At 71.3% G+C, this 96597-nt stretch carries 70 protein-coding genes and 4 pseudogenes (1 of these 74 cut by a window edge); 23 read left to right on the forward strand and 51 right to left on the reverse strand.

Features of this window, described 5'->3' with window-relative positions; translation table 11 throughout:
- The 3 genes in view from ACIBK8_RS27655 to ACIBK8_RS27665 are tightly spaced (each overlapping or abutting the next) and all read left to right on the forward strand, a layout consistent with a single transcriptional unit that may run on beyond the window.
- Positions 1-917, forward strand: partial view of a hypothetical protein gene (locus tag ACIBK8_RS27655; protein WP_399044573.1) — the 3' portion only. The gene continues 862 nt to the left of window position 1, outside the view; 917 of the gene's 1779 nt are visible here — the last part of the coding sequence; its start codon lies beyond the left edge, outside the window; it ends in the stop codon at positions 915-917.
- The gene (locus ACIBK8_RS27660) at positions 914-3127 is read left to right on the forward strand and encodes a hypothetical protein (protein WP_399044574.1); all 2214 of its coding nucleotides are present in this window, start codon (positions 914-916) and stop codon (positions 3125-3127) included. The genes ACIBK8_RS27655 and ACIBK8_RS27660 overlap by 4 nt, the downstream gene beginning before the upstream one ends.
- Positions 3124-3711 (forward strand): hypothetical protein, encoded by a 588-nt coding sequence (locus ACIBK8_RS27665; protein ID WP_399044575.1) that lies wholly within the window; start codon positions 3124-3126, stop codon positions 3709-3711. Before ACIBK8_RS27660 ends, ACIBK8_RS27665 begins: the two co-directional genes overlap by 4 nt.
- A 40-nt stretch (positions 3712-3751) precedes the next feature.
- Here ACIBK8_RS27665 and ACIBK8_RS27670 read toward each other — a convergent pair whose 3' ends face one another.
- Both ACIBK8_RS27670 and ACIBK8_RS27675 read right to left on the reverse strand, forming a co-directional pair.
- Complete coding sequence (locus ACIBK8_RS27670; protein ID WP_399044576.1) at positions 3752-4843, reverse strand: DNA polymerase thumb domain-containing protein; 1092 nt, start codon at positions 4841-4843, stop codon at positions 3752-3754.
- Positions 4840-8304 carry a DNA polymerase III subunit alpha gene (locus tag ACIBK8_RS27675; RefSeq protein WP_399044630.1) on the reverse strand — a complete coding sequence of 1155 codons (3465 nt, stop codon included), beginning with the start codon at positions 8302-8304 and terminating at the stop codon, positions 4840-4842. Before ACIBK8_RS27675 ends, ACIBK8_RS27670 begins: the two co-directional genes overlap by 4 nt.
- A 124-nt stretch (positions 8305-8428) precedes the next feature.
- Between ACIBK8_RS27675 and ACIBK8_RS27680 the strand changes: the two are divergent.
- Positions 8429-8652 (forward strand): annotated as a pseudogene (locus ACIBK8_RS27680) (iron transporter); the annotation flags it as partial.
- A 179-nt stretch (positions 8653-8831) separates the two neighbouring features.
- Here ACIBK8_RS27680 and ACIBK8_RS27685 read toward each other — a convergent pair.
- Entirely contained in the window at positions 8832-15164 is a 6333-nt protein-coding gene (locus tag ACIBK8_RS27685; protein WP_399044577.1) for an AAA family ATPase, read from the reverse strand.
- A 157-nt stretch (positions 15165-15321) separates the two neighbouring features.
- Here ACIBK8_RS27685 and ACIBK8_RS27690 point away from each other — a divergent pair, with 157 nt between their 5' ends.
- Both ACIBK8_RS27690 and ACIBK8_RS27695 read left to right on the forward strand, forming a co-directional pair.
- Positions 15322-20658, forward strand: coding sequence for an NACHT domain-containing protein (locus tag ACIBK8_RS27690; protein WP_399044578.1), 5337 nt, complete (start codon positions 15322-15324; stop codon positions 20656-20658).
- 44 nt (positions 20659-20702) lie between these two features.
- Positions 20703-21002 (forward strand): annotated as a pseudogene (locus ACIBK8_RS27695) (transposase); the annotation flags it as partial.
- Positions 21003-21177: 175 nt separating this feature from the next.
- On the opposite strand, the gene ACIBK8_RS27700 reads toward ACIBK8_RS27695, so the two are convergent.
- The 3 genes and pseudogenes from ACIBK8_RS27700 to ACIBK8_RS27710 all read right to left on the reverse strand — a co-directional run.
- The gene (locus ACIBK8_RS27700) at positions 21178-23004 is read right to left on the reverse strand and encodes a DUF262 domain-containing protein (RefSeq protein WP_399044579.1); all 1827 of its coding nucleotides are present in this window, start codon (positions 23002-23004) and stop codon (positions 21178-21180) included.
- Between the two features lie 155 nt (positions 23005-23159).
- Positions 23160-23309: pseudogene (locus ACIBK8_RS27705) on the reverse strand (IS5/IS1182 family transposase); the annotation flags it as partial.
- A gap of 53 nt (positions 23310-23362) precedes the next feature.
- Positions 23363-25279 (reverse strand): annotated as a pseudogene (locus tag ACIBK8_RS27710) (PHP domain-containing protein); the annotation flags it as partial.
- Positions 25280-25615: 336 nt separating this feature from the next.
- Between ACIBK8_RS27710 and ACIBK8_RS27715 the strand changes: the two are divergent.
- Both ACIBK8_RS27715 and ACIBK8_RS27720 read left to right on the forward strand, forming a co-directional pair.
- Complete coding sequence (locus ACIBK8_RS27715) at positions 25616-26707, forward strand: DUF3533 domain-containing protein (RefSeq protein ID WP_399044580.1); 1092 nt, start codon at positions 25616-25618, stop codon at positions 26705-26707.
- Positions 26708-27026: 319 nt separating this feature from the next.
- On the forward strand, positions 27027-27479 hold the full coding sequence (locus ACIBK8_RS27720) for a subtilase-type protease inhibitor (RefSeq protein WP_399044581.1): 453 nt from the start codon (positions 27027-27029) through the stop codon (positions 27477-27479).
- A gap of 153 nt (positions 27480-27632) precedes the next feature.
- On the opposite strand, the gene ACIBK8_RS27725 is transcribed toward ACIBK8_RS27720, so the two are convergent.
- The 13 genes from ACIBK8_RS27725 to ACIBK8_RS27785 form a co-directional block, all read right to left on the reverse strand.
- A complete protein-coding gene (locus ACIBK8_RS27725) occupies positions 27633-28700 on the reverse strand; it encodes a S1 family peptidase (RefSeq protein ID WP_399044631.1) in 1068 nt (355 codons plus the stop codon).
- 371 nt (positions 28701-29071) lie between these two features.
- On the reverse strand, positions 29072-31429 hold the full coding sequence (locus ACIBK8_RS27730) for a tetratricopeptide repeat protein (RefSeq protein WP_399044582.1): 2358 nt from the start codon (positions 31427-31429) through the stop codon (positions 29072-29074).
- The gene (locus ACIBK8_RS27735) at positions 31426-31836 is read right to left on the reverse strand and encodes a hypothetical protein (RefSeq protein ID WP_399044583.1); all 411 of its coding nucleotides are present in this window, start codon (positions 31834-31836) and stop codon (positions 31426-31428) included. Before ACIBK8_RS27735 ends, ACIBK8_RS27730 begins: the two co-directional genes overlap by 4 nt.
- A gap of 136 nt (positions 31837-31972) precedes the next feature.
- Entirely contained in the window at positions 31973-33043 is a 1071-nt protein-coding gene (locus ACIBK8_RS27740) for a slipin family protein (protein WP_399044584.1), read from the reverse strand.
- Between the two features lie 207 nt (positions 33044-33250).
- On the reverse strand, positions 33251-34156 hold the full coding sequence (locus ACIBK8_RS27745) for a S1 family peptidase (protein WP_399044585.1): 906 nt from the start codon (positions 34154-34156) through the stop codon (positions 33251-33253).
- Between the two features lie 292 nt (positions 34157-34448).
- Positions 34449-35234: a DUF1684 domain-containing protein gene (locus ACIBK8_RS27750; RefSeq protein ID WP_399044586.1), complete on the reverse strand. Its 786-nt coding sequence runs from the start codon at positions 35232-35234 to the stop codon at positions 34449-34451.
- The gene (locus tag ACIBK8_RS27755) at positions 35231-36613 is read right to left on the reverse strand and encodes an NtaA/DmoA family FMN-dependent monooxygenase (RefSeq protein WP_399044587.1); all 1383 of its coding nucleotides are present in this window, start codon (positions 36611-36613) and stop codon (positions 35231-35233) included. Before ACIBK8_RS27755 ends, ACIBK8_RS27750 begins: the two co-directional genes overlap by 4 nt.
- Complete coding sequence (locus ACIBK8_RS27760) at positions 36613-37659, reverse strand: LLM class flavin-dependent oxidoreductase (protein ID WP_399044588.1); 1047 nt, start codon at positions 37657-37659, stop codon at positions 36613-36615. Before ACIBK8_RS27760 ends, ACIBK8_RS27755 begins: the two co-directional genes overlap by 1 nt.
- 24 nt (positions 37660-37683) lie before the next feature.
- Positions 37684-38709, reverse strand: coding sequence for a transporter substrate-binding domain-containing protein (locus tag ACIBK8_RS27765; RefSeq protein ID WP_399044589.1), 1026 nt, complete (start codon positions 38707-38709; stop codon positions 37684-37686).
- Between the two features lies 1 nt (position 38710).
- Positions 38711-39478 (reverse strand): amino acid ABC transporter ATP-binding protein, encoded by a 768-nt coding sequence (locus tag ACIBK8_RS27770; RefSeq protein WP_399044590.1) that lies wholly within the window; start codon positions 39476-39478, stop codon positions 38711-38713.
- Positions 39475-40374: an amino acid ABC transporter permease gene (locus ACIBK8_RS27775; protein WP_399044591.1), complete on the reverse strand. Its 900-nt coding sequence runs from the start codon at positions 40372-40374 to the stop codon at positions 39475-39477. Before ACIBK8_RS27775 ends, ACIBK8_RS27770 begins: the two co-directional genes overlap by 4 nt.
- Entirely contained in the window at positions 40358-42247 is a 1890-nt protein-coding gene (locus tag ACIBK8_RS27780; protein WP_399044592.1) for an FAD/NAD(P)-binding protein, read from the reverse strand. Before ACIBK8_RS27780 ends, ACIBK8_RS27775 begins: the two co-directional genes overlap by 17 nt.
- Complete coding sequence (locus ACIBK8_RS27785; RefSeq protein WP_399044593.1) at positions 42244-43116, reverse strand: amino acid ABC transporter permease; 873 nt, start codon at positions 43114-43116, stop codon at positions 42244-42246. The genes ACIBK8_RS27780 and ACIBK8_RS27785 overlap by 4 nt, the downstream gene beginning before the upstream one ends.
- A 461-nt stretch (positions 43117-43577) precedes the next feature.
- On the opposite strand from ACIBK8_RS27785, the gene ACIBK8_RS27790 reads away from it, so the two are divergent.
- The 4 genes from ACIBK8_RS27790 (at position 43578) to ACIBK8_RS27805 (ending at position 46962) form a co-directional block, all read left to right on the forward strand.
- Positions 43578-44657 carry an LLM class flavin-dependent oxidoreductase gene (locus ACIBK8_RS27790; protein WP_399044594.1) on the forward strand — a complete coding sequence of 360 codons (1080 nt, stop codon included), beginning with the start codon at positions 43578-43580 and terminating at the stop codon, positions 44655-44657.
- Positions 44654-45163 carry a GNAT family N-acetyltransferase gene (locus ACIBK8_RS27795; RefSeq protein ID WP_399044595.1) on the forward strand — a complete coding sequence of 170 codons (510 nt, stop codon included), beginning with the start codon at positions 44654-44656 and terminating at the stop codon, positions 45161-45163. Before ACIBK8_RS27790 ends, ACIBK8_RS27795 begins: the two co-directional genes overlap by 4 nt.
- Positions 45160-46119 carry an ABC transporter substrate-binding protein gene (locus tag ACIBK8_RS27800; RefSeq protein WP_399044596.1) on the forward strand — a complete coding sequence of 320 codons (960 nt, stop codon included), beginning with the start codon at positions 45160-45162 and terminating at the stop codon, positions 46117-46119. Before ACIBK8_RS27795 ends, ACIBK8_RS27800 begins: the two co-directional genes overlap by 4 nt.
- Before the next feature lie 390 nt (positions 46120-46509).
- Positions 46510-46962 (forward strand): cell division protein SepF, encoded by a 453-nt coding sequence (locus tag ACIBK8_RS27805; RefSeq protein WP_393686393.1) that lies wholly within the window; start codon positions 46510-46512, stop codon positions 46960-46962.
- Positions 46963-47008: 46 nt separating this feature from the next.
- Here the strand turns inward: ACIBK8_RS27805 and ACIBK8_RS27810 are convergent, their stop codons facing one another.
- A complete protein-coding gene (locus ACIBK8_RS27810) occupies positions 47009-48205 on the reverse strand; it encodes an acyl-CoA dehydrogenase family protein (protein WP_399044597.1) in 1197 nt (398 codons plus the stop codon).
- Positions 48206-48324: 119 nt separating this feature from the next.
- The gene (locus tag ACIBK8_RS27815; protein ID WP_399044598.1) at positions 48325-49947 is read right to left on the reverse strand and encodes an MFS transporter; all 1623 of its coding nucleotides are present in this window, start codon (positions 49945-49947) and stop codon (positions 48325-48327) included.
- 213 nt (positions 49948-50160) lie between these two features.
- Between ACIBK8_RS27815 and ACIBK8_RS27820 the strand changes: the two genes are divergently transcribed.
- Both ACIBK8_RS27820 and ACIBK8_RS27825 read left to right on the forward strand, forming a co-directional pair.
- Positions 50161-51351, forward strand: coding sequence for a hypothetical protein (locus ACIBK8_RS27820; RefSeq protein ID WP_399044599.1), 1191 nt, complete (start codon positions 50161-50163; stop codon positions 51349-51351).
- A gap of 265 nt (positions 51352-51616) precedes the next feature.
- Positions 51617-52648 (forward strand): phosphatase PAP2 family protein, encoded by a 1032-nt coding sequence (locus ACIBK8_RS27825; RefSeq protein ID WP_399044600.1) that lies wholly within the window; start codon positions 51617-51619, stop codon positions 52646-52648.
- 108 nt (positions 52649-52756) lie between these two features.
- On the opposite strand, the gene ACIBK8_RS27830 is transcribed toward ACIBK8_RS27825, so the two are convergent.
- The 3 genes from ACIBK8_RS27830 to ACIBK8_RS27840 all read right to left on the reverse strand — a co-directional run bounded on the left by ACIBK8_RS27830 (position 52757) and on the right by ACIBK8_RS27840 (position 55642).
- The gene (locus ACIBK8_RS27830) at positions 52757-52972 is read right to left on the reverse strand and encodes an I78 family peptidase inhibitor (protein WP_393686403.1); all 216 of its coding nucleotides are present in this window, start codon (positions 52970-52972) and stop codon (positions 52757-52759) included.
- Positions 52973-53447: 475 nt separating this feature from the next.
- Entirely contained in the window at positions 53448-54386 is a 939-nt protein-coding gene (locus tag ACIBK8_RS27835) for a hypothetical protein (protein WP_399044601.1), read from the reverse strand.
- The gene (locus ACIBK8_RS27840) at positions 54383-55642 is read right to left on the reverse strand and encodes a glycosyltransferase family 4 protein (protein WP_399044602.1); all 1260 of its coding nucleotides are present in this window, start codon (positions 55640-55642) and stop codon (positions 54383-54385) included. The genes ACIBK8_RS27835 and ACIBK8_RS27840 overlap by 4 nt, the downstream gene beginning before the upstream one ends.
- A gap of 427 nt (positions 55643-56069) precedes the next feature.
- Between ACIBK8_RS27840 and ACIBK8_RS27845 the strand changes: the two genes are divergently transcribed.
- Both ACIBK8_RS27845 and ACIBK8_RS27850 read left to right on the forward strand, forming a co-directional pair.
- Positions 56070-56867 carry a hypothetical protein gene (locus ACIBK8_RS27845; protein WP_393686408.1) on the forward strand — a complete coding sequence of 266 codons (798 nt, stop codon included), beginning with the start codon at positions 56070-56072 and terminating at the stop codon, positions 56865-56867.
- A 169-nt stretch (positions 56868-57036) separates the two neighbouring features.
- On the forward strand, positions 57037-57318 hold the full coding sequence (locus ACIBK8_RS27850) for a hypothetical protein (RefSeq protein ID WP_399044603.1): 282 nt from the start codon (positions 57037-57039) through the stop codon (positions 57316-57318).
- 72 nt (positions 57319-57390) lie between these two features.
- Here the strand turns inward: ACIBK8_RS27850 and der are convergent, their stop codons facing one another.
- From der to ACIBK8_RS27875, 5 genes are all read right to left on the reverse strand, one after another.
- The gene (gene der, locus ACIBK8_RS27855) at positions 57391-58854 is read right to left on the reverse strand and encodes a ribosome biogenesis GTPase Der (RefSeq protein ID WP_393686412.1); all 1464 of its coding nucleotides are present in this window, start codon (positions 58852-58854) and stop codon (positions 57391-57393) included.
- 93 nt (positions 58855-58947) lie between these two features.
- Positions 58948-59535, reverse strand: a complete 588-nt coding sequence (locus ACIBK8_RS27860) for a lysophospholipid acyltransferase family protein (RefSeq protein WP_399044632.1) — start codon at positions 59533-59535, stop codon at positions 58948-58950.
- 107 nt (positions 59536-59642) lie between these two features.
- Positions 59643-60365 carry a (d)CMP kinase gene (gene cmk / locus ACIBK8_RS27865; RefSeq protein WP_399044604.1) on the reverse strand — a complete coding sequence of 241 codons (723 nt, stop codon included), beginning with the start codon at positions 60363-60365 and terminating at the stop codon, positions 59643-59645.
- Positions 60366-60463: 98 nt separating this feature from the next.
- Positions 60464-61549 carry a prephenate dehydrogenase gene (locus ACIBK8_RS27870; protein WP_399044605.1) on the reverse strand — a complete coding sequence of 362 codons (1086 nt, stop codon included), beginning with the start codon at positions 61547-61549 and terminating at the stop codon, positions 60464-60466.
- On the reverse strand, positions 61546-61671 hold the full coding sequence (locus tag ACIBK8_RS27875) for a hypothetical protein (RefSeq protein ID WP_399044606.1): 126 nt from the start codon (positions 61669-61671) through the stop codon (positions 61546-61548). Before ACIBK8_RS27875 ends, ACIBK8_RS27870 begins: the two co-directional genes overlap by 4 nt.
- Positions 61672-61836: 165 nt before the next feature.
- Between ACIBK8_RS27875 and ACIBK8_RS27880 the strand changes: the two genes are divergently transcribed.
- Positions 61837-62541: a DNA polymerase beta superfamily protein gene (locus ACIBK8_RS27880; RefSeq protein WP_399044607.1), complete on the forward strand. Its 705-nt coding sequence runs from the start codon at positions 61837-61839 to the stop codon at positions 62539-62541.
- Positions 62542-62571: 30 nt separating this feature from the next.
- Here ACIBK8_RS27880 and ACIBK8_RS27885 read toward each other — a convergent pair whose 3' ends face one another.
- The 10 genes from ACIBK8_RS27885 to ACIBK8_RS27930 form a co-directional block, all read right to left on the reverse strand.
- Complete coding sequence (locus ACIBK8_RS27885) at positions 62572-63576, reverse strand: ADP-ribosylglycohydrolase family protein (protein ID WP_399044608.1); 1005 nt, start codon at positions 63574-63576, stop codon at positions 62572-62574.
- Positions 63577-63666: 90 nt separating this feature from the next.
- On the reverse strand, positions 63667-64848 hold the full coding sequence (locus ACIBK8_RS27890; RefSeq protein ID WP_399044609.1) for a pseudouridine synthase: 1182 nt from the start codon (positions 64846-64848) through the stop codon (positions 63667-63669).
- Positions 64848-65507: an SMC-Scp complex subunit ScpB gene (scpB, locus tag ACIBK8_RS27895; protein WP_393686494.1), complete on the reverse strand. Its 660-nt coding sequence runs from the start codon at positions 65505-65507 to the stop codon at positions 64848-64850. The genes ACIBK8_RS27890 and scpB overlap by 1 nt, the downstream gene beginning before the upstream one ends.
- A 23-nt stretch (positions 65508-65530) precedes the next feature.
- Positions 65531-66535: a segregation and condensation protein A gene (locus tag ACIBK8_RS27900; protein WP_399044610.1), complete on the reverse strand. Its 1005-nt coding sequence runs from the start codon at positions 66533-66535 to the stop codon at positions 65531-65533.
- 212 nt (positions 66536-66747) lie between these two features.
- Entirely contained in the window at positions 66748-67344 is a 597-nt protein-coding gene (locus ACIBK8_RS27905) for a hypothetical protein (RefSeq protein WP_399044611.1), read from the reverse strand.
- Positions 67329-68345: a ParA family protein gene (locus ACIBK8_RS27910; RefSeq protein ID WP_393686428.1), complete on the reverse strand. Its 1017-nt coding sequence runs from the start codon at positions 68343-68345 to the stop codon at positions 67329-67331. Before ACIBK8_RS27910 ends, ACIBK8_RS27905 begins: the two co-directional genes overlap by 16 nt.
- 487 nt (positions 68346-68832) lie before the next feature.
- Entirely contained in the window at positions 68833-69948 is a 1116-nt protein-coding gene (gene ald, locus ACIBK8_RS27915) for an alanine dehydrogenase (RefSeq protein WP_399044633.1), read from the reverse strand.
- A 166-nt stretch (positions 69949-70114) separates the two neighbouring features.
- The gene (locus tag ACIBK8_RS27920; RefSeq protein WP_399044612.1) at positions 70115-72295 is read right to left on the reverse strand and encodes a tetratricopeptide repeat protein; all 2181 of its coding nucleotides are present in this window, start codon (positions 72293-72295) and stop codon (positions 70115-70117) included.
- Between the two features lie 196 nt (positions 72296-72491).
- Positions 72492-73118: an NUDIX domain-containing protein gene (locus tag ACIBK8_RS27925; protein WP_399044613.1), complete on the reverse strand. Its 627-nt coding sequence runs from the start codon at positions 73116-73118 to the stop codon at positions 72492-72494.
- A 94-nt stretch (positions 73119-73212) separates the two neighbouring features.
- The gene (locus ACIBK8_RS27930; RefSeq protein ID WP_399044614.1) at positions 73213-74883 is read right to left on the reverse strand and encodes a CTP synthase; all 1671 of its coding nucleotides are present in this window, start codon (positions 74881-74883) and stop codon (positions 73213-73215) included.
- Between the two features lie 412 nt (positions 74884-75295).
- Here ACIBK8_RS27930 and ACIBK8_RS27935 point away from each other — a divergent pair, with 412 nt between their 5' ends.
- Complete coding sequence (locus tag ACIBK8_RS27935; RefSeq protein ID WP_399044634.1) at positions 75296-77107, forward strand: glycoside hydrolase family 15 protein; 1812 nt, start codon at positions 75296-75298, stop codon at positions 77105-77107.
- A gap of 33 nt (positions 77108-77140) precedes the next feature.
- Here ACIBK8_RS27935 and ACIBK8_RS27940 read toward each other — a convergent pair whose 3' ends face one another.
- Genes ACIBK8_RS27940 through ACIBK8_RS27950 form a run of 3 tightly spaced genes read right to left on the reverse strand, consistent with a single transcriptional unit; the run spans position 77141 to position 80734 of the window.
- Positions 77141-78496 (reverse strand): MFS transporter, encoded by a 1356-nt coding sequence (locus tag ACIBK8_RS27940; protein ID WP_399044615.1) that lies wholly within the window; start codon positions 78494-78496, stop codon positions 77141-77143.
- Between the two features lie 58 nt (positions 78497-78554).
- Positions 78555-79724 carry a beta-1,3-glucanase family protein gene (locus ACIBK8_RS27945; protein ID WP_399044616.1) on the reverse strand — a complete coding sequence of 390 codons (1170 nt, stop codon included), beginning with the start codon at positions 79722-79724 and terminating at the stop codon, positions 78555-78557.
- A complete protein-coding gene (locus ACIBK8_RS27950; protein WP_399044617.1) occupies positions 79721-80734 on the reverse strand; it encodes a glycoside hydrolase family 16 protein in 1014 nt (337 codons plus the stop codon). The genes ACIBK8_RS27945 and ACIBK8_RS27950 overlap by 4 nt, the downstream gene beginning before the upstream one ends.
- 140 nt (positions 80735-80874) lie before the next feature.
- Here ACIBK8_RS27950 and ACIBK8_RS27955 point away from each other — a divergent pair, with 140 nt between their 5' ends.
- Together ACIBK8_RS27955 and ACIBK8_RS27960 are read left to right on the forward strand one after the other, a co-directional pair.
- Positions 80875-81921, forward strand: a complete 1047-nt coding sequence (locus tag ACIBK8_RS27955; protein WP_399044618.1) for a LacI family DNA-binding transcriptional regulator — start codon at positions 80875-80877, stop codon at positions 81919-81921.
- A gap of 88 nt (positions 81922-82009) precedes the next feature.
- A complete protein-coding gene (locus ACIBK8_RS27960) occupies positions 82010-83644 on the forward strand; it encodes a PucR family transcriptional regulator (RefSeq protein ID WP_399044619.1) in 1635 nt (544 codons plus the stop codon).
- A gap of 18 nt (positions 83645-83662) precedes the next feature.
- Here ACIBK8_RS27960 and ACIBK8_RS27965 read toward each other — a convergent pair whose 3' ends face one another.
- From ACIBK8_RS27965 to recN, 3 genes are all read right to left on the reverse strand, one after another.
- Positions 83663-84823: a glycosyltransferase family 4 protein gene (locus tag ACIBK8_RS27965; protein WP_399044620.1), complete on the reverse strand. Its 1161-nt coding sequence runs from the start codon at positions 84821-84823 to the stop codon at positions 83663-83665.
- Positions 84824-85290: 467 nt separating this feature from the next.
- A complete protein-coding gene (locus ACIBK8_RS27970; protein ID WP_399044621.1) occupies positions 85291-86073 on the reverse strand; it encodes a hypothetical protein in 783 nt (260 codons plus the stop codon).
- Between the two features lie 55 nt (positions 86074-86128).
- Positions 86129-87856 carry a DNA repair protein RecN gene (recN, locus tag ACIBK8_RS27975; protein ID WP_399044635.1) on the reverse strand — a complete coding sequence of 576 codons (1728 nt, stop codon included), beginning with the start codon at positions 87854-87856 and terminating at the stop codon, positions 86129-86131.
- Between the two features lie 339 nt (positions 87857-88195).
- On the opposite strand from recN, the gene ACIBK8_RS27980 reads away from it, so the two are divergent.
- Positions 88196-89734, forward strand: a complete 1539-nt coding sequence (locus ACIBK8_RS27980) for a S41 family peptidase (RefSeq protein ID WP_399044622.1) — start codon at positions 88196-88198, stop codon at positions 89732-89734.
- 48 nt (positions 89735-89782) lie between these two features.
- On the opposite strand, the gene ACIBK8_RS27985 is transcribed toward ACIBK8_RS27980, so the two are convergent.
- The 3 genes from ACIBK8_RS27985 to ACIBK8_RS27995 are packed head-to-tail and all read right to left on the reverse strand — an operon-like array spanning position 89783 to position 91894.
- Positions 89783-90724 carry an NAD kinase gene (locus tag ACIBK8_RS27985; protein ID WP_399044623.1) on the reverse strand — a complete coding sequence of 314 codons (942 nt, stop codon included), beginning with the start codon at positions 90722-90724 and terminating at the stop codon, positions 89783-89785.
- Positions 90721-91536 carry a TlyA family RNA methyltransferase gene (locus tag ACIBK8_RS27990; RefSeq protein WP_399044624.1) on the reverse strand — a complete coding sequence of 272 codons (816 nt, stop codon included), beginning with the start codon at positions 91534-91536 and terminating at the stop codon, positions 90721-90723. The genes ACIBK8_RS27985 and ACIBK8_RS27990 overlap by 4 nt, the downstream gene beginning before the upstream one ends.
- 7 nt (positions 91537-91543) lie before the next feature.
- Positions 91544-91894, reverse strand: a complete 351-nt coding sequence (locus tag ACIBK8_RS27995) for a hypothetical protein (RefSeq protein ID WP_399044625.1) — start codon at positions 91892-91894, stop codon at positions 91544-91546.
- 107 nt (positions 91895-92001) lie between these two features.
- Between ACIBK8_RS27995 and ACIBK8_RS28000 the strand changes: the two genes are divergently transcribed.
- Positions 92002-92349, forward strand: coding sequence for a sterol-binding protein (locus ACIBK8_RS28000; protein WP_399044626.1), 348 nt, complete (start codon positions 92002-92004; stop codon positions 92347-92349).
- Here the strand turns inward: ACIBK8_RS28000 and ACIBK8_RS28005 are convergent.
- The 3 genes from ACIBK8_RS28005 to ACIBK8_RS28015 form a co-directional block, all read right to left on the reverse strand.
- The gene (locus ACIBK8_RS28005) at positions 92333-93163 is read right to left on the reverse strand and encodes an ABC transporter ATP-binding protein (protein ID WP_399044627.1); all 831 of its coding nucleotides are present in this window, start codon (positions 93161-93163) and stop codon (positions 92333-92335) included. The genes ACIBK8_RS28000 and ACIBK8_RS28005 overlap by 17 nt on opposite strands.
- Positions 93164-93245: 82 nt before the next feature.
- The gene (locus tag ACIBK8_RS28010; protein ID WP_399044628.1) at positions 93246-94322 is read right to left on the reverse strand and encodes a FecCD family ABC transporter permease; all 1077 of its coding nucleotides are present in this window, start codon (positions 94320-94322) and stop codon (positions 93246-93248) included.
- Positions 94319-95368 (reverse strand): FecCD family ABC transporter permease, encoded by a 1050-nt coding sequence (locus ACIBK8_RS28015; RefSeq protein ID WP_399044629.1) that lies wholly within the window; start codon positions 95366-95368, stop codon positions 94319-94321. Before ACIBK8_RS28015 ends, ACIBK8_RS28010 begins: the two co-directional genes overlap by 4 nt.
- 65 nt (positions 95369-95433) lie before the next feature.
- Here ACIBK8_RS28015 and ACIBK8_RS28020 point away from each other — a divergent pair, with 65 nt between their 5' ends.
- Positions 95434-96462 carry an ABC transporter substrate-binding protein gene (locus ACIBK8_RS28020; protein ID WP_393686460.1) on the forward strand — a complete coding sequence of 343 codons (1029 nt, stop codon included), beginning with the start codon at positions 95434-95436 and terminating at the stop codon, positions 96460-96462.
- Positions 96463-96597: the final 135 nt, after the last annotated feature.

Below are 96597 nucleotides of genomic sequence, written 5' to 3' on the forward strand. Positions count from 1 at the left end.
AGGCCGAGCCGGCGATCCATCGCATGGAGACCGACAAGGCCCGCCGCGGCCGGGCACGGCACTCCAGTAGCAACTTGGTCGACGTGGGCGACGGTTCACCGGGCCAGGCGATGCGGCAGATCATCGCCATGACTGCCCAGGCCCGGCGCACCTTGGAGCTGCTCGGACGGCCCAGTGATCTGCTGCTGTGGTCGCGTGGGGCGCGTCACCCGATGTGGAGCAACGCCTCGGTCGGATTGGCCGATGCTATCGACGCGTGGGGGGAGCAAGAGCTGGGCGATCTGGGCCGTCGGCTCAACCGACGGCTACTGCGCCATACCGCTCAGGTGCTCTACGAGCGGCCTCGGCACAACAGCCGACGTGTGCAGGAGGAACACTACCTGCGCCGCGACGAGCGGGTCATCGAGACCTCGCGATCCGTGGTGGCCGCAGGTCTGGAGGACGCCTTCCTCCATGCCCAGGCCACTGTCCAGATGCGGATGATCTCCGCCGATGGCCAGGATGCCAGCGCCCAGGACTTCTCCGATCAGGCGGGGCTGTCTCTGGACGTGGCTGAGCGGGCGGCCCGCGGGGAACTGGACACTGCGGTGGGGGCGTGCGAGGACATCGATCACAGTCCGCTCAGCGGCGGCAGCCTGTGCCAGGTGTCGTTCCTCTTGTGCTTCGCCTGCCCGAACGCGTTGGCCACTGCGAGGCACCTTCCGCGCATCGTCTACCTGTTCCGGGCCATGGAAGCTGTGCGGGCCGCGGTGCCGACGGCGGTCTGGAAGACAGACTGGGAAGCTCACCACCGCCGCGTGGAAACCCTGCTGGAGCAGCACACCGATCTCGGCCAGCACTCCGGCCTGCTGCAGGCACTGACGGAGCTGGACCGCGACCTCATCGATCGCTTGCTGGAAAGGAAACTCGACCCGTGAGCAGCGGCACATCCGCCCAAGATGCCGTGGACCTCGTTAACCCTGGTCCGACGACTCCGGTAGTGCCGGCGCATCGGTTGCGGCCGGGACTGCACGAGGAGGAGGTCTGCCTCTTCGGCCACCTGCGGTGGGAACTGGCCCATCTGGAGCACAAGGACACAACCGGCACCAAGGCGTTCCTGTGGTCGAACTTCCCAGAGGCGCTGCGGGACTCTTTCATGCGGATCGCCTGGGCCTTGATCAACATTCCCACCCCAGACGTGCTCCACGCGCGTTTGGGCTCTCGGTCGCGTGCGGTGATCTCAGCGAGTTCGGTCATGACTGCCCTAACCGGGTTCCGCAAGTTCGCGAAGTGGCTCGAGAAGCGGGGCATCACGCAGACCGCCGAGATCGACCAGGGCGCGCTGTCCGAGTACGCCGAGCACTTGGGCGAGAAGGGGTGGACCGACCCTCATGACGAACGGCAACTCCACGCCCTGACGCGGGTATGGGCGTATGCGCCGTACCTGCTGCCCGGGGACCGGCTGGTGATGCCGCCCTGGGAAGACCCCGGCGCCGCCATCATCGACTTCCTCGACGACTTCCGCAGCGAGGCGGGCGAGAACAACGTGGTGGTCATCCACCCTGCCACCATGTCGCCCCTGATCATCTGGGCGGTCCGCCTTGTGCTTGATCTCGGTCCGGACATCGTCGATGCCTACCGTGCGTGGTATGCGCTGCGGGCCAAGACGTGCTTGGACCGCACGCCCGGCGAATACGACATCGTCCGCTCCCACCTGCTGCACCTGAAGGACACCGGCGGCAGCCTGCCCGGATACGTCGGAAAGCGGGGCGCACCCCTGATGGAGCATAATCGCACTCATTGGGGATCTTCGAGCCAGGGAGTCAACCGCCTTCTCCTAGCTGCGCAATTGGGGGTCTCCACCGAGGTTGTCAATCAGGTCTTCTCGAAGGTGCCCGCGCGATGGCAGGCGCTTCCGGTGACAGACGGGTCTCCGCTGCCAGTCGCCGTGAACGGCCGGATCGACGGCGTGCCGTGGACCGGCGCCATCGACTTCAACGAAGCACAGCAGCTCGCCGGGCACTTGATGACAGCCGCCATGATCACGATTGCCTACCTGTCGGGTATGCGTCCCGAGGAAGTGCTGCACCTGGAGCGCGGATGCTCGAGCAAGGAGGAGATCGAAGGGGAGGACGGTGCCGTCCGCCACCGGATCAGCGGGCTGCACTTCAAGGGAGTGACCGACAAGGACGGCAACACCAAGCCCCGTGGTGAGGTTCGCCCAGAACCGTGGACGGTCATCGAAGTCGTCGCGCTCGCTGTGAAGGTCATGGAGCAACTCCACGACGAGCGGCTGCTGTTCCCCTGGTCCATGACCGTTCGCACCTGGGAGCCGGCCGAGCGCCAACTGTCCGCGGAGGGACTGATGCCCGCCAGGTTCATCGATCGCATCAAGACGTTCATCGCATGGGCCAACAAGACCGCCTCCCGGCTGGATCGCAACCACGAGGTCATCCCGGCCGACCCTCACGGGCGGATCAACATGCGCCGCTTACGGCGGACCGTAGCTTGGTTCATCTACCGTCGGCCCGGCGGGCGCATCGCTCTTGGCCTGCAGTACGGCCATGTCGCAACCTCCATGGCCGAGTCGTACGGTGGGCGCACCAAGACCGACATGCTCGACATCCTCGACTTCGAGAAGACCCTGGCCCTGGCGGACACCCTCGCAGAGGCCAGCGACCGCATCGCCTCCGGAGAGAAGATCAGCGGCCCAGCTGCCGACCGCTACTTGGCCACCGTGGAGGAATTCAACACCCGATACCGCGGCGGGTTCGCCACCAAGGGGCAGATGAAGAGCCTGCGTCAAAATCCCCGCCTCCAGATCTTTGAGGACCCACAGGCCCTGCTGACCTGCAACCTCGATCCGTACAAGGCAGTGTGCGACAGCGATCTCGCCGTCGGCAGGAAGCCATCGCTGCGCACTCCGAACTGGAATCGCTGCAATCCGTCCTGCGCGAATGTCTCCCGCACCGACACCCACATCGAACGTGCTCGCGAGCAGATCGCGGAGATCGACGCCGACTGCCAGGATCCTCTCACTCCGTACCCGTTGCGCCGACGGCTTGAGCTCTGCCGCACCAACAAGGAGCAGATCATCATGGAGCACGAGACCGCTCCGGCCGACCGTATCCACAAGGACAGCACGTGACGACAGACCTCGGATCAGCGCCAGTCTCTGAGCGAGAACTCACCGAGGACGACGCCGCACTGCCGGCCGCTGCGGGAATCGCGGAGACAGTCGGGCGGGTCTACACAATGGCCGCCGATGCGGCAGCCTCGGCGCACCCCGGCGATGCCGCAGAGATCCGGGCGATCACCGACGCCATGGTCCGCCTCTTGATCGGAACCCCCCTGCACTCCGACGGGCAGTTGACCATCAAGTCCCTCGCCGAGGAAGCCGGGCTGAAACGCAACAAGCTCACCCACAAGCACACGGGGCTTAAGGACCTCTTTTACGCCCTGGTGCGCATGCAGGACGCACGACCCAAGGCATTCGACGGCCTCAAGCGGCAGAACGACGAGCTCAAGATAAGGCTCTCGGACCTGCGCGACGAGTACAACCAACTGCGTGTGGACGTGAAACAGATGGCGCGTGTGGTCCACGTGCTGGAGGTCGAGAATCAGCAGCTGAGGCAGTCGGCCGGGAAGGATGGCGTGGTCCGGGCACTCCCAGTTCAGCAGCGGCCTCCCGCCGGGGCAGGGGAAGCGGGTCATAGGAGCGGAGCACCGTGAACTCCCGTGGGAGGCGGGGCCCAAGAGCTGGGCGATCTTGTCAGCGAATGGAACCCGTGCCCGCGCCGTCACATCCGCTCCGTTGTGGTCTGACAGGTGCCCGGGTCACGAGGTGGGACATGGGTGTGCCGTTGGGCTGGGCGAGGGTTCCCGGGCGGATCGCCTGATCACCGAAGCGGGCCCGCGCCCGGTCGGCGGCTTGCTCGATGCGGCGTCGTTTGCCGTCCGCCGGGTCCAGGAGCAACTGCTGGACGGCGTACTGGGCATCGGTGAGGTCCGCGCGAACAGTGATCGTGCGGACACGGGCGCGCTGCAGCCCGAAGCGGGAGTACAGGTCGTACGCGGCAGCGCTGAGTGCCGGTGTGTGAGCGGTGTACTCCTCCAGCGTGCGCGATCGCTGTGTCGTGGCGCCGTCGGCGTACGAGATGCTCAGCGCGAGCCGCGCGACGACCTGGCCGGTGGTGCGCAGCCGCAGCCCGAGACGTTCACAGAGGTCGAGCAGGGCACGGCGGTGTGCGGCGGGGTCGAGCTCGTCGTGGCTGAACTCGTAGGAGAAACCGGTGGACTTGGGTGCCGTCTCGGAGGTGACAGGGCGCGGGTCCAGGCCGCGGGCCCGTTGCGACAGCGTCACGGCAGTGGCCTTGCCGAGGATGCGCTGCAGCGTCAGCAACGGAACGTCGAGAAGGTCGCCGATGCGGTGGAGGCCGTACTCCCCGAGCGTACGGGCGGTGGCCGGGCCGACCCCGTAGAGGGCACCGACAGGCTTGGAACGGAGAAACGCGGCGACTGCCCCGGGGGCCGGGGCGACGACGGTGACCTGGCCGGGAGCGGTCGTGTCGGCCGCCATCGCGGCCAGCATCCGATTCGGGCCGGCGCCGATCGTCGCGCGTAGCCCGAGGTGTGCCGCCAGGCGGAGTGCGGCCATGGCCGCCAAGCCACCCGTGTCTCGGTCGAAGAACCGCAGGGCACCGGTGACATCGAGGTCGGCGGCGTCCGGGGGGAGTGCCTGCACCAGCGGGGTGAGATCACGCAGCAGCGCGAGGGCCCGCTCGTACGTCTCCTGGCCGGCCGGGCCGAGGTCGTGGAGCTGAATGCGCAGGATGCTTCGGGCTCGGGTGGTCATGGCGCTCACCCCGCCGATCCGGGAGATCGATGTCCCAGGCGTCGCAGGTCGGCGGAGCGGGAACCGGCGGGCCGCAGATCGCTCCAGGCGTTGAGCTTTGCCCCGGCCGTTCCGTCTTCGAGTGTCCGGCCCGCGCCCGGCGTGCTATCACGGGCAGGCGTGGGGGCGGGTGTGGTGCGGCCGAGCAGGCCAAGAGCGGCTTCGGGGCCCAGGTCGCGGCGGGTGGTGGCGACTTCCTCGAGGTCCCAGGCCGCCTGCCCGACCACGGTGCGCCGAGGGCCGCGTTCCTCGACGACTCCGCGGACCAGGAGCAGGCCGGAGTGGAAGACGGTGTGCGCGCAGGTGTCGTGGGAGTCCTCGAAGAACGCGAGGTCCACGAGGCCGGAGCCGTCCTCCAGGGTCACGAAGATGACCCTCTTGCCGGAGGGGATCGGCGGCGTCTGGGTCGATGCCCGCACGCCGGCGACCAGCACCTGTTGTCCGCGGTGCATCGCCTGCAAGTGGTGGGCATCGGTCGCGCCGAGCTCGGCGAGCAGGCGGTGGTGGTGTTCGAGCAGATGACGGCTGACGTCGATGGAGAGCACGTCGATTTCGGCACTCATCACGTCGCGACCGGTCATCTCGGGCAGCCCGGCCGGCTCGCCCGCGTGCGTCTCGTCGCCGAGCGGCAGTTGGCCGTCGATCGCGGTCCGGTTGCGTGCGGAGCGGTGCAGCTCGGTGGCCTGCAACAGTAGATCCCGCCGGGTCAGCCCGCCCTGCAGCGGAGCGAGAGCTCCGATCTTGATGAGGCGCTGGGCGAGAGGCAGGGACGGGCGGGCGCGCAGCCACAGATCCTGCAGTCCGGCGTACGGCTGCCCGGCTTCGATGCGGGCGCTCTCCGCCTCGGTGATCCCGCGCACCGTGGACAACGCGAGCCGTACGCCCCAGCCGTTCGGGGTCGGCTCGACGCTGTGTGCGCTGCGGGAGGTGTTGACGTCGACCGGCAGGATCGTCACTCCGAACTGCTTCGCGTCCTGGACCAGGACGCGGGGCGCCCACATGCCGGGGTCGTGCTGGAGCAGCCCGGCGAAGAACGCGGCGGGGTAGTGCGTTTTGAGCCACGCCGACTGGACGGCCGGGACCGCGAAGGCCACGGCGTGCGCGCGGCAGAATCCGTAGGCCCCGAACTCCTTGACGATGTCCCAGACTTCGCCGATCACGTCCGGGGTGTAGCCGCGCTCGTCGGCGCAGCGGCGAAACCACGCCTCCACCTTCGGCAGCCGCTCGGCGTCCGCGAGGGCGCGGCGTCCGACATCTGCGGCGGCACGGTCGCAACCGGTCATCATGGCCAGGATCATCATGATCTGCTCGTGCCAGATCACCACCCCGTACGTGTCGTCCATGATCGGCACAAGGTCGGGGTGGGGATATCGAGGTTCCTCGACCCCGTGCCGGGCGGCGATGAATTTCGCGGGCATGCCCCCGGCGACCGGGCCGGGCCTGAAGAGGCTGATGTCGGCGATCACATCCTGCATGTGCCGTGGCTGGAGCCTCGCAATGAGATCTTGCTGGCCTGAGCTCTCGAGCTGGAAGCAGCCCAGCACCTTGGTGCTGCGAATCAGTTCGAAGGTGGACTCATCGGCGAGGTCGACGTGGTCGGGACTGTCGAGGTCGATGTGCCGGCCTGTGGTGCGGCGGATCTCGGCGACCGAGTGCGCCATCGCCGACTGCATGCGCACGCCGAGGACATCGAGCTTCAGCAGGCCGAGGTCTTCGACATCGTGCTTGTCCGCCTGCACCGTCGGATATGCGCCTCCCGGAGCGGGCTGCACCGGGAGGCGACCGAGCAGGCTCGCGTCGGAAAGGATCACTCCGCACGGGTGCATGGCGAAGCCGCGCGGCAGGGCGTCCAGGCCCTCGGCCAGCTCCCACAGCGGACCGTACTGGTCGGCCTCGGCCGCGAGCTGCCGCAGTTCGGGCAGCTCGGACAGTGCGGAGCCGATGTCGCACGCGCGGATGTGCGGAAAGCTCTTTGCGATCCTGTCGACGGTCTGCGGGCGGATCCCGAGCGCAAGCCCCGTATCGCGCAGGGCGTGACGGGCCCGGTAGGTCTCCGGCATCCCGGTAACCGCCACGCGCTCGGAGCCGAACCGCTCGAAGATCCGGTCGTAGACCTCCAGGCGCCGGTCCGACTCGACATCGAGGTCGATGTCCGGCAAGGCGGTGCGGCGCTCGCTGAGAAAGCGTTCGAACAGGAGCCGGTGCGAGAGCGGGTTGGCCGTGGCGATGAAAAGGCTGTGGTTGACCATGGACCCGACACCGGAGCCGCGGGCGGCGACCCGGATCCCCATGGACCGCACGTCCGCGACGACCTGGGCCACCGCGAGGAAGTACGCCTCATATCCGAGGCGCTCGATCACCCCGAGCTCGTAGCCGAGCCGATCCATCGCCCGCACGTCCCGGTCGAGGCCGCGGGCGGTCATCCCGGCCTCGCTGCGCTGCCGCAGCAACCGCATCCCGTCCCCCGGCCGGGTGCCGGCTCCCACCACGTACGGCTCGGGGAAGTGTGCCCGCCCCAGGCCGAGGTCGCGCACCGGGTCCACCATGCACTGCTCGGCGGTAGCTGCCGTCTCCTCGATCAGACGCCGCCCTCGACCGGCCGGGGCGCTCGCGGCCGCGGCCACCCGCTCTGCCACCTCGGCCATCTCGGCTCCGGACTTCAGATACCGCTCGCCCGGGTCAAGGGCTTCACGCTGCGGGATTGGATGCAGCAACCGGGCGGCGTCCAGCACGTCGGCCAGACGGTGCTGCTCGCGCCGCTCGTAACGCACCGCGTTGGTGAGCACCGTCGGGATGCCGAGCCGGTCACCCAGAGCAAGGGTGTGCGCGGCCAGCCGCACCGATCCCGCGCCCAGCCCGGACAGTCCGTAGGCGACCGCCTCCAGCCGGAGAAGTCCCTGACCCGCGGTCTCCCGCCACGGGACGAGCAGCCTTTCCGCGACGTCCGGCCGCCCGGCGGCCAGCGCACGTACAGGCTCGGAGGTCGGCCCGAGGATCGCCACCACATCCTCGCCCAAGCCCTCCTGCAGCGCCTCCCACGAGGTGACCGGAAAGCCGTCGACCGGATGCGCGTAGGCCGCGGAGACGAGACGGCAGATACACGCCCACCCGCTCACGGAGCCTGCCAGCAGCGTGATCCTCAGGCGCGGCTCCGCCACGTGCCCACCACCGCGGACCGGTGTGCGCGAGCGGCGAGGAGCCCTTGTCGTGTCGAACGCCGGGACGGCGAGATCCACCCCGAAGATTGGGCGTACCCCGGCACTCAGGCACGCCTTCGCGTGCCGCACAGCGCCGGTGACACTGCCCCGATCAGTCAGCGCGAGCGCACCCATGCCGAGCTCCGCCGCCCGGCGCACCAGGTCCTGCGGATGAGAGGCCCCGTAGCGGGCGGAAAACCCGGAAGCGACGTGGAGATGCGTGAAAACGCCCATCGTGCACCTCCAAATCTGCTCTGGCACCCCCTGCTCGTCTGTCGTCCTGCGACCAGGACGCCACATCCGATCTACTCGCACAATAGTTCGATAAAAAGATTTCAGCCAACCGATCTTGCTGTGGCTGGTTGTCATCGTCGCCGGAGTGCTCGCCTAGGGCGTCAGGAGGCCAGCAACCTGCCCGGTCTGCAGAACCTCACCTGCGACACCTTCAGCACCATCCCCAAGACCAACTGGTACAGGACCCTGCTCAAGGGCATCTTCAACTTCCAGTCCGACCCCACCGTGCTCCAGCTCGCGGTCTGGGCCCTCTACAGTGGTCCCGGTCCTCTACTTTTTCTTCCGTGAGCCCCCCTGCGGCCCCACGCGCCCCAACCCGCCGAAGCAGAGCCCACTGCCTGATCCCGAGCACGCCCGGCGCCAGGGCCCGCACACGTCGTGTGCACGCACTGGCGCCGGGCAGGTCGTACTCGTGGCCTGGTACTGGGTGCCGTCCCTTCAGACCACGGTGCCCTGTCTACTTCTCTTCAGTCCGTTTCCAACCGGATGACGACATCTCGGGTGACGATCGGTGCGGATTCCTGCTCGGACAGGATGTCCAGCAGGTCGGGGCGGATCACGACGGCGCAGCCGGTCGTCCGTGGCCAGGGCAGGCGGTAGGCACTCCGCTCGTACTCGGTGCGCCAGCAGACGAGCCGCAGGGCCGGACCTCGGTCGTCCTCCAGTGTCAGCGGGGCTCCGGGCCTCAGGCAGAGTGCGGTGCGGAGCCACGGGGTGGGTGTCAGCGTGAAGCCGGGTAGTCCCAGGCCTTGGGCGGCGTCTGCGGCGGTGGTCATGGCGCGGTCGAGACCGAGGAGCGGGATCCCCGGCGGGAGGTCAGCGGCGGGGTGCTGCCCCGGCGGTCGGGTCCACTCCTCAATGTCGCCGTCTGAGAAGGGGATAGCGTCGCTGTCCTGATTCCCGTAATCCCTCGCTTCCGGGCCTGAGAAGCTCACGACGGTCAGGCCGGTCTTCCGAGTCTGCGGTGACAGGAACTTGCGTTCCTCCACGGAAGCGAGGATGCGCCAGCCCGGGAGGGTCTGTCCTGTGAGGACGGCGGCTTGCGTCAGTGGCCGTGTGGAGATGGTCTCGGCGGTTGTTCCGGTCAGCGGAGTGACCTGGCTGGCCGGGGCGTCCGGGCCTGGTGGCACAGGAAGGTCGGGGCGTGGCCAGCGTGCCTCTTCGAAGGCCAGCGGAAAGCGGGGGTCGTCTGTCAGTACGGTGGCCAGCTGATCCTCCCAAGCTGCCGGATCGCTCATGCCCAAGCCCTGCGAGACCCTGTACGCGCGGCTACCCGCCGCCACCGTTTGGATCGCCTCTTCGATGGTCTCCTCGATGGTGAGATAGGCGTCCGGCAGCTCGCCCTCGTCGACGCTGCGGTTGGCGCGGGACTGAACCTTGTTCCTCTCGATGGTGCGCTCCGTGTCAACCTCGCGGCGAACCCTGGCGAGGACCGCTCGGATCAGCCCGGGCTGCAGTTGCTCGGCTTCGTTCAGCCGCGCGCCAGCCACCTCTGCCACCATCCCCGTCACGACGCGGTCTCTCTGACTGTCTCCCTGTGCGGCGGAGGTCCACAAGCGGCTCGGCGGGTTCAGCCCGGCCGATTCCGATGCTCCCATGGGCACACTGGCCGCATCGGTGAGCAGCCGACGGGCGAGGGCGCGGACGGTGAGCAGCGGCCCTCGGGCCAGTGCCTCGAGCGCCCCCTGGCAGTGGTCCACGACAGGTTGGGCTTGCGGCCCCTGCTCCTGGAGTAGGCACAGCAGCCACATCAGGGTCGCCGGATCGGAGAGTTGCTCCAGCGCGAGGGCCATGGCGGGTGCCGTGACTTCGGGACGCAGTGTGACCAGAGATCGCGTCGCAACCATCGCTCGGCGTTTGCCTTCCCGGTCCGCGTGTGCGACTGCGGCCAGTGCCGCGGTCGCGAAGGCGTGGTCGAGATTGCCGGGAGCGGGGGTTCCCTTGTCGGGGGCGCGGTAGGGGTGCTGGGGGTCGTCGCTGTCGTGGACCCGTGGTGCTCTGCTCTCGATGACCGTTACGGCTTCGTCCCAGAGGGCGAAGGCCAGGTCGAGGGAGTCGTTCGGGGGCAGGCCGAAGGCTTGTTGGGCGAAGGCGAAGATTAGTGCCTGGGTGATGCCGTGGGTCCCGTACCGGCCGGCGCTCACCACTGCTTCGGCCTCTTTGGTGATGACGCGATGGGTGAGCGTGCGATCGAGTTGCGCGGCGATACGAAGGGCGTCGAGGGCTGTTTCGCCTCCGAAGTTCAGCCATCCGCCTTGTCCGCGGGTGCGTACCCAGGTCAGTGCGTAGGCTTCGGCGGCGAGAGTGTCGTGGCCGTTCTGACGGAGCTTGTCCGCGAGTTGGCGCAGCAGAAGTGGGCCGTCCCGGAAGTCGAAGGGGCCGGCGATGGCACGCAGGACTTGTGCGGCCTCGTCGGTCTGTCCTCGGGTGGCGAGGTTGAGCAGGCCGTCGCCGACGAGGTCTGTCATCTGTTCGAGGGTGTGTTGTGGTGCGTCGGCCTCGTACGGGCTCAGGTGCCATGCGCGCAGTACCTGGATCAGGCCGACCGGTTCGGAGGGCGCGGGCGACGGGGCGGCAGGTGAGGTCGGGGCCGTGGCGGACTGCGCGGGGACAGGTGTGCTGCGGCGGGGCTGAGACTCGTCGGTGACCGGTGGTTCGGGCAGGCGGGTGAGCTGCGGGGCGCCGACGCGTTCGGCGACGGCGTTGAGTTCCGCGACCAGCTGTGCGTCGGCCTGCCTGGTCTGGTCGCTGGAGGAGTCGCGGTTGGCTTGCCGTTCGTCGGCCCTGCTCAGTGCGATGCGCAGCAGTTGTCGAACGCAATCGGGCGTGGAGGGGCAGACTGTCCGGGCGAGCCGGTCCAGAAGCGCGGCGTCAGCTTGGAGGAGCGGGGTGTCCAAGGTGATGCGGAGCGCGGTTGCCACGACTGGATCGGCAGTGTCGTTCCACGCGCGCCAGAGGTCTTCTCGGGCGCCATGGAGGATGGTATTCGGGCCGTTGCAGTCGCTGAGCAGGCCGGTGGCTGCGAGATCGGCAAGGGCCGCAGGGTCTGCCCCGGCCAGGACGTTCCACCACCGCGGGCGGGCAGCGTTGGTCTCCTTGCCGTCGGTGTGAAGGACAAGGCGTTCGCACAGTGGCTGGATTCGCGCCACCCGCGCCCGCCCCCGGGCCGGGTCCGCAGTGACCAGGGCGGGCAGCGGATCCAGTACCTCATAGACGGTGATGTCCTTGCGCCAGCCGTAGGCCACTAGGAAGTGGCAGGCCGCCAGCCAGTGCTTCTCGGCCTCGGCGAGATCCTCGGCGGTGAGGGCGAGGCGCGCGTGGATGAGGAGGTAACGGGCGAGGTCGCTGTAGAAGCGTCCGCCGGCCTGCTGGAGGAACTCGTTGCGAACAGCTTCGGCGACGCCGGCCCGCCGTGCGGGCGTGGTGTGCTCGACAGCGGTCGTAAGGAGTGTGTCGGCTGGCAGCGGTCCGCCCATCTCGCCGCCCAGGCTGACACTGATTTTCCGGCTGACGTGGATGAGGGTCTTCCACGCCTGCGGCCAGTCCTGGTCGGACACGAGGGCGGCCGCCCGGCGTACCGACTCTTCAATGAGCGGATGGATCGAGTAGAGGTCGCACGCACGGGGTTCGCCGGCGAAGGGGCTGAGGTCTGCGGTCAGGAGCCCGAGGGCTTCGATGACCAGGCCGGACCGGGTGGATGCTTCGGCGGCTTCGGCACGTGCGAGGGCGATCGCGAACCGCAGCCAGCAGGGGTACCAGCCGGCCCCCTGGACGAGAGCCGGTACCGCGTCCAGGACGATGAGATCGGTCCGGGTCGTGATCGCCAGGGCATCGAGCCACCTGGCCACGGGCTCGGGGCTCCACCGGACCTGTTCGTTCTGTACGCCGCGGGTGAGCGCGAACAGGGTGTCGCGGGCGGTCGAAGTCTCGTCTACCGCAAGGTCGACGGCGAGATCGGCGGCGGCGACCCCCAGTGCGAGCAGCCGGTGCGCCGCTCCCGGCAGGTAGCCCAGGTCGGCGGCCTTCTGCGCCCAGTCCGTGGCGTTGCCCACCTCTCCAGGCACCGCGCCTGCGGCGATCTGCTCGGCGAGTGCGAGGCATATTGGGCCGCCCGTTTCAAGGCGCGGCACCAGGTCGGTGACGGCCTCGATCCCGACGGTGTCGAGGAGCATCTTCACGACGGCGTCGGCCGCTGCCTGGTCACCCCGTTCGTCGAACCACTCGGCGATGCGGTCCAGCGACACCGGCCGGTCAGTCCTGTCCTCGGGGAACCCCTCACCTACCCCCTGATCGGTAGCCGACAGGCGCAACCGGCCACGCAGGTAAGCCAGTTCGACGGCTCGGTCGGACTCCGCCCCGTAGGAGGTGTTGTCCGACTCGGCCTCGTGGTCGTGTGCCGTGATGTACGCGTGCCAGGGTGCCACGGCGCCTGCCGCGTCGAGGACGGCGCACATCTGCAGACCTGCCCGGACGGGCATGACGGTCCGGCCGTCGTGCAGGAGCCGGTCCGACAGCGCCTGAGCCCCCATCAAGGCGATCGGCACGTCGGCAAATTCCACCAGGTCCGAGTCGAAGCGCTCGAACTCGTACGTCTGCGCGGCCCTGGCGAGTTCGACGCACCGCGCGACGACCGGCCAGTTCGCCGTCCGCGCGGCACAGCGCACGCCGGTGGCCAGGTTGTCCCTGATCGCCGAGGCCGGGTGGGCGGTGGCGACGGCCCGGGTGACGAAGTCTCGCCCGATGTAGTCCACCACCTCCGTGTCGCGTCCAGCTTCGGCGAGGATCTGCAGGAGGCGGCGAAAGGCCCGCGAGTCGTCGAACAGTCCCTTCCCAGTCAGCCAGGTGGCGATCAGCGCCAGCGTCGATTCCAGGGCCCCAGGGTCGCTGCCGTAGCCCAGGCGCAGGTAGCGGGCGAACGACTCGTGGTAGACGCGGATTTCGCCGGGTCCGGCCGTCCCGGAGAGCACCGGGGCCAGCACCTTCAGCGCGCCGTCGATCCTGTGCGCCCGGTCCGGGATGATCTGCCCGAGCTCCTCGCGGGTGACGGACATTCCGAGCAGGGCGATGATGTCCGCAACAACATCGGCTTCCGCGCCGAGCGTGTCGCAGAGGTGGGCGTAGTAGCCCTCCAACGATCCCTGGTAGGCCGGAAGTGCCCGCACCACTGCCGCGGCTTTCGTGATCGTCTCCGGCCGGAGGGCGACCTCGCGACAGAGGTATGTCGCGTACAGGGCGTTGCCGCCGGAGCGTTCCTGAAGCGCGTCCAGGAAGTCGGTCACGTCGCGGTTGTCGGTCAGGAGGGCTTCAGTGCGCTCGTCGTCCGCCGCCGGGACGAGCCCGAGCCGCTCCGCGACGGCGCGGCACTCGTGCGCGGTCAGTGGCGGCACGGCGACGGAAGCCACCTCGGCGTCCTGGAGGGGGACGAGGTGGTTCCCGGGCTGGCTGAGGACGATGAGGACGCTACCGGGCGGAAGAGACAGCGAGCCGAGGACCGCGGCGAGGGCCAGGGACGGATCGGCTCTCCTGGTCCTTCCTCCTTGTACGCGGGTGACGTGGTCCAGTCCGTCCACGACGAGCGCCACGCGCCGGGCGGGGTCCTTGCGCAGAGCGGTGTCCACAGCCGTCGTCAGTGCTTGCGCATCGGCGGCAAAACGTGGGCGCTGCTCCTGGACAAGGTCGGGGTCCGACTCGGCCAACCGGCCCAGCAGGCTGCCGAAGACCGTTTCGGTGACCACCCGGGTCAGCTGGTCACCGTCGGCGTCGCCGAGGTAGCAGTAGTGCTCGGCGACCAGCCATCCGTCACTGGTGAGTTGGTCGACCAACTGCTGGCACGCCCAGGACTTACCCTGTCCCGGAGAGCCCGTGACCAGCAGGAATCCCCCGTCGGCTGCCGCTGTCCCGGCCGCTTCCGCCAGGACGCCGACCGTGGCAGGCCTGGCCACTTCCAGGGCTCGGTCGACAGGGTTCGCGCGCACCACGGCGCCGAGGTCGCTGCGCAGTTGGGTCTGGCGCAGTAGCTCGCGGGGTGTCACGTCGGTTCCGCGCTGCCGGGCGGAGCGGACTGCGCGGATCAGCGCCTCGGCTACGTCCACCGGTGAGCGTCCCTCGTTGGGATAGATCCCCGCACCGAGCTCGCCACGCACGCGTTGGAGGAGGAGTTGTTCGGCCGGCCCTGGCTGCAGGAGGTCCGTCGTCATGGCCGGTGCACCGACCTCCACCACCAGGTGCTCGCACAGCCATTCCAGGTCCTGCTTGGACACAGCCCTGTCACCGCTGGTCAGGAACCCGAAAATGTTGCCCTCCGGGCGCCGACCCCGCGCGGGCAAGTCGTACCCTCGCCAGAGTGCTTCCGCGTCGAACCGCAGGAGTGTGCTGTTCATCCCCGGCAGGAACGGCACGTCGGAGGAGCGGGCTGGCACCATCACCTCGTTCAGTGCCTCGTGATCCGGTGGCGCGTCGCGCATCACTATGCGTAGCCGGTGGGCGGTGGCGGCGGCGCCCGGTCCGTCCCGATCGGCGACAGCAGCCGCCACGAGACGGTCCAGCCCCAGTCCGCGGTGATCGTCAATCGTGAACGTGGCGTACCCGAGGGGGCCTTTCTCGTCCGAGTGCTTGAACTGGGTCCGTTCACGGGATCCGTCTGCGTTGATCACCGTGAGGTCGTCGAAGCGGTCGTCCGTCACCAGCTTCTTGTCGACGTGGACCCTGGCGATCCCGCCAAGTAGCAGGTCGACGACGCGGCCTGCCTCCATCAAGTCCTGGTACTCATAACCGCGGTGAGCGGCAGTTAGATCCCTCATGTCGGCAGCATTCTCCACCGCCAAACACCCTGCTGGCGCAGAAGTAACCAAACCGCGACGAAGGCACCCGAGGGGGCGATTGCGGCTGGACCAAGAACGGATATAGGACACTGGTCATCGTCTGGCAGCCGCAGCCGAGGCGGGAGGCAGCGAAGTAATGGCGATGATGGCATTCATGGACGGGGCGGGTGGGCGAGACCGCACCGAAGCGCTTCTGTGGTCTGCCCCCACAGGTGCGGTGCCGGCACCGCCGATCGACACCAGGGCGCAGGTGCTGCCCATCGGCGAACTGGAATGGCCCGACGCTGAGCGCTTGTTCCTCAGGCTGCTGCACGCCGTCCGGCCGGTCCAGTACGCCAAGCTCTTCGGTGTGCCAGGCCAAGCCCAAGGCGGGATCGACGCCTACGCGCGACTTCCGCTCGATCTGACGCACGGCGAATCCGGCGGCCGGGACTACATCACCTTGCAATCTCGGCGGATCAAAGCGCTAACCGCGGCAAAGATCAAGAAGGCCGTCGACGACCTACTGAAGGGCGAGTGGGCCGCCAAAACGACAGCGTTCCACTTCGCCACCTCGTTCGATTTGCAGAACGCCAAGCTGGACGCTGCGGTCCGCCAGCAGACCGAACGGCTGGCCAAACTCAAGATCACCTTCGTTCCGTGGGGTGTGCAGGAGGTCTCCCACCTGCTGAAAGATCACCCCCGCATCATCGATGACTTCTTCGGCCGACCGTGGGTTGAGCGCTTTTGCGGCCCGGACGCAGCCCAGACCATTGCGAACAACCTGCCCCACCAGGACAGTAGAGAACTACGCGCAGAGCTGCGCGATCTCTACCACGCCGTCTTCTCCGCCCAAGGCGGATTCCACCCAGTCGAGAACGCAGAACCCGACGGCGCCTTCGTCATCCTGAACGTCGACCCCAACCGCCAACCGGCCGACGTCATCGGCACCGAGCAACCCGAGCCGACCGTTGAAGAACTTCGCCCTGCACAAGATTCGGGCGACGGTCACACCTACCTCGCCTCGCGGCTCGGCGCTCGCCGACAGTCATTCAGGTCCGCCCGCCAGCTGCTCAAGCGCAGAAGCCAAGCTGCGCCAGCCAGCGCTGGCACCATTGCCGCCGACGAGTGGCTAGCCAGCGGTAAATACCGGCTGCTCATCGGCCGTCCGGGAGCGGGAAAGTCCAGCCTCCTGCGGTTTATGGCAACGGACCTGCTCTCGTCCCAACCACAGTCGATCACGCTACAGCGGGAACACGCCACCGACCTGCCGATCTGGCTACCGTTCGGGTTCCTGTGCCGCCACCTCGAAGCGTCGACGGACAACTCGCTCGTCTCAGCCGCCGAAGCCTGGCTGAAGTCGCAGAGCGCCACCCATCTCTGTCCGCTGGTCCAGCGCGCACTGCGGGACGACCGCTTGCTGCTGCTCGTCGACGGCATCGACGAGTGGAGCGACGTCGGCGCAGCCGAACGCGCCCTCGGGACACTGGAGGCGTTCCTGGGTCGCACGAAGGCGTCAGCGATCCTCTCCACACGCCCCTACGCGGTCGACCGGCTCAACTGGAGGCGCCCGTGGGCGCAAGCCGAGATCACGCCGCTGACCAACCAACAGCGCCTGACGATCGCAGCCAGCGTCCTTCGACCAGTCACGAGGCCGGAAGCCTCATCGCCCTCCCCCTGGCACGTCGGCGTCGAACCGTTCCTCGATCAACTCGAGGCCAGCCCGGAACTCGCAGAGCTCTCCAGGTCCCCGCTCCTCCTGACGCTGTTGGCCACGACATGGCAAGGCGAGCCCCTGCCCCGTCAACGGTTCAAGATCTACGCTCGGCTCGTTGAGCTGCTCGTCGAAAAGCATCCCCAGATGCGGCAGCGCGCCTCACACGCGCGCGGAGCACTGCTGGCAGCTACGGAGGCGACTACCCTATTCGCCGCCGTGGCCTACCGCCTCCGCGTCAAAGACCCCGCCGGTACCGTCACCAAACCGGAGATGCGAACGCTCATCGTGGAGTCGATGACCGATAACGAAGTCCTCGGCTATCAGCAAGGCGACGCCCGCAAAATCGCCGATGCAGTCCTCGCCATGGCAGAAGACGAGTTCGGACTGATCGTGTCGCACGGCGCCGGGTCCTTCGGCTTCCTGCATCGCGTGGTGCTCGACCACCTCGCCGGCCAGTATCTCGCCACGCTGCCCGCCGAAGCACAGATCGCGGCCATGCAGCGGTTCGTGCACGATCCGGCCTGGCGCGATGTGCTGCTGGCATTGCTGACCGCGCAGGTCAGCTCGCACGCAACCGAGCCGCTGCTTACCGCGGCCCTCCACACGGGCGGCCACCAATGGGCAGACATTGACGGATACGAGCTGCTCGCCGAGGCGCTTGCCTCCGGTGTCAAGCTCAGCCCAAAATCACAGACTCGCTACATCAATCGGCTCGTCGAACGAGTGGAGACCCATCCGTCGCTGCGCCATCGGGCGAACCTCATCGTCGCGCTCACCGGCGCACTCGCGAGCCACGCCACGCGCACGCATCTGCTGCCGGTCATGAAACGGTGGCTCACAGCACCGCGTCCCGATCCTTCGCCGACCATGTGGGCGCTGCGTGATCTTGACATCGCCAAAGACGTCGCGGCGGAGTACCTGCTCTGGGGCATGCGGCACCCAGAAGACAAAGTGAAGGTCAACGCAGCGCTGGCCATCGCGCACCGGTTCGGTGGCCAGTCGCATCTGCTGGGCCAACTAGTGGCGCTCACCCAGACGGGGCCGTCCTCAGCGACCCAGGCCGCTGCCATCCTCGCCCTCGGCGACGGCTGGGCTGACACACCCGAAACCACACGGTTGGTCGACTGGGCACGACGTCAGCCGTCCGGCTCACTCCGGCTGGTTGGCCTGCATCTAGTGCAGCGCGGCAGTGCATCAGGTGATGCCGCACTGTACCGGCCGGAGGAACGTGCCTGGCTGCTGTCCTTGCTTCGCCGCGAGGACCACTTCTCCGGGCCATGGCCCGCAGCGGACCTTGTCAACATCGCCGCCACCGGGGATACGCAGGTAGCCGAGTTCGCGTTGGAGACCTTGACGACAAACGGACGCAACGGCGGCGACCGTGGTCTTGCGTGGACCCTGGCCTGCAACGTCTTCGCCGACGACAACCGCTTCAAAGAATGGACGGCCGCAGAGCTCGCAGATCCGAAGGGACGCGGCCTGATCTTGTACAACGTCGGCATGATTCCCCAGCAATGGCGCGATGATCCGGAATTCGGCCAGGCTCTCCACCCCTACCTAGACGCCGAACTGCGGGGGGTGATGCCGTACCTCGTAGCGGGTCTCGCCGCTGCGCTGCCGCCTGCCGACGCCCGAACGGTGCTGTTGCGCGGTCTGGGTGCCTCCCGGCCATACGCCGCGGCCCGCACGCTAGTCGAGCGGTACGCAGACGACGAGCAGGTCCGGACTGTCCTTGCCGACCGGCTTCATGGCGACTCCGCCCATGCTGCGCCGATGGCCGGCGTAGCCATCGACGTGCTCGGTCCACAGGAGGGCTTCGCAGTTCTGGTGACCCTGCTGCGCCAGCCCGACGTACATGGACGGACCGAGGAGCGCGTTGTCGTTGCCCAGGCCATAGCAGAGGCTTGGAAACGGTTCGAGAACTCCGTCCGGGAACCAAACGGGGAGGCCGAAGCCGCGCGGGAGGTGCTTGCCAGCTACGACCCCACCGAATTGGCTGCCCTGTGCACGTCGGTGGACCCCCACCATTTGATGTGGCACGTTCCCGCGGTCATCAACGCCTGGCCTGGGCAGCCAGTCGTCCAAGAGTTCGCCGAAAAACTCATCCACGACCCAAGACCGATCACGTCAGGAATTCCGGACACCATTCCGGCCGCTATCATCAGGGCGTACTGCGGCAGGACCGATGGCCATTCCCAGCGCATCCTCAACAAAACCCTCAATTTGCTCAAGCACATCGAACCAGAGCTGCGCGAAGTCCTGGCATTCGAACTCGCACGCAGCTCTCTCACTGCGGCCGACCTCATCGACCTTACGGCGGAATGGAAGAACGACCCGGACACCGAGATCCGCCGCACCGCCTTCCTCGGGCTCATCCAAGCGATCCTGCGCCACCAGCAGGCCTACAGTGACCCGGCGGACTCCGACACGCTTACGCCCGAGATGGAAGGGCTACGGAGTGAAATCAAGGACGAACTGTGCGCCTACGGCCCTGAACTCGAAGAACGCCGACAACTGGCCTGGATCGGCATGCTCATGCTCGGCGACCTCACACTGATCGACGGTATCGAGGAAACCATCGGCCACTCAGGTGCGCCCGGTGTCAAACTCGATGTCCTCTACGACGGTGATGTGGATCAGATCCTTGTTGACCTCGTCGCCGAGAACTGGGACCGGTTGTGTGCACACTTCGGCGACGAAATCTTCGAGCGGCTGACCGGGAAGTCCGACAGCCAACGTCGAACGGTCAGCGACCAGCGGCGCCATGTCATGTCAGCGCTCGCAACAGTCGCCTCACGACACCCCGCCATCGCCGAGATGCTTCGCCACGAGGCCGATCGTGATGCCACGCTCCGCCAGGATCGCGGTTTCCTCTTGTGGGCCAAAGAGGAAAATAGAGGTGATGATGGAGTTCTTCGTGCATTCGTGGCAAAACTCGACCAAACGGCGCACCATCGGCAGGATCATATCCTCGAATCGATCCTGGACCGAGAAAGCTGGAATGTGCCCGACGAGGTGTTCAAGGCAATCCTCACCGAGGACGCCATCGACACCCGAGGAGGCCTTATTGATGTGAACGAGAAGCTAGCCGCCTACGCACAACTTTTTCCAGCGGACAGCTTGTCCAACGCCACCCTCCGAGACCTCGAAGAGTGGTTCGAAAGTGACCCCGCAACCCGCGGCTACCGCGACTGGGGCGGCATTTTGGCCGTTGCGTTCGGTGCAGCCGAACCGCAAGATCTGCCAGCCCTTGCTACCCGCGCTCACACCCGATTCCGCACGGGCATCTCGGACCTGCATCTGCCCATGTTCACCAAGCCGCTGATCCGGCGGCTCCGCGTGGACAGGGACGCTATCGAGGCGTTCCAGGGCGCCCTAAGTGATCCCATGGGCATTCGGGAGGGCAGTCCTATCCTGGCCGCCTCCTGGGATCCGATTGCCGACGCCTGCCAGGAAGTACAACCGTTGCAACGCATTTACCTCTTCGCCGTGGCACTGCGCCAAGCCGGTGCCCTGCCTCAGGCCCACGCGGCAGCGGCAACACACGTGCTTCAATCCGCATCACCGGACACAGTCGTACACAACCCCTTCACCAACCACGAGGGTCCACTCTCCCTCGCCGTACTCGACCTCGCCGCGCACTGGCACCGCGATCGGCCCCCAATGCCGGCCTCGGGGAACAGAGCGGTAGGGGGCGGATCAGCAGGCCGGACGCGGCAACTGCATCGGCCGCATCGCCAGCGTCCTTATCTTCCTCGAGTACCGCCACGGCCTTGAAGCGGGCCCGGACGCGCCGACATCAAGATCGCTCCACCCCGGAAGCCGCGGATCGGATCCTGGACCATCTTGCAGCGCTGCTAGCGATCTCACTGGCCCGCCGTAAGCGCGAGGACACTGCCTACATCGTCGACGGCGCCCTAGTCCCCACCCACCGCAGCATCGCCGCCTCCAGCAAGAATTACCGGTACTCGACGAACCAGGTGGTCATTGACGCCAACAGCTACCTGGTCGTGGCAGTCGGCGATCCTCTGCCCGGTAGCCGCAACGACTGCCGGGTCTTCACCGAGTCGGGTATCGGCATCGCCTGCCGAGGCGTTCCGGTGATCGCCGACGGCGGGTACCCAAGGCACCGGCCTGCTCCGCCGCCACCTTCCGCCCGCGCCGGCCCTCATTTTAGACGTTGGCGGCGGTCCCGGCACCCAAGCCCCACTGGCTCGCCGCCCGACGGATACATCGTGCACGTTGTGGACCCCGTACCCAAGCGCGTCAGCGCAGACCGACGCGCGGGTCGGCGACTCACCGGGGGGCGGTAAACCGCTGGAACACGCGGAAGTAGTCGTTTTGCTCCACGACTAGGGTTTCGGACCCGGATCGCTCAAGGAGGGTGTTTTCGAAAAAGTAGGGTTGGGTGCCCGATGACACGTGCAGAAGTGCAACCATGCGGCCTCGGTAGTTGACCAGCTTGGATTCTGCAGTCACCCTTCCTGCGAGATCAGGATCGAGACCGCTGCTCTTGAGGAGCTGACACAACCACATCCAGTAGTCGTTAAGGGACTTAGATACAAGCGGAGCCTCCCTCTCGATGCCGACTACGTGAAACCCTCGAAATCTCTCGGAGTGAACGGAGTCAAGTTCCTTGACCCTTTCCGCGTGTTGCTCGTTGTCTGCGATCCCGACCGCTATGTATCCGGTCACTCTGGGGCCAGTATTGGCGATCGCCGTGATAGTGCGACAGATTTTGATGAAAGCCTCCTCGTCGAAATGACGCGAGGTGTCCAGCCTGAGGAAGCCCTGCTTGCAGTCGAACGACTGCTGTTCGACAATCGCGTTTCCCATCAGCCTTTCAAGCTGACTAGCCCACCCATATCTGCCGAGGTTCTGTGCGGCCTCTTCCCTCATTTCGAACGCGTTGCGGAGTATTCCCTTTATCGCGTCGACTGTTCGCCTCTTCGGAGCCTGTTGCCAGTCGTCGTCATGCGTTGGAAGAGCTGTTGCTGTCATAAGCGATCCGATTCCGCTCAAATGCCCCCAAGCGGTGCGCGGGGACTTGAGGCGCATCTTTTCCTTGTAGGTGAGCTCGTAGATCGCCAGGAAGGTGGCGTGGAAACATCTTCGCGAACCGGACCCGTTCGCGCATTTGACGAGGCTCGCGAAGGTGCTGGTGTCCTGCGCCAGTACAGACCGCACGATGTCGTACACGTGCATGAAGTGGTCCTCAACGGCCCGTGGATCGTATGCCTCGATGGCCGAGTTGATTTCTTTGTATGACGGTGTGGTGGGATGCTCTTGATCGATGCTGGTGTAGCCGTAGTACTGGTCCCGCATCCTGGTACTGGTTTCAGCCAGGGGATCCATCAAGAAGTCGGCGATAATGTCGAGGATGAGCTGTTCGTCGGCGGACTCGCGGACCTCTGTGGGTTGCAGCAAGTCTTCGCGAATCCAGAAGATATCGTCAACTTGGACGCCGTAGTCGAGACCGCGGTTCGTGATGCTCAGCTGGGGCATCACCCGAAAGGCGACAGCGTCCCCGGGGGAGATGTCACCCCTGATCCGCGAGGAAATGACACGGACGAGGTCAGCGAGCGGGGAGAGTGTCCCAGCTTGTCGAATATTCTGGCGTGAGAGTCGACGTCCGCCTGAGTTGATCCTTCGGAAGACCTCGGATACCGCTGCGACTTCTTTCGGGCGAAATACAGAAAGGGCAAGCGTGTAGTCAAGGAGCCCCATGCAAGCCTCTTCGGGCATGATTGGCTCGCGCTGCTGAATCTTTGAGGTTCGAGAGGCCACTGCGGCGGATGAACCAAGGGAGGCGAGATTGAAATAGGCCCCGTTGGTTGAGAATTCATTATCAATGAAAGAAAATATCGCGTTTAGTCGCTGCATCCCATCGATGAGTTCAAGTTCGATGGCCCCGTCCATCGACTCAGTCGACGCCATGAGGAACAAGGGAACCGGGAGATTCTCCAACAGCGAGTCAATCAAACGCTGTTTCTCCTCCACGTTCCACACCAACTTCCGCTGGTAGCGGCGGTTGACGCGAAGTCGGTCGGAGAGGTAGAGGTCATACAAGTGCTGGACGCTCGCACCCGAAACGGTGAGCTCTCCGGCCGATGGGGTCGTCATACCCTGACGGTACTGCAGCCTGCAGTAACCAAGTGGCCATTTTCCGCCCGCAGTTGAATCAGTGATATTCCTGCGCCCGAGCGCGCGGTTCGCCGCCATCGACGTTCATCGCACGCCCGGGCCTACGGACGTGGAGCGTGTTCGACGCGGCGATCGTCCTCAAGCGGTAATCGCCATGGCCGACCCCGTTGCACGTCGCCGCCACGACGTCGCACCAGCGCGATCAGCCGGTTGAACTGTGCCGTACTCAGCCCGGTGAACGGCTCGATCCACTTAGGGGCACCTGCTGACATCACCCCACCCATAACCGGTCAACGCCCCAGCCGCCTCTCCAGGGCAACACACTGAGACTTGACACAGAATCGATCTGGAAGCAGCCGAGCGTCTCGGTGGAGCGGATCAGGTCATAGGTGGCCGGGTCGCGCGGCGGCACCTGCGCCGGATCGTCCAGGTCGACGCGGCGGCCGGTGGCCCGCCCGATCTCGGCGACCGCGTGCGCCATCGCGGACTGCATGCGCACGCCCAGCACGTCGAGCTTGAGCAGCCCGAGGTCTTCCACGTCCTCCTTGTCGAACTGGGACATGGGGAACCCCTCGCCGCTGGTCGGTACGACGGGCGTACGGCTCAGCAGCGAGGCGTCCGAGAGCAGCACCCCGCACGGGTGCATGGCGATCCCGCGGGGCAGCGCGTCCAGGGACTCGACCAGCTGCCACAGCCGCTCGTCGGCGGCCTCCCGCACCCCGCGCAGCTCCGGCAGTTCGGCCAGCGCCGAGCGGGCGTCGCGGGCCCTGATGTGCGGGAACGCCTTGGCCAGCCGGTCCACCCGCGCCGGGTCCATGCCCAGGGCCGCGCCCACGTCGCGCACCGCGTGCCGGACCCGGTAGGTCTCGGGCATCGAGACCGTCGCGACCCGCTCGGCACCGAAGCGGTCGAAGATCGCGCGGTAGACCTCCAGTCTGCGGGCGGACTCGACGTCGATGTCGATGTCGGGCAGCGCCTTCCGCCGCTCGGACAGGAAGCGTTCCATCAGCAGCCCGTGCTCGACGGGGTCGGCGTGGGCGATGCCCAGGAGGTGGTTGACCAGCGACCCGGCGCCCGACCCGCGGGCCGCCACCCGGATGCCCCGCTCCCGCACGTCGTCCACGACCCGGGCGACCGTCAGGAAGTACGAGGGGTAGCCGAGCCGTTCGATGGTGCGCAGTTCGTCGTGCAGCCGCTCCCAGCGTGCCCGGTCGCGGTCGTAGCCGCGCCGCACCATCCCGGCGGCGCAGCGGGAGCGCAGCACCCGGGCGGCGGTGCGGTGTTCCGCGCCGACCAGCCGGGGTTCGGGGAAGTGGACGCGGCCGAGCCCGATGTCGCCTGCCGGGTCGACCCGGCAGGCGCCCGCGGTCTCCTCGGTCATGGCGAGCAGCCGGTGGGCGAGGCCGCGCCGGAAGCCGGCCGCGTCGGCGATCCGCTCGGCGGCGCGGTGCATCGCGGCGGTGTCCTTGAGCCAGCGTTCGCCGCTGTCCCAGGTGTCGGGGCGGTGCCGGTCGACCGGCACCAGGAGGCGGGCGGAGTCCAGGACGTCGGCGACCGGGCCCTGTCCGGGGTCGGCGTAGCGGACCGCGTTGGTCAGGACGGCGCGGATGCCCTGGTCGACGGCGAGGCCGAGGGTGCGGGCGGCCAGCCGGAGCGAGCCGGGGCCGCTGCCGGGGCGTCCGTGGTCGACGGCTTCCAGGCGCAGCGCGTCGCCGTACCGCTCGCGCCAGGGGGCGAGGAGCCGGACGGCGCGGTCCTGGCGGCCGGCGGCGAGCGCCCGCCCGACGTCGGATCCGGGGCCGAGCAGGACGGTGACCCCGTCCGTCGCCGTTTCCAGCGCGCGCCACGGCAGGACGGGCCGCTCGCCGCCGTCCGCGTGCGCGGCCGTGACCAGCCGGCACAGGGCGGCCCAGCCGGCCGCGCCGTCACGGGCCAGGAAGACCACGCGGGCGGCGGACTCGTCGACGAAGGCGCCGCCGCGCACCGGGGTGCGTCGGCGGTCCGTGCCCGCGTGGCCGTCCGGGGGCCGCACCACGCGCTCCCCGACGGCGAGTTCGGTGCCGAACAGCGGGCGGACGCCGGCCCCGGCCGCGGCCTTGGCGAAGCGGACGGCGCCGGAGAGCCCGTCCCGGTCGGTCAGCGCGAGGGTGTCCATGCCGCGTTCGGCGGCGCGCTCGGCGAGCCGTTCCGGGTGGGATGCGCCGTAGCGCAGGGAGAACCCCGAAGCGGTGTGCAGATGCGTGAACCCCGGCATCCGCACCTCCTGTACCTCATCCGCCCCCCGGCTGGTCCCGTGTCCCTGCTTCCCTCCCCACCATAACCCTTCGCTCGAACATTCGTACGAACACGCGGAGCGGGCCCGCAACCGGCCCCCTTCCGTCGATCGGCCGCGCCCGATCTGCGCACACCCGCGGCCGACCGGAGGATGTGGGTGCGCAGGACCCACCACGGCGCGCCATCGGCACGACACGGAAGCGGAAGCGGAAGCGGAAGCCGCACGGATACGGAAGCCGTACGGAAGCGGAAGCGGCACGGAAGCGACACGGCAGGGCAGAGCACGACACGGCTCGACGGGGCGAGGAGCGGCGCAATGGCCACGACGGACGAGGGCACCCCCACCACCTTCATCAAGGAGGTGTGGGACGCGGTGACACCCCGGGCCACCCTGCTGGTGGTCGGCGTACTGGGCCTGATGATCGCGTTCATCACCTCGTACGCCGGGGCCTTCCACGCCCCCAAGCCGACCGACATCGCCCTCGGCGTGGTCGCCCCGGCGCAGACCCGGGGGCAGCTGGTGACCAAGCTGGACCGGCTGGACGGCTCGCCGCTCGACCCGCGCCCCGTGGCGTCGGAGGCCGCCGCGCGGCGCCAGTTGGCGGACCGGAAGATCGACGCCGCGCTGCTCGTCGACCCGCGCGGCAGCACCGACCGGCTGCTGGTCGCCAGCGGCGGCGGCGCCTCGCTGTCGCAGGCGGCCGAGGCGGTCGTCGGCGCCGCGGAGAAGGCCCAGCGGCGCAGTGTGCGCACCGAGGACGTGGCGCCCGCCGACCGGGGCGACGCCCGCAGCCTGTCGTCGTTCTACCTCGTGGTGGGCTGGTGCGTCGGCGGCTATCTCTGCGCCGCGATCCTGGCGATCAGCGCCGGCGCCCGCCCCGCGAACGGCACCCGGGCGGTGATCCGGCTGGGCGCGCTCGCGCTCTACTCGATCGCGGCGGGGCTGGCCGGCGCGGTGGTGATCGGACCGGTGCTCGGCGCGCTCCCCGGCAGCCTGTTCGCGCTGTGGGGACTGGGCGCGCTGACGGTCTTCGCCGTGGGGGCCACGACCCTGGCGTTCCAGGGGCTGCTCGGCATCATCGGCATCGGCCTGGCGATCCTGGTGATCGTGGTGCTGGGCAACCCGAGCGCGGGCGGCGCCTACCCCTACCCGCTGCTGCCGCCGTTCTGGCGGGCGATCGGACCTGCGCTGCCGCCGGGCGCCGGCACCTGGGCGGCACGGTCCATCGGCTACTTCCGGGGCAACGGGCTGACCGGCTCACTCCTGGTGCTCTCCGCCTGGGCGGTGGGCGGCGCGGTGCTCACCACCGTCCTGGCCGCACTGCACGGAAAGAACGCCAGGAGCGGGAAAAACAGGAAGGACGGGAACGGGGAGCGGGCCGGGGAACCGGAGCCGCGGCCCGCCTGAACCCGGCCGCGCGGCCCGCCACGCACCCCCTTCGGGCCAATACCCGGGCGCCGTACCGGCATCTGGACACCCGTACGGCGGCCGGATCCGCTCCGTGGCACCGCCCCCGGCAGGAGGGGCGACGGCTGCCGGGCGGCGGCATACCCGCTGGCCGCACACGTCACAGGCGCCGGATCTCCACAGCATCACCACATCCGTTCACGCCATTACCCACCGCTTTCATCTATCGCCTGAAAGTCACCGACCGGTGTGCGATCACTGTGCCGTTGGGCCAGACTCCCGTCCGTTATCTGGAACTTCGAGCAAGGGAGTGTTCGGCATGCGGTACATCACTGGGGGGATCGCGCTCGGCGCGGCACTGGTTCTCGGCGCACTGGCCACCACCGCGCAGGCGGCCACCACGCCGGCCGCCGCCGCGGCGCAGTCCGCCCGGAGCGGTGGGCTGTACGCCCCGTCGGCGCTGGTCCTGACCGTCGGCGAAGGCGAGAGCCGCGCGAGCTCCACCGTGGCGCGCGCGGTGACCCTGACCTGCGCCCCGGTGGCCGGCGGCAGCCACCCCGTCGCCCGCGCGGCCTGCGGTCAACTGCACGCTGTGAAGGGCGACTTGGACCAGGTGACCGGCGCCAGGAGCACGCGGGTGTGTACCAAGGAGTGGGCCCCGGTCGTGGTGACGGCTGACGGCGTCTGGCAGGGCCGCCGGGTCGCGTACGCGCACACCTTCGCCAACTCCTGCGCGATGCAGGACGGCGCGGGCGCGGTCTTCGAGTTCTGAGCACTCCCCGCCACCGGGCCGCGCACGCAGCACGGCACCGGCCCCCGGACGTCGAAGAAGTCCGGGGGCCGGTGCCGGTGCCGTGCCCTGCGGCGCGTCGCGGACCCGCGAAGTGCGGTGCCGCGACGGGCCGTTCGGGCACGGCGTGGTGCGTCAGCCGATCTGGGCGCCCTCGGCCTCCAGGGCCTCGGGAACCGGCTGGAAGTAGGTCTCGCCACCCGACGAGCAGTCGCCGCTGCCGCCGGAGGTGAGGCCGAGCGCGGACTCGCCGTCGAAGAGCGCACCGCCGCTGTCGCCGGGCTCGGCGCAGACGTCGGTCTGGATCAGACCCTCGACCGAGCCCTCCTGGTAGTTGACGGTCGCGTTGAGCGCCTTGACGGTGCCGTCGTGCACCTGGGTGGTGCTGCCGCTGCGCTGCACCTTCTCACCGACCGTGGCATCGGCGGCCTTGGTGATCTTCTGGGGGCTGCCGCTGTAGAGGTTCACCTCGCTGGGGTGCTCGGTGTCACCGGTGTACTTGGCGATGGAGTAGTCGTCACCCGGGAACTTGGAGTCCTCGGTGGTGGCGACCTCCTGGCCGCCCTGCTGGTCGGACCAGCTCTGCACGGCGTTGCCGCAGTGACCGGCGGTCAGGAAGTACGGCTGACCGTCCTTGACGACGTTGAAGCCGAGCGAGCAGCGGGCGCTGCTCCCCCAGATCGCGTCGCCACCGGCGATCAGGGGCTTGATCTCCCCCTTCGTGCGGCGGAGTTCGGCCCGGTCACCGAGACCTTCGGTGACCTTGGTGAGCTTGGCGAGCGCGGCGCCCTTGACCGTGCGGTCCGCGGTCACCACGACCTTGTTGCTCCGGGGGTCGACACCCCAGGAGGTGCCCGGGATGGTCGCCTTGGACTTCAGCGTCTGACGCGCCGAGTCGAGCTGGGCCATCGAGTGCTTGACGAGTCTGGCCTCGGCACCCTTGGCCTGGACGGCCTGGGCTGCCGACTCGTCCACGACGTTGACCACGAGCTTCTTGGCCTGTGCGTCGTAGTACGAGCCCGCGGTGCCGGTCTTGAACTGCGAGGCGAGCGTGGTCGCCGCGGCCGGGCTCAGCTTGGCGGCCTGGGGCGTGGTGGCTGCGTTGGCGGTGAGGGTGAGTGTGGCGGTGGCGGCGAGAGCCAGTGCTCCCGCTCCGGCCAGAACCGCACGGCGCTGGGGTATGCGACGGTGCTTCAACTCAATGCCTCCCGTGGGGGGAAGGACCCGCCGTGTGGGGACTGCACGGGCCCGGAGAGTGTGAGGAACAGGTCACAGACGTGCGCCCCTCGCTCGATCACCTCGGGGAGTCGCGTCCATGCCAACGTGCGTCGCCGAGTATTCCCACCCCGCTCACTCGCGCACAAGACCGAGTTCCGGTCTCGGGTACGGGAGTTCACCCTTTCAACACATCGCGTCCACACCGATATCCGCGCACGTCGCCCCCGACTCCGGACACCCCCGACCACACCGAGCAGCCGATGGCACGCACTTGGTAAGGACTAGACCTGTCCGGAAAGCGTTGGCCTGGAGGGCGGGGGTCCGGATAGCGGACGGGGCGGGCGCTGCGGCCGGGGCTAGTTGTCGTCCCCTGCTGTGGTTCCGCGATTGCGCAGCTGCGCCAAGGTGACTCGCTCGGCGGGCTTCAACGCATGCTTACAGAGTCCCGTGATGAAGTGGTCGGGGCCGATGATGCGGAGTGCGTCGGCATAGGCTTTTGCCGCGAGACTGGCAGCTTCCTCGGGGTCGCCGTTCAGTCCAATCATGCGAGCCAGTTCCGCGGTCGCCTCGATACTGAAGGGGTGCTCTTCTCCCAGTACCGCCCTACGCCAGTCGACTACCTTGCGGATCTCTACAACGGCTACTTCCCTGTCGCCATGCTCCCAGGACACCACCGCGAAGTTATGTCTCGCTGCTGCTGTGAGCGGATGGGAGGTACCGAAGTAAGCGATGTAGGCACGCAGGGCTTCCTGGGAAAGCTCCCAGACCTGGGTCCAGTTGAGCGCACTCGCTTCGTCATTCATAACGGCTTGCGAGCTTCGGGCCGCGATCAGTGCCTCCCGCATCGCCCCCGCGCTGGACAAGAGGGAACAGGTGCCAACCTCGTCGCTTCGTTCCCCGTGAAGGTGCGGTAGCAGATCCAGGAGTTGCCGAGCGAGCCGAACGGCTGCCCCAAAGCGCCCGAGGGAGAAAAGCATTTCCACCTGCAGGTGAATCGTCTCAGCGGTATCAGCGTGGGCTGGCCCCAGGATGCGCCGCCTGACTTCCTGAACCTGACGGGCGAACCTGAGAGAATCTGCGTACCGTCCACGTCGGCCATACAGCCTCGCGGCCTGGAAACGTGCCTGGGCCAGAAGCAGCGGCGACTCCTCCGCCCACGCTGTCGCAGTGTCCAATGCCTCTTCGACCACGGGCTCCGCCCTGGCAAAGTCCCCGGTCAAGAACGTAATCCGCCCCAGAGCGATGACGTCAGCGACCGCGTCGGCATTCCCGGCGTTCCCCTCTCGTGAGGGGGCTTTCGCCACCCCCGCCGCGAATGGCAGAGCGTCCGTCCACCGCCCCGCATCATCGTGGACATCTCGCACGCGACGTGCCGCATCCAGCACTGCTCCGGCAGTGACACTGCTCCTCAACAACACCAGCAGATGCGGTTCCACCAACCGCACATCGCCCGCGCCCTCTCCCCCGGGCACAGCCTGGCTAACCAGCTTGGCGACGGCCATGTGCAACTCCACGCGCTGCTCCGGCGGAACCCCCGCCGCAACCGTTTCCAGCAACAGTCCATGCGCAGTCACACACCGTACGGGCCTGCCGCCCGCGTAGCCCGGTACCTCGATGAGGTCCACCAAGGATGCCGACAGCAGGCCGCGCAGGCCCGCCTCGATCCGTTCCGGGGCGATTCCGGGGACGCCGACCGCCAGCACCGCCGACGGGGCCAGGAGACCCACGGGGACGGGGGCGTGTCCCAGGCAGGCCAACAGGCGTAACACGCCCAGTGATTCGGGCAGGCCGCGCTGGGCCAGGGCGTCGAGGGAGAGTTGCCAGGTGCGGCTCAGGCGTTCCCTGGCCCCGCTCTCCAGTCCTGCGCCGCGGTCCAGCAGTGCGGCGGGGTCTTCGCCGAGCCGTTCCAGGTACTCCTCAACCGTCCAGCTTTCGAGGAGCTGTTGGGAGAGGAAGCCTCCGGCGAGGGTGAGTGCCAGCGGGTGGCATCCCAGCCGTTCGGCCAGCCGGAGTGTCGCTTCGGGCTGGTGGTCTCCGGGGGCCAGGTCATGGAGCAGTTCCGCCGCTTCCGCCACCGGCAGTACGTCCACCCGGTGCATCCGGGCGTGTACGCCGGTCCAGGCGGCGTCGGTGGCCTGCCTGGAGGTCACCAGCACCGTCCCCCGGGCCGAGCCGCGCAGCCAGCCGTCCCGCAGGAATCGCGGATCGTCCGCGTTGTCCAGTACCAGCAGCCACGGCTCCGGGGAGTCGTCGAGCCGCTGCCACACCAGGTCTGCTGCGGCCCGCCGTCCCTCCTGAGCGGCCCGTACCTCCTCCGGTGACGCGCCTCGGTCCGCGGCCACCGCCAGCATGCCGGCGCGGAGCTGGGATTCGCTCGACGCGTCCACCCACAGCGCCACCTGTGACGGGGCCGCTTCATCGAACAGCCACCGTGCCACCGCCGTCTTCCCGCACCCCCCGAACCCGTGCAGTACGTGCACCCCGCCGCCGGTGCCCACCGCGGCCAGGAGTTCCTCGCGCAGTTCCTCCCTGTCGCGCAGCGCCGCCCGCAGCGGTGCGGACAGCGCTACCCGCACCGAGGCGGGACCGGCGGCCGACGCCGGGTTCCCCGCTGCGCCGTGGTGGTGGTGTTCGGTGATCTGGATGTCCCGCTCGGACTGGAAGATCCGTCCCTGCCCGTACGCCGCAGCCCCCCGCGAAGCCTCCTCGTTCACGGGCCCTCCGCTCCGCCGCCGATGCGCATGTCGCGGCCGGCTTGGTAGACCCGGGCGTTTCCGGAGGCGGTGGCGTGCTGGGTCACCGTGGGTGCCGCAGTGGTGGCGGGAGCCAGTTCGTCGAGCATCGACCGCAGTTCGTCGGCGAGTTCGGGGTGGGCCGTGAGCAGTCGCCTGATCCGGCCCTGCCACTCCGCCCCGAGTTCGGCTTCGGCTTCCCGGTCGCCGGTGGCCTGCGCGTTGAGCAACTCTTCGCGGGATGCGTCGAGTTCGTCGGCGATGGCGGGTGCCCGGTCGGGCCTGGCCCGCTGCCACAGCGAGACGAACCTTCCCCTGATGCCCTGCCAGGTCTCGGTCGTCAGCAGAGTGACGAGTGTTGTTCCTGCGGTGCCTGCCAACGCTGCCATGTCTGGATCCATGACCGCCCCCTCTTTCACGCATCGTGGATACAGCATCACCCTAGAGGAGTGCGTCCGAAGTCGTGCCTGCCTGTCGGGTCGGGCGGACCATGACGTGGGACAGCTCTGCCTTGTCGGGCAGTTCTCAAGGCGAGCCCGCCCCTCGCTCCCCCTCTTCCCGGCCGTCCGCCTCGCCGTCCTGCTCGTCCGGGGGCCGGCCCGGCTCCAGGTCCTCGTCGGCCGGTGGTTGGCCCGTCTCCAGGTAGTGGTCGGGGGCGAGTGCCGGGTCCGGGCCGAGGGACGTGGGGGATGTGGGGTCGGTGAGGGGGGTGGGGTCCTCCGTGACGAGGTCGGCTATGTAGGTGCCGTGCGGGTCGGGGGGTGGGGCGGCGGGTTCGTCCTGTTGCCGGGAGCGGGTCCGCTCGGCGTCGGCGCGGGCCGTCTCGGCCTCGGCGTGGAGGCCGGAGCGTTCCAGGAAGCGCAGCAGTTCCACGGGGAAGGGCAGCACCAGCGTGGAGTTCTTCTCGGCGGCGACCGCCACCACGGTCTGCAACAGGCGGAGTTGGAGCGCGGCCGGCTGCCCGGACATCGCCTGGGCCGCCTCGGCCAGCTTCTTCGACGCCTGGAGTTCGGCGTCGGCGTTGATGACCCGGGCCCGCCGGTCGCGGGTGGCCTCCGCCTGGCGCGCCATCGAGCGTTTCATCGTCTCCGGCAGCGAGACGTCCTTGATCTCCACCCGGTCGATCTGCACGCCCCAGCCGAGCGCCGGGCTGTCGATCATGACTTCGAGGCCCTGGTTGAGCTTCTCGCGGTTGGAGAGCAGTTCGTCCAGGTCGCTCTTGCCGATGATCGAACGCAGCGAGGTCTGCGCGACCTGGGAGACGGCGAAGCGGTAGTCCTCGACGGCGATCACCGCGTCGGCGGCGTCGACGACCTTGAAGTAGACCACCGCGTCGACCCGGACGGTGACGTTGTCCCGGGTGATGCCCTCCTGTGCGGGCACCGGCATCGTGACGATCTGCATGTTGACCTTGCGCATCCGGTCGACGATCGGAACGATCATGGTGAAGCCGGGTTCGCGGACCGATGAGGTCAGCCGGCCGAGCCGGAGCACCACGCCGCGTTCGTACTGCCTGACCACCCGCGCCGCCGCCAGCGCGTAGACGGCACCCACCGAGGCGAGCGCCACGCCGCTGGTCACCAGTTCTTCCAGCATCGGAGCCCCCTGACATCCACCATCCGTCCGGGTTGTTGCTCTTTACCATGGTATGCCCGGTGCGTGAGATGGCCGCTCGGCGTCGGCGGCTGTCGGTGCGGTCCCCTGTCCGCCGGCGGACAGGGGACCGCGCCATCCCGGGCACACGCCCGGTCGTGCGGGTATCTCAGCAGGTCAGGAGCGGTGCGTACGGGCCGCTCCGCGCCGTCAGTAGACGCTCACGCCGTAGGCGCTGAGCGCCTCGGTGACGGGCTGGAAGAAGGTCGTGCCGCCCGAGGTGCAGTCGCCGCTGCCGCCGGAGGTGAGGCCGAGTGCCTTGGTGCCGGAGTACAGCGGGCCGCCGCTGTCGCCGGGCTCGGCGCAGACGGTGGTCTGGATGAGTCCGGAGACGATGTCGCCGTTGCCGTAGTTGACGGTGGCGTTCAGGCCGGTGACCGTGCCGCTGTGGGTGCCGGTGGTGGAACCGCGGCGGGTGACGGTCTGGCCGACGCTCGGGGTGCCGGCGCTGGTGATGTCCTGGCCGCCGACCGTTCCCTCGTGACCGACCGACGAGGTGTACTTCACGATGCCGTAGTCGTTGCCGGGGAAGCTGGAGCCGGTGGTGGTGCCGATGCTCGTGGTGTTCGCGGAGTTGGTGTACCAGGGCGGGTTGCCGTCGGTGCAGTGGCCCGCCGTCAAGAAGTAATAGGTGCTGCCGCTGCGGACGTTGAAGCCGAGCGAGCAGCGCCAGCTGGGGGCGTAGATGGGGTCGCCGCCGGAGATGAGCTTGCGCAGGGTGCCGGAGGTGCGCTCGACGCGCAGGGCGCCGGCGTTGCCGCCCGCCGCCCGTTCGATCGAGGCCAGCTCGGCGCGGGAGACGGTCCGGTCGGCCGTGACGACCAGGGTGCCGGTCTGCGGGTCGACCCGCCACGCGGTGCCGGCGACGTCAGCGGAGCGGACCGCGGAACTCGCGGCGGAGAGCTGGGAGGCGCTGAACTTCTGTGCGGGCGCGGGGTCCTGGGCGTTGGCGGTCGGGATCGTGATGGCCCCCACGGCCACCAGTCCTGACGCAACGGCGAGCAGCCGGATGCGTCTCTGTACGCCGCTGCGGGGTCTGATACGCGCATTCCTCACGTGATTCCTCCGAGGGGATCGATGGGCCGCCGATGGTGGCCCGTGAGGCGCAGCCGAAGGGCACGCGGGAAGCCGCACGTTCCTTTTCCACGTGCCCCTGACAAGCGCTGATCGGGAGTGTCGGGCGCGGCGGCCCGCAGCGCAAGAGGGTTCAGAAAGGCGTGAGGCGGCAGGGACGGCAGGGGCCAAAGGGCAGAAAGAGCCGTCGGCGCCGGGGGTGTGTGCCGTCCCGGCGCCCGTTTCCGGGAGCGCCGGGACGGCGGGTGACCCCCTCGGTCGGGGGTGGGACGGATCAGCCCGCGCTGCGGTTCCGTTCACCGGCCCGCAGGGCGATGGGCAGGGTGTTGCCGGGCGGCGGGAAGGGGCAGATGAAGTGGTCGGCGAAGGCGCAGGGCGGCAGCAGGACGCGGTTGAGGTCGACGGTGACGCTGCCGTCGGGCGCGGGGGCCGGCGGGCGCAGGAAGCGGAAGCGGTAGCTGTCCGTGCCGCTGGTGGCGTCGGCGAGCACCGCCCACAGGGAGCCGTCGCCCTCGACCGCGACCTGGAGGGTGTGCTCGTCGCCGTCGAGGGTGAAGGTCAGCTCACCGGCGAGGCCGAGGCCGCGCCGTACCCCGTCGGCGTTGGGCACCTGGACGGTCCGGCCCTGCGGGTAGGGGCGGTAGCGGCCGGGGCGCACCCAGCGCTCGTCGTGGTCGAAGACGTCGATGCCGGTGAACGCGGTACGGGCCGCCGAGCCCGGGTCGAAGTCGCGCACCGCCCACAGCCCTTCGCGGTGCAGCACCAGGAAGTGGCGTGCGCCCCGGGTGACGCGGGTGGCCTCGGGTGCGGTGTCCGGGCCGAGCCTGACCTCGCCGTCGAGCGGGGTGCCGTCGACGGCGAGTCCTTCGGTGGCCGCGGCCCGCAGCAGCAGCGCGTCGCCGTCGTCGTACCAGCGTCCCGGCAGTCCTTGGATGTGCCCGTCGGGGTGGTCGGCGAGCCAGTGGATGCCGGTCAGGGCCAGCGGCCCGTACGGTCGGGCGACCTCGGCGGCGCGCTCCTCGCGCCACTTCCGCCACTCCTGGCGTGCTTGCGTGCTCATGCCCTGCCACCCTTTCCTGCCGGGCGTGCCGGATCCGGCAGCCCCAGGTGTGAGCGCAGGGTGGTGCCGGTGTATTCCGTGCGGAAGACGCCGCGCTCCTGGAGCAGCGGCACGACCCGGTCGACGAACGGGTCGAGGCCGCCGGGGGTCAGGTGCGGCACGAGGATGAATCCGTCGGACGCGTCGGTCTGCACGAAGGTGTCCATCTCTTCGGCGACGGCTTCCGGTGTGCCGATGAAGGACTGCCTGCCGGTGGTCTCGATGACGGTTTCCCGGATGGACAGGCCCTTGGCCTGCGACAGCGCGCGCCACTTGTCGGCCACCGCCTTCGGGTCGGCGATCTTGACGCGGCCCTGGGCGAGTTCGGAATCGGGGACGGGGTCGATGTCGGGGAGCGGCCCGTCGGGGTCGTAGGAGGAGAGGTCGACGCCCCAGATCTGCTCCAGTGCGAGCAGCGCGTTCTGCGGCGAGACCTGCTGCCTGCGGATCTCGGCGGCCTGCTGCTGTGCCTCGGCCGCGGTGTCGCCGAGCACGAAGGTGACACCGGGCATGATCTTGAGGTCGTCCGGCTGCCTGCCGTATGCCGCCAGCCGGCTCTTGACGTCGGCGTAGAAGGCCCGCCCGGCTTCGAGACCGCTGTGCCGGGTGAAGATCACGTCCGCGGCGGACGCGGCGAACTCGCGGCCCGCGGACGAGTCGCCCGCCTGGATGACGACGGGGTGGCCCTGCGGGCTGCGCGGGAGGGTGAACTCGCCGCGGATGTCGAAGTGGGTGCCGGTGTGGTCGAACGGCACGGGGTGTCCGTCGGCGGTGTGGGCGTCCCACAACTCCCGTGCGGTGGCGACGAATTCGGCGGCCCTGGTGTAGCGGTCGGCGCGGTCGAGGTAGCCGCCGCGGCGGAAGTTCTCGCCGGTGAAGGCATCCGACGAGGTGACGACGTTCCAGGCGGCCCGGCCTTCGCTGAGGTGGTCGAGCGAGGCCAGCCTGCGGGCCAGTTCGTAGGGCTCGTTGAAGGTCGCGTTGACGGTGGCGGCCAGGCCGAGCCGGTCGGTGACGGCGGCCAGCGCGTTCAGCACGGTGAGCGATTCGGGGCGGCCGACCACGTCGAGGTCGTGGATGCGGCCCTTGTGTTCGCGCAGCCGCAGCCCCTCGGCGAGGAAGAAGAAGTCGAACAGGCCGCGCTCCGCGGTGCGGGCGAGGTGGGTGAAGGACGAGAAGGCGATCTGGCTGCCGATCGAGGGGTGCCGCGCGGCGTCCTGACCGCTGCCCGCGGACGGGGCGTCGTCCCACACGGTGGTGTTGTTGACGCCGGGGAAGTGCGCCGCCAGGTGGATCTGCTTGCGGGCACCGGGCTGCGGTGCGGTACGGGACGTGGTCATCACGAAGCCTCTCGGGCGAGCGCGTAGCGGTTGGCGGGGCGGGGCAGGCCCAGGTGCGCGCGCAGCGTGGCACCCGGGTAGGAGCGGCGCAGCAGGCCGCGCTCCCGGAGGACGGGGACGGTGGTGTCGACCAGGAGGCCGAGGTCGCGCGCCGGGTCGGCGGGCCGCAGGTGGAAGCCGTCCGCCGCGCCGGCGGCGTGCCAGTCGCCGATCAGGTCGGCGAGCCCGGCGGCGTCGCCCGGCGCGTCCAGCTCGACGGGCAGCGAGGCGAGGACGACCAGCAGGTCAGGGTCGCGGCCGTGCGCGCGGGCGCGGGCGCGCAGCTCCTCGCGGGCGGCGCCGGCGGTCTGCGGGTCATCGGCCCTGACCAGCGCGACGTCCGCGTGGGCCGCGGCCACCTCCCGCAGGGCCTCGGCGCCGCCGTCGTCCGTACCGGTCGCGTCCACGACGGTGACCGGCCGGCCCTGGGGCGGGCGGGGGACGATGGACGGGCCGCGGACGGTGAAGGCGGTGCCGGTGAAGTCGACGTAGTGCAGCTTGTCGCGGTCGATGAAGCGGCCACTGGCCCGGTCGCGGATCTCGGCGTCGTCCTCCCAGCTGTCCCACAGCCGGGCGACGACGTCGGCGACCTCGCCCGCCTCGCGCCACGCCTCGGCGGGCGGGGCGGCGGGCCGCCGTCCGAAGAGCGCGGCATCGGCGTCGGTGGTGGACACGTCGGCCTGCCAGCCGGCCCGGCCGGTGCTGACCCAGTCCAGGGTGCTGACGGTGGTGGAGACGTGGAAGGGCTCGGTGTGGGTGGTGGTGATGGTGGGGACCAGGCCGATGCGGGTGGTCGCCGGTGCCACCCGGGCGAGCACGGCGGGCGCGTCGGGGCCGGGACGGCCGAAGCTGTCGCCGAGGGTGACGAAGTCGAGGGTGCCGCGCTCGGCGGTGCGGGCCAGCCGGACGTAGTGCTCCGCGTCGTAGCGGCGCGCGTCGTCGGGGCCGGCGGGCCGCGGGCCGTCCAGCGCGACGGCCAGGTGGAGCGGGTGTCGTGGTGCGGACATGGGTGTGCCTTCCGTTGCGCCGGGTCAGTTCGCTGTCTTGGGCAGGCCGGGCGGGTTGACCTGCGAGGTGGTGAGGGCTTCGGCGGACAGTCCCCAGCGGTCGAGCACCTTCGCGTAGCTGCCGTCGGCGATGACCTTGCGCAGCGCGGCGGCGTACGCGGCGGCCAGGCCGCTGCCCTTCTTCGTGGTGGCGGCGATCTTGCCCTGGATGCGGTCGCCGCCCCCGGAGAAGTGCCCGACGCTCTCGGTCTGCCCGCTGGTTCTCACGTGGTAGGAGATCGTCGGGTTCGGCCCCAAGTACCCGTCGATACGGCCCGATTGGAGGGCCAGGTAGGTGTCGGAGTTCTTCTGGAAGTACTTGATGTCGACCGGTTTGCGACCCGCCTTCTCGTTCTGCTCGCTCCAGCCGACGAGGATCTTCTCCTGGTTGGTGCCGGAGCTGACCGCGATGGTTTTGCCCGCGACGTCCTCGGGCCCGCGGACCTTCCAGCCGCTGCCCTTCCTCGCCTCCATGGCCAGCTCGTCGAGCCGGTAGGTGGCGAAGTCGTACTTCTGCTTGCGGTCCTCGGTGACGGTGACGTTGGAGAAGACGGCGTCGAGCTTGCCGCTGTCCAGGCCGACGAAGAGGTTCTCCCAGGACAGCGGGTCGAACTGCGGCTTCAGGCCGAGGGTGTCGGCGACCAGCGTGGACAGGTCCTCCTCGACGCCGATCAGGGTCCGGTCGTCGGATGCGTAGAAGCTCAGCGGCGGGACGCTCCCGGCCTCCACCCCGATGCGCAGCGCACCGGTGCTGCGGACGCGCTGCGGCACCAGCGCGGCGGCGGACGCGTCCTTCTTCCCGCGGATGCGGTGCTGGTCGGGGCCGATGTTGAGGGACGAGCCCTTCGCTCCGGCCGGTACCGCGTCGTCGTCCGACGCCCGGCCGTCCCCGCAGCCGGTGAGCAGAACGGAGCCCGCGGCGAGCGCGGCGACGGCGGACAGGGTGCGGCGGCGGATCACGGGGCTGCTCCTCAAAAGGGGTGTCCTGGCGGTTCTTCGGGGGGTCCGCATGTCACAGGACCTTGGAGAGGAAGGACGTGGTGCGCGCGTGGCGCGGGCGGTCGAGGACATCGGCGGGTGGGCCCTGCTCGACGATCCGGCCGTCGTCCATGAAGACGACGGTGTCGGCGACCTCACGGGCGAAGCCGATCTCGTGCGTGACGACGATCATCGTGGTGCCCTGGTCGGCCAGGTCCTTGATGACGTCGAGCACTTCGCCCACCAGTTCCGGGTCCAGGGCGGAGGTCGGTTCGTCGAAGAGCAGCAGCTTGGGTTCCAGCGCGAGCGCGCGGGCGATGGCGACCCGCTGCTGCTGCCCGCCGGAGAGCTGCCGGGGATAGGCGTCGGCCTTGTCGGCCAGGCCCACCCGCTCAAGGAGCGCGCGGGCCGTCGCGGTGACGTCCTTCTTGGGGCGGCGCAGCGCCGATACGGGGGCCTCGGTGATGTTGTCCAGGACCGTCAGGTGGGGGAAGAGGTTGAAGTTCTGGAAGACGAAGCCGATGTGGGTGCGCTGCTTGAGGATCTCGCGCTCGCGCAGCTCGTACAGCTTGTCGCCGGAGCGCCGGTAGCCGACCAGCGTGCCGTCCACGCTCACCGATCCGCTGTCGACCTTCTCCAGGTGGTTGATGGTGCGCAGCAGCGTCGACTTGCCCGAACCGGACGGGCCGAGCACGACGGTGACTTCGCCGGCCTTCACCTCCAGGTCGATGCCGCGCAGCACTTCCAGCGATCCGAAGCTCTTGTGGACGGCCTTGATATCGACCATGGCAGGGGCGCTCATCGGGTCATGCCTTTCGCGAAGTGACGTTCCACGTAGTGCTGGAGGACGGAGAGCGCGCTGGTCAGGAGGATGTACCAGGCGGTGGCCACCATCAGCAGGGGGACGACCCTGCCGTTCCGTCCGTAGATGACCTGGACTTGGTAGAAGAGTTCGCCGATCGCCATGACCGAGACGATCGAGGTGCCCTTGAAGAGGGAGATGACCTCGTTGGCGGCGTTCGGCAGGATCGAGCGCATCGCCTGCGGCAGCACGATGCGGCGCAGCTGCCGCAGCCGGGGGATGCCCAGCGCGGCTGCCGCTTCCAACTGGCCGCCGTCCACGGCCAGTACGCCGCCGCGCACGATCTCCGCGGCGTAGGCGGCCTGGTGCAGCGCGAGGCCGAGCACCGCCGCGCCCAGCGCGCCGACCAGGCCCATCGTCTCGAAGGAGAAGATGCCGGGCCCGAACGGGATGCCGAAGTCGAGCCGCTTGTAGAGGTAGGCGAGGTTGAACCAGAACAGCAGCTGGACGATGAGCGGGATGGAGCGGAACGCCCAGATGTAGCCGAGCGCGACCCAGCGCAGGAAGGGGCTGGCCGACAGGCGCATGAAGGCCAGCACGATGCCGAGTGCGAAGCCGAGCGCGGTGCCGTAGACGGTCAGCTGGAGGGTGACGCCGACCGCCTTGAGCACCGTCTGCGCGGTGAAGAACTGGGCGAACACCTCCCATTCCCAGGCCGGGTTGGTGATCAGTCCGTGCGCGAACTGGGCGATGAGCACGGCGGTGACCGCGATGGCGACCCAGCGCCAGGGATGCCGTACGGGCACGACCTTCAGCGCCACCGGATCGCCTGCCCCCGGTGGCCCGGCCCGCTCGGTCGCGGTCTTCTCGGCGGGCGGTTCAGTGGTCAGCGGCATGGGAGTCCTCGGATGTGGGTGCGGTGCGGGCGGCGACGGCGTGCGGCCGGCCGGCCCGCTGCGCCAGGAAGGTGAGCAGCGCCCGCGCGCTCGCGTCGTTCTGCCGGAAGGAGGGCGCGTTGGTGCGGGGCCGGGTGAAGGCGCCGCTGGAGCGGGCGTCGGTGTGCGGGCCGAGGGCGAAGCGGCGCGGGTGCGGGCGGCCGGCCCGGTCCAGGATCCGGCCGTCCGCGGGGTGCACGGACAGCAGCCCGGCGGGGGTGGCCGCCGCGCCGTCGGTGTGCAGCGCGCGCAGCAGCCGGTCACGGGACGCCGTCACCGTCGGCTCCGGCAGCCGCGCGTCGACCAGCGCGCGGGCCTCGGTCCGCGCGCCCGGCACGCTCGCCGAGCCGGCCGTGAACCGTCCGGTCCGCTCGTCGGCGGTGACGGTGGCGTCCGCACCGATGAAGCGCACCACGCCGGCCCGGGAGAGGGCGAGCAGCCGGTGCAGCCGGGGTCCTGGCGGGCCCGACGCGAGGAAGCTGAAGAATCCGTGCCACCACGGGCCGCGGTCGCCCAGCCGCACCAGCTGGCCGTAGACGGACAGCAGGCCGAGGAAGACCGCCAGGTCGGGGCTGTGTTCCGGGTCGTGGCGGCGGGCCAGGTCGGCTTCGATGTGGCCGCGCAGGGTGTCCTGGAGCGCGTCGGTGTCCCGGACGCGCAGGCCGGCCAGCGGGTGGTCGAGCGCGTCCAGGTCGAGCCGGTCGGCGGGGTCGGGGACCGCGGCTGCGGCCAGTTCCCCGAGCGCCGGGCTGCCGGGTTCCGCGGCGGCGTAGCGCCGTTCGAACTCCGGCCAGGTGGTCAGGGTGCGTTCCGGGTGGGCGGCGAACAGCCGGTGGTAGTGGGCGAAGCCCAGCTCCTTGTCGATCAGCGGCCACACGTCGCGCCGGAAGTCGAAGCCGTCGGGGCGGGCGAGCAGCGCGTCGATCTGGGCGGGCCCGAGGAACCGCGGCAGCGGCGGACGCGGCCCCTCCCACTCGTAGCCGATCTTGGAGTGGTAGGGCACCCCGCGCCGCGAGCCGACGTGCAGGACGGGCTCGCGTCCCGAGGGGCGGTAGGTCAGCCTGCCGTCGACCTCCGTGCGGTACGTGCCGCCGCGGCCCTCGGTGAGCAGCACCATCAGGTCGATGAAGGCCAGGCCGAAGCCCCGTACGAGCACCGGCTCGCCGGGCCGCAGGGCGCTCAGGTCGCTGTCGGCGGTGAAGTCGGGCGGCAGGTAGGTGAGCCCGTTGCGTGCCGCGAAGCGCGCCAACTCCCGTTGTTCGGATGGCGGTTGGGCGTCGAGATGGCCCAGGGTGAGGACGACGAGGTCGGCGGTCAGCGGCGCGGGGCTGCCATCGAGCCAGACCTGCTGCCTGCCCTCGCGCGGGCCCGCGACCCGTACCGCGCGGCGGCGGTGCTCGTGGACGGCGATCCGCGGCGGCAGCGCGGCCACCGCCTGCTCGTACACCCAGCTCAGGTAGGCGCTCTGGATCCGGCGGCCGGGGAAGTCGCGCGGCCCGAGAGCGGCGACGGCGGCGGCGAGCGCGGCGTCGACGGGTATCTCCCCCGCGCGCACCCCGGCGGCCCACTCGGCGAGCGAGGGCCCGGGACGTACCGGACCCGCCATCTCGACGGTCTCGTCGGTGAACATCGTGACGTCCTCGGCGAGCGAGTTCATCCACAGCAGCGGGGACTGGTCCCGGCGCCAGATACGGCCGCCGCCCGGCGGGTACGGGTCGACCAGGTGCAGGTCGAGGGGGGCGTCGCCGTACAGCTCGGGGGCGTTGGCGGCGATCCGCTCGATGATGCCGGTGGCCCGCGGCCCGGCCCCCACGATCACCACGGACGGCTTCACCTGGCACCCGCCGTCCCGCGGGCGTAGTGCCGCTCGACGAAGTGCTGGCCGATGCCGAGCACCGAGGTGACCGCGATGTACCAGAGGGTGGCGACCAGCAGCATCGGGATGACCTGATAGGTGCGGTGATAGATCAACTGGACCGCGTAGAGCAGGTCGTTGACCGCGATCACGCTGACGATGGAGGTGCCCTTGAGGGTGCCGATCAGCATGTTGCCGGCCGGCGGCACGATCGCCCGCATCGCCTGCGGCAGCACGATCCGGCGCAGCCGCCGCCAGGGCCCGAGGCCGAGCGACTGGGCGGCCTCCAGCTGGCCCTTCTCGACGGACAGGATGCCGGCCCGCACGACCTCGGCCGCGTAGGCGGCCTCGTGCAGGGTCAGGCCGATGACGGCGATGGTGACAGGTCCGAGCAGCTGGACGGTCTTGACGCCGAGGATCGTCGGGTACAGCGCGCCGATGTTGAACCAGAACAGCAGCTGCACCAGGATCGGCATCGACCGGAAGAGCCATACGTAGCCCGAACTGACGCCGCGCAGCACGGGGTTGGCGGAGAGCCGCATGACGGCGAGCAGGGTGCCGATGGCGAAGCCGAGCACCATGACGACGCCGGTCAGCCAGAGGGTCAGGCCCAGGCCGCGCAGCACGGCGTCGGTCAGGAAGTAGTCGGCGACCACGTCCCACTGGAAGGCGTCGTTGCGCACGACGGAGCGGACGGCCAGGGCCAGCAGCAGGAGGACGACGGTGGCCGCCGCCCACTGGCCGACGGGGCGCCGCGGCACGATGCGCGGGACGGGATCCGTGGAACGCGGGCCGCCGGGCGGGGCCGCGGCGGATGCGGCAAGGGTGTCGAGAGTGCCGGAAGACATGCGAAGGCTCCGTGGATTCGTGATCGAACACGGGAGATGAGCGCCTTCACACAGGCAGAACGGTCGCGCCCCTCAGCACGGCCGTCCCAAGAGGCTATGAGGTGAACAGCCCTCACTGTCAAGGGTGTCCACGTTGTTGTCCATATTGTGAGCGGTGGATCACTTCCCTGTTGACGCGGAAACGGATGCCTGTTCCACTTAGCGGCATGAATGCATGGCAGCGGCTGGTCACCCGTGACCACATCGACTTCGGTCGCGTGTGGTCGTCCTCCTGTTGAGCTGACGCCCTGCCCTGAAGCCCGCTGCCGTATCCGGCCGGGCCGATCCGCGGTTCTCCTCTCCCGTCACCGCGCGCCTTCACACCCGCGCCGCCCCGCGGCGCACTCCCCTCGCCTTCCCCTTTTCGTCCCCCCTGTTCCTTCGGCATGCTCGAAGAAGGGCGCGGTATGCGCTTCGGCGTCATGACTCTGATCGACCACACCCCGGACGCGCTGTCCGGGCACCTTGTCTCCCCCTCCGAAAGGTTCCACGAGGTCATCGAACTCGCGGTACTGGCCGAGGAGTTGGGCTTTGACGCGTTCGGCGTCGGGGAGCGGCACGGACCGCCGTTCCTGTCCAGCTCCCCGCCCGCCGTCCTGGGCGCCATCGCCGCCCGCACCCGCCGCATCCGGCTCTTCACCACCGTCACGGTGCTCTCCACCCTCGATCCGGTGCGGGTCGCCGAGGACTACGCGACCGTGGACCAGCTCTCCGGCGGCCGTCTGGAGCTGACCATCGGCAAGGGCAACGCCCCCGAACCGTGGGCCCTGTTCGGCCGCGATCCGGACGACCAGTACGCGCTCCAGGAGGAGAACTACGAGCTGCTGCGCCGGCTGTGGAGCGAGGAGAAGGTCTCCTGGTCAGGCCGCTTCCGCCCACCGCTCGACGCGGTCACCACACTCCCCCGTCCCCATCAGCGTCCGCCCGCCGTCTGGCACGGCAGCGCCACCAGCGAACGCTCGGTGGAACTCGCCGCGCTCTGGGGCGATCCGCTGTTCGCCGCCAACGCCATCCAGCCGGTGGCCAATTACGCCCGGCTGATCGACCACTACCGCGCCCGCTGGGCGGCCTACGGACACGATCCGTCGACGGCGCTGGTCGGCTCGGGCGGCACCCTCTACGCCGCGGCCGACGACCGCACCGCCCGCCGGGAGTTCGGCCCCTACTACGAAACGGCCGTCGCGGGACGTGACGTCCCCGGCAACAACACCCCGTTCCGCACGGTGGACGACGCCGCCGACCACGGCCCCGCGTTCATCGGCTCACCCGACCGGATCGCCGACAAGATCCGCAGGCAGCACGACGCCTACGGCCACGCGCTGCAGTTCTTCTCCGTCGAGGTCGCCGGGCTGCCGTTCGCCCGCAAGGCCGAGGTCCTGCGACTGACCGCCGCCGAAGTGCTGCCCGCGCTGCGCCACGAGCTGCCGGACACACTGGCCTGGCCGGATCCGTCCGGGGCCGCTTCCGGCGCCCCGGCCCGCCCCGCCAAGGTGGCCGGATGACCACCACGCCCCGCCCGCTGCGGGCCGACCGGACGGCCGTGCGCCACGTCGCCCCCACCGACCCGCTCGCCCGGCCGCTGCTCGACGAACTCACCCACGAATACAGCACCCGCTACAACCACCCCTTCGACCTGAGCCAGGAGTACCCGGCAGAGGAGTTCACCCCGCCGCACGGAGGGGCCTTCCTGCTGCTCGTGGAGGACGGCGCGCCGGTCGCCGGCGGCGCCTTCCGCCGCTACGACAGCGGCACCGCCGAACTCAAGCGCATCTGGACGCACTCGGCGCACCGCCGCCGCGGCCTGGCCCGGCGGGTGCTCGACGTCCTGGAACGGGAGGCGGCGGCGCGCGGCTACACCCGCATCTACCTGACGACGGGCCCGCGCCAGCCGGAGGCCAGGGACCTCTACCTCGCCACCGGATACCGCCCGCTGTTCGACGTCACCGCACCCCCGGAATCGATCGGCCCGCTGCCGTTCGAGAAACACCTGGAGACCGCGCACCCATGACCACCACCTCCCGCCGACGGCCGCGCACCGTGACCCTGCGGGCCGCGGCCCTGCTCGCCGCCTTCGCCCTCCCGCTCACCGCCTGCGGGACGGGCGGCCCGGCGGCCGGCGCGCAGGACCCGGCCCCCGCCGCCGCGAAGATCCCCACCACCGACGTCGTCTCCGGCATCCCGAAGGACCCGTCGGCCGCGAAGCTGCTGCCCGCTGCCGTCCGGTCGCGCGGCACCCTCGCGCTGGCCAGCAGCGTCGGCGCCCCGCCCGGCGCCACCTACCTCCCGGACGGCCGGACGGTGGCCGGCCAGGACATCGACTTCGCCGACGCGGTCGCCAAGGTCCTGGGCGTCAAGCTCACCCGCGAGGTGGCCGGCTTCGAGGCGATCCTGCCGGCCCTCGACAGCGGCAAGTACGACCTGGGCACCGGCAACTTCGGCGTCACCGACGAACGCCGCAAGGCCATCGACTTCGTCACGTACATCAACGACGGCCAGGGCTTCGCGGTCCGCGACGGCAGCCCGCTGAAGAAGGTCACCTCGCTGCGGCAGCTGTGCGGCCTGACGGTGGCCACCGGCGCGGGCACCACCTTCGAGGCGACCCTGGAGGACCACCGCAAGGACTGCACCGCCGCCGGGAAGAAGCCCTACGACGTCAAGACCTACGCCGAACAGGGCGCGCTGTGGATCTCCCTCCAACAGGGCCGCTCGGACGTGGTGATGAGCACCATCAACGGCCTGCGCTACGCCGTACGCCAGCAGCCCGGACTGCGCTTCCTCAACGAATTCCAGCGCCTCGACGTCGGCTTCGCCTTCAAGAAGGGCAGCCCCCTGACCGCCGCCGTGCAGGCGGCCGTCAACCGGCTGAAGAAGGACGGGAGGTACGACCGGATCCTGAAGAAGTGGGGCACCTCCCCGTCGGCCATCAAGACCTCGCAGATCAGCCCGCCGGAACTCGGCCGCTGACACCACGGGGCACGGCCGGCCGCCACCACCGTCCGTGCCCCCGCCGTCCGCACCGCACCGTTACGTCCGCATCCGGCACCGTGCGACCGATGCCCCCGGCACCCGATGCTTCGGACATATACCCAGGTCTCCCCACGGAACCGACCCGCCGGTCACCCGGCAGTTCCGTCCGGACCGCGTATCGACAGCACCCGCCGCCCGCCTCTATCGTGACGTCCGTCACGCCGTCAGTTCCCTGTGCACCCCCGGGACCTGACGAGACGCCACCCTCTCTGCACCAGATGTGTCACGAACCCCCCGTGCGGCGGCTATCCACTTGGCACTCCCTCCGCATCATGGACGACCATAGAGAGGCGGACATACAGACACCGCGGGTGAGAGGAGGCGTCCATGGGATCGGTGCGCAAGGCGAGTGCCTGGCTTGGCCTCGTCGACGACAACGATGACGAGCGTTACTACGACGACGACTACGCCGAGGGGGCCGAGCCCGGCAACCCGGCGAGCGGCTCCTGGGTGACCGACCCACGGCTCCGGGTGGCCGAGAGCAGCAGCGCTCAGGACCAGGGCACCCGCATCGCCACGGTCACCCCGGACGGGTTCGCGGACGCCCGCGGCATCGGCGAACTGTTCCGGGAGGGCATCCCGGTGATCGTCAACCTGACGGCCATGGAGTCGGCCGACGCCAAGCGCGTGGTGGACTTCGCCGCCGGGATCGCCTTCGGGCTGCGCGGCTCGATCGAGCGGGTCGCGACCCGGGTCTTCCTGCTCACCCCCGCCGACTACAAGGTCGTCAGCGGCGAGAAGGAAGGCCATCGCAATGGCGGCTTCTTCAACCAGAGCTGAGAACGGGCGGTAGGGGCGGCGGCTCGCCACCGCCCCTCCCCTCGGCTCAGCGGAAGGCGTCGAGACCGGTGAGCGCCTTCCCCAGCACCAACTGGTGCATTTCGACGGTGCCTTCGTAGGTGAGCACCGATTCAAGGTTGGTCGCGTGCCGCATGACGGGGTACTCCAGGGAGATCCCGTTGGCGCCCAGGATGGTCCGGGCGGTGCGGCAGATCTCCATCGCCTCACGGACGTTGTTCAGCTTGCCGAAGCTGACCTGCTCGGGCCGCAGCCGCCCCGCGTCCATCCGCACACCCAGGTGGTGGGCGAGCAGCATCCCCTTGTGCAACTCGACGGCCATGTCCGCGAGCTTGGCCTGGGTGAGCTGGAAGCCGCCGATGGGCTTGCCGAACTGCTCCCGCGTCGTCGCGTACTCCAGCGCCGCGTCGAAGCAGGCACGGGCGGCGCCCAGCGAACCCCAGACGATGCCGTAGCGGGCGTGGCTCAGACAGCCGAGCGGACCCCGCAGCCCCGTGACGCCGGGCAGCACGGCATCGGCGGGCAGCCGCACCTCGTCCATGACCAGCTCGCTGGTCACCGAGGCGCGCAGCGACCACTTGTGCTTGATCTCGGGGGCCGAGAACCCCGGGGAATCGGTGGGCACGACGAAACCGCGGATGCCGTCGTCGGTGGCGGCCCAGACCACCGCGACCCCGGCCACCGAACCGTTGGTGATCCACATCTTGCGACCGCTGAGCACCCAGTCGCCGCCGTCCCGCTTCGCGTACGTGCGCATCCCGGCCGGGTCGGAGCCGTGGTCCGGCTCGGTGAGGCCGAAGCAGCCGATGACCTCGCCGGACGCCATCCGCGGCAGCCACTGCTGCTTCTGCTCGTCGGAGCCGTAGCGGTGGATCGCGTACATGGCGAGCGAGCCCTGCACGGAGACCAGCGAGCGGATGCCGGAGTCGGCCGCCTCCAGCTCCAGGCAGGCGAGACCGTACTGGACGGCGGATGCGCCGGCGCAGCCGTAGCCGGTCAGCGACATGCCCAGGGCGCCGAGTGAGCCGAGTTCCCTGGCGAGTTCGCGGATGCCGGGGAGTTCGCCGCGCTCGTACCAGTCGGCGATGTCCGGCAGGATCCGGTCGGCGGCCCAGCGCCTGACGGTGCCGCGTACGGCGCGGTCCTCGTCGGTGAGCAGGTCGTCGATGCCCAGCGGGTCGGCGGGGTCGAACGGCGGGAGCGTCGATGACGGCTTTGCGGACATGACGGGGCCTCCGGGAGGATCGGCACGCGCGAAAACTAGCACTGGTAGTTATTGCTCGCACCGACGGTACGGCCCGCCGCACCGCGCGGGCAAGAGCCGCCGCGCCGCCGCAGCTCGCGTCAGCCGCCGGCCCTCGCCGCCGCGGGTTCGCTGTCACAGCCGGCGGCGTTGTCGCCCTCCGCACGCTCCACCGACTCCGCGGCCCGGCGCGGCAGCCGCAGCGCGATGGCCGCGCCGACCAGCAGCAGCACGGCACTGGCGACGAGGGTGATGTGCAGGCCGCGGACGAAGGCGTCGCGCGCCGTCTCCCGCAGCACCGCACGCGCCGGACCGCCGAGCCCCGCCGCCACCTTGTACGCCTCGCCCAACGAGTGCGAGGCCGCAGCCGCCGCCCGCGCGGGCACGCCGTCGACATGGCCGAGGCCCGGGGCGTAGGCGGCGTTCATGACGCTGCCGAGCAGGGCCACCCCGATGCCGGCGCCGAGCTGGTAGGAGGTCTCCCCGATCGCCGCCGCGCCGCCCGCCTGCTCCGGCGGCGCCTCGCTGAGCATGGACTCGTACGCGCCGAACAGCGTGCTCTGGAAGCCGAAACCGAGCAGCACGAAGCCGAGGGAGAGCAGCCAGAAACGGTCCTGCGCGTTCATCGCCGTCAGGCACAGCACCGCGCCCGCGGTGAGGACGAAGCCGCAGGAAACCATCACGCGCGGGCCGACGGCCTGGAGCATCCGCGAGCCGGTGAGCCCCGCCGCCATCGCGGCGAAGACCAACGGCAGCATCCGCAGGCCGGTCTGCAGGGGCGTCAGCCCGAGGACGAGCTGGAGGTACTGGACCGCTATCAGCTGAAGGCCCACCAACGCGAGCATGGCCAGCACGATGCAGCCGACGGAGGTGCCGAACGCGGGCCTGGCGAACAGCCGCACGTCGATCAGCGGATGCTCCCGCCTGCGCTGCCTGCGGACGAACAGGACCAGCAGCAGGGCGCCCAGGACGATCGGCCCGAGCGTGGTCGGGCCGAGCACGACCGCACCGCTGCCGATGCGCTTGACGCCGAGGACGACACCCAGCACACCGAGTGCCGCGATGACCGCGCCGACCACGTCCCACGGTCCGTTGCGCTCGCCGCGCGACTCGGGCAGCATCCAGCGCCCGATCAGCAGCATCACCAGCATCATCGGGATGTTGATGAGGAAGACCGAGCCCCACCAGAAGTTCTCGACGAGGAAGCCGCCGAGCACCGGCCCGACGGCGGCGCCGACCGCGGCCACCGCGCTCCAGACGCCGATCGCCACCGCCCGCTCCCGCCGGTCGGGGAAGACCTGACGGAGGATCGACAGCGTGGCCGGCATGATCATGGCGCCGCCGATACCGAGCAGCGCACGCGCCGTCATCAGGATCTGCGGGTTCGGCGCGAGGGCGGCGGCGGCCGATGCGAGGCCGAACAGGCCGTAGCCGAGCAGGAGAATGCGCCGGCGTCCCACCCGGTCGCCGAGGGTGCCGAACAGGATCAGCAACGACGCCGCAATGAGCGGGTAGACGTCGACGATCCACAGCAGTTCCACCGGCCCGGGACGCAGGTCCTCGGTGACCGAAGGCACCGCCACGTAAAGGATCGTGGTGTCCAGCGCGACGAACAACAGGCTGACGCAGAGCACGATCAGCACGGTCCACCGGTTCGCGCCGCCCCCTGAGATCCGGGGAACACCAGCCGTCCGTCCCGTGCCGGACGGGGTCGTCCCGGTCATGCACGCACCTCCTGTCATGCTCTCGCGACCGCGGATCAGGGCGCGAAAAAGCCCCGGGGAAACCGGCGGCACGGGCGAGTTGAGACGTCAGACTACGCGAGTCGCGCAGGGGGACGTGTGGCTCACCTCTCGATGAGACGCGCATCGCAGCGGTAGGAGTTGCCTCCCACCGCGACGGCACGGCCCTCTCCCGTCACCTGGATAATCGTCCCGATGAACGACCTCGCCTCCACCGCCGCCCCCGGCCGGACGCTGTGCCGCCCCGCCACCCGGGCCGCCCTGCGCCGCGCCCTGCCGGCGGTGGCGGCGTTCGCGGCCATCCGCCTGCTGGGCGTCGCGGTGCTCGCCGTGTGGTCCGCCGCCGCGGGCAACAACTGGCACACCCTGCTGACCGCCCGCTGGGATTCGCTCTGGTACACCCGCGTCGCCGAGCTGGGCTACGGCTACACCGTCGAACCGGTGCCCGGCCTGATCCACTCCAACCTCGCGTTCTTCCCGCTGCTGCCCTGGCTGGAGCGGGGCCTGTCGGCGCTCCTCCCCCTGTCCGCCGCCGACGCCGGGATGGCCGTCGCCTGGCTGTCCTCGCTCGCCGCCGCCTGGGCGCTGTACGCGATCGGCGAGCGGCTGCACGGGCCGCGGGCCGGCATCGCGCTGGCCACCCTGTGGGCCGCACTCCCGATCGGCATCGTGCAGTCGATGGCGTACTCGGAGTCCCTGTTCACCGCGCTGGCCGCCTGGAGCCTGTACGCCGTGCTGACCGGGCGCTGGATGGGGGCCGGGGTGCTGGCCTCACTGGCCGGGCTGACCCGCCCGGTGGGCGCCGCGGTGGTCGCCGCCGTGTGGATCGCCGCGGCGGTCACCGTGTGGAACGACCGGGCGGGCGGCGCGAGCCTGCGGTCGAGCCTGGCCAGGCACCGCGGAATGGTGACGGGTGTACTGCTGGCGCCGCTCGGCTGGTGCGGCTTCTTCGTGTGGGTGGGCGCCCGGCAGGGCAGCTTCACCGGCTACCTCGACGTCCAGGGCGGCTGGGGCAACGGCTTCGACGGCGGCATCGCGTTCGCCACCTACCTCTGGGGCCTCCTGTCGGGCCCCGGTTTCGCCACCGGGCTCGGGCTGCTGGTCGCCGTCGTGCTGGTGATCTGGCTGTACCTCCACGGCGCACGGCGGGGGCAGCCGCTGCCGCTGCTGGTCTACGGCGGTCTCGTGCTGTTCCTCGCGCTGACCGCCAAGGGCTTCTTCGGGTCGAAGCCGCGGCTGATCCTCCCGGCGTTCCCGCTGCTGCTGCCGCTCGCCGCCGGCCTGGCACGGTGGCGACCGCTGCGCGCCGGGCTGCTGGTCGGGGCGGTGGCGGCGGCGTCGGCGGCGTACGGCGCGTTCTGGCTGAACGGTTCGGGCCCTCCGTGACCGCAAGATCTCTCTCTGTGACCGCAGTTGCCGGGAAACGATCACTTAACGGCACACAGATCACGGATAAACGGCCGTACGGAAAAACAGATAAAGCTCTCGGCGCGACGACACGCGGATGCCGGTACGGGAATCCGATTCCCCATGAATTCCGTTCCGATTCCATGCTTCCCGGCACGACCTGAGACCCATTCCACATCACATCGTCATTACAAAGCGCACGGTTTGACCAAGCACGTACATCGCACGCGGTAACGTCGATTGAGTGCGTACCGATGACAAGCTCGACCAGATGGAGGAGCGCCCGACCGATCGCGCCCGACCACGCATGACACAGACCCGCCTATGGCTGCTCTGGGGCACGCTGGCGGTGTACTTCGCGATCGTGGCCGGAGTGCTGGCCTCCACATGGCTGGTCACCTTCGACTGGCAAGTCATGCTCTTCCGGCCCTACAAGCAATGGCCGTCGATCCATGCCTTCCTCGACTACTTCGTGGTCCTGGGCCAGCGCGGACCGACAGCACTGGCCGTCGCGGCCTGGCTGGGCTGGCGCTGCTGGCGGCAGCGCAACCTCCACCCGCTGCTGGTGCTGGGCGCCTCGCTGCTGCTGCTGAACATGACGGTGGGTGCGGCCAAGATCGGCATGGGCCGCCTCGGACCGCACTACGCGACCACCGTCGGCTCCACCGAGATGTGGCTCGGCGGCGATATATTCCCGTCAGGACACACCGCCAACGCCGTGGTCACCTGGGGCGTGCTGGCCTATCTGGCGACCACGCCGCTGCGCCGCCGCACCCTGTCGGTGATCGCCGCGCTGGGCGCGCTCGGCGTCGGCATGACCACCGTCTACCTCGGTACGCACTGGGTCAGCGACGTGCTGCTCGGCTGGGCCGCCGGGCTGCTGGTACTGCTGGCGCTGCCCTGGTTCGAGCCCGCGATGACCTGGGCGGAGGACCGCCTCATGGGCATCCTGCTGCGGCTGTGGCTGCGGCTGCGTCCCGGTTCACTGCGCGGCCCGCTGCCGGTCGGTACGTCCGCCGGACTGTCGCCGCAGCGCGTCGCACCGGACGGCGAGGTCCTGCTGCGCGAGGCGGTCCCCGCGCCGCCGGGCGGCCGTGCCACCGCCGCCCGCGCCCCGGACGGCCGGCCGCACCACCCGGCCCGGCCGCACACCTCCCGCGCGGAGCGCTCCCCCGTCACCCCGGCGGGCAGCCGCCGGCCGCCGCACGCGGACCGCGTCCCGCGCACCCCGCCGCTGAGCCCGACCTCAGGGCGCGGTCACTCCCAGAACACCTGACCCACCCGCGGGGCCGGTACGCACACCCGCCACCCCGCACCGAAGGCCCCGGCCAACTCCTCCTGGAGGGCCGGGGCCTTCGCCGTCGTACGGGGCGCAACGGCCCGGTCAGCCCTTCCAGCTGCGGTGCACCCGGCCGTCCTTGACCTCGAAATTGATCCGGCCGCCGAGGTACTCCATCGTGATCATCATGCCCGGCGGCAGCGAGCGCACCGTCGTCCAGCCGCGCTCGCGGGCCCGCTCCTCGGCGTCCTGCTGGTCGAGGCCGACGTAGGTCTCGACGTCGTCATCGGGTTCGTTCGGAAGGTGTGGTTCGGGAGCCATGACAGTCACCGTAGGCGCCCGCGGCGATGCGTGGAAGGCCCTTGTTCCCGGGCCCCGGTCTCTTCACGGTCTTTCATTGGTCACACTTGTGTCACAGCCAACGCCGGGGCGTTTACGGGAACTTCCCTCACTCATATGCCCCGCCCGATGCCGCAACCGGGTGGAAAATAATGCAGCCCGAATTCCGTCGTGATCAAATTCCGGACGCGGTAAGGACGACGGCCCCTGAGCCCCGGCACAGGGCATGAATTCACCGGCCCGGGTAAGGCGGATTCCCGCCGCCCGTAGGACTTTATCGGCCGCTCCGCATGGCGCCGATGAGACACATTCCACACACATTTTCCGCACAACGCCCCGCCGATCGCGCCGGAGCGCCGCCCGGCGCCCCGCCACAGGCCCGGCCCCGCCCGGCCCCGCGCCGCGCCCATACCACTCATCCGGCGCGGGGACGGCGGGCCGGGGCCGCGCGCCCGGCTCAGGCCCCGGCGTCCCCGTCGGCTCCGGCCGGTCCCGCGACCCGCAGTGCCAGGTCGTTGTCGAGGGTGTAGTACGGGCCGACCCGCAGCTCTCCGGCCGCCGCGGCAACCGGCAGCGCGGGGTAGGTGAACACCTGCTTCTTGTCGTGCACGTCGTCCAGCAGGCGGGCGATACGGACCGGCCGTGCGCCCTCGGCCGGACGCAGCCAGAGGTCCCACGGCTCGGTGCCGCGCCGCCAGTGTCCGGCCGGCTCCGCGTACGGCAGCGTGAAGGTGAAGTCGGCGCCCTCGACGGTCAGCGGGACCGTCACGGTGGCGCGCGGGCCGCCGTCCTGCGCGGCGCGGCGGGCGCGGGCCTCGGCCTGCGCGCCGGGGCCGGGCGCGGCGCCGTAGAGACGCCCGGAGACCGTCATGCCGTCCGGCTGCACCAGGAGGTCGCCGGCCTCCGCGTGCGGGCCGCGCAGCCAGCTGCGCAGCGCCATGGTGCCGAGCTTGGTGGTGTACGGGATCCGGACGCCGAGCCGGCCGATGCCCGCCAGGGGGCGGCGGTCCACCAGCGACCTGAGGTCGTTGACGCCGGGCAGCAGCCGGCGCGGCGCGCGGCCGTCCCCGAGGTCGGCGTAGACGTTCCAGCGGCCCTCGTCGAGGGCGACGGTGCTGGGGAGCACGGCGCGCAGCCGGCCCGCGCCGTTGGGCCCGAGCGGCAGCCGTACCTCGTCGTCCACCGCGTCACCGCGCCGCCGGAGCACCAGCGCCGCGCTCCAGGCGGTGTGCGCGCCCTGAGGTGCGTTCAGGTCGAAGGTGAGGCCACCCGCGGAGTCCGCGATGCAGTCGGCCTTCAGGTCGTCGGCCGTCTCCTCCGCGGCGCGGGCCGCGCCGGGCTCGTCGGGCGTCGCGTCGCCGGATCCGGCCGCGGGTGCCTGCGTCGGGGTGTTCATGCCGTCCGCACCCCTCTCACCGCGGCCACGGCCGCGTCCTTGGTGGCGTATGCGCCGCTCAACAGTGCTCCTCGGGTGCGGTGCAGGGCACCGCGCAGACGGTTGCCGCGCTGCTGCGCGAGCAGGTCGCCGAAGAGCGCTTCGTAGCGCGCGGCGACACGGTCGGGGTCGAAGCGGGCGGCGGCGGTGAGCGCGGCGCGGCCCATCCGCTGCCGCGCCGCGTCGTCGTTGATCAGTTCAAGCAGCGCGCCGGCCATCGCCGTGGGGTCGCCGACCGGGACCAGCCGGCCGTCCACCCCGTCGTCGATGATCTCGCGGGGGCCGTGCGGGCAGTCGGTGGCGACCACCGGGAGGCCGCAGCGCATCGCCTCCACGATCGTCATCCCGAAGGACTCCAGGCTGGAGGAGACCGCGGCGACGGAGCCCTTGGCCCACTCGGGCTCCAGCGGGCTGGCGGGGCCCATCAGGAACACGTGGTTGTACAGGCCGAGTTCGTCGATCAGGGTGCGCAGGGCGGCCTTCTCGACGCCGCCGCCGTAGATCCGCAGCCGCCAGTCGGGACGCCGCTCGACGACCTCGGCGAAGGCGCGGACGAGGACGTCGTAGCGCTTGGCACGGGCGAGCCGGCCGGCCGCGACGACCCACTTGCCGCTGCCGTCGGCGGGCGCGAGGCCGGGCGCTGGCACGCTGTTGGGGACCGCCTCGATGCGGACGCCCGGCAGCCGCAGCCGGCGGCGGTAGGCGGCGGCGTCGGCCTCGGTGACGGTGACGACCGCGTCCAGCCGGGGGTAGGCGCGGCGCAGCACCAGCTTGAGCGCCCGGCTGTGGGTGTCGAGGGTGAGGTGTTCCTGGCCGATCCGCAGCACACCGCGCCGGGTCTGCCGGGCGATGTGCACATTGAGCCCGGGACGGGTGCCGACGACCACGTCCGCCTCGATGTGGCGCAGGTGCCGGGCGATCCGCCGGTCGGTCAGCTCGCTGTACTGGCCGAAGCGCCCCTCGGCCGCCGGGAAGACCTTCGCCGCACGACGGTGGGCGGGGTCGGCGCCTTCGTACGTGGGGCGCTCCTCGCGGAGGTCCACGAGATGCCGCAGCCGGACCCGGGGGGCGAGGTCGAGGACCGGGGTGTCGCGGTGGCGCAGCACGGAGACGATCTCCACGTCGTGCCGCTCGGACAGCGTGCGCGCGAGATTGAACGTCGTACGGATCGTCCCCCCGATGCCGTAGGCGTTGTGAATCAGGAATGAGATGTGCATCCGTCCCGTATCCCTTGGTCTCCCGGTCGTCCCTGGCCCTCCGGCATCTCCGCAGGACGCGGCGCCGGTGGCCCGTGCCCGCCCCTCCTGACGGTGCCGCGCAGGTGTCAGCTGAACGGTTGGACCACGAACCGGGGTTCCGGGTTGAGGGCTTTTGCCAAGTTGTTCCGAAAAAGTTAGGCCATTGGTAGCGATGTGCGGGAACTGCGGGGACACGGGGCGCCTCCGCTCCTGCGGCATCAGGGCCTGTGGGGCGCTCCGGCGCGGGAGGCGGCGCTCGGTGAGTGGTTTCGGCACACCTTTCCCGTGTGCGGCGATCGGTTCGATTCCGTTCCGGTCCGCGCGTGACCCCGGCCGCAGATCACCCGTTGTCCTTGTACGAGCCGGGAGACCCCCCGGCAGCCACTCAGAGATCGAGGAGCCACCCGTGCCGCGCATGCTCGAGGTCAGCGACGACGTTCGCGCCGAGATCGGCGATGAAGAAGCCGACCGCCTGCTGGCCGGTGGCAATGCCCCCGGCAGCTACGACTGCACCTCTTGCCGTACGCCAGGCGACAGCGAGCAGGAGCGCACCAGCACCGTCCTGTTCGTGGGCGAGGAGACCGCGGTGCTCGCCTTCGCGCACGCGACGTGCATCCCCTCGCAGGTCGTCTCGGTGTCGGAGGAGCAGCTCAAGGGAGCCGTGCGCTCCATCACCGGAGAGGGCGCCCCGGGACAGCCGGGACCGCCCGCCACGCCCATCCCCACCAGCGAGCGCCAGGCGACCCTCGGGATCACCTGCGGACTCGTGCTGGTCGAGGGCGAGCTGCGCGCGGCGCTCGTCGTCGAGCCCAGCGGCCCGATCGCCCGCCCGGGTTCGATCAGCCTGGACGACGACTTCCTGCCGCTCCTCCTGGAGCAGGGCTTCCGCCCCGTGACGGACGTGGCCGTGCTGCCCGCCCCCAACCCGGGCTGGTCCGCGCTGCTCGCGATGGGCAAACTGCACGCCGTGCTGCAGCCCGGCAACACCGGCAGCCAGGCGGCCTGGTGGCAGGCGCACCAGCCGCTGGCCGTTTCGGACGGCTGGCGCGCCGCCGCCACCAAGGCGCAGTCGGTGCTGATGTACGCCGCGCCGTCCGGCGCCATCGGACACCAGCCGCGGGAGGACCTGATGCGGCAGGCGCTGGAGAAGGCCGCCGCCCGGGGCGAGTTGGTGGCCGGCGCGATGCCGCTGGCCGGCACCTGATCCGTCCGGACCCCGATCGCGGGGTGTTCCCGTCACTCCGTGCGGGAACACCCCGCGATCAGTCGTTTCCGGACCAAAGCCGCATCCCCCGGCCATCGGGGTCGTTGGTGCAGACGTGCACGCATACGACCCCTCATCCCGCGCCCCCTATCCGCACCAGATTCCCGGAATGCGTCCGTCGCAGGACCCCGGGACACACGGCACCGGCCGCTCGCCCACGCCGATCTACGACGCGCTGTACGCCGAGTACCGCCGGGCCTTCCGGGCGCTGCCCGGCGACCGGTCGGGCGAGGGGGAAGGTCCCGAGATGCTGCACGGCAACAGGAGTTGGGGCCGCACCACGGCGACACCGGGCAACTGGGAAGTCGTCGCCCGCCAGCCGTACACGCCGCGCGCCGCGCTCCCCGCGCTGCCGCCGGGACGGCGCGACGCCAGGCCGCACGGACGCTGATCCGGCCGCCGCGCGGGGCGGCCCGACCACGCCGAACCGGCCGGGGACATCCCCGGCCGGTTCGGCGTACCGCTACTTCTTCTTCTGGCCGCGCTTCTCGCGCACCCGGACGGAGATGTGGATCGGCGTTCCGTCGAAGCTGAACTCCTCGCGCAGCCGGCGCTCGACGAAGCGGCGGTAGCCGGCCTCCAGGAAGCCGGAGGCGAAGAGCACGAACCGCGGGGGCTTGGTGCCCGCCTGCGTACCGAAGAGGATGCGCGGCTGCTTGCCGCCCCGGATCGGGTGCGGGTGGGCGGCCACGATCTCACCGAGGAAGGCGTTCAGCCGTCCGGTGGGGATCCGGGTCTCCCAGCCGGCCAGCGCGGTCTCGATCGCCGGGACCAGCTTCTCCATGTGGCGGCCGGTGCGCGCCGAGACGTTCACCCGCATCGCCCACGGGATCTGCACGAGGTCCCGCTCGATCTCCCGCTCCAGGTAGAAGCGGCGCTCCTCGTCGAGGGTGTCCCACTTGTTGTAGGCGATGACCAGGGCACGCCCGGCCTCCACCGCCATGGTGATGATCCGCTGGTCCTGGACGCTGATGGATTCGCTGGAGTCGATGAGGACGACGGCGACCTCGGCCTTCTCCACGGCGGCTGCGGTGCGCAGCGAGGCGTAGTAGTCGGCGCCTTCCTGGAGGTGGACGCGGCGGCGGATGCCGGCGGTGTCCACGAACTTCCAGGTCGTGCCGCCCAGTTCGATCAGCTCGTCGACCGGGTCACGGGTGGTGCCCGCGACCTCGTTGACGACCACCCGCTCCTCGCCTGCGACCTTGTTCAGCAGCGACGACTTGCCGACGTTCGGCCGGCCGATCAGCGCGATGCGGCGGGGCCCGCCGAGCGCGCTGCCGAAGGTCTGCGCGGGCGCCTCGGGGAGCGCGTCCAGGGCGGCGTCGAGCATGTCGCCTGTGCCCCGGCCGTGCAGTGCGGAGACCGGGTACGGCTCGCCCAGGCCCAGCGACCAGAGCATCGCGGCGTCGGCCTCGCCGGACGCGCCGTCGACCTTGTTGGCCACCAGGACGACGGGCTTGCCCGACCGGCGCAGCAGCTTGACGACGGCTTCGTCGGTGTCGGTCGCGCCGACCTTGGAGTCGACGACGAAGATCACCGCGTCGGCCGCCTCGATGGCGAACTCCGCCTGCATGGCGACGGACGCGTCGATGCCGAGGACGTCCTGCTCCCAGCCGCCGGTGTCGACGACCTTGAAGCGGCGGCCGTTCCAGTCGGCCTCGTAGGTGACCCGGTCACGGGTGACGCCCGGCTTGTCCTCGACGACCGCCTCACGGCGGCCGATGATGCGGTTCACCAGTGTCGACTTACCGACGTTGGGGCGGCCGATGACGGCGAGCACGGGCAGCGGGCCGTGTCCGGCCGCCGCGATGTCCCCCCCGACCTCCTCGGGGTCGAAGCCCTCCTCCGCGGCAAGCTCCATGAACTCCGCGTACTCGGCGTCGCCAAGCGCACCGTGCTCGTCGCCGGTGTGGGTCTGGTCGTTCATGAAGTCCGTTCCTCGTCCTGCTCATGCGCGGCGTCCGCCGCGTGGCTTCGTCATCGGTGGGCCGCTCGGCGCGGCCCACTACTCAAGTGTCGGTCAGCGCCCGGTCAGGCGCCTGGCCTTGTCCAGGTGACGGGTGAGCCGCTCCTGGATCCGCACGGTCGCCTCGTCCAGCGCCTTGCGGGTGCGCCGCCCCGATCCGTCGCCCGCGTCGAAGGCGTCACCGAAGACGACATCGATCCGGCCGCGCAGGGGCGGTATCGCCGGGGTGAGCCGGCTGCTGCGTTCCGTACTGCCGAGCACCGCCACCGGGACGACCGGCGCGCCGGAGCGCACGGCGAAGTACGCGAGGCCCGCCCGCAGCGAGGCGAAATCGCCCTCGCCCCGGGTGCCCTCGGGGAAGATGCCCAGCACTCCGCCGCCTTCCAGCACCCCGAGCGCGTCGGTGATCGCCTTGCGGTCGGTGGTGGTGCGGTCGACCTTCAGCTGTCCGATCCCGCGCAGGAACGGGTCCAGCGGGCCGATGAACGCTTCCTTCTTGACCAGGAAGTGCACCGGCCTGGGCGCGGTGCCCATCAGCATCGGGCCGTCGATGCCGTGCGCGTGGTTGACCGCGAGGATCACCGGGCCCGCGGACGGAACCCGCCAGGCGCCCAGCACCCGCGGCTTCCACAGCCCGTACATCAGGCCGATGCCGATCCGCCGGCCGACCGCGGCACCCGCCGGGCTCGGCGCCTGGCTGCGCTGCGGACGGCGGGCCGCGCCTGCTTCGGGCGCCCTGCCGCTGCCGGTCACCGCACGACCCGCCCCGCCTTTTCGGCGCCCGCGCCCTCGATGAGGGTCACCACGCACTCGATGACCTGCTCCAGCGTCAGCTCGGTGGTGTCCACCTCGACGGCGTCGTCGGCCTTGGCCAGCGGCGAGGTCTTGCGGGACGAGTCGGCGGCGTCCCGCTTGATCAGGGCCTCACGGGTGGCCGCCAGGTCGGCGGCTTCCTTGCCCTTCAGCTCGCCGCTGCGGCGGGCCGCCCGCGCCTCGGCGGAAGCGGTCAGGAACACCTTGAGATCGGCGTCGGGCAGCACCGTGATGCCGATGTCGCGTCCCTCGACGACGATGCCGTTCGGGGCCTCGGCGGCGATGGAGCGCTGGAGGTCGGTGATCCGGGTGCGCACCTCGGGGACGGCGCTGACCGCGCTGACCGCGGAGGTGACCTCCTGGGTACGGATCGGGCCCGCCGCGTCCAGACCGTCGACCGAGATGGTCGGGGCGGCCGGGTCGGTGCCGGAGACGATCACGGGCTTGGCGCTGGCATCGGCGACGGCGACGGCGTCGTCGACGTCGATGCCGTTGGAGAGCATCCACCAGGTGATCGCGCGGTACTGGGCGCCGGTGTCCAGGTAGCCGAGGCCGAGCTTGGCCGCGACGGCCTTGGACGTGCTGGACTTGCCCGTGCCAGCGGGGCCGTCGATGGCGACAATCACTGCAGCCGGGGCGGTCCGGGCGGCGGTTTCCACGGTGACGAACACCTTTCTGGTTACACGGGGCGGGGGTCCTGGGCCGAACGGGCCGTGGTCAAGGTTACTGGCTCCCCCGCGCCCCGTGTTCCACGGTGTCACTGCCGGATGGACCAGCCCCGCTCGCGCAGCTCCGCGGTCAGCACGGGCGCCGCGGCGGGCTCGACCATGAGCTGGATGAATCCGGCCTGCTGGCCGGTGGCGTGCTCGATGCGGACGTCCTCGATGTTGACCCCGGCGCGGCCGGCGTCGGCGAAGATCCGGGCCAGCTCGCCCGGCTGGTCACCGATGTGCACGGCGACGATCTCGTACACCGCGGGGGCCGCGCCGTGCTTGCCGGGCACCCGCTCCCGCCCGGCGTTGCCGCGCCGCAGGACGTCCTCGATGCCACCGGCGCCGTCGGCCCGCTTCTCCTCGTCCGCGGCCTCCAGGGCACGCAGCGCGCGCACGGTCCCGTCCAGGTCGGCCGCCACCTCGGACAGCACCTCGGCGACCGGCCCCGGGTTCGCGGACAGGATGTCGATCCACATCCGGGGATCGGACGCCGCGATCCGCGTCACATCCCTGACACCCTGGCCGCACAGCCGTACGGCGGTCTCGTCGGCGCCCTCCAGGCGGGCGGCGACGAGGCTGGAGACCAGCTGCGGGGTGTGCGAGACGAGGGCGACGGCGCGGTCGTGGGCGTCCGCGTCCATCACGACCGGGACCGCGCGGCACAGCGCGACCAGTTCCAGCGCGAGGTTGAGCACCTCGGTGTCGCCGCCAGGACCCGGGGTCAGCACCCAGGGCCTGCCCTCGAAGAGGTCGGCGGTGGCCGCGAGCGGCCCGGAGCGCTCCTTGCCCGCCATCGGGTGCGTGCCGAGGTAGCGGGACAGGTCGCAGCCCAGCGCCTCCAGCTGGCGGCGCGGGCCGCCCTTGACGCTGGCGACATCGAGGTAGGCGCGGGCCGCGCCCCGCCGTATCGCGTCCGCCAGCGCCGCAGCCACGTGGGCGGGCGGGACGGCGACGATCGCCAGGTCGACCGGGCCGGGGGGCGGCTCGGCGCTGCCTGCGCCGAGCGCGGCGGCGGTCCGCGCCTGGTCGGGGTCGTGGTCCTCCAGGAAGACCCGCACCCCGCGGGCGTGCAGCGCGAGCGCCGCCGATGTGCCGATCAGGCCCGTTCCGATGACGAGTGCGGTTCTCACTGGGCGATGTCCTTTCGCGGCGCGGCGGTGGCGCCGGGGTGCACAGGGGAGATCCGGGCCTTGGCCGGCCCGGCTTCGTCCCGGTCCGGCTGGACGGCCCGTCGGACCGCTCGTACGCTCACGTCCCTGCTCCCTGCGTTGCACCTGCCCGCGCGCCTCTGCACGCCGATCAAGCGTATCCAGCCCCACCGACAGCCGTGCCCGGCGACCGCCCACCGGGACGTACGGCCGCCGGCGGCGCGGAATCCGGGTGACAGCCGCCCCGCCCCGCGGCCACACTCTGCGCCATGCCACCCTCCGATGCCGCAGGTCACGCCCTTGTCGCCGGGCACACCGTCTACTCCTGCGTGGTCGGCTCGCGCGCCTTCGGTCTCGCCGTCGAAGGCAGCGACACCGACCGGCGCGGGGTGTACCTCGCGCCCACCGAGCTGTTCTGGCGCTTCGAGAAGCCGCCGTCCCAGGTGACGGGCCCGCGCGAGGAGGAGTTCTCCTGGGAACTGGAGCGGTTCTGCGCGCTGGGGCTGCGCTCCGACCCGAACGTGCTGGAGTGCCTTCACTCGCCGCTGGTGGAACGGATCGACGCCACCGGACGCGAACTGCTCGCCCTGCGCGGCGCCTTCCTGTCCCGGCAGCTCCACCGCACCTTCACCGGGTTCGCCGCCTCGCAGTTCACGAAGGTGCAGGCGGACATCGGCCGGGAGGGCGCGCCCCGCTGGAAGCACGCCATGCATCTGCTGCGGGTCCTGGTCTGCTGCCGCGACACCCTGCGCAGCGGCGTCCTTGCGACGGATGCCGGGCAGGCCCGCGCGCAGCTGCTGGCGGTCCGGCGCGGCGAGCTGTCCTGGGACGAGGTGACGCGGCGGATGGCGACGCTGACCGAGGAGGCGGAGGCGGCGGTGTCCGGTTCCCCGCTGCCCGCCGAGCCGGACCGGGCCCGGGTGGAGGACTTCCTGGTCAGGGCCCGGCGGGCGGCGCTGCCCGGTGCCGGCTGAGTGGGTCGGGGCGGCCCCGCAGCTCGGGCCTCACCCGTCCCAGGCCGCGCCCAGCGCGAGCAGGTCGTCGCGGTACTCGACGCGGTCCGCCCACTCCGCGGGCCAGGCTCCGGCGCCCAGACGGGCACCCGCGAACGCCCCGGTGAGGCAGGCGATCGAGTCGGAGTCGCCCGAGGTGCAGGCGGCCCGGCGCAGCGCGGTGAGCGGTTCGTCCGGGAAGAGCAGGAAGCACAGCAGTCCGGTGGCGAGCGCCTCTTCGGCGATCCAGCCCGCGCCGGTGGCCAGGCAGGGGTCGGCCTCCGCGTCCGGCGCCCGAAGGGCCGCGTCCAGCCGGTCGAGTACGGCGGTGCACTCGTCCCAGCCGCGGGCGGCGAACGCCGTGGGGGACGGGTCCTGGGCGTGCCGCCACAGGTCACCGAGCCAGTCGTCCGGGTAGCCGGTGCGCCGGTCGCGTGCGTGCTCGCGCAGCAGTCCGGTCAGTTCGGCGGGCCTGGCGCCTTCGGCCAGGAGCTGCACGGCGTACGCGGTCAGTTCGCTCGCGGCGAGCGCGGTCGGGTGGCCGTGGGTCAGGGCGGCCTGCAGCTGCGCGGCGCCGGCCCGCTGCTGCGGGCTCAGTCCGGGTGCCAGGCCGATCGGCGCGACCCGCATGTTGGCGCCGCAGCCCTTGGATCCGGTCCTGCTGGCCTGAGCCCAGGGCCGCTCCGCCGCGCTCAGCAGCTGGCAGGCGGTGAGGCAGGTGGTGCCCGGTGCCCGGTTGTTGTCGGGTGAGCGCCACCAGGCGACGTACTCCTCGCGGAGCGGGCGCTCCAGGCTCTGCGCGGTGAGCGGTCCGCGTTCCATGGCGGTGCGCAGCCCGCGGCCCAGGGCCAGCGTCATCTGGGTGTCGTCGCTGACCTGCGCGGGGCCGGGCAGCGCCAGGTGCCGCCACGGCCCGTACCGCGCCAGGATCGACGGGACGCCGTCGAACTCGGTGGGATAGCCGAGCGCGTCCCCGAGGGCGAGCCCGATCAGCGTGCCGGTTGCCGCGGTCCCCATGAAAACCACCCCTTAATCGTCATCATGACAATAAGGGGTGGTGATCTTTCCCGGCAAGCCGTCACCTGCCGGGTCCTGGGGTCCGGCCGCTTACAGCTCGACCTCGCGCATCAGCATGCCGACCTCGGTGTTGGTCATCCGGCGCAGCCAGCCGGACTTCTGGTCGCCCAGCGCGATCGGCCCGAAGCTCGTACGGACCAGCCGCTCGACCGGGAACCCGGCCTCCGCGAGCATCCGGCGCACGATGTGCTTCCTGCCCTCGTGGAGTGTCACCTCGACGAGGTAGTTCTTGCCGGTGTTCTCCACCACGCGGAAGTGGTCGGCGCGGGCGTAGCCGTCCTCCAGCTGGATGCCGTCCTTGAGCTGCTTGCCCAGGTCACGCGGGAGCGGGCCCTGGATCGCGGCGAGGTAGGTCTTCTTGACGCCGTAGCGCGGGTGGGTCAGCCGGTGGGCCAGCTCGCCGTGGTTGGTGAGCAGGATGATGCCCTCGGTCTCGGTGTCGAGACGGCCGACGTGGAAGAGCCGCGTCTCGCGGTTGGTGACGTAGTCGCCCAGGCACTGGCGGCCGTCCGGGTCCTCCATGGTGGAGACGACGCCGGCCGGCTTGTTCAGCGCGAAGAAGAGGTACGACTGGGTGGCGACCGTCAGGCCGTCGACCTTGATCTCGTCCTTCTGCGGGTCGACGCGGACGCCCTGCTCCATGACGATCTCGCCGTTGACCTCGACGCGCGCCTGGTCGATCAGCTCCTCGCAGGCACGCCGCGAGCCCATACCGGCCCTGGCGAGCACCTTCTGGAGCCGCTCGCCCTCCTCCTCACCGAAGGTCTTGGGGGTCTTGACCTGCGGCTTGTTGTGGCGGGCGCGGTTGCGCTCCTCGATCTTGGCGTCCAGCTCACGGGGCCGCGACGGAGCCTGGCCGCGACCGCGCTGCGGTCCGCCCTTGGCGCCGGGACGTGCCCCCTTGGAGGCGGCGCCGGTACGCGGGCCGCCCTTGGCGCCGCCGCGGGCCGCAGCACCCCGGCTGCCGCCGCTCTTCGGGGCACCGCCCCTGCGGTCGTCGCCGCCCTTCGGGGCGCCCTTGCGGTCGTCGCCGCGGCCCGCTGAGCCGCCCTGCCCACCGGATCCGCCCACGTCGTAGCGGCGCTCCTCGGGACGGGGACGTCCCGCGCGCTTCTGGTCGTCGCGGCCCCCCGTACCCGAACGCCGGCGGTCGCCGCCGGCGCCCGCGCTCCCGTTGTTCCGGTTTCCGCTGTTCCTGCCGCTGCTTCGCATCAATGATCCGTCTGAGAGTCGCCGCTGTCGTCTACGTCGAACGACGGGATACCTTCCGGGGAGTCGCCCTCGACCGCGTCCGCCTCCGGGAGGAACGGTGCGAGCTGCGGGAGCTCTTCCAGGCCGCGCAGGCCCATCCGCTCCAGAAAGTAATTCGTCGTCCTGTACAGGATCGCACCTGTTTCAGGTTCCGTCCCCGCCTCCTCCACGAGTCCGCGCTGGAGGAGTGTGCGCATCACGCCGTCACAGTTCACCCCGCGAACGGCCGAAACCCGGGAACGGCTGACCGGCTGACGGTACGCGACCACGGCCAGAGTCTCCAATGCGGCCTGGGTGAGCCGGGCGGTCTGGCCGTCCAGGACGAAGCTCTCGACCGCTTCCGCGTACGCGGCACGGGAGTAGAAGCGCCAGCCGCCCGCCACCGGCCGCAGGTCGAATCCGCGGCCCTGGCGCGCGTAGTCGTCGGCCAGCTCACGCAGCGCGAGTGCGACCGCGCGGCGCGACCGCTGCAACACCCTGGCCAGGTGTTCCTCGGTCGCCGGCTCGTCGACGACCATCAGGACGGCCTCCAGCGCCGGCTTCAGCTCCAGCGCGGCGACGCCCGGCGCCCCGGCCGGCGCAGCGGACCGCGCACCGGCACCGTCCGCGTGCTCCGCGATGTCATACGCCTCGTCGGCCCCGCTCACGCCCGTTCCACCTCTTCCGCATCGTCGGACTCCGTATCGCCCGGCGGCTCCTGCTGCCCCGGTTCCCTGTCGAACTCGTCCGTCACCACCGGGACGGCGTCCGCCGCGCCCGTCCACCGGACGGTGAGGGCCCCCAGGGCCTCCTCCTGGTCCAGCGCCACCACCCGCTCCCGGTAGAGCTCCAGCAGGGCCAGGAAGCGCGCCACGACGGTGAGGGTGTCGGGCGCCCCGGCGACCAGTTCCTGGAAGCTGCGCTCGCCCGCCTCCCGCAGCAGCGCCATCACCACGTCGGCCTGCTCGCGCACGCTCACCAGGGGTGCGTGGATGTGATCGACGTACACCTGCGGCCTGGCCTTCGGCTGCATCGCCTTGACCGCCAGCTTCGCGAATCCCTCGGCGCCGATGCTCAGGGCGACCTCGGGCAGCAGCTCGGCGTGCTCGGGCTCCAGGCCGACGGTCCGCGGGTACCGGCGGGCCTCGTCGGCCAGCCGACCGCTGAAGATGTCCGCGATCCGCTTGTAGGCGCGGTACTGGAGCAGCCGCGCGAACAGCAGGTCACGGGCTTCGAGCAGCGCCAGATCGGCCTCGTCCTCCACCTTCGCGACGGGCAGCAGCCGGGCGGCCTTCAGGTCGAGCAGCGTCGCGGCGACGACCAGGAACTCGGTGGTCTGGTCGAGGTCCCAGTCCGCTCCCATGGCCCGGATGTGCGCCATGAATTCGTCCGTCACCTGGGAGAGGGCGACTTCCGTGACGTCCAGCTTGTGCTTGGAGATCAGCTGGAGGAGCAGGTCGAAGGGGCCCTCGAAGTTGTCCAGCCGGACGGTGAACCTGCCGTCACCTGCCGGTGCCGGGGCATCGGCGGCGCCGGTGTCCCCTGCCGCGTCCTCGGTGTCCCCCGCCGTGTTCCCGGGTTCCGCCGACGGCTCCCCGGCGTCCGGCCCCCGGCCGAGGGGACGGCGCGGGGCGCGCGGGGAGAGGGTGTCGTGGTGGGGCGTCGGCATCGTGGTCCATGTGCATGTGCTGCGTGTTCCCGCGCCGGAGGCGGCGGGCCGGTGACGGGCGTCGAGCCCGGGAAAACGAGGCTATCCCGTCGGCCCCGGCCCTCTGGAACGCGCCGCGCGGCCGGGCCCCGACGGGCATCGGCCGCGCTTCTCCGGCGTTCCGGGCCGCCTGCGCGGCGGCCCCTTCGGGTGACGGATGTCACCGGCGCGTTCTAGCGTCCGCGCAGCCGCCGCACCAGGATGCTGGCGTCGCCGCGCGACTCCAGGTCGGCGAGGACGACGGCGACCGCCTCGCGGACGATCCGGCCGCGGTCGACGGCGAGACCGTGCTCGCCGCGCAGCACCAGGCGGGCGTGTTCGAGGTCCATGAGCTCCTCGGCGGAGACATAGACGGTGATCTTCTCGTCGTGCCGTTCGCGGCCGCTGGGGCGCCGGTTGGCGCCGCGACCGCCGCCGCGCCTGCGGCTCTGACCGCCGGCCGCGTCCTGCCCGGCCGCCGCCGCCTGGCCTTCCTGCCTGCGGTGGCCCTGGGCGCCTTCCTGGCCCGTCTCGCGTCCGTTGTGCTCGGCCGGGGCCGCCGTGCGTGCCGTGCCCGCTCCGCCGTCACCCGCGTCCGTGCCTCCCCGTGGGGCCGCACGGGGCGCTTCCGTCACCGGGTCGGCCTCGCCTGCCGGGGACGGCACGCGGGGGGCCTCGCCGCCCGCGGTGGAGCCGTTCGCCGGGCGGCGGGGCGAGGAGGACTGCAGGCCCATGCCCCCGGTGGTACGGAACAGTTCGTCGGCTCCGGGCAGACTCACTCGGCGTGACACCGGGCGAGCACCTCCCTGGCGAGCTGGCGATAGGCGGCGGCACCCACGGAGTTGGACGCGTACGTGGTGATCGGCTCGCCCGCGACGGTGGTCTCGGGGAAGCGGACCGTACGGCCGATGACGGTGTGGTAGACGTGCTCGTCGAAGGCTTCCACGACGCGCGCCAGGACCTCGCGGCTGTGCACGGTGCGGGAGTCGTACATCGTCGCCAGGATGCCGTCCAGCTCCAGCTCGGGGTTGAGCCGCTCCTGGACCTTCTCGATCGTCTCGGTGAGCAGCGCGACACCGCGCAGCGCGAAGAACTCGCACTCCAGCGGCACGATGACCTTGTGAGCCGCCGTCAGGGCGTTGACCGTGAGCAGACCCAGCGAGGGCTGGCAGTCGATGACGATGTAGTCGTAGTCGGCGAGCAGCGGCTTGAGCGCCCGCTGGAGCGTGGACTCACGCGCGACCTCGCTGACCAACTGCACCTCTGCCGCAGACAAATCGATATTGCTGGGCAGCAGGTCCATGTTGGGGACCGCGGTCTTGAGCAGCACCTCGTCGGCCGACATGCCCCGCTCCATGAGCAGGTTGTAGACCGTCAGGTCCAGCTCCATCGGGTTGACACCGAGGCCGACCGAGAGGGCGCCCTGCGGGTCGAAGTCGACGAGCAGCACCCGGCGGCCGTACTCGGCGAGCGCGGCGCCCAGGTTGATGGTCGAGGTCGTCTTGCCGACCCCGCCCTTCTGGTTGCACATCGCGATGATCTTGGCGGGCCCGTGCTCCGACAACGGTCCCGGAATCGGGAAGTACGGCAGCGGACGCCCGGTCGGGCCGACCCGCTCGCGGCGCTGGCGGGCAGCGTCGGGAGCGAGCGTCGCCGCGTACTCGGGGTCCGGCTCGTACTCCGCGTCCGGATCGTAGAAATGCCCCTTGGGCAGGTCGTCGTAGTCGGCGATACGGGCGGGTTCTCCACTGCCCCGGTCGCCGGCCATGGCGTTCACGTGATGGCCGTCCATGCTCTGGTGGGCTGTCGTGGTCGTGCTCTGGCGGGCTGCGGAAGCGTGGACCGCTACGGAGCCGACAGCCTCGTGCCCCGAGGGGGCCTGGCCCCGTGCAACCGCTCCTGGCTGAGCACCTCCGGGAGTAAATGTCGACTCATTCACAAGTCGTCTTACCTCCTTGGATGTGACCAGGAAACTTATCGATAGGTCAGCGTGACACCATGCCGACGGTTGGCGACTCTATGGCGTGTCGGGCGTCCGCAGCAACACAATCCACCGGACCCGGCACGATGTGTCGGCTATCGAACCCCCCGATGTCAAGGGTGCAAGCGGTGTGCACACAAGGTTTCGGGGGTGCGCGAATCGGTTAAAGGGTTACGTTCAACGCGAGTTGAGCGCCGGTGCGCCGGCGCCGCACTTCCGGCGTGTCGCACAAGCGACCGGCCGGGCCCTGTCGACAAGGCCCGGCCGGATGTGCTGCGTTGACACGCGTCGTTGACGGTCAGCCCAGGAGGGTGCGCAGCTCCACGGCCTCCAAGCCGTGCGCCTCGGCGACCTCGCGGTAGACGACCTTGCCGTCGTGCGTGTTGAGGCCCTTGGCCAGCGCCGGGTCACGGCGCAGCGCCTCGACCCAGCCGTTGTTGGCCAGCGAGACGATGTAGGGCAGCGTCGCGTTGGTCAGCGCGTGGGTGGAGGTGTTGGGCACCGCACCGGGCATGTTGGCGACGCAGTAGAAGACCGAGTTGTGGACCGGGAAGGTCGGCTCGGCGTGCGTGGTGGCGTGCGAGTCCTCGAAGCAGCCGCCCTGGTCGATCGCGATGTCGACAAGGACACTTCCGGGCTTCATCTTGGCGACCAGCTCGTTGGTGACGAGCTTGGGGGCCTTGGCGCCGGGGATCAGGACCGCGCCGACGACGAGGTCGGCCTCGATGACGGCCTTCTCCAGCTCGAAGGCGTTGGAGACGATCGTCTGCACCTTGGTGCCGAAGATCTTGTCGGCCTCGCGGAGCTTGTTGATGTCCTTGTCGAGCAGGGTGACGTGGAAGCCGAGGCCCACGGCGATCTGCACGGCGTTCCAGCCGGAGACGCCGCCGCCGATGATCACGGCCCGGCCCGCCGCGACACCGGGGACGCCGCCGGGCAGCACGCCGCGGCCACCGGCCTGGCGCATCAGGTGGTACGCGCCGACCTGGGGCGCGATGCGGCCCGCGACCTCGGACATCGGGGCGAGCAGCGGCAGCTGGCGGCCGGCCGTCTCGACGGTCTCGTAGGCGATGGCGGTGGTGCCGGACTCCAGCAGCGCGTCCGTGCACTCGCGGGAGGCCGCCAGGTGCAGGTACGTGAAGAGGGTCTGGTCCTTGCGCAGGCGGTGGTACTCCTCCGCGATCGGCTCCTTGACCTTCAGGAGCAGGTCGGCGGTGGCCCAGACCTCGTCGGCGGTGTCGAGGATGCCCGCGCCGGCGGAGACGTACTCCTCGTTGGTGATGGAGGAGCCGAGGCCGGCGTCCTTCTCGACGAAGACCTGGTGGCCGTGGCGGACCAGTTCATGCACACCGGCGGGCGTGATCGCCACCCGGAACTCGTTGTTCTTGACCTCGCGGGGGATGCCGACCTTCACGTCGATCACGGTCCTTGAATGAGTGCTTGCAGGGGATTCATCCCTCATGTGACACATGACGGAGCTGACCGCGGCGGACGCGGCTCATCCAGTTTATTGAAGGATCTCTCGTTGTCTAGCCTTGCAAAGCATTATTTGTTTCCGTAAGCACCACCGATTTCGTAGGTCACTCCGGGTGATCCTGAGTGAGCTGCTCTCCGACGGCCCGGTGCAGCCGCGCCCCCGCTGGATCGCCGAGCCGGTCGAGGGTGTCCGCAATCCGCAGCTGGAGCGCCGCCTCCAGGCGCCCGTCCCCCGCGCCGCGGGCGGTGTGCAGGGCGTCGAGGCAGGTCCGCAGCGCCTCCTCGGGCCGTCCCGCGTACTCCTGCACCCGCGCCACCTCCCCCGCCGCCCGAGCCTGGCCCGCCACGTCCCCGAGCCTGCGATACGTGCCGGCCGCCGCCCGCCACTCCTTGAGCGCCTCGCCCCAGCGCCCCGCATAGGTGTGCGCGCCGCCGATCCGGCCGTGCAGCCGCGCCGCGTCGGCGCTCTCCCCACGGCTCAGCCGCAGCTCCAGGGCCCGCCCGTACCAGTCGGCCGCCCGCTGCCAGTCACCCAGCTCGGCGTACGTACCGCCCAGCGACTCCAGCGCGCGCCCGGTGGCCACCGGGTCCTGCACCGAACGGGCCGCCTCCAGCGCGCCGCGGTACCGGGCGAGCGCGTCCTGCGTACGGCCCGACTGGCCGTCCAGATCAGCGAGGTTGAGCAGCGCCGCGGCCTTCTCCCGTGTCAGGCCCCGGCGTTCGGCGACCTCCAGGACCAGCCCGTGCAGGGAGTAGAGGGCCGGCGCCGCCGCCTGCGCGCCCTCGTGCGTCATCAGTGTGCGGACCAGCGCGGCCATCAACCGCCGGTCGAGCGTGTCCAGTTCACCGTCGGCCACCGCGATCCGCGCCGCGTCCAGCAGGGCCGCGCGGCGGCTGCGCAGCCAGTCGGCGGCGGCCTGCCGCGAGGGGAATCGCAGCGACCGCGGCAGCCCCGCCATCCGCTGCCTGGCCGGGGAACCCGCGGGCTCCCCCATCGCCCGGCAGGACTGGAGCAGCCGGACGGTCCGCTCCAGCATCCGCGCGCGGGCCAGCTGGATGTCGGCAGGCCGCTCGTGTTCCTGGAGCAGCGCGAAGGCCGCGGGTGCCAGGCAGCCGGGCAGCCGGTACTGCGGGTGCAGCGCCGCCTCGGCCACGCCATCGGCCGCGTCCCGCTCCGCCGCCCCCGTGGGCTCGCCCGGCACCGGGTGCAGCAGGCCCAGCGCGGCGACGTCCTGCAAGGTCCTGGCGGCGACCGCGACCGAGCAGCCGGCCAGCGCGGACGCGGTGTGCGCGTCCACCAGCCCGGCGGGTGCCAGGGTGAGCAGCCGCAGCATCCGGGCCGCGGTCGGCGCCAGCGCCCCGTGGGCGAGGTGGAAGGCGCGGTGCAGCGGGTGGTCGCCGGAGGGCAGGCCGGCGGGGACCGGCACGGCCCGCAGTGCGTTGCGCAGGTCGGAGATGGACGACTTGGGGCGGGCGCCGAGCCAGCCGCCCGCCAGGACCAGGGCCGCGGGCTGGCCGCCGCACTCCTCGGCGACCGCTTCGGCCGTCCGCGGGTCGACGGTGATCCGGGTCGGCCCGGTGAACCCGCCGATGATCGCGACGGACGCCGCGCTCTCCAGGCCGCCGAGCGTGCACGGCCGTACGTCGGAGATCCCGGTGAGCGGCCCCTGGGAGACCACCAGGACCAGGCAGTGGGGCGCGTCCGGGAGCAGCGGCTCGACCTGCTCGGCGCCGGGGGCGTCGTCCAGGAACAGCACGGCACGCCGGGTGGCGAGCGCCCCGCGCAGCGCCTCGGTCAGCTCGTCGTCACCCGCTCCCGGCGGGGCGGTGGCGCCGAGCGCGGCGAGCAGGCCGCGGGCGACCCGGCCGGTGGGCACCGGGGCGCCGCCGGGACCGGTCAGCCCGGCCCGCAGCACGCCGTCGGGGTACTCGTCGGCGAGGTGGCGCAGCAGCTCGACGGCGAGCCGGGTGCGGCCGGAGCCGGGGCGTCCGGCGATCAGCAGGACGCGGCTGCGGGCGCCCTTGCGGCCCGAGAGGGTGTCGAGCCCGGCGCGGGCGATGTCGGCGCGCAGCGCCTTCAGCTCGCGGGTGCGGCCGGTGAACGGCGGCGGGATGGGCCCCGCGGGGACGGCGGTGGCGGGCTGAGCGGCGGCGGAACGGCCGGGGCGGCCGGCCGCCGTGCCGTCTCTGCGGCCCTCCGGCACCTGCCGGGTGTCCGCCGCCGTGGCGGGCCGCCCCGCCGCCCCCGGCGGGAGGTGCCCTCCGCCCACCGCCTGATCCGTCACGGGCCACTCTCCCGTCCACCTGCGCATACGAGCCCGCCGCGGTCGCGGACGGGAACGCTGCCGAGCGTAGTTCACGACCCGTCATGCCCCGTGCGGAGCAGGGCGGTTGGGTCACTCGATCGGATCGGCGGATCATCCGACCGGTACGGGACGGCGGCCGGTGCGGCGGTGGCGGAGCGGCGGATGTTCGGGCGGCTCAGGCGGTGAAGGGGCGGGCCGGCCAGGGCGCGTCGGCCGGACGCAGGTCCGCGAGGCCCGTGCCGCCCTGCGCCGCGGTGAGCGCCAGGACTCCGACCACCAGGCAGTTGTTGTGCAGCTCACCGGCCAGCACGCCGCGCACCAGCTCGTCCTGCGGCACCCGCGCCAGCTCCATGTCGGCCTCTTCCTCCGACACCTCGAACCGCTCGCCCTCGGCCTCCGCCAGATCGCGCGCGAGGAAGATCCGCACCGCCTCGTCGCAGCCGCCCGGCGTGGTGTAGACGTCGGCGAGCACCCGCCAGTCGCCCGCCTTGACGTGCGCCTCTTCGTACAGCTCGCGCTGCGCGGCGTGCAGCGGGTTCTCGCCGGGGACGTCCAGCAGGCCGGCGGGGATCTCCCACAGCTTCTGGCGTACCGGGTGGCGGTACTGGCGCAGCACCAGCACCCGGCCCTCGTCGTCGAGGGCGAGGACCGCGACGGAGCCGGGGTGGACCTGGTAGTCCCGCTTGGCGGTGGAGCCGTCCGGCATCACGACCTCGTCGGTACGCACGCTGGTCTTGTTCCCGGTGAAGGGCGTCGTGGTCGCGGTGACCGTCCACTCCTCGGGGGTGTCCTTGATCGCCATGCGTCCTCCTGTGTGAGCCTTGTAGCAACGCAGAAACCGGGGCACGGATCTCGGAAGATCCCTGCCCCGGCAACCGTATCCGTCGTACTGCGGGCTACTTCACGGCGCCCGTCTTCCGCGCCTTCTGCTGCCGCTGCACGGCCGCCTTCACCAGCCCGGCGAAGAGCGGGTGGGGGCGGGTGGGGCGGGAGCGGAGTTCGGGGTGCGCCTGGGTGGCGACCAGGTACGGGTGCACCTCGCGGGCGTACTCGACGTACTCGACGAGGGTGTTGTCCGGTGAGGTGCCCGAGAAGACCAGACCGGCCTTCTTCTCCAGCTCGCTGCGGTAGGCGTTGTTGACCTCGTAGCGGTGGCGGTGACGCTCCTCGACGTACGGCTGGTTGTCGTACGTCTCGCGGACGATCGAGCCCTCGGCGAGCTTGGCGGGGTACATGCCCAGGCGCATGGTGCCGCCCATGTCGCCCTCGCCCGCGACGATGTCCTTCTGCTCGGCCATCGTGGAGATCACCGGGTGGGTGGCCGCCGGGTCGAACTCGGTGGAGTTGGCGCCCTCGATGCCGGCGAGGTTGCGGGCGGCCTCGATGACCACGCACTGGAGGCCCAGGCACAGGCCGAGCAGCGGCAGCTTGTGCTCGCGCGCGTAGGTGATCGCGCCGACCTTGCCGTCCACACCGCGGTCGCCGAAGCCACCGGGGATGCACACGGCGTCGCAGTCCGCGAGCTGCTCGGCGGCCCCGGCCGGGGTCTTGCAGTCGTCGGACGTGACCCACTTCAGCTTCACGCGGGTCTTGTTCGCGAAACCGCCGGCACGCAGCGCCTCGGTGACCGAGAGGTAGGCGTCGGGCAGGTCGATGTACTTGCCGACCAGCGCGACCTTGACCTCGTGGTCGGGGTTGTGGACGCGCTCCAGCAGGTCGGCCCACTGGGTCCAGTCGACGTCGCGGAAGGGCAGGTCCAGCTTGCGGACGACGTAGGCGTCCAGGCCCTCGGCGTGCACGACCTTGGGGATGTCGTAGATGGACGGCGCGTCCGGGCACGCGATGACCGCGGCCTCGTCGACGTCGCACATCAGCGAGATCTTCCGCTTGATGGCGGTGGGCACCTCGCGGTCGGCACGCAGCACGATCGCGTCGGGCTGGATGCCGATGTTGCGCAGCGCGGCGACCGAGTGCTGGGTCGGCTTGGTCTTCAGCTCGCCGGACGGGCCGATGTACGGGAGCAGCGAGATGTGCACGACGAAGACGTTGTCGCGGCCGACCTCGTGGCGGACCTGGCGGACGGTCTCCAGGAACGGCAGCGACTCGATGTCGCCGACGGTGCCGCCGACCTCGGTGATGACGACGTCGACGTCGTCGGTCGCCATCCGCCGGATGCGGTGCTTGATCTCGTTGGTGATGTGCGGGATGACCTGCACGGTGTCACCGAGGTACTCGCCGCGGCGCTCCTTGGCGATCACGGTGTTGTAGACCTGGCCCGTGGTCACGTTCGCGGAGCCGTCGAGGTCGACGTCGAGGAACCGCTCGTAGTGGCCGATGTCCAGGTCGGTTTCGGCGCCGTCGTTGGTGACGAAGACCTCGCCGTGCTGGAACGGGTTCATCGTTCCCGGGTCGACGTTCAGGTACGGGTCGAGCTTCTGCATCGTGACCCGCAGGCCGCGCGCCTTGAGGAGCGCGCCCAGGCTGGAGGCGGTCAGCCCCTTGCCGAGCGAGGAGGCGACGCCCCCGGTGACGAAGAGGTGCTTGGTCGTCGTGGATTTGGGCGGCATGGCCAAGAGGGAACTCCCGTGGTCGCGAGGTGGAGAGGTGCGATGCGGCGCCGGCCCCGGAGATTCGAGGGGTGCCTTCGCTGCGGCTCGGGGGGTGCCGTGACATCTGCCGTGACATTTGTGGGGCCCACCGGTCCACGGGGTACCAGGCTATCAGCGACCGGGCATGGTCGCTCCCGGCCACGTCCGCGACCGGAACCGCGGCATTCATCACCCGTTCGGGTGACTGCACTCGCTTGAGCGTCGCGCAGATCACTTGCGCGCGTCGTATCCTGCTCGGGCACTCGTTACGAGCCGTCCGGTAAGGCACCACCCCCGCCCGATTTCCGGTCCCGTTGCTCGACAACGTTTCATGGGCAGGACGGACAGCTCACAACGTCCCATGGGGGGCGTGACTCCAGTTCGACGGGAGATGCACGTGGCCGGGCGCATCGAGGACTACGCACTCATCGGCGATATGCAAACCGCCGCTCTCGTGTGCAGGGACGGCAGAGTCGATTGGCTGTGCCTGCCCCGCTTCGACTCGCCGGCGGTCTTCGCCGGGCTGCTGGGCACGGAGGAACACGGGTTCTGGCGGATGGGCCCCGCCCACGCCGACGGCACCGCACCGCAGCCCGCCGACCGCCGCCGCTACCGCGGGGACTCACTCGTACTCGAATCCGAGTGGGACACCCCGGCCGGCACGGTCCGGGTCATCGACTTCATGCCGCCGCGGGACGGCGCGCCGCAGCTGGTGCGCATCGTGGAGGGCGTCAGCGGCAGCGTTCCGGTCCGTTCGGAGCTGCGGATGCGGTTCTCGTACGGCTGGGTCGTGCCCTGGGTCCACAAGGTGGACGGGCGGACGGTCGCGGTCGCAGGTCCCGATTCGGTGTGGCTCGACACCTCGGCGGAGACGTACGGCGAGGATCTGACGACGTACTCCGACTTCACGGTGTCGCCCGGCGAGCGGATCGCCTTCACCATCAGCTGGCAGCCCTCGCACCACCAGCCGCCGGCGATGGCGGAGCCTGAGGCGTCGCTGGAGGCCACCGAGGACTTCTGGCGCGACTGGGTCGAGCACTGCACGTACCACGGTCCCTACCGTGACGCGGTGGTCCGTTCGCTGATCACGCTGAAGGCGCTGACGTACGCGCCGACCGGCGGGATCGTGGCGGCGCCGACGACCTCGCTGCCCGAGGACATCGGCGGCAGCCGCAACTGGGACTACCGCTTCACCTGGCTGCGGGACGCCGCGATCACCCTCTCCTCGCTGCTGCGCACCGGCTACCGGGAAGAGGCGCGGGCCTGGCGCGAGTGGCTGCTGCGCGCGGTGGCGGGCGATCCGGAGAACCTCCAGATCATGTACGGCATCGCCGGTGAGCGGGAGTTGGGCGAGAACGAGCTGAACTGGCTTCCCGGGTACGAGAATTCGCAGCCGGTCCGGGTCGGCAACGGCGCCGCGGGGCAGCTCCAGCTGGACGTGTACGGCGAGGTCACCGAGGCGCTGCACCTCGCGCACATGACCGGGCTCGCCCGCAACGACTACGCCTCGCTGCTCCAGGTGAAGCTGATCCGCTGGGTGGAGCAGCACTGGGACGAGCCGGACGAGGGCATCTGGGAGGTCCGCGGCCCGCGGCGGCACTTCGTCCACTCCAAGGTCATGACCTGGGTCGCCGTCGACCGCACGATCAAGCTCATCGAGTCCGGCGACGTGGAGGGCCCGCTGGAGCGCTGGAAAGAGCTGCGCGACACCATCCACCGCGACGTCTGCGAGAAGGGCTACGACCCGCAGCGCAACACTTTCACGCAGTCCTACGGCTCGCGGGAGCTGGACGCGTCGCTGCTGCTCATCCCGCAGATGGGCTTCCTGCCGCCGGACGATAAGCGGGTCATCGGCACCATCGAGGCGATCCAGCGGGAGCTGGCCACCGAGGACGGCTTCATCCTGCGCTACCCGACGTCCGCCGACGAGGCGGGGGTGGACGGGCTCGAAGGTGAGGAAGGGGCCTTCCTGGCCTGCTCGTTCTGGATGGCGGACGATCTGGCGATGATCGGCAGGGTCGAGGAGGCCCGCAAGCTCTTCGAGCGGCTGCTCTCGCTCCGCAACGACCTCGGGCTGCTGGCCGAGGAGTGGGATCCGCACAACAAGCGCCAGGTGGGCAACTTCCCGCAGGCGTTCAGCCACGTCCCGCTGATCGACACCGCCCTGCGGCTGACCGCGAGCGGGGCGTACGGCGGAGGCTGACGCAGCATCAACTCTCCCTTGTCGCGGGCCCGTTCACCGTTCGGTGCGGGCCCGCGGTGCGAGTGCCAGCACGATGACCGGCAGGACGAGTACCGCTGCCGCCGCGTTGAGGCCGCCGTAGCCGATCAGGGCGACGGCGGTGCCGGCGAGCGCGCCGCCGAGCGCGCCGGCCAGGTTCATCAGGGTGTCGGCGAGGCCCTGCACCTCGGAGCGCTGTTCGGTGGCGAGGGATTCGGTCAGCAGGGTGGATCCCGCGATGGTCACGCAGGACCAGCCGAGGCCGAGCAGGAACAGGCCGGTGACGGTCGCCCAGTGGGCGGCGCCCGCGGTACCGGCGAGCACCGCGGCCCCGAGGTAGACGGCCTGGCCCGCGAGGATCACCCGCACCCTGCCGATCCGGTCGGCGAGCTTGCCGATGAGCGGCGAGAGCGCGTACATGCCGGCGATGTGCAGGCTGACGGTGAAGCCGACGACGCTCAACGCCGCGCCGTGGTGGGCGAGATGGACGGGTGTCATGGTCATCACGGACACCATCACGGCGTGGCCGAGTACGAGGGAGAGCAGGCCGAGCAGGGCGGCGGGCGAGGCCCTGACGTGGCGCAGCGCGTCGGCGGTGCGGGTGGTGAAGCGGGCCGGGGCGGGCGTGGCGGATATGCCGGCCGTGGCGCCGTCCCCGGTATGGCCGGATTCGGCCCGTGCCAGGGCGGCGGCGAGGTGCAGCGGGTCGGGCCGGAGCCGGAACCAGATCAGGGCCCAGCCGCCCAGGAACGCCACGGCGGAGAAGAGGAACGTCCCCGATTCGCCGGGCAGTCCCAGGGCGTGGGCCACGGATTCCCCCGGGCCGCTGAGGTTGGGGCCTATCACGCTGCCGACGGTGGTGGACCAGACGACGAGGGACAGTGCGCGGGCCCGGTTGCCGTCGTCGGCGAGGTCGGCGGCGGCGTACCGGGACTGGAGGTTGGCCGCGGTGCCCGCGCCGAGCAGGAGGGTGCCGGCCAGGACCGGTTCCGCGCGGCCCAGGGCGGCGCCGAGCAGTACCAGCAGGGTGCCGGCGGTGGCGATCAGCCAGCCGCAGCCGAGGCCGACCCGGCGACCGCGGGAGCGGGAGAGCGCGGCGAGCGGGATGCCGAGCAGGGCGGCGCCGAGCGTGGCCGACGTGGTGGCGAACCCGGCGGCCACCTCCGAGCCGCTGAGCCTGCCGACCAGCAGGGCCCCCGATGACAGCGTCGAGCCGATGCCGATGCCGGCCACGACCTGGGCGGACATCAGCACCCTGACCGTGCGCCGCTGCACGAGGGCGGCGGTCGCACGGTCCGGGACGGCGGTGGACGCCGGAGCCGTACCCCGTTCTTCCGCAGGGCCGTTGGATGCTTGCGCGGTACCTGACATGCGGCACAGCGTAGAAGTCCGGGGCGCTGCGTGCTGCCGGGACCGGACCTGTGGTGGCTCAGAACGGCGTGAGGGTGAGGGTGATCTCCTTCGGGGCGCCGTCCTCGATGTACGAGGCGAAGCCGGCCACGTCGTCGAAGGCGAAGCCGTACGCCTTGCCGTCCGCGGTGGCCGCGTGCATGGCCTTGGCGTAGTGGTTGGTGAGCTGTTCCTGGTAGAAGGCGGCCGGGTCGGTGGCGGGCTGGGCCGCGGCGGAGAGGAGGGTGGAGCGGTTCAGGGCGGCGCCCAGGATGGCGGCCACCGGTCCTGTGGTGCCGTCGTTGGGGGCGGCCAGCGTGCCGTCGCAGAAGAGGACGTCGCGGGTGGAGGGCTTGTCGAAGGCGACGGTTGCGGGGCCGTTGAAGGAGAGTTTGCCGCCGCTGGCCCGGCCGGTGAACGTACCGGCGTTGGTGGTCACCTTCAGGTCCTTGCCCTCGTAGGCGGACCAGGCGTCGTCGATGGCGGGGGCGAAGTAGTCCTTGCCGAACAGGCCGCTGTCCAGGCCGTGTCCGGGGGCGATGACGCGCTTGTCGTCGATGACCAGCCGGTCGAACCCCTCGGCGGCCTTGACGTCGGCGAAGACCTTGGCGCGGGCGCCGTCCTTGAGGGTGCCGGTGGTCTGGTCCTTGGCGCCGGTCAGCTTGATCGCGAGGGGCACGCTGAACATGTCGACCATGGTCGTGTTGCAGTACATGCCGCCCGCGTTGTAGGTGAACTCGGCGCAGTCGTGCAGGACGTCGTAGTTGGGGTCGGACGCGACCCAGCCGGCCGGATAGGCCAGCGCCGCCTTGCCGTTGCCGTCCTCGACCGCCTTGAACTTGAGCTTGCTGCCGAGCGCGGTGTAGATGCGGCCGGACATCTGCGGCAGCTGGAGGGTGGTGGTGCCGCTCGCGGCGAGCGGGATCGCGTAGTCGGTGAAGCCGTCCGCGCCGTTGTCGGAGACCGCGACGGGCTTGAGTTCGCCCTCCGGTGTGACCCGCACCTGCTGGGTGCCGTCGTTGCCGACGATGTAGACCCAGACGGAGGAATTGGCGTAGTTGCCCGAGTTGTTGACGATGTGCAGCGGCATTCCGGCCGCCGCTTCGCCGAGCGGGGCGGGGGCGCCGATGGCGCGTCCCGCGACGGCGATCCCGGAGACGGTGGCGGCGCCTGCGGCGAGTGAGCCGAGCAGGGTGCGGCGAGTGATCACGAGATGGCTCCTTGCGGTGCGGGGCGCGGGGCTCGGGCGGCGGTGCGGGACGCGGCGGGTTGCGCGACGGAGACGGCGACGCGGTCGACGAGGAGGGAGCCGCCCGGCTCGGTGGCGTCGGTGGGGGTGGCCTGGCCTGCGACGCCGTCCGGGAACCCGCCGCCCATGGCGAGGTTGAGGAGCAGGAAGTGGCCGTGGTGGGTGGCCTTGGCCCAGGTGTCCGCGTCCATGTCGGCGGAGGTGACGGTGTGGAAGCGCTGTCCGTCGACGTACCAGTTCAGCGATTCCGCGGCGCTGTCGGTGCGGTCGAGTTCGAGCGCGTAGGTGTGGAATCCGGCCTGGCAGGCGGTGTCCGGGCACTGCCGTGAACTGCCCTTGCCCTGGGTCTCGTTGCAGGGACCGCCGGGGCTGACCCCGCAGTGCAGGGTGCCCCACACCTGGTTGGCGCCGTTGACGTTCTCCATGATGTCGAACTCGCCGATGCCGGGCCAGTTCTGGTAGTTGCCGCGGAAGTCGGCGCCCAGCGTCCAGAACGCCGGCCAGTAGCCGAGCGCCCGGTCGCCGGAGACGTCCGGCACGCGGATGCTCGCCTCGATGCGGAGCTTGCCGCCCTCGGGGGCGGCGAAGTCGGTGCGGCGGGTCTCGATGCGGCCCGAGGTCCAGGTGCCGCCGTCCTTCCGCGCCGTGATCTTGAGGTGGCCTTCCCCGTCGATCTGGAGGTTGGCGGGGTCGTCGGTGTACGTCTGGCGTTCGCCCGTGCCCCAGTTGGGCGCTCCTCCGGGGTAGCCGGTTCCGGTGTCGGTGATCCAGTCGTCGGCGGACGGGCGCGATCCGGCGGCGCCGTCGAAGTCGGTGTGCCAGACCTCCTGGAAGGCGGTGGGGGGCGCCTTCCGGGTGGCGGTGGGGGCCGGTTCACCCGCGAACGCGGTGGCGACGGTGAACGCGCCGGTGACGGCCAGTGCGGCGCAGGCGGCGAGCAGTGCCGCCTTCGTCCGCGATCTCATGCTCATGACATTCTCTCCTCGGCACGGTGGGGGTAAGGAGGAGTTTCACGGGGGTACACGTTCTGAGAGCGCTCTCATATCGTGTACCGGCACCCTGCCGACTCGACGGCATCAGCGTCAACCCACCGCGGGGAAAAAGGAGTTGTATGGCGTCCGATGCGAACGGACCGCGCCCTACGCTGGAGGCGGTCGCGGCGCGCGCCGGTGTCTCGCGCGCCACGGTCTCGCGCGTGGTCAACGGCGGTGCCGGAGTGCGCGACACGGTCCGGGAAAAGGTCAGGCGGGCGGTGGCCGACCTGGGCTACGTCCCCAACAACGCGGCCCGCGCCCTGGTCACCCGGCGGACCGGCGCGGTCGCCGTGGTCATCGCCGAACCGGAGACCCGGGTCTTCTCCGACCCGTTCTTCGGCCGTCAACTGCGCGGCATCAGCCGGGAGTTGTCCGCCGCCGACACCCAGCTGCTGCTGCTCTTCGTGACGCACCGCGCCGACTACGACCGCATCGGCCGCTATCTGGCGGCCGGGCACGTCGACGGGGCGCTGATGTTCTCCCTGCACGGTGACGACCCGCTGCCCGCGATGGCCGCGGACGCCGGGCTGCCGACGGTCTACGGCGGACGCCCGGGATGGCCGGGCGCCGAGCGCGAACCGCATCCGCTGTACGTCGACACCGACAACCGCGACGGCGCCCGGCAGGCCGTCCGCCATCTCGTCGAACGCGGTCGCCGCCGGATCGCGATGATCACCGGGCCGCTCGACCAGACCTCGGCCGTCGACCGCCTGCGCGGCTACCACGACGCCCTGGCGCCGGCCGGCCCCGATCCGCGGCTGATCGCCGACGGGGCCTTCACCGCGCAGGGCGGCGAGCGGGCGATGGCCCGCCTCCTCGACGCCGTACCGGACCTGGACGCGGTCTTCGCCTCGTCGGACCTGATGGCGCACGGCGCGCTGCGCACCCTGCGGGCCCGGGGGCGGCGGGTGCCCGATGACGTGGCGGTGGTCGGCTACGACGATCTGGAGCCTGCGGCCTGGGCGGATCCGCCGCTGACCACCGTCCGGCAGGACGTCGAGGAGATGGGCCGGCTGATGGCCCGGCTGCTGCTGCGCCGGCTGGGCGCGCAGGACTCCGGCGGGCCCGCGCCGCGGCCGGTGATCACCGGGGCGGAGCTGGTGATCCGCGAATCGTCGGGGTGAGGCGGCGCGGGGCGGCGGGCGGTGCACCGCAAGCGGGCCGCCGCCGCCCGTGACGTGCGACGACGGACTGCGGGTACCGTTCGACGCCATGGGGCAGGAATCGAAGATCGAAGCGGAGATCACCGTACGCAGGGCGCTTGAGCTGCCCGCCCTGCGCCGCGGGCTGCCGGAGGTGCTGGCCGGCGAGGACCGGCTGGACCGGCCGGTGCGCTGGGTGCACGCCGGTGAGGTGCCGCACATCGCCTCGCTGCTCAAGGGCGGCGAGCTGCTGCTGACCACCGGCCTCGGTCTCGGCTCGCGGCCCACCGAGCAGCGCGCGTTCATCCGCAAGCTCGCCGACCGCGAGATCGCCGCCCTCGTCGTGGAGCTGGGTTCCCGGTTCGCCTCGCTGCCGTCGGCGATGGTCGACGCCGCGCAGGAGTGCGGACTGCCGCTGATCCAGCTGCACCGCGAGGTCCCGTACGTCACGGTCACCGAAGCGATCCACACCGAGATCGTCAACAGCCACTACACGCTGCTGCGCCGCGCCGACGAGCTGCTGCGGCGCTGTACGGACGTGCTGCTGGGCGGCGGCGGTGCCCCCGAGATACTGCGGCTGCTGGCCGTCTTCACCGGCAATCCGCTCTGCCTGGAGGCCCCCGACGGCAGCCCGCTGTACGCGGCGGGCCCCGATGACGGTGACGGCTGCGGGCCCGCGGACGCCGACCCGCTGGTGGCCTGGGAAGGGCTGCGGGACACCGGCGTCCGCATCGACGTGCCCGGGGGCGGCCACGGCCCGGACGCGGTGCGCGCCCGCCTGGTGCTGCTGCCCGTCAACACCCCGCCGGCCCCGGTGCACCGGATCGCCGCCGAACGCGCCGCCGACCTCCTTGCCGTCGTCATGCTCCAGTCCCGCCAGGAGGAGGTGCTCGCGGCGCGCGGTCGCGGTGACTTCCTCGCCGATCTGGCCGAGGGCCGGGTCTCGGCGGCCGAGGCACCGGGGCAGGCCAGGCTGCTGGGCTTCCGCCCCGGCTCCGATCCGGTCGTCCCGGTGGTGATGCGGATGCCGGCCCAGCTCCCCTCCCCCGGCAGCTGGGCCGTGCTCGCCCAGGCGCTGCGCGAGGAACTCGCGGCGCCCGGAGTGCCGGTGCTGCTCGGCGTACGGCCCGTGGAAGGCCGGGTGCCGCTGCTGGTCGCGCTGCGCGCGGGCCAGGACCGCGAGGCGCTCGCCGGCCGGGTGGCCGCCGCGCTGCACGCCGGGGTGGTACGCGCCGGTCTCGACCGTCCGTCGGCGCAGCACCCGGTGGTCGTCATCGGCACGGCGGGCGACTGGGCGGCGGCCGGATCCGGGCTGCGGCACGCCGCGGAGGCCGCCGCCGCGGCCCAGGGACTGCCGCCGCAGCCCTGGTTCGACGCCCGCAGGCTGGACATCGAACTGCTGCTGTGGCGGATGCGCGAACACGGCGAGGAGGGGGTGCTCGCGGACTTCGTGGACCGCGCCATCGGGCCGCTCCTGCGCCACGACAGGAGTGCCCGCCAGCCGCTGCTGCCGACCCTGGAGGCGTATCTGGCCAGCGCGGGCCGCAAGGCCGAGACGGCCCGCGATCTGAACGTCAACCGGCAGACCCTGTACGACCGGCTGGCCCGCATCGCCCAACTCCTGGACACCGACCTGGAGGACGCGCAGACGGTGCTCGGCCTCCGGCTGGCCCTGCGCGCCCGGCGGCACGCGGAGCGGGGTTAAGGGCGCTTGCCCCCACGGTCAACCGGAGTGGCTGCCTCCGGGCTGGGTCAGCTCGTCGTAGACGCTGAGGACCTGCGCGACCGTGTCGTCCTCCGTCGGCCACTCCGCCGCCTGTACGGGGCCTGCCGCGGCCAGTGCGGCCCGCCGCTCCGGGTCGGCGAGCAGGCCGCTGACCGTACGGGCGAGAGCCGCCGCGTCGCCGTGGCCGACCAGTTCGGCGGCCCCGCCCACGAGTTCACGGGTACCGCCGGTGTCGGTGGCCACCAGCGGGACACCGGCCCGCAGCGCTTCCTGGGCGAGCGGTGACCTGGCCTCCCAGCGGTCGGCGAGCACCACCACGTCGGCCGCGGCGACGAGTTCGGGGATGGTGTCGCGGCGCCCTGTCAGCAGGACGGGCAGCCGCTCGGCGTCGATCCGCCGCTGGAGCGCGGGACGCCGCGCGCCCTCGCCCGCGATGACCAGCAGCGGCTGCGGATCCAGCGCGCACCAGGCGTGCGCGGCGTCCAGCAGCAGATCGTGGCCCTGGTGCGGTTCGAGGCGGCCGACGGAGACGATCAACGGGCGGTCCACGGCGCCCAGTTCGGCCCGCTCCTTGTGCCGCGTCCGGTCGGTGTCCGGGGGCGGTCCCGCGGCTCCACCGGGGTGCGGGACGGTGACGGGCGCCAGCCGGGCGTCGCGCGCGCCCCGTTCGCGCGCCCGGTCGACGAGGTCGGAGCAGACTCCCAGGACGACGGCCGCGGCCCGCGCCACCCTGCGCTCCATCAGGTGCACGAGCCGGGTCCGCGCGCCCTCGGGGTGCGCCCTGGTGTGCCAGGTGACGACGAGCGGCACCCGCCCGCCCCGGGGTGCCCGCAGTCCGCGCACCGCCAGTACGGCGCGCAGTCCGGCCCGCAGCCCGTGCGCGTGCACCAGGTCGGCGTCCCAGCAGGCGCTGCGCAGCGCGCCCAGGCTCACCGGGTCCGTACGCGGTGCCACCTGCGCGAACCGTGCGCCGGCCGCGGTGAATCCGTAGGCCGCTTCGACCTCGTGGGGAGCGCAGACCGTCACCAGGACGCCGCGCGCCACCAGTCCCGCGGTCAGGGAACGGACGTGGGTGGCGCTCCCGGCGGCGCCGTTCCCCAGCACCTGGACCGTGCGCAGCGGCGCGCGGCCGTGCGGCAGGGGCGGTGTGCTGGTCACGTGCGGGGCTCCCGGGTCGGCGGACGGTGGAACCGTACCGGCTGGACGGTCCGTTATCGACAAGGTGCTGTGTACTGCGGTGAGTTGTGGCGGGTTGCGCGGCGAGGTCCGTGGTGCGGCGTGTAGGGCGAGTTGTGCGGTGCGGTGTGCGGCGGGTTCGTGGTGGTGCGGTGGTGCCGGGCGGGCGGTGTGCGGGCCGGGGCGCCGTTCCTCCGGGTGCCGCGGCGCCTCCGTACGGCTGCCCCGGCACGAGCGCGTCACACGGGCCGTACGCGGAAGGCGGGGCACACCGGGCGCGCGCACCGCGCCCCAGGATGCCAGCCCGTCGGCGTCAATTCGGCACCGTTCGCCCGCCGTTCAGGTGGGATGTCTCACCCGCGTCCCCGGTGGACCACTCACATGGGTGACAAAACACCCGTTCCTTTATCCGGGGTGCGCGGCGCCCGGCCGCGTCTCCCGAAGCGGGTTCAGACCGCGCCGGCCGCCCGGCTGATGCGGTCGCCCGCCGCCGCGGCGGCGATCAGGGCGGCGGCGTGCGCGGCCAGGCCCGTGCGGCCGTTGCCCGCCACGATCGCCAGGCCGACGGCGGCGCCGAGCGCGTGCGCACCCGCGTCGCCGGTCATGGTGCGTTCGCCGAGGTCGTCGGCGATGACGGCGGTGGCGGCCCCGACCGGCGCGGCGGACAGCGGACCCGCAGCGCCGCCGCGCAGCAGCCCCGGCACGCCGATGGCCAGCACGGTGCCCGCGGCCCGTCCGGGCCGGACGTCGACGAGGTTCACCAGGTGGGCGGAGCCCGCGATGACCACCCCGGCGAGCAGCGCGTCGACCGGCCGGTTCGTGAGCAGAGCGCCGGCCGCGAGTCCGGCGGCGCCGATCCCGAAGAGCTTGACGGAGCCGCTGGTGACCTCGCCGGTGCGCAGCGCCGCGAGGTGGGCCCGGAAGCCGCGCCGCGGGTCGGTGGCACCGGCCGCGTCGCCGTACGCCCCGCAGGCGCCCGCGGCGAGCACGGCGAGGGCCGCGGCGGTCCTGGTGCGGGCGGGCAGCCCCGGCGCGGTGGCCGCGGCGACGGCGGTGCCCGCGGCCACCGCGAGACCGGCGTGCAGGTCCACGGTCCGGCCCGCGTGGTTCGTCCGCTCCCACCGGGCGCGGCCACCCGGTGGCCGGCGCCGCAGCACCTCGTAGGCGGCGCGGGTCACCCCGGCCGCAGCGAGCAGCGTCCGCGTCCCGGCCGTGCCGTTCCCCGCCACCATGGCGCTCCTCTCCTGCGGCACCGGCCCGTGGGGCTCCGGTGCGCTCCCGGCCGGTTCAGCGCCCCGTACGGGCCGTTTCCAGCAGTTCCTCGGCGTGCGCGCGGGCCGTTTCGGAGTCTTCCTGGCCGGCCAGCATCCGGGAGAGTTCGCGGACCCGCTCCTCGCCCTCCAGGACGGTGACGCCGCTCCTGGTGACCGAGCCGTCGTGGGTCTTCTCCACCAGCAGCTGCCGGTCCGCGAACGCCGCGACCTGCGGGAGGTGGGTGACCACCACGACCTGCGCCGATCTGGCGAGCCTGGCCAGCCGCCTGCCGACCTCGACGGCCGCCTTGCCGCCGACACCCGCGTCGACCTCGTCGAAGAGGTACGTCGGCACCGGGTCGGATCCGGCGAAGACGACCTCCACCGCGAGCATCACGCGGGAGAGTTCACCGCCGGACGCCCCCTTGGCGATCGGCCGGGGCGGTGCGCCCGGATGCGGGGCGAGCAGGAGTTCCACCTCGTCGGCGCCGGACGGCCCGTAGGCGACGGCACGGCCGCCGACCTCGATGCCTTCGGTCTCATCCGCCACCTCGGTCTGGCGGATCGCGACGCTCACCCGGGCGTGCGGCATGGCGAGTTCGGCGAGTTCCGCGGTCACCGCGTCCGCGAACCGGCCGGCCGAAGCGGTGCGGGCATCGGTCAACGCCTGTGCCAGTTCGCCCAGTTCGGCGCGGAGCGCGTCACGTTCGGCGGTCAGCCCGCCGATCCGGTCGTCGTCGCCCTCCAGCTCGGCGAGGCGCGCGGCGCTCTCCTGCGACCAGGCAAGTACGGCGGCGATGTCCTGGCCGTACTTGCGCGTCAGGTGGGTCAGGGCGGCGCGGCGCTCCTCGACCGCGGCGAGCCGCAGCGGGTCCGCGTCCAAGCCGTCCGCGTACCCGGCGAGTTCGCCCGCGACGTCCGCCATCAGGATGCCGATCTCGCCGAGCCGGTCGGCCAGTGCGGACAGCTCCCGGTCGTGGCTGCGCACGGCCTCCAGCGCACGGTGCGCGCCGGCGACCAGGGTCGCGGCCTCCACGCTCTCCGGGTCCTCGGGGTTGCCCGCCAGCGCCGTGTGCGCCACGCTCGCCGCCGACGCCAGGGACTCGGCGTGGCCGAGCCGCTCGGCCTCAGCGGCGAGTTCGGTGTCCTCGTCCGGCTGCGGTTCGACCGCGGCGATCTCCTCCAGGCCGAACCGCAGCAGGTCGGCCTCCTGGGACCGCTCCCTGGCCAGGGTCGTCAGCTCGTCCAGCTCCGTGACGACGGCGCGCAGCCTGCGGTGGGCGGCTGCGTACTTGACCAGCGGTACGGCGACGGTGTCACCGGCGTAGCGGTCCAGGGCCTCGCGCTGGCGGGCAGGGCGCAGCAGTCCCTGCTGGTCGGTCTGGCCGTGCACGGCCACCAGGTCGTCCGCCAACTCCCCCAGCAGGCCGACCGGGACGGACCGGCCGCCGACGTGGGCGCGCGAGCGGCCCTCGGCCGAGACGGTACGGCTGATCAGCAGCGCCCCCTCGTCCAGTTCGGCGCCGGCCTCCTCGGCGCGTACCGCGGCGGGGGCGGTGGCGGCCATGGTGATGCGGCCCTCCACGACCGCCGATTTGGCGCCGATCCGCACCAGGGCGGGGTCGGCGCGCCCGCCGAGCAGCAGGCCGAGGCTGGTGACGACCATGGTCTTGCCCGCACCTGTCTCACCCGTCACCGCCGTGAAGCCCGGGGACAGCTCGACAACGGCGTCGTCAATGACGCCCAGGGACCGGATCCGCATCTCCTCCAACACGGATACGACCTTACGAGGTTCCACGGCCGCCCCGCGACGGCCTCCCTGCCTCCGCCGCCCCCGGCACTGCGGAAAACCCCACCCGAAGAGGGCGGAACCCCTCATGGTGCGGGGTGCCCCGACCCGGCAGGCTGCTCATCGAGCCGCTCGCAGATCGCAGCGGACCGGACGAGAGACCGGGCGACGAAACGGGAGGAAAGGCGCGTATGCGGCCGACGGGCCGCCCGTGCGACACCGGCCACGGCCTCCGGCGCCACGGACCGCGACCGCCCGCCGCCTCCCCGCACACCCCGCCGGCCTCGGCCCCGCATCCGACAAGGAGACCCCATGCCTCTCTCCCGCCCGGCGAAGAACCCCGGTGCGCCCAGGCCGTCAGGCGACCGGCCCCGGGCGGCGCCCCCGCACGGCTCCGCGGCGCCCGGCCACCGCCCGGGACGTGCCCGCCGCACCGCGCGGGCGGCCCTGCTCCTTGCCACACTGACGACGCTGACCGCCACCGCGTCCCCCGCCCCCGCCGCACCGGCGCCCACGGCCCGCGCCGCCTCCCTGGAGGGCGTCTGGCGGACCGACGGCTACGGCACCCTCGTCGCCATCGAGGGCCGCCGGCTGCGGACGTACGAGACCACCGCCGTCAGCTGCCTGCCCGGCTCGCTCCTCGGCACCCGTACCGGGGCGCCGGGTCCGCACGGCCGCAGCGTGTTCACCGTGCCGGACGGCGCCCCGCTGACCGTGGCACCTGCGGGCGCGGGACGCGCGCGGATGTCGTCGCCCGACGCCGTGGGCCACCGCACCCTGCGCCGCGTCGCCGCGCTGCCCGACCGCTGCCGCCGCCCCGCAGCCCGCGACCCCAGGGCGGTGTTCGACGTCTACTGGCAGACCTTCGCCGAGAACTACCCGTTCTTCCGTGCGAAGAAGATCGACTGGCCCGCGGTCCGCGCCCGCTACCGTCCCCGCATCACCGCCACCACCGGCGACGACGAACTCTTCGCCGTCCTGCGGGAGATGATCGAGCCGCTGTACGACGCGCACACCCGGGTGGTCGCCGGGCCCGACCAGTGGTTCGCCGGGAAACGGCCGGGAACCGTCCTTCCCACCCCCGCGTTCACGGCCCGTACGGACGCGGCCATCGCCGCCAACCTCGGCCCGGGGGTCACCCAGCACACCTGGGCCCGGGGCCGGATCGCCTACGCCGACCTGCCGGACCGCGTCGGATACCTGCGCGTCACACAGTTCGCCCAGTACACGGACGACGGTTCCTACGCGGCTGACGCAGCCGAGCTGGACCGGGCGCTGGACGCGGTGTTCACCCGGTCCAGGACGCAGGGGCCGAAGGCCCTGCGCGGCCTGGTCGTCGACCTGCGGATCAACGGCGGCGGACACGACCCGCTCGGACTGCGCATCGCCTCCCGGCTGACCCGCCACCCGTATCTCGCGTACGCCAAGCGGACCCGCAACGACGCCCACGACCCCGGGAAGTTCACGACACCGGAGCCGGTACGCGTCCGGCCGCACCACGGTCCGGTGTTCACCGGCCCTGTGGCGGTGCTGACCGGGCGGCTCACGATCAGCGCGGGCGAGACGTTCACCCAGTCCCTGATGGGCCGCTCCCCCGCGCCCGTCCGCATCGGTGAGAACACCCAGGGCGTCTACTCGGACGTCCTGGAGCGCGCGCTGCCCAACGGCTGGCAGTTCGGGCTGCCGAACGAGGAGTTCCTGACCGCCGGCGGGCACACCTTCGACGGGCCCGGGATACCCCCCGCGATCCGCACCCGAGTCTTCGCCGACGAGGACCTCGACGCACGCCGCGACCCCGGGCTCACCCGCGCCCGCGCCCTGCTCTCGGGCCGGGCGACGGCCACCGGGTGAGGTACGGCGGGCGGGGAGGCCGTACCGCGGCTCCCCGCCCGTCGCGGGTCAGTGCGGCGCGCCGCGCCAACCGGCCACCGGGAGCGCGAACTTGGCGACCAGGCGGTCCGTGAAGGAGGCGTGGTGCAGCCGGGCCAGGCGCACCGGTACGGCGCCCCGCCGCACCTCCACCCGCGCCCCTGCGGGCAGTTCGACGCTGCGCCGGCCGTCGCACCACAGCACGCCGTGCGGCGTCTTGGGCTGGACCTCCACCGCGAGCACCGACTTCGGCGAGGTGACCAGCGGCTTGGCGAACAGCGCGTGGGCGCTGATCGGGACCATCAGCAGCGCCTCGACCTCGGGCCAGACGACCGGCCCGCCGGCCGAGAAGGCGTAGGCGGTCGAGCCGGTCGGGGTGGCGCAGACCACGCCGTCGCCGCCGAAGCGCGAGACGGGCCGGCCGTCGACCTCCGTGACGACCTCCAGCATCCGCTCCCGCGCGGCCTTCTCCACGGACGCCTCGTTCAGCGCCCAGTCGGTGTGCACGATGCTGCCGTTGTTGCGGACCAGCACGTCGAGGGTCATCCGCTCCTCGACCTCGTACGCGCGGGTCACGACGCGGTCGACGACCTTGTCGAGATCGTCCCGCTCGGCCTCCGCGAGGAAGCCCACCCGGCCGAGGTTGACGCCGAGCATCGGCACCCCCGACGTCCTGGCGAAGTCGGCGCCGCGCAGCAGGGTGCCGTCCCCGCCGAGCACCACCAGCAGTTCGCAGCCCTCGGCCGCGCGCTGCTCGGACTCGACGCGTTCCACCTCGGCGGGCAGCGGCAGGTCGGCGGCCTCCTCGGCCAGCACCCGCACCCCGATCCGGTGGCGCAGCAGTCCCTGGACGACGCGTTCGGCGCTGCGGACGGCCGCCGGGCGGCCGGTGTGTGCGAGCAGGAAGACGGTCCGCGCCGCACCGCCCCCCGGCTGTGGTGCGCGGTCTTCAACTGCCTGTGTTGTGGTCAACGGGGCCCCTCCGCCACTGCACGGTCGACATCCGCCGGGTCGAGTGCAGGCGCCCCGGCGCGCAGCCACAGAAAGTACTCGACGTTTCCCGATGGTCCCGGCAGCGGGCTCGCAGTCACGCCACGCACGCCGAGGCCCAGTTCGGCCGCGCGCGCCGCGACGGTGCGGACGGTTTCGGCGCGCAGCTCAGCGCTGCGCACCACGCCACCGCTGCCGAGCCTTTCCTTGCCGACCTCGAACTGCGGCTTGACCATCATCACCAGATCCGCGTCGGGTGCCGCGCAGGCCGCGAGCGCGGGCAGCACCAGACCCAGCGGGATGAACGACAGGTCGCCGACGACGAGGTCGACGGGCTGCCCGTCGAGGTCGTCCAAGGTCAGCTCGCGGACGTTCGTCCGGTCCTTCACGGTGACCCGCTCGTCGCTCTGGAGGGACCAGGCGAGCTGGCCGTAGCCGACGTCGACGGCGACGACGTGTCCGGCTCCGGCGCGCAGCAGGACGTCGGTGAAGCCGCCGGTCGATGCGCCCGCGTCCAGGGCGCGGCGGCCTTCGACCTCCAGGCCGAGCGGGACGAAGGCGGCGAGGGCGCCGGCGAGCTTGTGGCCGCCGCGCGAGACGTAGTCAGGGTCGCCGGCGTCCTCGCGGACGACCACGGCGGCGCTGGTCTCGACCTGGGTGGCGGCTTTGCTCGCCGTCGTCCCGCCGACGGTCACCCGTCCCGCGGCGATCAGCTGGCTCGCGTGCTCGCGCGAGCGGGCCAGCTTGCGGCGCACCAGCTCCGCGTCGAGTCGGCGTCGTGCCACTCCTGCCACCTGTGGTTCAGCTCCTGAGGTCGTACGTCGTCGCGGTGGGCGCGGGCGGCCCGGGGCGCTGGTCGAGAGCGGCCAGCGCGTCGCGCAGCCCACGGTGCACATCTTCGTACACCGGGAGGTGACCGTCGGCAGCGAGGTGGTCGGCGTCGGCGAGACGCGCCAGGGCGGCGTCGGCCGGGACGTGACCGGTCGGGGTGATGCCCACGCCCAGCGGCTGCGGCCTTGCCGGCTCCGGCGGCCCCTCGGGCTCGCCGCCCTGCGGACTGCTGCCTTCCGGTTCGCCGTGCTCGGGAGCGGCCCCCGCGGGCGGGGCCGGGTCCGGTGGCTGCGACTGCGGGCCTGACGTCGGCTCTTCCATGTCCCCGACGCTACCGCGAACACCCGCGGGGCCCCGGGTCGGCGTCCGCGTGCGGCGCCCGGCGGAAGGCGCGGGCCCGTCCACGGCAGGGCGTATCGTCGATCGCGATGGCAACTCTCGACCAGTGCCGCGCCGCACTCGACCGGCTGGCGCAGAACCTGTCCACGGCCGACGGCGACGTACGCAGTGCCGCCGCGCTCGACCGTTCGCTCAGCTGCCGCATCACCGACCTGGACGTCACCTTCACCGGACGCCTCGCGCACGGCACCATCGCGGACGTGCGCAGCCGCCCCGGCCCGCCGCCCGGCAAGGCCGACATCCGGCTGACGATGGCGGGGGACGACCTGATCGCGCTGGTGGACGGCAGGCTGTCCTTCGCGCGGGCCTGGGGCGGCGGCCGGGTCAGGCTCGAAGCCGGGGTGCGCGACCTGCTCCGCCTCAGGGCCTTGCTGTAGCCCGCTCCGCGCCCGCGCCCGCGGTCGCGCGCGGCTTGCGTGCGGCCGGGATGACCAGCGGGGTGCCGGTCTCCGGGTCGTCGATGATCTGGCAGCTGAGCCCGAAGACGTCCTCGACCAGTCCGGCGGTGACGATCTCCGACGGGGCGCCCTCGGCGACGATCCGGCCGCCCTTCATCGCGATGAGGTGGGTCGCGTACCGGGCGGCGTGGTTGAGGTCGTGCAGCACGGCGACGAGGGTGCGGCCCTGCTCCTCGTGCAGTTCGGCGCAGAGGTCGAGGACGTCGATCTGGTGCTGGATGTCGAGGTAGGTCGTCGGCTCGTCGAGCAGCAGCAGCGGCGTCTGCTGGGCCAGTGCCATGGCGATCCAGACGCGCTGGCGCTGGCCGCCCGACAGTTCGTCGACGTAGCGCTCGGCGAGCTGTCCGACGCCGGTGGACTCCATCGCCTCCCTGACGATCCGCTCGTCCTCGCCCGACCACTGGCGCAGGACGCCCTGGTGCGGGTAGCGACCGCGGGCCACCAGGTCGGCGACGGTGATGCCGTCGGGGGCTATCGAGGACTGCGGCAGCAGGCCGAGCGTCCTTGCGACCTTCTTGGCCGGGAGGGAGGAGATGACCGAGCCGTCCAGCAGCACCCGCCCCTCCGTCGGCTTGAGCATCCGCGACAGGGCGCGCAGCAGCGTGGACTTGCCGCAGGCGTTCGGTCCGACGATGACGGTGAACGACTGGTCGGGGACGGCGACCGAGAGGTTCTCGGCGATGACCCGCTGGTCGTAGGCGAGGGTGAGGTTCTCGGCCGTGAGACGGCTCACTTGGGGCTCCTGGGGGTTGTCGTCATAGCACTGCCCTGTCACTGCTGTGGTCCGCGAGGCGGCCGGGGACCGCCGGGCCGGCTCATATCCGGCCCGCCCTGCGCTCGGTGACCAGCAGCCAGACCAAGTAGCCGCCGCCGAGTACGCCGGTCAGCACGCCGACCGGCAGCTGGTCGGCGCCGAACAGCCGCTGCGCCGACCAGTCGGCCGCGACCAGCAGCAGGGCGCCCATGACGGCGGACGGCAGCAGGTTCGGCCCCGGCGAGCGGGTCAGCCGCCTGGCGAGCTGCGGGGCGGTGAGCGCCACGAAGGCGATGGGTCCGGCCGCCGCGGTCGCGGCGGCGACGAGGACGACGGCGGCCAGCAGCACCACGACGCGCACCCGGTCGACCCGCACGCCCAGCGCGTACGCCACGTCGTCGCCCATCTCCAGCATCCGCAGCGGGCGTCCGTAGCACAGGGCCAGCGGGATGAGGACGGCGCAGACGGCGGCCAGCGGCCAGACCTGGCTCCAGTCACGGCCGCTGAGGGAGCCGGTCATCCAGGTGGTGGCCTGCGTCGCCTCGACGATGTTCGCCTTGGTGAGGAGGTAGAGGACCATCGCGTAGAGCATGGCGGCGGCGCCGATGCCGACGAGGACGAAGCGGTAGCCGTGGATGCCGCGCTTCCAGGCGAGCAGGAAGATGGCGAGGCCGGTGATCACGCCGCCGACCACGGACCCGGCGGCCACCGCGAAGGTGCCGCCGTGGAAGTAGACGATGACGACCAGCGCGCCGACGGATGCGCCCTGGCCGAATCCGAGCACGTCGGGGCTGCCCAGCGGGTTGCGCGAGACCGTCTGGAAGACGGCGCCCGCGATGCCGAAGGCGGCGCCGACCAGCAGGCCGACCAGCACCCGCGGCAGCCGCAACTCCTGCACGATGAACTGCTGGCCCGCGTCGCCGCCGCCGGTCAGCGTGCGCAGCACCTCGGACGGTGTCATCGGGTAGTCGCCGGAACCGATCAGCGCCACGCTCGCGGCCAGCGCCAGGACCAGCAGCACCAGTCCTGCGGTCACCGCCCGTACGTCCAGCCGCAGCGAGAGCCCGCCGCCGGTGCGCACCGGGGTCACCCGCCGGCCCGCCTTGGGGCCCTTGTCGCTCTGCACTGGGGAACTCACAGCTGGGCCATCCTCCGACGCCGTACGAGATAGATGAAGACAGGGCCGCCGATGATCGCGGTGACGATGCCGACCTGGAGTTCGCCCGGCCTGGCCACGATCCGGCCGATGATGTCGGCGCCGAGCAGCAGGACCGGGGAGAGCACCGCCGAGTACGGCAGGATCCAGCGCAGATCGGGTCCGGTGAGGGCGCGGACGGCGTGCGGGACCATCAGGCCGACGTAGACGATCGGGCCGCAGGCCGCGGTCGCGCCGCCGCACAGCAGGGTCACCGCGATCATCGCGAGTACCCGGGTGCGGGTCAGCCTGGCGCCCAGGGCCCGTGCCTGGTCGTCGCCGAGCGCGACGGCGTTCAGCGGCCGGGCGAGCAGCAGCGCGAGGACGCCGCCCACGATCAGGAACGGTGCGATCTGCGTGACGGTCTGCATGGTGGCCGCGGCCAGCGAACCGACCGTCCAGAAGCGCATCTTGTCCAGGGCCGCGGTGTCCATGAGGTTGACGGCGTTGAGGTAGCCGGTGAGGACGGCGCTGAGCGCGGTGCCGGCGAGGGCGAGCCGTACGGGGGTGGCGGCGCGGGTGCCGCCGAGCACGTAGACCGCGACGGAGACCACCGCGGCGCCGAGGAAGGCGAACCACACATATCCGGACAGGGAGGTGATGCCGAAGAAGCTGATCGCGGAGACGACGGCCGCCGACGCACCGGCGTTGATGCCGAGAACTCCCGGTTCCGCAAGGGGATTTCGGGTCAGTGCCTGCATCACCGTGCCGGCCAGCCCGAGCGCGGCGCCCACCAGCAGTCCGAGGAGGGTACGGGGCAGGCGCACGTCGTGGACGATGACGTCGGTATCGGTGCCGGAGTAGTGGAACACCCCGTGCCACACCTGGTCGAGCGGTATCTGTTTCGCGCCGACGGCGATGCCGAGGACGGTGACGACCACCAGGACGGCCAGGGAGGCGAGCAGCCCCACGGAGCGCGTCAGGTGCCGCCGTTGCGGCGCCCCGGTCGCCGGGGCCTTCGATGCTTCGGGGGGACTGTCGACCAACACGTCGGTTAGGTTAGCCTACCCTCAGAACAGCCCGACATGGCCTCCCCAGAGAGAAGCGCACCACCATGAGCAACTTCCGCAGCCTAACCCCGTCCCGCCGAGGCGTCCTAGCCGCAGGCGGTGCACTCGGCGTCGGCGCCCTGCTCGCCGCGTGCGGGGGCGGCAAGGGTTCCGGGAGCGCCAACGGCGGTGGCGGGGGCGGCCCCTGGTCCTTCACCGACGACCGCAAGAAGAAGGTCTCCCTCGACCACACCCCGCAGCGCATCGTCGCCTTCACCGGCACCGCCGCCGCGCTGCACGACTTCGGCATCGACGACCAGGTCGTCGGCGTCTTCGGCCCGACCAAGCTGAAGAACGGCAAGGCCGACCCGCAGGCGGGCGGCATCGACGTCGACAAGGTCGCCGTCATCGGCAACGAGTACAACCAGTTCAACGTCGAGAAGTACGCGAGCCTGCGCCCCGACCTGCTCATCACCAACATGTACGAGCCCGGCGCCCTGTGGTTCGTGCCCGACGACCGCAAGGACAAGATCAACCAGCTCGCCAAGAGCGTCGCCATCACCTCCTCGCGGGTGAGCCTGGTGAAGATCATCGAGCGGTACGCGGAGCTGGCCGCCTCGCTCGGCGCCGACCTGAAGGCGAAGCAGGTCGCCGCGGACAAGGCCCGCTTCGAGAAGGCGAGCGCCGCGCTGCGCAAGGCCGCCAAGTCCCACCCCGTGAAGGTGCTGGCCTGCTCCGGCAGCGCCAACCTCTTCTACGCGTCCAACCCCGGCATCAACGCCGACCTCATGTACTACAAGTCGCTCGGCGTCGACCTGATCGTCCCCGACCACCTCGACAAGGGCGGCTACTTCGAGAGCCTGAGCTGGGAGAACGCCGACAAGTACCGGGCCGACCTGCTCCTGCTGGACAGCCGCACCGCCACCCTCCAGCCCAAGGACCTGGCCGCCAAGCCCTCCTGGGCCCAGCTGCCCGCGGTCAAGGCAGGCCAGATCACCCCCTGGTCGAGCGAACCGCGCTTCTCCTACGCGGGCTCCGCACCGCTCATCGAGGCGCTGACCAAGGCCATCGAAGGCGCGAAGAAGGTCAGCTGACGCACCGGCGCGGGGGGCCCCCCCCCCCGGGCCCCCCCCCCCCCCCCCCCCCCCCCCCCCCCCCCCACCCCCCCCCCCCCCCCGGGGGTGAACCCAAAAACCCCACACCCCCCCCCCCCCCCCCCCCCCGTCCCC

Origin of the sequence: Streptomyces sp. NPDC050161 (assembly GCF_044460025.1) — a bacterium.
GTDB lineage: Bacteria > Actinomycetota > Actinomycetes > Streptomycetales > Streptomycetaceae > Streptomyces.

Bases quoted from the DNA above. Each gene is read 5' to 3' on its own strand.
- ACIBK8_RS27675 (WP_399044630.1), bottom strand. From the start codon at position 8,304: ATGGGCGTTTTCACGCATCTCCACGTCGCTTCCGGGTTTTCCGCCCGC.
- ACIBK8_RS27685 (WP_399044577.1), bottom strand. From the start codon at position 15,164: ATGAGGGATCTAACTGCCGCTCACCGCGGTTATGAGTACCAGGACTTG.
- ACIBK8_RS27690 (WP_399044578.1), top strand. From the start codon at position 15,322: ATGGCGATGATGGCATTCATGGACGGGGCGGGTGGGCGAGACCGCACC.
- ACIBK8_RS27700 (WP_399044579.1), bottom strand. From the start codon at position 23,004: ATGACGACCCCATCGGCCGGAGAGCTCACCGTTTCGGGTGCGAGCGTC.
- ACIBK8_RS27715 (WP_399044580.1), top strand. From the start codon at position 25,616: ATGGCCACGACGGACGAGGGCACCCCCACCACCTTCATCAAGGAGGTG.
- ACIBK8_RS27720 (WP_399044581.1), top strand. From the start codon at position 27,027: ATGCGGTACATCACTGGGGGGATCGCGCTCGGCGCGGCACTGGTTCTC.
- ACIBK8_RS27735 (WP_399044583.1), bottom strand. From the start codon at position 31,836: ATGGCAGCGTTGGCAGGCACCGCAGGAACAACACTCGTCACTCTGCTG.
- ACIBK8_RS27740 (WP_399044584.1), bottom strand. From the start codon at position 33,043: ATGCTGGAAGAACTGGTGACCAGCGGCGTGGCGCTCGCCTCGGTGGGT.
- ACIBK8_RS27750 (WP_399044586.1), bottom strand. From the start codon at position 35,234: ATGAGCACGCAAGCACGCCAGGAGTGGCGGAAGTGGCGCGAGGAGCGC.
- ACIBK8_RS27755 (WP_399044587.1), bottom strand. From the start codon at position 36,613: ATGACCACGTCCCGTACCGCACCGCAGCCCGGTGCCCGCAAGCAGATC.
- ACIBK8_RS27760 (WP_399044588.1), bottom strand. From the start codon at position 37,659: ATGTCCGCACCACGACACCCGCTCCACCTGGCCGTCGCGCTGGACGGC.
- ACIBK8_RS27765 (WP_399044589.1), bottom strand. From the start codon at position 38,709: ATGCGGACCCCCCGAAGAACCGCCAGGACACCCCTTTTGAGGAGCAGC.
- ACIBK8_RS27770 (WP_399044590.1), bottom strand. From the start codon at position 39,478: ATGAGCGCCCCTGCCATGGTCGATATCAAGGCCGTCCACAAGAGCTTC.
- ACIBK8_RS27775 (WP_399044591.1), bottom strand. From the start codon at position 40,374: ATGCCGCTGACCACTGAACCGCCCGCCGAGAAGACCGCGACCGAGCGG.
- ACIBK8_RS27785 (WP_399044593.1), bottom strand. From the start codon at position 43,116: ATGTCTTCCGGCACTCTCGACACCCTTGCCGCATCCGCCGCGGCCCCG.
- ACIBK8_RS27790 (WP_399044594.1), top strand. From the start codon at position 43,578: ATGACTCTGATCGACCACACCCCGGACGCGCTGTCCGGGCACCTTGTC.
- ACIBK8_RS27795 (WP_399044595.1), top strand. From the start codon at position 44,654: ATGACCACCACGCCCCGCCCGCTGCGGGCCGACCGGACGGCCGTGCGC.
- ACIBK8_RS27800 (WP_399044596.1), top strand. From the start codon at position 45,160: ATGACCACCACCTCCCGCCGACGGCCGCGCACCGTGACCCTGCGGGCC.
- ACIBK8_RS27805 (WP_393686393.1), top strand. From the start codon at position 46,510: ATGGGATCGGTGCGCAAGGCGAGTGCCTGGCTTGGCCTCGTCGACGAC.
- ACIBK8_RS27810 (WP_399044597.1), bottom strand. From the start codon at position 48,205: ATGTCCGCAAAGCCGTCATCGACGCTCCCGCCGTTCGACCCCGCCGAC.
- ACIBK8_RS27815 (WP_399044598.1), bottom strand. From the start codon at position 49,947: ATGACCGGGACGACCCCGTCCGGCACGGGACGGACGGCTGGTGTTCCC.
- ACIBK8_RS27820 (WP_399044599.1), top strand. From the start codon at position 50,161: ATGAACGACCTCGCCTCCACCGCCGCCCCCGGCCGGACGCTGTGCCGC.
- ACIBK8_RS27830 (WP_393686403.1), bottom strand. From the start codon at position 52,972: ATGGCTCCCGAACCACACCTTCCGAACGAACCCGATGACGACGTCGAG.
- ACIBK8_RS27835 (WP_399044601.1), bottom strand. From the start codon at position 54,386: ATGAACACCCCGACGCAGGCACCCGCGGCCGGATCCGGCGACGCGACG.
- ACIBK8_RS27840 (WP_399044602.1), bottom strand. From the start codon at position 55,642: ATGCACATCTCATTCCTGATTCACAACGCCTACGGCATCGGGGGGACG.
- ACIBK8_RS27850 (WP_399044603.1), top strand. From the start codon at position 57,037: ATGCGTCCGTCGCAGGACCCCGGGACACACGGCACCGGCCGCTCGCCC.
- der (WP_393686412.1), bottom strand. From the start codon at position 58,854: ATGAACGACCAGACCCACACCGGCGACGAGCACGGTGCGCTTGGCGAC.
- ACIBK8_RS27860 (WP_399044632.1), bottom strand. From the start codon at position 59,535: ATGTACGGGCTGTGGAAGCCGCGGGTGCTGGGCGCCTGGCGGGTTCCG.
- ACIBK8_RS27880 (WP_399044607.1), top strand. From the start codon at position 61,837: ATGCCACCCTCCGATGCCGCAGGTCACGCCCTTGTCGCCGGGCACACC.
- ACIBK8_RS27885 (WP_399044608.1), bottom strand. From the start codon at position 63,576: ATGGGGACCGCGGCAACCGGCACGCTGATCGGGCTCGCCCTCGGGGAC.
- ACIBK8_RS27890 (WP_399044609.1), bottom strand. From the start codon at position 64,848: ATGCGAAGCAGCGGCAGGAACAGCGGAAACCGGAACAACGGGAGCGCG.
- ACIBK8_RS27900 (WP_399044610.1), bottom strand. From the start codon at position 66,535: ATGCCGACGCCCCACCACGACACCCTCTCCCCGCGCGCCCCGCGCCGT.
- ACIBK8_RS27910 (WP_393686428.1), bottom strand. From the start codon at position 68,345: ATGGACGGCCATCACGTGAACGCCATGGCCGGCGACCGGGGCAGTGGA.
- ACIBK8_RS27925 (WP_399044613.1), bottom strand. From the start codon at position 73,118: ATGGCGATCAAGGACACCCCCGAGGAGTGGACGGTCACCGCGACCACG.
- ACIBK8_RS27930 (WP_399044614.1), bottom strand. From the start codon at position 74,883: ATGCCGCCCAAATCCACGACGACCAAGCACCTCTTCGTCACCGGGGGC.
- ACIBK8_RS27935 (WP_399044634.1), top strand. From the start codon at position 75,296: ATGCACGTGGCCGGGCGCATCGAGGACTACGCACTCATCGGCGATATG.
- ACIBK8_RS27940 (WP_399044615.1), bottom strand. From the start codon at position 78,496: ATGTCAGGTACCGCGCAAGCATCCAACGGCCCTGCGGAAGAACGGGGT.
- ACIBK8_RS27950 (WP_399044617.1), bottom strand. From the start codon at position 80,734: ATGAGCATGAGATCGCGGACGAAGGCGGCACTGCTCGCCGCCTGCGCC.
- ACIBK8_RS27955 (WP_399044618.1), top strand. From the start codon at position 80,875: ATGGCGTCCGATGCGAACGGACCGCGCCCTACGCTGGAGGCGGTCGCG.
- ACIBK8_RS27960 (WP_399044619.1), top strand. From the start codon at position 82,010: ATGGGGCAGGAATCGAAGATCGAAGCGGAGATCACCGTACGCAGGGCG.
- ACIBK8_RS27970 (WP_399044621.1), bottom strand. From the start codon at position 86,073: ATGGTGGCGGGGAACGGCACGGCCGGGACGCGGACGCTGCTCGCTGCG.
- recN (WP_399044635.1), bottom strand. From the start codon at position 87,856: ATGCGGATCCGGTCCCTGGGCGTCATTGACGACGCCGTTGTCGAGCTG.
- ACIBK8_RS27980 (WP_399044622.1), top strand. From the start codon at position 88,196: ATGCCTCTCTCCCGCCCGGCGAAGAACCCCGGTGCGCCCAGGCCGTCA.
- ACIBK8_RS27995 (WP_399044625.1), bottom strand. From the start codon at position 91,894: ATGGAAGAGCCGACGTCAGGCCCGCAGTCGCAGCCACCGGACCCGGCC.
- ACIBK8_RS28000 (WP_399044626.1), top strand. From the start codon at position 92,002: ATGGCAACTCTCGACCAGTGCCGCGCCGCACTCGACCGGCTGGCGCAG.
- ACIBK8_RS28020 (WP_393686460.1), top strand. From the start codon at position 95,434: ATGAGCAACTTCCGCAGCCTAACCCCGTCCCGCCGAGGCGTCCTAGCC.